Source organism: Aureimonas sp. Leaf454 (assembly GCF_001424685.1).
In the GTDB taxonomy this organism is placed as follows: Bacteria; Pseudomonadota; Alphaproteobacteria; order Rhizobiales; family Rhizobiaceae; genus Plantimonas.
Window position 1 is genome coordinate 54,790 of record NZ_LMQT01000002.1, and the last position, 91,481, is coordinate 146,270.

Consider the following 91,481-nt stretch of genomic DNA (forward strand, 5'->3'; position numbering starts at 1 on the left):
CGAAGCTTGCTTCAGACCGTTCCGGAGACGAGGGAACGCCTTGATTCAGCGAATGCGGATGCGCATCTCGACGCGGCGATTGGCCGGGTCTCGCGGATCGGCCATGCGCGGATCGCGCTCCCCGAACCCCGCGACGCCCAGTTGGTCCGGCGAGACGCCGCATTCCAGCAGAAAGGTCCGGACCGCCTCGGCACGACGTTCCGAGAGCGCCTGGTTGTAGGTCGCATCTCCCCTCGCATCGCTGTGGCCCTCCACGACGAAGCTTGCCGTCGCCAGCCGCTCGTCGGCCAGCGTCCTGGCGAAGGCCTTGAGGCTCTCGCGGGATTGCGGCGTGAGCGTCGCGGAATCCAGGTCGAAGGCGACGAGAAGATCGAAGCCTTCCGGCGCCGTCAGTTGCTCCAAGCACGCGCTCGATGCGCCGATGCAGAGGCCGCCGCCGATGGCCGCCCGAAGGAGCGTCGTCGCGGCAAGGTTCGGCGGGCCGCCGGCTGCGCCACTGCTCACACCCAGCAAGAGCATCGCCGATGTCGCGGCCGCGATCCGCATCCGATGTTCCCTTCCTGTCGGCGACATCGCCGTTGAATCCAGCCTATGCGAGAACCGATCGGCCAATTCAAGGCGCCGAACCTTTCTCATTCCGGTCGACCGTGAAAGCCGCGATGGCGACGTCGATCGAGATCCCTCTTTCGTCGGCCCGGCGCGCGATCTCCTGGAAATAGCGGCGCGCCTCGACCGGAACCGGCGGTCGAAGGGCCGCAATGCCGTCACCCCCGGCTAGGACGACGAAGAGCTGAACCGTCGGCACGGGATCACCGGTGAGGCTCAACGGCGTTTCGAAGGAACGCGTGCCGTCCTCGGATCCCGACAGGAGAAAGCTCGCGTCCTGGATCCGGCCTTCGTCATCGAGGATCAGCAGCGTCACGGGTTGGTCCGCAGTGCCGCTGACGATTCCGCGGATGGTTCCTCCGCTGGGGATGCGGTCGGGAGAGACCGCAAGCCGGACCGCGAAGTCCGGGTAAGCCGCCTGGGATCGCGCGAAGGCGAGGGCGGAACACTGGGCCTGCGAAACCTGCCGGCCGGCCGCGCGAGCTCCGGTGCTTCGGCCGAGCGCCTCATTGAACTGCCCGAGCGCCGTTTCGTCCCGGGAAAAACCCGACAGCGACGCTTCGCTGGCAGTCGGCCCGCCGGGCAGGGCCGCAAAGCATCCGCCGCCGTCATAACCGCGCACGAAGCGGGTGATGGCGGAGCGATCGCCCGCGTGGATTTCGGCGTCGGACCCACCGGAGGCGACGTTCGCGGTGTCAGGCGTCGTCGATACGGTGCGACGGGGCACGGCGACGATGGGGGTCGTCGCCGTCGCCGTCACCGGATCTCCCGACACGGCTGCGGGATAGGACATGTTGGGCGCACGCGTCGCTCCGGTCGCGGCGGAGACGCTTTGCTCGGAAGGGGAAGAGGCGGCGGCTGCCGTCGGAACGGGAACGCTGATCCGCGGCCGCAACGGACGCGCGGCGGGAACGGTCGCAATTGCGGAAACCAGAGCCTCGCCCTCGCGACCGGCTTCTCTCACCGATGCGGCCTCCGGCGCGGTGGACGAGGCGGAACGGGCGGGGGTGGCGACCGCGCGGACAGCGGCGGCGGCGACGGAGACGGTCGGCGACGATGCCGGCGCAGGCGCGGCGGATGCCGGTGCAAGCGTCACGGCGGGCCGGTTTGCCGTTGCGGGCGTCGCCGAGACTGCGGGAGCGCCGCGATCGAGCGTGGTCGTTCGAGAAAGCGGCGTCGCGGCCGCCGACACGATCGTCCGCGTCGGTGCCGGATTGGCGACGACCGAACTGGCCGTTGACACGGCGGTTGCCGGTTCGGCGGCTGGAGACGCCGGGTCAACCGGCTCCGAGGGCACGGTTGCCGCTGCGACCGCGGGTCGGCGCTCAGGCGAAGACGGCGAGATGGCCGATGCCGGCGCGGCCCCGACCGTTGCCGCCGACGCGGAACCACCGACCGGCGTCCCGACGTCCGTTGCTGCCGCTGCCGGCACGGGCGAAAGCGCGGGTACAGGCACAGGCGCCGGCACGGTCACAGGGGCCGTCCGCGCCGAAGCCGCGTCGGTCGAGGCGACGAGCGCTGCGCTGCGGGCGGGATCGACGATGGCGGCCTCGGCCCTTCCGACCTCGGTCACGACCGGCACAGCGGCCTCTTCGATGGCGACCTTGGCTGGGATCGTCACGGCGCGCGTGGCCGACGATGTTTCGTCCACCGTCGAAGCCGTCGCCGCTGCCGCCGCCGGAACGATCGACGTTCGATCCAGGACGGGAGCATCGATCAACGTGATGACGCTGTCTTGAAGCGGCGCTTCGGCCAGGGACGCCCCGAACTGATGAGCCGCGACGATCAGCGGCACGTGGATCAACGTCGCGATCGCATAGGCCGCCGTTCGCCAGAGGCGATCCTGCGACGCTGCGAATGAAACGGCCTTCGTCATCACGGCGTCTGCCTCGCCTCCTCGCGGCGCGTCACGAGCGTCATCGATCGACCGGTCTGAACGCGAAGCCGGGCCATCAGAGCCAGCAGATCGCGAGCCGGCATCGTGCGCTCCGCGAGGATGTTGAGATCCGATGCGGCGGCGCCGCCCTTCGACAGGGCCGAGACGAGATCCGGCTCAAGAACAAGGACGCCATCGAGATGAAGGCTGCCGTCGGTCGCCACCGCGAGAAGCGGCCTCGGCAGACGATCGCCGGGAAGGGTCTCCACAGTAGGCGGCGTAACGGAGAGTTCGGCCCGGTTCACCTGGCTGCCGTTCGTGATGAAGAACAGCAGGAGCAGGAACACGATGTTGATGGCGGGAACCGCGAAATCAAGCGTCGGCGGAGAGGTCCTGGCCCGCAGTATCATCGGCAACCGATCGTCTGGCGTGCGATCATGTGCAACGTCCCGTCATCGCATGTTCGCGACGGTGATGGATGGAAAAGCCGATTGTTTTGCGACTTCGAGCGCCGAGACGAAATCCTGGACGGTCGCATCCTGCGACGCGAGGAGGGTCAGGCGCGTCGCACCGGATGCGATCTCCGCCCGTAGCCTGTCCCGGAGTTCGGCTCCGGTGACGTCCTGACCGTTCAATCTGAGGCGTCCCGCACCGACCGAGAGAAGGGTTTCGAAACGGGCGTCGCTCGCGACGGCAGAGGCGGACGACGTCAGAGACGGAGGGGATGCGCCGTCCTGGAAGGCCAGCGTCGAAAAGGGCGCCAACTGAGACGACAGCATGAAGAACGTGAGGAGGAGAAACACGATGTCGACGAGCGGCGTCAGCACCATGGGGCGACGAAGCCGCCGCCGTGGTTTGAGATGAAAACCGTCACGCTCCGGAACGGACATGACGTCATCCGACCTCGACATCGCGCAGACGGTCCGCGCCGCGCGAGCCGCTTGCGGCCCCCGGCACCTTCGAGCCGCCCGCAAGATAGGGCCGCCTCGCCTTCGTGATGATCTTGCCGATCGCGGCCTCCATCGCCGTCCGTTCGCCTTCGATGCGCTCTTCGAGCCAACTCGCGACGAAGTAGAAGGGGATGGCGATGGCAAGGCCGACGGCCGTCGTCGACAAGGCGAGCCAGATGCCTCCGGCGAGCTGGCCCGGATCGCCGACGCCGCCGCTGGAGGCGAGGGTGCCGAAGGCATCGATCATGCCGAGAACGGTGCCGAGCAGTCCCAGCATGGGAGCGGCCTGGACGATGGTTTCGAGGAGGCGCATGCGCCGGCCCATGGCGGCGAGCAATTCGGTCGCCGTGGAGAGGCCCGCGTCCCGTGCCGCATCGATCTGGTCCGGCACCCAGCCGATCGAGCGCATGGTCTCGGCGGTGACACGCGACAGGGCGGCCTTGTGCATCTCGACCGTCTCGAACGCGGCCTTGCGATCGCCGTCCGCCCAGAGACGCAGCGCACGTTGTGCACGCTTGTGGGAGCCGACGCCCATCCGGCCGAACTCCATGACCTTGATGATCGAGGTGGCCAGGGCGACGATCGAAGCCAGCACCAGGGCTCCCATGACGGGACCGCCGACGGACAGAAACAGCTGGCGAATGATGTCGGGATCGAAGCTCGGCATCAGGTCCGTTCTCTCTGTCTATCCAACCTCAGAGGCCGAAGGCGATGGCGGTGCGGGACGTCGGCACGGCGCGATCGAGACAGATCGGCACGCTGCCGCCGGCGGACTGGCAGCGCGACGCATTGTTGAGGACGAGGCGGGAGATCTCGGCGCATTTGGCATTGGCGATGTCGAACTGAACGATCTTCGTCTTCTTCGGCGGGAGAGCGCCGAATTCGAACAGGACGAACTGCGACACGCGCTGCTGCCCGTCGAAGACGACGACCTCGTAGGACATTTCGTCCAGCGAGGTCGGCGTTCCGTTGAATGCGACGAGCGCCAACCGGCAACCCGTCGCGACGTCCTTGGCCGTGTTCAGCTCGAGAGTGAGGCTCGACGAGGCGGGTCGGGCGGCATCCTGCGCGTTCGCGGCTGGCAGTCCCGCGACGAGCAACGCGATCGCACCTGCAAGGGACCGCGTTGCCGAACTCAACGAACTCATGCTTCGAAACCTTGTCCGAGACGGTGGAAGAGAGGCGCGATCAAGCGGATGCGCCCGTCGAACAGTGACACCATTCCCCCGTCGATTCAAACCAAGCCTTTGAAGGAACGGCGCCAGGCGCGCGGCCGGCGGCATCGGCACCCGATCCGCGCTCACTTCGTCATCGACCGTCGGCCGAGATCGGCGAGGCCGGCGAAGCCGCGTTCGAGATCGGCCTTGAGATCGTCGACGTCCTCGAGGCCGATCTGAAGACGGATGACGGGTCCCTCCGCCGGAGCCTTGGCCACGGTGCGATCGGACAGGTCGCAGTGAACCGCGAGGCTCTCGAACCCACCCCAGGAAAATCCGAGGCCGAAAAGCCGAAGTGCGTCGAGGAAGGCCGCCGCCTCGAGATCCCCGCCACCCCGGAGGACGATCGAGAACAGACCGCTCGCTCCCTTGAACTGCGATTTCCAGAGATCGTGGCCCGGAAAGGAGGGCAGCGCGGGATGCAGGACCTTGGCCACTTCAGGCCGCGTCGCGAGCCATTCGGCGAGCTCGAGGGCGGAGTCCTGATGCCGATCGAGCCGCAGCCCCATCGTCTTCAAGCCGCGCAGGATGAGGTAGACGTCGTCCGGAGCCGCGTTGATGCCGAGGGTCATCTGCGTGTCGCGCAGTCGGGCATAGGTCGCGGCATTGGCGGAGACGCTGCCCATCATGACGTCGGAGTGACCGCCCGGATACTTCGTCAGCGCATGGATCGAGAGATCGACGCCGTGGTCCAGCGGTCGGAAGTAGAGCGGCGTCGCCCAGGTGTTGTCGATCATGGTGACGGCGCCACCGGCATGCGCCAAATCGCAGGCAGCCCGGATGTCCATCATCTCGAACGTATTGGAGCCAGGCGCCTCGAGAAAGACGACCTTGGTATCGGCTCGCATCAATCCCTCGATGCCATTCGGGCGGAGCGGATCGAAATATTCGACGGTCACGCCCATGCGCGGCAGAACCGTGTCGGCGAAGCGCCGGGTCGGGGCGTAAACGCTGTCGACGATCAGAACGTGATCGCCCGCTCCCAGGAAGGCCAGCAACGGAACGGAGACCGCGGCAAGGCCGGATGGCAGGAGAATCGTTCCTGCCGAGCCCTCGAGTTCGTCCAGAGCATGTTCCAGCGCATCGGTCGTGGGGGTGCCCGACAAGCCATAGCGGTAGCGGCCGCCGCGGCGTCGCATCGTCTCCGTATCCGGGAAGAGCACCGTCGATGCATGCACGACAGGGACATTGACGAAGCCGTGAAACTCCATCGGATCGCTGCCGCCGTGAGCAAGGGCGGTGTTAATGCCCTGGAACGGCCCGTGCTTATGCTTGGATTTGCTCAATTTTCGAACTCTCTGCCAATGAAGTTGCCACGTTTAGCGGATTTCTTCTGTCCCCTGAAAAAAAATCATCATCGCCTTGACCTGCCAATTTTTTTGGCATGATGTCGCTGACGACGAAGCGCCATGCAAGAGGGCGTTTTCTCATAGGGGTGCCTGATCACGCGCAGTCTCGTGGAGGTCAAGCATATCCTGTTGTCACCAACATTGTTCCACCGGGAAGGTATCTCATGAAGACAAAGCTTCTGACAGCCGTACTTGGCCTCGCCGTTTCGGGTCTTGCGCTCAGCCACGCCTCGGCGGCGACCCTCGACGACGTGAAGGCGCGCGGCACACTCAGATGCGGCGTGAACACGGGCCTTCCCGGTTTCGCTTCGCAGAACGATGCCGGCCAGTGGCAGGGACTCGACATCGACTACTGCAAGGCGGTCGCCGCGGCGGTCTTCGGTGACGTCTCGAAGGTTCAGTACGTGCCGCTGTCGGCCGTCCAGCGCTTCCCGGCGCTGCAGAACAACGAGATCGACCTGCTCGCGCGCAACACGACCTGGACGATGAACCGCGACACGGCGCTCGGTCTCGACTTCGCCGGCGTCAACTACTACGACGGCCAGGGCTTCATGGTGAAGAAGGAGTTGAACATCAATTCCGCGCTTCAGCTGTCCGGCGCGACGGTCTGCGTGCAGAGCGGAACCACCACCGAGCTGAACCTCGCCGACTACTTCCGCGCCAACAACATGGAATTCAATCCGGTCGTCATCGAAGCGCAGAACGACGTGAACGGCGCCTACGACAGCGGTCGCTGCGACGTTCTCACCACCGATCAGTCCGGTCTCTACGCCTCGCGCCTCGAACTCGCCAAGCCCGACGACAACATCGTTCTCCCCGAGATCATCTCCAAGGAGCCGCTGGGTCCGGCCGTGCGCGGTGGCGATTCGCAGTGGTTCGACGTCGTGAAGTGGACGCACTTCGCGCTCCTGAACGCCGAAGAGCTCGGCATCACGCAGGCGAATGTCGAGGAGATGAAGGCGTCCCCCAATCCTGAGATCCAGCGCATGCTGGGCGTCGGCTCGACCTTCGGCGCGGACGCAGGCCTCGCCAACGAGTGGGTCGTGAACATCGTGAAGGGTGTCGGCAATTACGGCGAGATCTTCGAGCGCAACATCGGCGCTTCGACTCCGCTCGGCATCGCCCGCGGCCAGAACGCTTTGTGGACCAAGGGCGGTCTGCAGTACGCTCCGCCGATCCGCTAAGCTCCGTCTTCGATCCGCGTCGGCCCGTCCGGCGCGGATCTTGTCTGTCGTTCCATCCTCGCGTGGAGGTCCACCCGCTACATGACCGTCCAGACGCAGCCGCTGTCCCGCGAGGCCTCGAAGGACTCGCTTCTGACCAATCCGAAGGTCCGGAGCATCGTGATCCAGGTGCTTCTGCTGACATGTCTGGTCGGCTTTGCCTGGTGGATCATCGACAACACTGCGACCAACATGCGGCAGGCCAACATGGCCTCCGGTTTCGGATTTCTCGGCACGCGGTCGAGCTTCGAGATCGGCCAGCACGTCATCGAATATTCGAGCAATTCGAGTTACGGGCGCGCGATCGTCGTCGGCATCCTGAACACCCTGATTGTCGCCGTCTCCGGCATCGTCCTCGCCACGATCCTCGGCTTCATCGTCGGCATCGGGCGCCTCTCGCGCAATTTCCTCGTCCGCGGACTGGCCACGGTCTATGTCGAGACGTTCCGCAACATTCCGCCCCTTCTCGTCATCCTCTTCTGGTATTTCGGCGTGCTGTCGCTCCTGCAGCCGCCGCGCAACCTGCAGGAATCGGCGATCGGCGTTTACCTGACCAATCGCGGTCTGCAGATCCCCGGCGCGGTGTTCGAGCCGATCGCCTGGATGACGCTCGCCGCCCTCGTCGTCGGCATCGTCGCGACGATGATCGTCGCGCGGCGCAACCGGATGCACCAATTCGCCACCGGCGAGCGGCGCAGCCTGCTCTGGCCCGCGCTTGGCCTGATCGTCGGATTGCCCCTCGCGGTCTTCATCATCACCGGCGTCCCCGCCACGATCGAATTCCCAAGCGCCACGCGCTTCAATCTCGTCGGCGGGATGCAGGTTCGGCCGGAATATATCGCGCTGTTTCTCGCCCTTTCGATCTACACCGGCGCGTTCATCGCCGAGATCGTTCGCGCGGGCATTCTGTCGGTTTCGAAGGGCCAGTCGGAAGCGGCGATGGCGCTCGGCCTGCGGCGCGGCCAGCTGCTTCGGCTCGTGGTGGTCCCCCAGGCCTTCCGGGTGATCATCCCGCCGCTGACCAGCCAATATCTGAACCTGACGAAGAACTCCTCCCTCGGTTTTGCGATCGGATATCCCGAGCTGTATTCGATCGGCTCGACGGTCGCCAACCAGGCGGGGCAGACGGTGGAGATCGTGGCGATCTGGATCTGCGCCTATCTTGGGATCAGCCTTCTGTCGTCCTTCCTGATGAACCTCTTCAACGCCCGAATGGCGTTGGTCGAACGCTGAGCGGGAGCGAATTCTCATGGAAGAACAAGTCGCCCGCTTCGTTTCCACCGAGCCGAAGCTTCCGCTTCCCCCGCCGGCAAGCGAGACCGGCCTCATTTTCCGGCTGCGCAAGAACCTCTTCGCGACACCGGCGGACGCGCTCCTCACCATCCTGTCCGCGACGCTCATCGTCTACATCGTGTACAACCTCCTGGAATGGGGCGTGTTCAACGCCGCGTTCACCGGACCGGATCGGACCGTCTGCCTCCCCGCCGATGGACAGGAGGCGGGAGCCTGTTGGGCCTTCGTCGCCGCCAAGTTCGAGCTCTTCATGTACGGCGTGTTTCCCGAGCCGGAGCGGTGGCGGGTCGATCTCCTCCTGGTGCTCCTCGTCGCCCTGATCGTCCCGATCGCCATCCCGTCAGTGCCCTACAAGCGGCTGAACGCCATCTTGCTTCTGGCCGTTTTCCCCTTCGTCGCGCTCGTCCTCCTCACGGGCGGCGAGTTCGATCTGGCGGGCGGCGGCGTGGCATTCTTCATGGCGGTCGCGGCGGCGGCGACGCTGTTCGTCGCCAGCGGCAAGATCGGCTTTCGCTGGGACGCATCGCTGGTGCGGCTCGCCCTCGTCCTCCTCGGTCTGTCCGTGCTGTCGCTCCTGGCATCCGCGTTTCTCGACACGGATCGAATTTCCTTCCTGGATCTGCGCTTCACGGGACCGAGCATCGTCGCTTTCGCCGCGGCTCTCCTGTCGGTGCTGGCGACGGCGATCGCCACGGTCACCTCTCCCGAAACCCGCGGGCAGCTGATGTCCGTCCTCGTACCCTTCGTCGCGATCGTCGCGGCTCTGGCGTTCCTGACGGCCGATCTCGGTCTGACCCCGGTCTCGACGAACTCCTGGGGTGGTCTCCTCCTGACGCTCGTGGTCGCGATTTCGGGCATCGTCGCGTCGCTGCCGCTCGGTATCCTCCTCGCGCTCGGCCGTCGCTCGCAGATGCCGATCGTCAAGTTGTTCTCGGTGATCTTCATCGAGTTCTGGCGCGGCATCCCGCTGATCACCGTCCTGTTCATGGCGAACTTCATGCTGCCGCTGTTCCTGCCGACGGGCGTCAGCTTCGACCAGCTCCTGCGGGTGCTCGTCGGCGTCGCATTGTTCGCGGCGGCCTACATGGCCGAGGTCATCCGCGGCGGCCTCCAGGCGATCCCCAAGGGTCAGTACGAAGGGGCCGATGCGATGGCGCTGACCTACTGGCAGAAGATGCGCATGATCATCTTGCCGCAGGCGCTGAAGCTGGTCATTCCCGGCATCGTCAACACCTTCATCGGCCTCTTCAAGGACACCAGTCTCGTCGCCGCCGTCGGCCTCGCCGATCTTCTCGGACAGGTCCGGCGCGGCTTCAGCGATCAGAACTGGGCGACCGAAAACACCCCCGCGACCGGCCTCGTCTTTGCGGCCTTCGTCTTCTGGTTCTTCTGCTTCTCGATGTCGCGTTACTCCGTCTACATGGAACGCCGCCTCGACACCGGACACAAACGATAAGGACTTCGGCCATGTCGCAAACCGCCACTGCACCCTCCGCTTCGCCGAAGATGCAAATCTCCAACGAAGTCGCCGTCGAGCTGATCAACGTCAACAAATGGTACGGCGAGTTCCACGTCCTTCGGGACATCAACCTGAAGGTCCGGCGCGGCGAGCGCATCGTCGTCTGCGGCCCGTCCGGGTCGGGCAAGTCGACGATGATCCGCTGCATCAATCGGCTGGAAGAGCACCAGAAGGGCCAGATCATCGTCGACGGTATTGAGCTCACCAACGATCTCAAGAAGATCGACGAGGTGCGCCGCGAGGTCGGAATGGTCTTCCAGCACTTCAACCTCTTTCCGCACCTGACCATTCTCGAGAACTGCACCCTCGCGCCGATCTGGGTCCGCAAAATGCCGAAGGCGAAAGCCGAGGAGGTCGCGATGCACTTCCTGAAGCGCGTCCGGATCCCGGAACAGGCCAACAAATATCCGGGTCAGCTTTCCGGCGGCCAGCAGCAGCGCGTCGCCATCGCGCGGTCGCTCTGCATGAATCCCAAGATCATGCTCTTCGACGAACCGACCTCCGCCCTCGATCCCGAAATGATCAAGGAGGTTCTCGACGTCATGGTCGGTCTCGCCGAAGAGGGCATGACCATGATCTGCGTCACGCACGAAATGGGCTTTGCCCGGCAGGTCGCCAATCGCGTGATCTTCATGGATGCCGGGCAGATCGTCGAGCAGAACGAGCCGGTCGCCTTCTTCACCAACCCGCAGCACGAGCGCACGAAGCTCTTCCTGTCCCAGATCCTGCACTGATCGCGCCTGGCCGGGCGGCGGCCGGATGTCCGTCGCCCGACCGATCGAAGCGGCCTCGATTTCAGCTGCACGACTTGTTCAGTGTCGAGCGAAGCCGGAATCGAATGGGATGGCAGGCTTGGCGTCGGCAAGGTGATCCGTCAGGAAACGCATCGCTCGAGGCGGCTTAGCCGGGCGCCGGATGCCGTGTCGCGATGGACCTCTCTCCGTCAGCGGCTCGCGCGGATCCGCGTCGTAGAGGCCTTCAGGGCACACGCATGCTCGTTTGACGATCTGCGGACCCGAGCCACGGAAAGCTGCCGTCGAAGCTGGTGGCTCGGTTGGGTATCGCGCTGTGTGTCGCGTCGGCGTGCCGTGAGAGATCGCTCCAGGGTCGGGCTCGGTCGTCCGGACCGGGCACGGCAACGTTCTTCATGTCCTGATTCAACGACGCGTCATCGACGAATCATTTGAGAGGCTTGTGGAGTTCTTTTGAGACGGTGATTCAAAGTTGTTCCCGGCGACCTCTCGAAGCCGCCGGGAGGGACGAGTGAACGTCAGCGCGTCGAGGCGGTGTTCACCGGTTTCACCAGCGAGGTGATCCGTCGCAACGTGACGCGGCGGTTTTCGCGATTCTCGGACTGCGTCTTCACCTTGAGGTCCTCTTCGCCGTAACCCTGGGTGACGAGGTTCTCGGCGGGGATGTCGAAATATTGCGAAAGCGCGGTGGCGACCGCTTCGGCCCGCTCGTCCGATAGAGCAAGGTTCGCGACGTTCGACCCCACCGCGTCGGTATGACCCTCGATCAGGAAGGTCTCGCCCGGATTGGCCTTGATGACGCGTGCGACCGCGTCGGCCAGGGCCTGCAGGTTCTTGACCTCGTCCTGCGAGATGCTCGCGGAGCCGAAATCGAAGTTGATCGTGTTGACATCGATCCGCCGAACCTTCTCGCGAATGCGCGGCGAGCGACGGACCTCGTCGACCGAGTAGATCCTCTCCACCGTCTCCACGGGCGGGGCGATGATCGTGTTGAAGTAGAGATCCTCATCTGGCTCGGAGACGTCGACGATGTATTCGTCCTCCGGGATGGCGAGTTCGAGCGGCGGCAGATCCGCACCGGGATCGTAGAAATAATCCGGGCGCTGCTCGTCTTCGGAATAGGGATCGTAGAAGAGCACGACCTCCTCGTCGTCCGGCAGAATTCGCGACCGTTGGATGACGTCGCCATATTCGTTGGTGATCGTGACAACCCGGACGCCGTTCGGACGCAGGATTGTCTCGCGATAGCGTCCACGCGGCAGTTGCTCCGTGTAGCGTTCCGTCGAGTCGACCCGCAGGCGCGTGTCGTCGTCCGAACGGATGAAGTAGGCGGCGGCGGCGCCCGCTGCAGCACCCACGGCAGCCGCGCCCGCGATCGCGATGATGTCGCGGTTGCGCACGCGCTCCACCACCTCCGTGCGCGGCGGCAGCACGTATTGGGGCGCTTGTTCCACACGCTGACCCTGTTCGACGATCACGGACTGTACCGTCACGGGCTGCGAAAGCTGCTGCACCCGCGCATCGCTCTGGTTGAGCGCGGCGGGATCGACCGGCGCCGTCTGGATCTCGGCAGGCACGGCTTGCGGCGTTTCCGCGACCGGGGGTGCGGGCGGTGCGACCGGGGCTGCCTGCTGTTCGGCGGCGCCGGCGGCAGGCGGCGGCGTTCCCGGCGCTGCAGCACCGGGAGCGGTGGCCGGAGCTGTGGCGGGTGCGGGGGCCGGAGCGGCAGGCGGAGCAGCGGGAGTCGCGCCGTCGGGCGAGACGGGCAGGGCCGGGGTCGGCGTCGCTCCGGCGGCTGGAGCCGACGCATCCGGAGCTACGGGTGAGACGGGAGCCGCGGCGTCCGGTGCTGCCGCCGGCGCTTCGTCGACCGGCGGCGTCGCAGGATCGGGCGAGGGAGCCAGTTGCGGCGCGTTGTCCGATGCGGGCGCCGGCGAACCATCGGCCGGCGGCTGCGCTTCGGTCGGCTGGTCGGCCGGAGCGGCCTCCGCCGGCGGAGTGGGCGGTGCCGGTTCGGCCTCCGGGGTCTGCGTCACGGCGGGCGTTTCGGTCGACGGTGAAGCCGGCGCCTCCGGCGCGGGGGTCACCGCCGGCGGTTCGTCGGCCGGTGGCGTGGCGTCGGCGGGCGCTTCGGTCGCCTCGGGAGCGGGCTCGACCGGCGGCGGTGCCTCTTCGGCAGGCGCTTCGGCCTCGGGCGGCTGCTCGACCGGTGCCGGAGCCTCTGCGGCTGGTTCCGGAGCGGGTTCAGGTGCCGCCTCGGGCGCCGGTTCCGGCTGGGGAGCGGGAGCGACGTCCGGCTCGGGCGGCGGCGCTTCGACCGCTGGCTCGGGCGCAGGGGCCTCTGCGGCAGGGGGCGCCTCCGGCTCGGGTGCAGCTTCGGCTGGCGGCGCCTCGGGCGGCAGTTCGTCCGGCGTCGCTTGTGCGAGGCGCATGCGGGCGGCGGCCTCCGCATAGGCGAAGGAGGGAGCGGTCAGCGTCGTCGATGCGGCCAGCGCCGCGATCGTGAACAAGCTGCCGGGCGTCTTCAGAATCGGCATGTCTCTACCTTTTCGGGAAATCTGTCCCTTACAGATTCTCAAGCGTCGCTGATCTCACGTGAAGCACGCCCCATCGATGCCGCACCCGACGGATCGGATGAAGCTCAGGGTTCACAACCTTGGGGGATGGCGGAGGTTCCATGCCGGCAACCGTCCGGCATCGGAAACCACGGTTCTACCCGACGTCCGCTCAGGCCGTCGGCGGTGCCCAGTCGTAGAGCCAGGCGAGATCTCGCTGCAGAGACGCCGGGGAGCGGGCGGCGAGGGCCGCGTTGCGCCCCCAACTGAGCGGCGGCGCGAGATGATAGACGAAGCGATGGAAATCGACGCGCTTGCGCACGCGCTTTAGTCGGGGTGCGCGCTCCATTTGGAATTGGCGATCCGCTTCCTCGAACGTGTGGGTCTCACGCAGGCCGTGCGCAAGGACGGCGGCATCCTCGATCGCCATCGCCGCGCCCTGCGCGGCGAAGGGAAGCATCGCGTGGGCGCTGTCGCCGATGAGGAAAAGACCTGAAGGCAGCCGCTCGCCCATGCGGTCCGCGTCGAGGAGCGGCCATCGACCGGGGGATCCCGCGCGTTGGATGCGCTGGAGCAAGGCTGTGTTCCATCCCGCGAATCGTCGGTCGAAGGCCTGCGCCGGTTCTCGTTCAGCCTCCGCTTGCGATCCCGCGGTCTGCGGAGCGATCGCGACGAGATTGGTGCGCCGGCCGGCATCCACGGGATAGGCGACGGCGTGAAGGTCTCGGCCGAGCCAAGCCTCGATGCCGGGCGTTTCCAGCGGCTCATCCAGCATCATGCGCCATGCGACGAGCCCCGAGGGCTTGGAGGCCGGCAGTCCGAGCGCCGCCGCGACGGCGGAATGGACACCGTCGGCCGCGATGACCGGCGCTGGAGCGAAGACGCTCGTCCGGCGCCCGGCTGCATCGGCGAAGGCGAGATCGAAGCCGCCGCCGGACCGACCTTCGAGCCCGATCAGACCCTGATCGAGGCGCAGGGAGATCCGGCTTTCCGCCATGACCGCTTCGAGAAGAACGGTCTGCAGATCGGTGCGCAGCAGGGACAGGTATGGCGTCCCGTCCGCGGACGACACCGGCACCGTCGCGAGGCGCCGCCCAGTTCGGCCCGAGCGCAACGTGACGCTTCGCGCGGAGACGCCGACCATGCGCAGGCGATCGAGAAGTCCGAGCCCAGACAGGACGCGCAGGGCGTTCGGCGAAAGTTGAAGCCCGGCGCCGGCTTCGCCGAGGATCGCCGAGCGCTCCAGGATCTCGACGAACCATCCGTCCCGCGCCAGGCACAGGGCCATGGTCAGGCCGGCGATGCCGGCGCCGACGACCGTCGCCCGCCGGCTCGACTCACTTATCGAATCGCGCACGGGCTTGCGCCGCCCGATACCGGATCAGGCCGCGCGTTCGATGTAGAGACAGCCAGCGGGCAGGGACTGCTCGGCCTTCAAAGCCGGATTGTACCGGTAGAGTGTCGAACAATAGCCGCAGACCTTCTCCCCCTCGTCGCCCATGTCGAGATAGACGTGGGGATGATCGAAGGGCGGGTTGGCGCCGACGCACATGAATTCGGTGACGCCGATCTCGATGACGTCATGTCCGGCGTCGTTCTGGAAATGGGGAATGATGTGAGCGGCCATCGGCTCGTCCTCAGGCTGGATGGTTTCGGCGGGACCATAGAGGCTGTCGCGGACCATGGATAGGTGTCGCATCGCCTCGCCGGCGCTCCCGTCGTGCTCCAGAAAGCCAGCTGGAAAGATCGGGGTGGCCGTCGGGCCCTGCGCTGCGATATGGGCTGGTGAACGAGGCGCGCCGCCTCGGCTGAACGGATCTGGATCGTCGCGGAATGGACATGTTCGAGAACGAGGGGCTGAAGCTCGCCTTCATCGACGAGGGCGAAGAGCGCGCGCCCGCCATCCTCCTCGTGCATGGATTTGCGTCCTCGATGACCGTCAACTGGGTGGATCCCGGCTGGGTCTCCACCCTGACGGGCGCAGGTTACCGCGTTCTCGCCTTCGATCATCGTGGCCATGGACGGAGCGACAAGCCGCATGACGAAAGCGCCTACGCGCCTCAGCGCATGGCATCGGACGTCCGGGCCCTGATGGCGGCACGGCACGTGGAACGGGCGGCGCTCTTCGGGTATTCGATGGGAGCGCGCGTCTCGGCCTTCGCCGCGATCGAGACCCCGACGCTCTTTCCGGCTTTGATCTTCGGTGGCCTCGGCATGGGCCTCGTCGACGGCGTCGGAGACTGGGATCCGATCGCGGACGCCTTGCTCGCGCCCTCGCTCGACGACGTCACGCACGAACGCGGGCAGATGTTTCGGGCCTTCGCCGAACGTACACGAAGCGACCGCGTGGCGCTCGCGGCCTGCATCCGGACCTCGCGCGTCGAACCGAGCATCGCGGAGGTCGGCTCGCTCCGGCAGCCGGTGCTCGTCGGCGTCGGCACGCGCGACGACATCGCGGGTTCCGCGGACGAACTGGCGGCGCTGATGCCGAACGCTACGGCCTTTGCCATCCAGAACCGCGATCACATGCTGGCCGTCGGCGACCGCACCTTCAAGGCCGAAGTGCTCCGTTTCCTAGAGGGGCATCCATGGACGCCGTGAGGGATGCACAGAGCGAGACCGTCATCTTTACCGGTGCCGACGGACAGCGTCTGGAGGGCACGACATTCGGCGCGGGAGGGCGCCCGGTCCTTCTCCTTCACGGCGCGGGCCAGACCCGGCACTCCTGGACGCGAGCGGCCGAGGCGCTCGCGGCGTCCGGCTTCCGCGCCACGACGCTCGACCAGCGCGGACATGGCGACAGCGCCTGGGTCGACGACGGAGCCTATGCGTTCGAGGATTTCGGGCGGGATGCCGGCGCCGTGCTCGATGCGCTGGCGCAGGCGAGCGGGATGAAGCCGATCGTCGTCGGCGCGTCGCTCGGAGGGATCGCGGGACTGCTCGCCGAATATGTCTCCGCCGGAACGCGGCTCGGCGCGCTGGTCCTCGTCGATGTCACGCCGAGCTTGGCCATGGCGGGGCTCCTGCGCATCAAAGCCTTCATGTCGGAGCATATCGAAACCGGCTTCGCCTCCCTCGAGGAAGCGGCGGCGGCGGTCGCGCGCTATCAGCCGGGGCGAGCGCGGTCCGCGTCCCTCGACGGTCTGTCCCGGAACCTGCGCCCGCGCGCCGACGGGCGGCTTCGCTGGCATTGGGATCCCGCCCTGATCGAAGGGAGCCGAAACGTGATGAGCGGCGGCGACGCGGTTCCCGCCGAACTGCGCGCCGCGGCAGCGGCCCTGACCGTGCCGACGCTGCTGGTTCGGGGAGGGGCGTCCGACCTCGTCACGGAGACCGAGGCTGCGGAGTTCCGGCGCCTGGTGCCGGGCGCGGGCTATGTCGATATCGCCGATGCCGGCCATATGGTCGCGGGCGAGCGCAACGATGTCTTTGCCGCGGCGATCATCGACTTCCTGGAGGGACTTCCGCCCGTCACGCGGACGCGCTAACCCTCCGCCAAACGTCGAAGCGGACCCGGCTGTTGCCTTGCGCCGGTTCGAACTATCTTAGCACGGCAAGGGCTCGTGCCCCCGTCGGCCCGCCGCCGGCTGCGAAGTGACAGGGAGAGGCTCCATGACCGCGATCGGCAGGCAGACACAGGAGCGCCTGAAGGCGGTGGACCCGATCTGGGAGCGCGTGCGCGAGGAAGCCTTGGAGGCCGTGGAACGGGAGCCGGTGCTCTCCGGATTCTTCTATGCAACGGTCCTCAATCACCTCAGTCTCGAGGACGCGGTGATCCACCGGATTTCGCAGCGGCTCCACCATTCCGATGTTCCCGCCGTGATCATCACGCAGGCTTTCACGAGCCTTTTGCGCGACGAGACGCCATGGTCCGAAATCCTGCGCAGCGATCTGCAGGCCGTCTTGGACCGCGATCCCGCCTGCGAGCGGTTCATCGAGCCGCTCCTCTACTTCAAGGGTTTCCACGCCATCCAGACGCATCGGCTGGCGCACCGGCTCTGGAACGACGGTCGCCGGGATTTCGCCCTCTATCTGCAATCGCGCTCGTCGGCGATCTTCCAGACCGATATCAATCCGGCGTCCAAGCTCGGCCGAGGCCTGTTCTTCGACCACGCGACCGGCATCGTCGTCGGTCAGACCGCGGAAATCGGCGACAACGTCTCGATCCTGCAGGACGTGACGCTCGGCGGCAACGGCAAGGAGCACGGCGATCGTCATCCCAAGATCGGACACGGGGTCCTGATCGGCGCCGGCGCCAAGGTCCTTGGAAACATCCGGGTGGGCGATTGTTCCAAGATCGCGGCGGGCTCCGTCGTGTTGAAGGCCGTTCCCTCGCACACGACGGTCGCCGGTGTGCCGGCCAAGGTCGTCGGCACGACCGACGATTGTTGCGGCGGGGAGCCGGGGCGCGCCATGAACCACATGTTCGATCGCGCCGACTGACCGTCGCGCGCCGCGGCCCCCTCAGCCGCCATCATTTCATGCAAGGAGAAAACAGTGAAGCCTGACGAATTACGCAAGGTCGAAACCTATCTGAAGAGCATCTTCAAGGGCTCCGCCATTCAGGTGAAGGCGTTGCCGCGCAAATCGGATTCGGCCGAGGTCTATGTCGGGGACGAGTTCGTGGGCACGCTGAACAAGGACACCGACGAGGGTGAGTTGTCCTATCACTTCACCATGTCGATCCTGGAAATGGATCTCGAAAGCTGACGCTGGAGCGTTCCGGGCGAACGACGTTTTCGCCGGGAGCGCACCAGAACCTTGGCTCCGGCCCATGATCCCGGGGGGAACCGTTTTTCGTCCCCCGGACATGCCCCGGATGCTACGACCGGCGGTGCTGCGCGACGTATCGAAGCACCGCTCGGTCGATCTCTTTCCACTCCGCCAACAAATGATGCGTGAAGCGGTAGCGCAGCCGAAGTCCCCCTCCGATCTCGATCTCGCGGATGCAATCCGCCGCCATGATCGGATCGACGCCGTCGAGACACGAGACCTCGTAGCCCGTCTCCGGCCCAGTCTCAGCCCGATAGACGATCTCGTCGGAAGCGATGCCGGGAAGGCCCGCCAGCCGGAACTGCATCAGTCCGGCCGGACCACGCCCTGTCGGCGACGCTAGGCCGGACATCGACGTGTCGCGATCGCGTCTTTCCACCGCGGACAGGGTAACGAAGAGGAGCCTCCGCGCCTCGGGATCATGGAAGATCTCGGCGGACGCATCGCTGAAACCCGTGAGCTCGGGCCACATCAGATAAAGGTCGAGCTCCGGGGGAGCGGGGTCCGCGCGTTGTTCGGAGAACCGGACCGCATTGCCGGGAAAGGCGAAGGGCGCCGCGCCAATCCGGAAGGCGATTGGAGTCGGATCGGACGAGGCTCCCGCCCGCTTCAGCGTCTCTCCGAGGCGCGAGGCGCCGGCATAGGCCGCGATCGCGACAAGTGCGAAGGCCATGGCCGCGACGGACGTGCGGCGAACGAACGAGATCCGGATCGGCGCTCGCGCGCCGTCGGCATCGCGGGACGTTCCGACGGGCCAATCCGTTGCCGATGACATCGCGGTTCCCTCGATGCGGGTCGGCAGATCTGCCGACGATCGCCTGCTTATCGCGGGAATGCCTCGCGCGAGGCTGTCATGGCGTCGAAACGGTGATCAGCGCACGCTGCCGACGAGGACGTCGCGATCGTCGCCGATGGCGAGCCACTTGCCGGAATTCTTCTCCGACTGACGCTTGAGATAGCGATATTCCGTCCGATCCCAGTCCAGGACGCCGTCCTGAAGATTGTCGAGGATGTAATCGCCTTTGTCGGTTCGAACCGTCAGGACGGCATGACCGTCGCCGTTCGGCTGGCGGACCACCGTGATCAGGAGCGCCGACCGGGGAAAGCCCGCCCGCTGCAGCATGTACTGCTTCAGAAGGGCGTAATCTTCGCAGTCGCCTTCCGTCTTCGGGTAGGACCAGATCTCCGCCACGCCGAACATGTCTTCGTCGGTGCGCGGGAAGATGCTGATGTTCACCGCATCGTTGACCTCCGCGATCTTGTTCCAGGTCTTGGTCGAGAGCTTGATCACGCCGACCTCGACATTTCGCCCGCATTCATCGGAATAGCGTTTGCAGAAATCGTAGTGACCGACCGGCTGCGTGGTGGCGTTCAGGACGGGCATCGGCACATTGGCTGCGGCAGCCGACGCGGCGCTTGCCAGAAGGGCGGCCATGACGGCAGACCCGAATGTTCCCAGTAACCGCATTGGTCTGGCTCCTCTTTTCTCTAAGAGGCACCTTGCCACAGGCGTTTTACTATGCTGGGAAAGTCCACGATCGCATTTGATGACAATTTTAGCGACGGTCGATTTTCTATACTTGAAAAAGTGCTGCCATCCATGTGCGCCTTTTTACCAACGCATCAAGACATCGGCAAGGATAGAGACGCAGAGGTTGCAGCAACCGGTCCCGCCCGCCCGGCCGGACACGGCGGCGACGACAGTGCCTTTCGACGCGCGGGGCGGCCGAGAGAGCGATACCGGCGACACGGAGCGGCGACGAGGCGGAGGTTGACGACGGGAATGGCTGCTCCGCGCCCTGGGCCGGATCGACAGAAGCGTCGCTGACGACGGATCGGCGTTCCCGGGAGGGCGCGGTGCGCTCCGTTCGGGCGGGTGCGGACAAACCCCCGCGCCGTCGCGGCTGAGACGACCGGCGCACCGACCCGCGAGATCTCGACGAGAGAAGAGGGTGGCTCCGCCTCAGAGCTGTTCGAGCGTCTCGCGAAGCTGCACGGCGGCGAACTCGATGGCGAGGCCCTCTTCCAGGTGACGGACGACCCGCCCCTGCATCGTGCCGAGCTTGATGCGAGAGCCGATGGCCGGCCGGACATCCGCCTTGACCGCGGCGCCCGACAGCGAAAGATCGATGATGCGGACCTTGTACTTGCGCCCGTCGTCGAGAACGATGTCGATGAACGGGTTCTTGGGATGAACGCGCTCGTGGCGGCGATCTTCGGGAAGGTCGAGCTCGTGGCGATTGGCGAGCCAGGTGATCTGAGCCGCCAGCTTTTCGCGCTTGCGCTCGGTCATGCGCAGGGTCATCGCGAAACCACCGGAGAAGGTGCGCGTCACGGCGCCTTCGAGACGCCCGATGTGGTCGACGTAGAGAATGACGCGCTCGCTCTGGCGCGGCAGAGCCGCCGTGATGACGGCAACGTCGCCGGCCGACATATTCTGCACCCGGCAGGGATATTCGGACTCGTCCTCCAGCATGAAGCGGCCAAGGAGATCGACCGCCACGCGGTGGTACCGCCGACGTTCGGCTGTGTCGATCTGTTGGGCCGTCGCGAGATTGTTCATGAACCGACCGACGAGAGAAGACCGCCGGATGCGGCGATGCGATCCTTCGAGCCTAACGCGAGATAATTAAGGCCGCGTTCATAACCCTGAACGGTTTCTCAGGCTGTCTTTCAATAATGCTCATTAAGCGTGTTGCCCATCTCCGGTTGAGACGCGCGAATGGGTCAGCTAGACGTTGTGCGGTCAGGTTTAACCGCCGCGAACCCGCAGCGAGTGCCAACTCCATGTATGACCCGATGCCCGAGCGGATCGGGCTGTCCTGCATGCCGGCCGTTCATCCCATCCGGGTGAGCGGCCCTTTTTTTGCGGCATCTCGTCTCCAGATGAAGCACCGTGCCATCGTGATGCGGACGCCGGTGATCGGTTGGGCTGGAGACATTCGTGACCATCAACCCTGACGTTCCGCATCGGCGCGGTTCTGGAAACGGAAGGCCCCCGGCCTTCAACATCCCCGGTGTCGTTCTCGCCGTCATCCTTTTGCTGGCCGCCGTGCATCTCGGCCGGACGCAGCTCATCGGACCAGTGATGGACGATCGGCTGATCGCCGACCTCGCATTCATTCCAGCCTGCTATTCGCAGCCTTGCGAGGTTCTCTTCGGTCGTCCGAACGGCGCTCTTCTCTGGTCGCCTCTGAGCCACGCGCTGTTGCACGGGGACTGGACCCATTTCGGACTGAACGCGATCTGGCTGCTCGCCTTCGGCTCGCCGGTGGCCCGGCGGATCGGATCAGTTCGCTTCCTCGGCTTCGTCGTCGGCGGTGCGCTGGCGGGAGCCGCGGCGTTCTTCCTGCTCAATCCGACTTTGATGGAGCCGGTGATCGGTGCGTCGGGCGTCGTGTCGGCCCTGATGGGAGGCGCCTGCCGCTTCGCATTTTCGGGCCTGCAGCGCCGCGCTGCGACGTCGGCCACGTCCGTACGCCTCTCCCTTGGCCAGGCGCTGTCGGACCGGACGATCCTGTTCTTCATCCTCGTCTTCTTCGCGACCAATCTCCTGACGGGGACGGCGCTGGGCGGCTACGTCTCAGGCGGGGCGCAGATCGCCTGGGAGGCGCATATCGGCGGCTTCCTCTTCGGCTTCCTCGCTTTTGCGCTGTTCGACCGTCCCCCGGTCCGGCCCGCATCCATCCTGACGCCACCGGCTTGAAACGCGGTCGAGACTGACGCACCATCCGTCCGGGAAGTCACGGGAGGACACCATGAGCGTCAAGCATATCCTCGACGAGAAGGGGCGGCAGGTCTTCACGATGCCGCCGAGTTCGACGCTTCAGGATGCCGCGCGGGAGCTTGCGGATCGCAAGATCGGCGCGGTGATCCTGACCGACGACGGCGGCAAGATCGCCGGCATCCTGTCGGAACGCGACATCGTCCGAATGATCGCGCGCAACGGCGCGAAGTGCCTGGACCAAAGCATCTCGGAGGTCATGACGACGAAGGTCGTGACCTGCTCGGAGTCCACCACGCTGGACGAGTTGATGGAATCGATGACGAAGGGTCGCTTCCGGCACATTCCGGTCGAGGAGCGGGGTCGACTGGTCGGCGTCATCTCGATCGGCGACGTCGTGAAGAAGCGGATCGAAGAGGCGCTGCAGGAAGCCGAGCAGATGCGCAGCTATATCGCGGCCGGCTGAGCGGCGTTCTGTCGAAGGGTGCGGGGTCGACGTGTGTCGTCGGCTTCAGCGGTTCCGCGTTCGGAGGCGCTCACCCGGCATGTCGGAAAGCGGTCCGGTGGGCTGCGGCAACGGACGGATCGCCGGGGCTCATCCGCTCAGCCGGGCGTTTTGCTTGTGTTCGTCGCAGGGCAGGGCACGGCCGAGAGGCCGCGCCCGTTGCTTGTGGCATCCACGAGGCAGGCCGAGCCGGCTTGGCACGCTCAGCGCGCGCCGCCGCGCCGCGCCTAAAGGACGGCTTCGGTCACACGGACGATCTCGGGCAGGCGCCGCATCGTCTCTTCGTAGCCGAGGTCGATCGCCTCTCGGGCACGGAAGAATTCGGACAACTTGATGTCGCGGACCTTGGGCTGGAGCGAAAGGTCCGGCGGATCTCCGGCGAGGCGCGAACGCGAAATCCGGTCCTGGATGATGTTGAAGGCATCAGCCATTGAGCGGGTGATGCCGATCTTCTCGCGGCGTCGGATCGCGTCGATCTGGGCGGGATCGAGATCGGCATCCAGCGCACGGATGTCTTCTGGCAACGGTTGGCGCGACTCCGTGGCGCGCATGCGCAGGACCGCCGCCCGGCCGAACAGATCGTAGTTGAGGTTCACCGCGACGACCAGACGCTCCTCGAAGGCGCGGCAGACCGAGACCGGCACCGGATTGGCCAATGCGCCGTCGATCAGCTGCCGATCACCGCAGGAGACGGGCTCGAAGACGCCGGGCAGCGCATAGGAGGCGCGCATGGCCAGGATCAGCGAACCGGAGTCCAGCCAGACCTCGTGACCGCTCCGCGATTCCACAGCCACGCAGACGAGGCGGCGATCCAGATGTTCGATGTCGACGCCGTTCAAGGTATCGACGAGGCGACGGTTGAGGCGCATGCCGCCGAGGAGACCCGCTCCGCCGAACCGCAGGTCGAGGAACCGGATGAGACCGCGGCGGGTCAGCGAAAGCGCGAACTCCTCGAGCTCGGGCAGCCGGCCGGCGAGGTAGCAACCACCGACGAGCGCACCGATGGACGTGCCCGCGATCATCGAGATCGGAATGCCCGCCTCGTCGAGCGCTTTCAACACGCCGATATGCGCCCAGCCTCGGGCCGCGCCCCCGCCGAGAGCCAAGGCGATGCCCGCCTTGCGGGTCGGCGCTGGCTTCGGGCGCTCCGCCGCTTCCGTACCCACCACCGGCAGGGACAGACGCGGCTCGTTACGCTTGAACACTCTCTCCAGCATCGCGGACGGTCCGTTCATTCACGGTCGACATGGCTCACCCTAGCGCCTGAAGATTGCTTTCCCTTTAAGCGCCTGCCGCCTTTCTGTGCATGCGCAGGGCCGGGTCCGTCCGAAGCTGCCGGCCGGATCCCGACGTTTCGACGATGCGATAAAAGCAGGACTCGCGATGGGTGTGGCAGGTCTCCTCCGGCTTGGACACGTCGACCTTGATCCAGATCGCATCCTGGTCGCAGTCGACACGCATCTCCCGAACGGTCTGCAAGGCGCCCGACGTCTCGCCTTTCTTCCAGAGAGCATGCCGCGAGCGGCTGTAGTAATGCGCCACGCCCGTCGAGATGGTGAGGTCCAGCGCCTCGGCGTTCATGTGCGCCACCATCAGAAGCCCGCCATGGGTCGCGTCCGTGACGATCGCGGTGACGAGGCCGGCCGCGTCGAATTTCGGGGTGAGGATCTCGCCCTCTTCGCGTTCGGCAGCGGATACGGCCGGAGCATCGAACCGCGCGGTTTCCCTCATCGCCGCTGAACCAGAGAGAGGAAGCGGTCCCGTTCGCCTCGATCGTTCGAGAAGATCCCGTGATACGCGCTGGTGACGGTCGTGGAGCCCTTCACGCGAACGCCGCGCATGGCCATGCACATATGTTCGGCCTCGATCATGACGGCGACGCCCTTCGGCTTCAGCACGTCCTCGATGGCGGACGCGATCTGCGCGGTCATCGTCTCCTGGGTTTGCAGGCGACGCGCGAAGATCTCGATCACCCGTGCGACCTTGGAGAGACCAAGCACGCGCCCGTTCGGCTTGTAGGCCACATGGGCCTTGCCGATGATGGGAACCATGTGGTGCTCGCAATGCGAGAAGAAGTCGATGTCGCGAACGAGGACGACGTCGTCGTAGCCCGCGACCTCGCCGAAGGTCCGTCCGAGCGCATCGGCAGGGTCCAGGTGATAACCGCCGAAGAGTTCCTCGTAGGATTTGACGACCCGCGCCGGCGTTTCGAGAAGGCCTTCGCGATTGGGGTCGTCACCCGCCCAACGGATCAAGGTCGCGACGGCGGCCTGTGCTTCCTCACGGGTCGGCCGCTGGGTGCGACCGTTCCCGAAGCCCTCGGCGATCTTCCTGACGATGGCGTCCATGAAACTCCCGCCTGACGGTTCCTGCTTGCCCGTCGGACCCAACGTTCCTTGAGCCCGTGTCACGGAACCGCACAGGGTTCCGTTCGATGGGGTCTTCGTTCAAACCGGTGTCTCGCGCAAGAGGCGAGGCCGGTGAACGCGGCGTGAACCTTCCGGATGCGCCTCGGCAGGACTATATGGGAGCGCGTGGCGCCGAGCCACGCCCATGCTGCGAGATTTCGAGGTGCCCCGGTGATCGACGACATCTACAATGCCAGGATACTCGACTATGCCGGCAACATCGACCGTCTAGGCCGACTCGCTTCGCCCGACGCCAGTGCGACGGCCCATTCCAAGCTCTGCGGGTCGACGGTGACCGTGGATCTGGTGCTGCGCGACGGCCGCGTCGAAGACTTCGCCCACGACGTCAAGGCTTGCGCGCTCGGTCAGGCCTCGTCGTCGATCGTGGCGCGCAACATCGTCGGCGCGACGTCGCAGGAGCTCCTCGATGTGCGCGACGCGATGCGGCGCATGCTGAAGGAGGGCGGAGAGCCCCCGGCCGGTCGCTTCGAGGACCTGAAATATCTGGAGCCCGTGCGCGAGTACAAGGCCCGGCACGCCTCGACCATGCTGACCTTCGATGCCATCGCCGACGCCCTCGGACAGATTGCGGCGAAGGCGTCCGAGCCGGGCGTCGCGGCGTGACACCGTTGGAAGCGCCGGAGCTGCATCGGGATGCCATCTCGCGCGTGATCGCGGCCCATCCGGTCTCGGATCCCCGCGTCTTGGGATCCGTCGCGAGAGGGGAGGATACGCAGGCGAGCGACCTCGACATCGTCGTCAGGCGGCGAGACGGACTCAACGGTTTCGCGTTGGCAGGACGTTGCGCAGATCTGTCGGAATTGAGCGGCGTCCCCGTGGCTGTGCAGACCACGGCCATGACAGTCTTGGTTTCGAAGCGGCCTGGTTGTCGGCGATCATCTCCGTTCCTCGAATGGCGGTCGCCTTGGCTTCAAACGTGAACCTATCCGATGACCGGCCGTAATTATGCCGGACCTTGGCGAAAGACGCCCGGACGGCTGCTCGGAACAGGGCTCGTCCGGCTCTACCAACTGACCTTGTCCGGCTTCGTCGGAGGGCATTGCCGGCACCTTCCGACCTGTTCGGAATATGCTTACGAGGCGGTGGCGCGGCATGGATTGATCGTCGGCGGCTGGCTTTCCGCCAAGCGCGTCGCGCGGTGCGGACCGTTCGGACGGTCCGGCATCGACCCCGTGCCCGTCTGCCGGCATGAGACGCACGGGCGCTGAACGAGGTGCCGGCGAGGCTTGCATGACGGCATCGGGCTGGTAAGACGCGGGGACCGACCGCATGCGGTCGCTTCCACGACACGACAGCTTTCCCGCGTGGTAGGCGGGAGTGAGCGCCGAAAGGACCCCAGCCATGATCGACCTCGTCTTCCCCGATGGTTCCCAGCGCTCCTACGAGGCAACTGCGACCGGCGCGGACATCGCCGGCGGCATTTCCAAGTCGCTCCTGAAGAAGGCCGTGGCCTATGCGCTCGACGGCGAGCTTCGCGATCTTGCCGATCCTGTCGGCGCGCCCGGCGCGATCGAGATCCTGACGCGCGACGATCCCCGCGCGCTCGAGCTGATCCGTCACGACGCGGCTCACGTGATGGCCGAGGCCGTGCAGGCGCTCTGGCCGGGCACTCAGGTGACGATCGGGCCGGTGATCGAGAACGGCTTTTATTACGACTTCGCCAAGGACACGCCCTTCACGCCCGACGATCTCCCGGTCATCGAGAAGAAGATGGCGGAGATCATTCGTCGCAATGCGGCCTTCAAGAAGGAGGTCTGGTCCCGCGACAAGGCCCGCGAGGTCTTTTCGGCGAAGGGCGAGACCTACAAGCTCGAGCTGATCGACGCGATCGGCGAGGGGCAGGACCTCAAGATCTACAGCCAGGGCGACTGGTTCGATCTCTGCCGCGGCCCGCACATGCAGTCGACGGGACAGATCGGCGAGGCGTTCAAGCTGATGAAGGTCGCGGGCGCCTATTGGCGCGGCGATTCCAACAATCCGATGCTGACGCGCATCTACGGCACGGCCTGGGCAACCCAGGACCAGCTGAAGGCCTATCTCCACATGCTGGAAGAGGCGGAAAAACGCGATCATCGTCGGCTCGGCCGCGAGATGGATCTCTTCCATTTCCAGGAGGAGGGGCCGGGCGTCGTCTTCTGGCATCCGAACGGCTGGTCGATCTTCCAGGAGCTCGTCGCCTACATGCGCCGGCGGCTTTCCGCGACCTACCAGGAGGTCAACGCTCCGCAACTCCTCGACAAGTCGTTGTGGGAGACCTCCGGCCATTGGGGCTGGTACCGGGAGAACATGTTCGCGGCGACGTCGGCCGGCGATGACACCGAGGACGAGCGCGTCTTCGCGCTGAAGCCGATGAACTGTCCCGGCCACGTCATGATCTTCAAGTACGGCTTGAAATCCTACCGCGATCTGCCGATCCGGCTTGCGGAATTCGGCGCGGTGCATCGCTACGAGCCGTCGGGCGCCATGCACGGGCTGATGCGGGTGCGCGGCTTCACGCAGGACGACGCCCATATCTTCTGCACCGAGGCGCAGATGGCGGCCGAGTGTCTCGCCATCAACGATCTGATCCTGTCCGTCTATCGCGACTTCGGCTTCGAGGACGTGATGATCAAGCTTTCGACCCGGCCGGAAAAGCGCGTCGGATCGGACGAGCTCTGGGACACGGCGGAGAGCGTGATGATGCGCGTTCTCGGCGAGATCGAAGCGCAGTCGGGCGGGCGGATCACGACCGGCGTCAACCCGGGCGAGGGCGCGTTCTACGGCCCGAAGTTCGAATACACGCTGAAGGATGCCATTGGTCGCGAGTGGCAGTGCGGGACGACGCAGGTGGACTTCAACCTGCCGGAGCGTTTCGGCGCCTTCTACATCGACGCCGATTCCAACAAGACGGTGCCGGTGATGATCCATCGCGCGATCTGCGGTTCGATGGAGCGGTTCCTCGGCATCCTTCTCGAAAATTTCGCCGGGCATCTCCCGCTTTGGCTGGCGCCGGTGCAGATCGTCGTCGCGACCATCACCTCGGATGCCGATGCCTATGCCGAAGAGGTCGTGGCGATGCTGCGAGCCAAGGGGCTGCGCGTGAAGCTCGACACCCGCAACGAGAAGATCAACTACAAGGTCCGGGAGCACAGTCTCGCCAAGGTTCCGGCGATGCTGGTCTGCGGCCGACGCGAGGCGGAGGAGCGGACCGTCAACGTGCGTCGTCTCGGCAGCCAGGGCGGCGAAGGCATGACGCTGGCCGACGCGCTGGCCGTGCTCGGCGCGGAGGCCGTGCCGCCGGATCTGAAGCGGGCGCACGGGGCTGCCTGATCGACGAACCGGGCCTGTCCGGGGCCCGGCCTCTTGCCGGTGGACCCTCGCGGCTACCCCGTTCCTTGGAGCGCCGGCTCGGTCAGTCGCCGGACCCCTCCTGCGAGGGTGAGACGGGCTGGATGTCCGAGGTCAGGACCTCGACATCGGTGTTGACGCCGGCGGCCACGTGAAAGGCGCGCTGGAAGGTGCGATCCTTGTTGCGGGCGATGATGAGATAGTCGCCTTCGGCCAGGACCATCGAGGGGAAGGCGCCGACGCTCTCGCGCACGACGTCGCCCGAGGCGTTGGCGATCGACCAGGCCGTGTCGGCGATGGCCTCGCCGCCCTTTTCGCGCACCAGCTTCATCGTCAATTCGGCGGCCGCGTGCTGCAGCGTCGCTTCGGTGATCTTGCCGGCTTCGACCTTCAGGTCGGCGCGAACGGTGGCGTTCACCGAGCCGAAATTCGACACCACGTGATAGTTGCCGGCGCTGAGGCGCACGAGGCGATGCGGCGGCACGTCGTCGACGACGAGTTGGCGATTTCGCTCGTCCGCCGCCTCGGTGAAGATGTCGAAGGTCAACTTATCTTCCGGGATCGGCACGTCCGTCGCGGCGACGGCACTGAGCTTCAGCCCGCCCGCCTGGAGAACGACGGTTTCTCGCGTCTGCTCGCCGGTGTAGTCGATCCGTTTGGTCGCGCCGGCGCTGCCGAAGCCGACATGCAGGAGATAGGTGCCCATCGGCACTTCGAAGGTCGCCGACCCTCCCATGGCCGACGCCACGAGCGGCAACTTTCCGTCGACGCCGACATAGGGTGAGAACAGCCGCCAGACGAGCCCGTTCGGAACGATCTCGCCATCCTCGACGAGCTTGGCGTCGAGGACGAGGGTCTTGCGACGCTTCAGGAGATCGAGGGAGGGCAGATTCTGGGGGGCGTAGGCCGGCAAGACCGGCAGGTCGAGCCGCGGAGTCGATCGGTCCGGCAGTTCGGGCAGCGCGATCGGATCGAGGCGGCTGCGTCCCAGCGGCGCCCCCGCGCCGCCTGGAACGGTCTCCGGAATGGCGGAGGGCGAGGCGTAGGCACCGGGCGCGTCGGACGAGCCGCTTCCGAAGATTCCGCCGAGGTTGCGTTCCAGGAAGCCGCCGCCGCCATTGCCGGAGCTCTGCCCCCAGGCATCACCGCTCGTCCCGGCGGCCGCGACGAGGACGGCAGCGACGAAGACGGCGCGGAAACGGGTGGCGGGATGACTCGAAGACATGCCGCACGTTTGAACGGGAGATCATGGACGAATTCAAGGCGTGGCCCGCAGGTTGCCCCTCCGATCCCCCGCCGATGCATCTTCGCTTGGAAAGAGGGGGCGGGAGAGTTAGGCCAGACGAAACCGAGACAGTCAGGATCCCATCGCGTGACAAATCCCATCGACCAGCTTCTCACCCGGCGCTCCGTCGCCATTCCGGCGCTTCGCAAGCCTGCGCCGTCCGACGCGGACCTTCGCGCGATCCTCACGGCGGCCTCGCGCGTGCCCGATCACGGCAAGCTCGCGCCGTGGCGCTTCGTTCTCTACCGGGGCGAGACGGCAGCGGCGATCGGTCGTGCACTGGCCGATCTCCTGGAGGCGCGGGACGGACCTCTCGGCGAGGTCCGGCGGGATACGGAGGAGAAGCGCTTCGCCCGATCTCCGCTCGTCATCGGCGTCGTCTCGACGGCCAAGCCGCATGTGAAGATCCCCGAATGGGAGCAGGTGCTGTCCGCGGGCGCCGCCACCATGAACCTCGTTCATGCCGCGCACGCTCTCGGCTACGCCGCCAACTGGGTGACCGAATGGGTCGCCTACGACGACGAGGCCAAAGCGATTCTCGGGATCGCGCCGGAGGAGAAGGTCGCGGGATTCGTGCATGTCGGCACGCCGATCGACGTGCCGGCCGATCGCCCGCGCCCGGATCTGTCGCAGATCGTGCGCGAAGCCTCGGCGCCGGACCGGGCGTGATGTTCTACACGACCGACGACAACCGGCACGGCCTGCCGCACGATCCGTTCAAGGCGATCGTGTCGCCCCGTCCCATCGGGTGGATCTCGACCCGGGCGTTGGACGGTTCCGTCAACCTTTCGCCCTACAGCTTCTTCAACGCGATCTCGGATTCGCCCAAGCTCGTCATGTTCTCGTCGGTGGGTCTCAAGGACAGCGCGAGCTTCGCGATCGAATCGGGTGAGTTCGTCGCCAATCTCGCGACGGCGTCGCTGGCCTCCGCGCTCAACCGAAGTTCGGCGCCGGCGCCCCGAGGCACCAGCGAGTTCGCGATCGCCGGCCTGACGGAGGCGCCGTGCCGGCTCGTGCGCGCACCGCGCGTCGCGCAGAGTCCCGCAGCCCTCGAATGTCGCGTCACCGAGTGGTTCCGTCCGAAGGACGTCGAGGGCCGGGAGGGGCAGAGCGTCGTCGTGATCGGTCAGGTCGTGGGCATTCACATCGACGAGTCCATCCTGACGGACGGGCTGGTCGACATGAAGCTGGCCGAGCCCCTCAGCCGGCTCGGCTATCTCGATTACGCCGTGACGCGGGACGTCTTCGCCCTGCGGCGACCGCGCGAGCCGGACGCGTCCGATCTGCCGGAGTGAGCGCGGCTGATCCACCAAAGCGATGGCCGCCGCGTTCTTTTGTCGAACATGGTGAACCCGTCGTTAACATTTGGCCTGCAGAGTCCCGGGAGCAGGAATTCCCTCGCCAGGATGCAAGGCCACATGGACGTGCAGCGTTTCGTGACATGGTGTGAAACCGCCAGTGCAAAGGATCGCGCGGGCGGCGCCGAGATGCTGGCGGCGGCCTTCGCGGCAGGTCATCTGGAGGGCGAGGACCACACGACGGGTCTGGTGGCGCTCGGTCATTTCCTCGACGATCCCTCGCCGAAGGTGCGTCGGGCGCTCGCCGACGCTTTGGCGACGTCGACCAGGGCGCCGCGCCGCATCGTCCTTGCCCTCGCCGACGACGTGGACGATGTCGCCTGTCCGGTCGTTTCGGCGTCGCCCGTGCTTCTCTGTTCCGATCTCGTCGATCTCTTCGCCTATGGATCCCCGCGCCTGCGCGCCGCCGTCACCAGCCGGGAGGACCTGTCGCGCAAAGTGTCGGCCGCCATCGTGGAGATCGGGAGCGCGGCCGAGGTCGCCGACGTGATCGACCACCCCGCCGCCGACATCACGCCTTGCAGCCTGCGCCGGGCCGCCGAACGGCTGGGAGACGATGCCGACGTGCGGGGATGCCTTCTTGCGCGCGCGGACCTGCCGCTCGACGTCCGGCAACAGCTTCTTCTCGAAGCGGGACAGGCGTTGTCGCGCATGGCGCTCGTGCGCAACACCGTCGGAGAGCGCCGCACCGACAAGCTGATCCTGGAATCCTGCGAGGCTGCGACGGTTGACATGGCCGGCGACGTTCGCCCGTCGCACATGGCGACCTGGGTCGAGCATCTGCGCAGGAGCGGCCAGCTTTCGACGGCCTTCCTGATCCGGATCGTCTGTGCCGGACAGGTCGATCTCTTCACCGCATCGCTCGTCGCTTTGTCCGGACTGTCGGAGCGCCGCGTGCGCGCCATCGTGGTCGACGGGCGACAGGGCGCCTTCGACGCTCTGATGAAGACCGCGGGATTGCCCGACGCATCCGGGCCGCTCCTGCGCACGGCCATCCGCCTCTGGAAGCGGATCGCGAACGAGGACCGTCCCTTCGACGATCGGGCGATGCCCTCGCTGGTGATGTCCCGCCTCGCCGACGTCTTTGCGGAACGACGCGACGAGCCGGGGTTCGAGGCCGTCATGACCCTGCTGCGGCGGCTCGAGACAGAGACCGTGCGCCGGTCGGTCCGGCAGACCTTCGTTCAGTTGGCCGCTGCCTGATCACGCCCCGCCGACACGCAGACGCCGCAAGGGACCTCGCGGCGCCGATTGTCACAAGAGTTCGATCTCAGTAGCGGAACTGTTCCGCTAGGATCCGCTCGTCCCAGGAATGGTGCCGATCGAACAGGATCAGGCTGCGGGCCGTCGGCGATTCCTGGATCGTGACCTTCACGACCGACTTCACCTCCGTGTTGTCGGCGACGGCGTTCACCGGCCGCTTCGCGCGCTCCAAGGTCTCGAATTCCACCTTGTGACGGTTCGGAATCAAGGCGCCGCGCCAGCGGCGGGGCCGGAAGGCGCTGACGGGGGTGAGGGCGAGAAGCGGCGCGTCGAGCGGGATGATCGGTCCCTGGGCGGAGAGGTTGTAGGCGGTCGAGCCCGTCGGGGTCGCGACCATGACGCCGTCGCAGATCAGCTCGTCCAGCCGAACGTCGCCGTCGATGAGAATGCGAAGCCGGGCGGCTTGATGCGATTGGCGGAAGAGCGACACCTCGTTGATGGCGCGCGCTTCGTGCCGTTCGCCGTCCTCCGTCTCGGCCGTCATCTCGAGCGGGCGGATCTCGTTCTGAACGGCTGCGGCGAGACGCTCGGGCAGTCGATCCTCGCGAAATTCGTTCATCAGGAAGCCGATGGTCCCCTGGTTCATCCCGTAGATCGGCGTGCCCGTGTTCATGAACCGGTGCAACACCTGGAGCATGAACCCGTCCCCGCCCAGCGCGACGACCACACCGGCCTCCTCGGCCGGCGCATTGCCGTAGAGGCTGGCCAGGCGTTCGGCGGCCCGGATCGCATTCGGCGCTTCGCTGGCGACGAAGGCGATCGGAAAGAGCTGACGCTGCATGAGCCTCCGGCGGTTGGCTGTCCTGACGCGGCCACGATCGACCGACGGCTTCTTCTAGGCTTTTCCAACCCCGCCGCGAAGCCCCGCCATCCTCTCTTGCCCTCTGCATCGTCTTCGTCGTAAACGGCCACGAGAATTCCGGTGCACGTTCAAATCGAACATGCTATCGGCACACCGTCGCCGGCTTAGCTCAGTTGGTAGAGCACCTGATTTGTAATCAGGGGGTCGCGGGTTCGAGCCCTGCAGCCGGCACCAGAAATTACAGACATTTCGATGGTTTCGAAGCGAACGATGTGTGAGGGCCTGTGAGGATCTAGGCTCACACGCCGTCTTCGTTCAGAGACAACCGTCCGAATCACCGAGGTCATTCCACCGAACGATCATCTTGCCGAGCGCGGCGTCGGCCATTTCGGGATAGCGCGCGAGATCGTGTTTCAGGATCGTGGTGGCGCTTTCGGCCTTGTGGCCCGTGACGCTGCTGAACTCGGGGATGGTCACGCCGTCAAGCGTCATCCAGGTGACGGCCGTGTCGCGCAGTTCCTGGTCGTTCAAGCCATCAAGGGACGGGCAGGGCTGCTGTTGCCAACTCGCGCAGGTCGGCGTGCTCTTTCCTGTCGCGCCTCGTTTGATCGCCTCGTTCGGCTCCTCGCCTTCCAGCAGGCCGAAGACGGCGAGCTTCGAATATCGGCGAGGGATTGGCGATAGGGGTAGAGGCCGGGGCGTCCGCAACGGCTATGCGCTCACGATCCCTCATCGAGGGCCGGCGCTTGAGACGATCTTCGCCGACACGAAGTGGCGCGGCGGTGTCTGGCCCACGGCGCTGAAGCAAGGCCCGAAGGAGATCATCCTTCGCAACTGCATCCAGAAAGCTCACGAGAACAGGATCGGCGGCACGGCCATGCCGTGTTTCCTCGTCGACTTGGAAGCGTTCGACATGCTGGTTGGTAGCCCTGCGGCGGAGGACGCGACGGCGAAGCCTTCTTTCGTGCCCGAGGTCGATCCCGATCGTCCGACGCTCGGCGAAGGGCTGGACCGACGACGGTCGATCAGACTGGCCGAGATCGGCTCAGCGCATCAGGCGAACGGGCAGTATGCGCTTTGCGATCTCCTTGAACACCGGTGCCAGTTGGCTCGCAGTGTCTACGTCATAAAAGAGATCCGGCGACGTGGCGCAGGATTGCAGGAGGGATTGGTCTCCTTCAACGAGATTGATCGTGTAGAGAGTGATGCCCAACGTCCGAAAATTCTGACAGGCTATCTTCATTCGCTTGTCGATGCCGCTCGAGGACTCCCACCTGCTGTCCGTGTTTTCGCCATCGGTCATCAAGATCGCGATGCGATTGGCTTCAGGATTGGCTCCGCTTAAAGGCTCCTCTGGAGAGAATGCCTCCAAGCCCCATTGCAAACCAATGGTGTTGTTGGTCAGACTGTTTGGCTTCATGTCGGTTATGATCTGCTTGGCGATAGAAAAGTTCGTCGATAGGGGAGAGACCGATTGAAGCTTACTCCCGGAACATTTTTGCCTCGGATACAGCGACTCGATCTTTGACTTGACAGCAGGCCATTGGCTGACATCGTAATCCTTGGACCTATCGATAATGCATCCAGACCATGAGCCAGTCTGGACAGAGGCCTCCTCGGCCAACTCGGTTGACGATGAAGGAGCCGGTCCTGCTTTTCCATACTTATCAACCGACGACTTCATAGAGATACTGTTATCTCTGCTGACAATGCCAGGCCCTGCGAAAACCGTATCGTCAAATGGTATGACTGAAATTTGAACCTTCGAACTTATTCCTTCTAAATCGGAAATGAAGAGAAGGGCGGCCTTCTTCAATTCTACAAGGCGTTTTGAACCGCTCATCGAAAGCGAGTTGTCGAGGATGAGAACAACGTCGATATCTTGCGCTGCAGCTTTGGCGTAGGATTTTACGCTGATTCTTGTTTCGTTGATATGAAGCAAAGGCAGGAAACTATACAGAAATGTTGTTGATACGCTAAAGCTGATCTCGTCATCATTCCTCGTTACCGTTCCCTTCAAATTTTCTCCGTAGTTTGCGGAAAACCAGACATTGGCAGTTGTTTCGATTTCTGCATCCGTCAAGTTCGGGTTGGCGAGGGCGGCTGCGATGACGGCGCCATCAGATGCATCCTGCAGTTTCGAACGGGTCTTCTCGCTCTGTGCGTAATCGATGATTCCACCGAGGCCGACCACAAGCGGTATTGTCGAAATTGCAAGCAAGACTGCAAAGTCTCCACGCCGGTTCCATGGCCAATCACGCAGTGCGCTGTGCAATCTTTTTGCGTACGAGTTCTTTGCCATCGGATTTCGCCACCCAGACATAAGGACATGGAGTGGTCATGTCTAACGACATAGGCTTATGGCAGGCTGTTTTTATTTCGGAATATGGTAAGTATAAATGATGATATATATGCTTACCTTTTGGGAATAGGGCTGCAAGATTTAGGATCTTATTGGGCTGCAACGACGGTGATTGCTGCTTGCAGCAGGAGGATCGCCGCGCGGTCCTTCTTGATGCAGCCATGGGCACAACGGGGTGCTGCGGGTTTGCAGTTCCAAGGCAGCGTTGACGCGATCCGGTGAGGACCAAACCAGCGCCTCGGCAGATTCCGGCGGCTATGGATTGGATGATGCGATCAGGATCGCATGTTCGACTCGGTTGCGCCCGCCGTTCTTCGCCTTGTACAAAGCGTGGTCGGCCGCTTGAAGAAGTCCCTCCGGTATGTTCATCGAGCCGCCGGTGCGGGCGACCGCTGCGGCCACGCCGATGCTGATGGTGAGATGATCGGCACAGGAACTGCTCTGGTGAGGGATTTGCAGGCTCGCCACGACTGCCCGCATCTGTTCCGCGATAGCGAGCGCAGGTTCTAGTCCGGTACCGCCGAGAACGACGACAAGTTCTTCACCACCATAGCGGCATGCCAGGTCAGTGGAACGGTTCAAGAGTGCTTGGATGCTGTCGGCCACGGCACGCAGACAGTCATCACCTGCCTGATGGCCATAACGGTCGTTGAATTGTTTGAAACAGTCGACGTCCATGAGAACGAGCGCCATCTCGCCGCCTTCGCGCAATGTCTGCCGCCAGGTTCGATCGAGCGCTTGGTCGAAAGCCCGACGGTTCGCGAGTCCTGTCAGGCCGTCCTGCGAAGCCAGCGCCGAAAGCTCTTCTTCCAGACGCTTGCGATCGCTGATGTCCCGCATGACGAGGATCACCTCGCTTGTATCGTCGATGGTTTCGATACGGCAGGTCGTCTCGACCCATTTGAGGCTGCCGTCAGAGCAAATCGTTCTGACCTGAAGGACGGCCTGTTCCTGCAGACCAGAAACGAGACGTTCCCGGGCTTCTGCGATGATCGGCCGATCGGCTTCGTGGATCATCCAAAAGCCGTCGTTGCCGACCAACTCCTGTGGATTCCATCCGAACATCTTCGTTACAGATGGCGATACATAGAGGAACTGATCATGAGAAAATCGGCAAATGACATCCGCGCTCTTTTCGACCACCCTGCGGAACATCGCATCAGGATCATCTGTAGCCGCATTCGGCTCATCACGGAGCAGGCGGCGCAACATCGAACGAAGTCCCATTGATGTCTCCCAATTTCCCCTCTCTTAGCGGAAAGTTCCTAAAAAGCTGTCTTCTGCGCTGCCTCTCTCTACGGTAGGCGGCTCGTCTTGACCGGTTGCTGCGTGCTGTTGGACCCGAACGCGGGCGCTGTCGATCATCGCGATATCGCCGTCGTAAGCTTTGGAAAACGCAAGCCAAAACCGATCCGCATCATCCTGCGTGAATGGGTGGCTGGCCGAGGACGCGGTTCCGTCAGGAGGGACTGTCAGTCATTTATGTGCGGAGGCCATGATGATGGACAGGAAAGGACCGTCGCATCTCCATCGACAAAGAGCTTCCGGGCCAGCTTCCGGCGGGACGCAATCCGCGAGAGGTTTTCACCCGTGACGGCTGCCGACGATCCGAAGACGGCGCTGTCGGAGCGCATCTTGAACGCCGAACTCGACGAGCACCGGGACGAGGAACGGGCTGCCGCCAAGCCGAACCGGCGCAACGGCCTGTCTAAGAAGAAAACGATGATGATGGGCACCGCCGAGAGGGCAAGGATCGTCGATCCCGGGCCTCTCGCTTTTCCATGCGAAGCCCCGCACGGTCACCCCATTTACGCTTCCTCAGACGGTCACCCGCCGTTTCCCACCGTCGGCGAATTGATCAAATGTCGTTGATCCATTATCAGCTGTAGTCCATGGGGCAGCCTCGCGCCGCTGCGTTTCGGGAATCAAGATGCTGGGATTATCGAATCAAGTCTCGCCGTTGAAGCGTGAGACCTTGGAAGACGGCGTGTACCGGCAGCTCTGCGAATTGATCCTTAAGGGCGGGATCTCGCCCGGCCAGTCGATCACCGTGGCAAGTCTCGCCGATGCGTTCGGCGTGAGCCCCATGCCGGTTCGCAACGCCCTGACGCGATTGTCCAGCGCCGGCGCCTTGACGGTCATCTCCGGTCGAACCATCGGCATCCCCAAACTGACGCGCGAGCGGCTCGAAGAGGTCATGCGCGTTCGCCTGACCATCGAGCCGGTCGCAGCGGCCTGGGCGGCGGAGAAGCATGCCGTCAATGAACTCGCCGACCTGAAGCAGAAGTTCCGGGCCCTGATCGACAATGAGTCCGGGGGCTACACGAAACTTTACATTCAGGCCAATTACGACTTCCATTACGAGATCTATCGGCTGGCGCAGTCGCCGGTTCTCCTCTCCCTCATCGAAACTCTCTGGCTGCAGATTTCGCCCTATTTCCACATGATGAGCGCTTCGAAGAATTTCAAAATCTCGCAGCTTCATCACGAGCAGATCTTCTTCGGGATCGAGAGCGGTGACGCGGAACAGGCGCGCGAAGGAATGCATCGCGACATCGCCGATGCCTTCGAGATCCTGAAGGGCTATTTTTGATCGAACCTTCGTTCGGGTGCCGCTTCGGCCGCGTTCGATCCTGCCCATCGCGTGTCGCCGACGCAGGCGACGATCTTCGTTCAGACCGGACGATTCGAGCCCCTTCGGCTCGCTCATGCGAACCCGTGAGCTGAAGTCGTCGGCCGCGCGTCGCCGGCCCTTGTGACGGACTTGCAGAAGGCTGCCGAATTGCTTCGATTCGCCTGCCCGCGGCCGAACTCCTTCCGAAAAGGCTGGGACCTTCGGTCGGGAGGCACAAAAAAATCATATGACGACAAGGGCTTAGTCGAAGGAAAAACTTCCGTTCCGTTAACGGATCAAACTCCTTGCACGACAATCGATATTTGATCTAATATCCATTGGTCGGCTGGCGCATGGGAGATGCGCTTCGGCTCAAGGGGAGGAATGGATATGAAGATCAAGTCCGCATGCGGCCTGATCGCGGCTGCACTCGGCCTTTCGGCTGCTTTCGGGTTGCCGGCGGTCGCGCAGGAGAAACAGAAGGTCTTCCTGTCGATGAGCTACATCGGCAACGACTGGCAGGCCGAGGCCTCCAACATGGTCAAGGCCATGGCCGCGTCGAAGGAGCTTGCCGACAAGATCGACCTCGAAGTGCAGGTCGCCGGCCCCAACGCCCAGCGCCAGATCCAGCAGATCAACGCGATGGTTCAAGCCGGAGCGAAGGCGATCGTCGTCTACCCGATCTCGCCGACCGCGCTGAACCAGGTCGTGAAGAACGCCTGCGCGAAGGGCGTGACGATCATCGCCTACGACGCCGAGATCACCGAGCCCTGCGCCTACAACGTCACGATCGACCAGAGCGAAGCCGGCCGCGTCACCGCGCAATGGCTCGTCGACAAGCTGGGCGGCAAGGGCAACGTCGTCATGGTGACGGGCGTTCCCGGCACGTCCGTCGACACCGCGCGCACGGCGGCCGCCAAGGAGGTCTTCGCCAAGCATCCCGACATCAAGATCGTCGGCGACGCGGTCGGCCTGTGGAGCCAGGCGGTCGCGCGCACCGAGCTGTCGAAGCTTCTCGCCACGAAGAGCTGGGACGAGATCGACGGCGTCTGGATGCAGGTCGGCTGCTACACCGCCAATGCCATGCAGCTCGAGGCCGGCAAGACGGCCGAGCAGTTGAAGCCCTGCGCCGGCGAAGGTTCCAATGGCGGGCGCATCCAGATGCTGCCTAAGGGCACGGAGGTCGAAGGCGCTGACGGACCGTATGCGCCCCTCGGCGCCCCGCGCATCTCCTATGCGTCTCCGCCCTATTCCGGCGCCTATGCGCTGAAGCTCGCCGTTCAGATCCTCGACGGCAAGACGGACGTGCCCCATCACACGACCCTGCCGCTGCCGGTCGTCACCAACGAGACGGTCCGGCTCTGCGAGACCGGCTCCTGGGAGGAGATGAAGAACGGCTGCAATGCGTTCAAGCCGTCGATCGTCGCCAATCCCGGCTGGTTCGCCTCCATCTACTCGGCGGAAACTCCGGAGCTCGGCCTGAACGCCGCGCTCGTCGGACAGCCCGAAGGCTGATCGCGCAAGGCTCGGCGGCCGCTTCGATGCCGCCGAGCCTGCCGCATCGACCACGCCCGGTCCGGGCTCCTCGTTTCTCGTGATGGAAAAGGATGGTCGCATGACCCTCCCAGGTGCGACGACGGCTGTCGAACTCGACGCCGTCTCGAAGTCCTTCGGTGCGACGAAGGCCGTCAGCGACGTGAGCTTTTCCGTCGCCTCCGGCACCGTCCATGCGCTTCTCGGCGAAAACGGCGCGGGCAAGTCCACGACGATGAAGCTCCTGTCCGGCCTGATCATGCCGGACAAGGGCACGCTCCGGATCGACGGCGCGCAGGTCCGGCTCGCGTCGCCCCGCGACGCCCACCGGGCGGGGATCCAGACGGCCTTCCAGGAGCTGACGCTCGTCCGCGATCTCAGCGTCCTCGACAACATGCTTCTGCCGCGCTCGCCGCGGAGCCTCTTCGGCACGCTGAAGCGCGGCCGGGTCGCGGCCGAGGTCCAGCAGCATTTCGAAAGCCTCGGGCTCGACATCGATCTCGCGGCGGAGGTCGGGCATCTCGATCTCGCCATGCGCCAGAAGATCGAAATCGCCCGGGCCCTGTATCGTCGGCCCCGCATCCTCCTCCTCGACGAGCCGACCTCCGCGCTGGCGGGCAACGACGTGGAATGGCTCGGCCGGATCGTCGCCGACTCCAAAGCCGCCGGCATCACCGTCCTCTTCATCTCGCATCGCATGCCGGAAGTCCGCGACTTCTGCGACACGATGACGATCCTTCGAAACGGCCGCCACATCTCCACCGGACGCGTGGCCGACTACAGCGACGGCGAGGTCGTCGAGCTGATCATCGGTCGCTCGCTGGACCAGACCTTTCCGGCCCGCACCGCGACGACGTCGCTGAAGCCGACCGCGCCCGTCCTGGAAACACGCGCGCTCACCGCCGGCAAGAAGCTGCGCGATGTCGACATCGATCTTCGTCCCGGCGAGATTCTCGGAATCGCCGGTCTCCAGGGCATGGGACAGCTCGATCTCTTCTCGGCGTGTTTCGGCGCGTTGGCGACCCGGTCCGGCGACATACGCGTCGATGGAAAGATCGTCCATCTGTCGTCGCCCGCCGACGCGCTTCATCCGTCGCTGCGCATCGGTCTCCTGCCCGAGGATCGAAAGACCGAAGGGCTCTTCCTGAAGCTCGACGGCACGACCAATGCCAGCTTGCCGACGATCGGCGCTTTCACGCGGGGCGGTCTGATCGACGGCGAGGCCGAGCGGCAAGCGGCCGAAGCGGTGTTCTCGGTGATCGACGTCTCGCCCGTCGCGTCCTACACCGAGGCCGAAGCCTTTTCCGGCGGCAATCAACAGAAAATCGCGATCGCCAAGTGGCTCGTCGCGGAAAGCCGCATTCTGCTGCTGTTCGATCCGACGCGCGGCATCGATGTCGGCACGAAGCACCAGATCTACGAATTGATGCGCGCCTTCGCCGATGCCGGCGGCGCCGTTCTCTTCCATTCCACCGAAATCCCGGAGCTCGTGCATCTCAGCGACCGTGTCGTCGTGCTCTACGAGGGCCGGGTCGCCGCGCGCCTCGATCTCGAGGAGATCGACGAGCTCGCCATCATGAACGCGGCGCTTGGTTCCGTCTCCGCGTCCGAAGCCTCCCGGTGGTCCGCATGAGCGACGTGTCGGCTGCCCGCCTGATCCGGCATCCCGCCCCGAAGGTCCGCCGCGCGGCGGACGCGCCGGCGACGCTGCGGTGGCTCGCCCGCAACCGGGCGCCCGTGGTCGCGCTCCTCGTCTTCATCGGCCTGTTCCTTCTCGTCGACTGGATCAGTCCGGGTCCGCTCAGCTATTTCGACATTTCCTTCCAGGCGCGCGGCGGAACGGCGCTGGCGCTCGCGGCCATGGGCCAGACGCTGGTCGTCCTGTCCGGCGGCTTCGATCTGTCGGCCGGCGCGGTGATCTCCCTCGTCAACGCGGTGCTCGCGAGCCGGATGGACCCGGCGAACATGGACGCCTCCGTCGCGCTCTGGACGCTGGTCGGGATCGGCACGGGCATGGCTGTCGGCGCGTTCAACGGCTTCTTCGTCGCCGTGCTGCGGCTGCAGCCGATCGTCGTCACGCTCTCGACCATGTTCATCGTGCAGGGGCTGACGCTGCTCGTCCTGTCGCAGCCCGGCGGCTTCATCGCGCCCTCGCTCGGCACGCTTTACATGGGCGACGCCATTCCCGACATCCTCCCGGCCTCGCTCGTCCTCCTCGGCTGTGCGGCGCTCTTCTGGCTCTGGTTGAAGAAGACCGCCTTCGGCGTCGCGCTCTATGCCGTCGGTAGTGACCCCGTCTCCGCCACCGCGACGGGCGTGCGCGTGCCGCTCGTGCGGTTCGGCGCCTATGTGCTCGGCGGCGGGTTCTACGGTCTCGCCGGCGTCTTCGTGAGTGCCCAGACCGGGTCGGGCGATCCGTTGGTCGGAAACTCTCTGCTTCTCTCCATGTTTGCGGCCGTCGTCATCGGGGGAACGCGGCTGGGCGGCGGCAAGGGCGGGCTGGTCGGCACGATCTTCGGCGCCTTCGTCCTGATGATCGTCGTCAACATCCTCCTGGCGCTGAACGTCTCGGCCTATTTCTCGACGATCGCCGAAGGCGGCGTCCTCCTTGCGGCGGTTCTCCTGGGCTCGCTCTCGCGCGATTCCATTCTCGCGGAGCGCTTGAGGACCCTGCGCGGCGCCATCAAGGCCCGGCGTGCGGGAACGCACGTGTCCCAGCGCCCCGGAACGGACCGCAAGCTCGCCTTCGTCGCATCGCGTGCCCGGCCGCGCGCCGCCGCCGACGCCCTTCCCGAACCGGGCTTCCTGAAGCGCAACGCCACCACGCTGCGCTATGCCGTCCCCGCCTACATCTGCCTCCTCGTCGTGCTCGTCGCCACGCAGTTCGTGCTCGGCAACACGCTGGCGAACTGGGGTTTCTGGAACTCGCTGCTTGTTCTGTCGACCTTCCTCATCATCCTCGCCCTCGGGCAGGGCTCGGTGATTCTCACCGGCGGGCTCGATCTCTCCGTGCCCTGGACGATCGGCCTCTCCGGCATCCTTCTCGCCGGCCTGGTGCAAGGCTCGGATGCGGCGCTCCTCTATGCCGTTCCCGCCGTGCTCGGCGTCGCGACGCTGATCGGCCTCCTGAACGGTCTCGGGGTCGTCGCCCTCGGCCTCTCGCCGATCGTCGTGACGCTGGCGGCGAACGGCATCCTTCAGGGCGTCGCGCTGCTCTATTCCGGCGGTACGCCGTCGGGCTTCGCCTCGCCGGGCCTGCGCTGGTTGATGACGTCCAAGATCGCCGGCGCGACGCCGGTGCTGGCTCTCCTCGTCCTGTTCCTCGTCGCCGGCACGCTGCTTCTCGGGCGCACCGCCTTCGGGCGGCGGGTCTACGCGATCGGCAACAGCCTGGAGGCCGCGCGCCTGTCCGGCATTCGAACCGGCCGCGTCATCATCGGCGTCTACGTGCTGTCGGCTCTCTGCGCCGCGCTTGTCGGTATCCTTCTCACCGGCTTTTCGGGGCAGGCGAGTCTGGGCATGGGCGACGACTACCTGCTTCCCTCGATCGCCGTCGTCGTCGTCGGCGGCGCGCTCATCACCGGTGGGCGAGGGCACTTCCTCGGCATGGTCGGTGGCGCTCTGCTGCTGACGGCCCTTCAGACGCTGCTGGCCGGGACGACGCTTCCCTACGCCTTCCGCGCCATTTTCTTCGGTTGCGTCGTCCTGGCAGCCGTCCTCGCCCTTCGCGAACGCCGGAGCTGATCTTGAGCCTGTCCCCGACCCCAACGACCCTCATGCCCCCGGGCCTCCTCTCCGGCCTGGAAGGCCAGCGCGTCGTCGTCACGGCGGGCGCCGGCGGCATCGGCCTCGCGACCGCCCGCCTTCTCCATGCGCAAGGCTGCCGCGTCGCGCTCTGCGACGTCTCGACGGAGGCCCTCGACGCGGTCGCCGCCGAACTGCCGGGTGTCACCGTCGCATCGGCCGACGTTTCCGACGAGACCGAGGTCGCCCGCTTCTTCGACATCGCCCTCGAGGCGCTCGGCGGACTCGACGGTCTCGTCAACAATGCCGGCATCGCCGGTCCGACCGGCGGCGTCGAGGAGATCTCGGTCGCGGACTGGCGGCGCTGCCTCGATATCGGCCTGACCGGGCAGTTTCTCTGCACACGCCTGGCCGTGCCGCATCTGAAAGCAGCCGGCGGCGGCGCGATCGTCAACATGTCGTCCTCCGCCGGGCGGCATGGCTATGCCTATCGCACGCCATACGCGGCCGCGAAGTTCGGCGTCATCGGCTTCACGCAGAGCCTCGCCAAGGAACTCGGTCCCTCCAACATCCGCGTCAACGCCGTGCTGCCCGGCATCGTCGCCGGGCCCCGGATGGAGAAGGTCATCCGTGACCGCGCGGCCCAGGTCGGCGTTCCCTACGAGGAGATGGAGACGCGATATCTCGAAAAGGTGTCGCTGCGCCGCATGGTGACCGCCGAAGACGTCGCGGGGTCCATCGCCTTCCTCCTCTCGGCGGCCGGACGCAATCTGTCCGCCATGTCGTTCAACGTCGATGGCAACGTGGAGACGCTCTGATGGCCTCGACATCCCCCATCGTCGCCGTCGTCGGCACCGGGCTCATCGGACGTGCCTGGGCGATCACCTTCGCCCGTTCCGGGCTGACGGTCCGGCTGTGGGATCCCAACCCCGACGCCAGCACCGCGGCCAAGGGCTTCGTGCGCGAGGTCGCGGAGGATCTCGCCGCGTCCGATCTCCTCGGTGGTCGATTCGTTGACGAGGTTCTGGCCTCGCTCGTGCCGTGCGCCGAACTTTCGGACGCGCTCGACGGCGTGCTCTGGGTTCAGGAATGCGGCCCCGAGGTTCTTGCGGTGAAGCGGGAGACCTTCTCCCGGCTCGACGCGCTGGCGCCAAAGGATGCGATCCTCGCCAGTTCGTCCTCGGCGCTTCTTCCCTCGGCGATGTTCGAGGGACTTGCCGGCGCCCGGCGCTGCGTCGTCGCCCATCCGATCAATCCGCCCTATCTCGTGCCCGCTGTCGAACTGGTGCCCGGGCCGCAGACCAGCGCCGAGGTCATGGAGCGCGGCGCGATCTTCCTTGGCGACGTCGGGCAGGTGCCGCTCGTCATGGACAAGGAGATCGACGGCTTCATCATGAACCGCCTCCAGGGCGCGCTTCTCGACGAGGCCTTTCGTCTGGTCGCCGGCGGCTATGCCAGCGCGGCCGACGTCGACCGCGGCATCGCGGACGGGCTCGCGCTGCGCTGGAGCTTCATCGGGCCCTTCGAAACGATCGATCTCAACGCGCCCGGCGGCGTCGCGGATTACGTCGCGCGCTACGGCGCCATGTATGCGGGCCTCGGTGCGAGCATGCGCGAGCGCGTGGAATGGGCGGGTCCCGTGGTCGACGCGGTCGTCGCCTCGCGCCGCGAGAGCCTTGCCGAGGCCGAGCTCGGCAACCGCCAGGTCTGGCGCGACCGGCGCCTCATGGCGCTGCGCGCGCACAAACGCCAGGTTGACGCCGATCTCGGCCGCTAATCTTCAGGAGTCTTCCATGTCCAACGCTTCCACGAGCGGCAAGGTCATCATCACCTGCGCGGTGACCGGTGCGATCCACACGCCGACAATGTCGCCCTACCTTCCCGTCACGCCCGAGCAGATCGCGGCGGATGCGATCGGGGCGGCCGAGGCCGGCGCGGCGATCCTCCATCTCCACGCCCGCAATCCGGAGAACGGGAAGCCCGATCAGAGCCCGGAGGGCTTCGCCAAGTTCCTGCCGACCGTGAAGGCGTCGACGAATGCCGTGATCAACATCACGACCGGCGGCAGTCCCTTCATGAAGGTCGAGGAACGCGTCGCTCCCGCCGCGACGTTCAAGCCCGAGGTCGCGTCTCTCAACATGGGCTCGATGAACTTCGCGCTCTTCCACCTCGCCGACAAGTACGACACGTTCAAGCACGACTGGGAAAAGCCGCAGCTCGAAGCGACCCGCGATCTTGTTTTCCGCAACTCGTTCAAAGACATCGAGTACATCCTCGAAACCTGTTACGACAACAACACGCGCTTCGAGTTCGAGTGCTACGACACGTCGCATCTCTACAACCTCGCGCATTTCGCCAACCGGGGCCTCGTGAAGGCGCCCTTCTTCGTGCAGACCGTGTTCGGCCTTCTCGGCGGCATCGGCACGCATCCCGACGACGTCTCGCACATGAAGCGCACGGCCGACCGGCTGTTCGGCTCGGACTATCGCTGGTCCGTTCTGGGGGCGGGATCGAGCCAGTTGCGCATCGCGGCTCTCTCTGCCGCGCAGGGCGGCCACGTGCGCGTGGGTCTCGAGGACTCGCTCTGGGCCGGCAAGGGCAAGCTCGCGACGTCGAGCGCCGAGCAGGTTCACATGGCGCGGGGGATCATCGAAGGGCTCGGGCTTCAGGTCGCGACACCGGACGAGGCGCGGGCGATCCTCGGTCTCAAGGGTGGCGATCAGGTCGGCTTCTGATCAGGACATCCAACGTCAAACGGTCTGGGAGGACCTTCGAATGCGCATCGAAATTCTCGTCGACGTCAAGACGACCCTCGGCGAAGGACCCCTCTGGGACGTGGACCAGGAGCGGCTCTACTTCATCGACAGCTTCGACGGCCGCGTGTTCCGAACCACCGTCGACGGTCGGGAACTGCGCGCCTGGGACGTGCCGGCGAAGATCGGCTCCATGGCGTTGCGCAAGGATGGCAACGGCGCCATCGTCTCGCTGCAGACGGGCTTCCACGCCCTCGACTTCCGGAGCGGCGACTGCGACCTCATCCATGATCCGGAGCCGGACCGGCCGAAGAACCGCATCAACGACGGCAAGGTCGACCGGCGCGGCCGCTTCTTCGCAGGCTCGATGGACACGATGGAGGAGGGGCCCTTCGGCGCGCTCTATCGCGTCGATCCCGACTTTTCCGTCACGAAGGTCGAGACGGGGATCATCTGCTCCAACGGCCCCTGTTTCTCGCCGGACGACAAGACCTTCTACTTCAACGACACCTGGAGCGGCGCGATCTGGGCCTACGACTACGACGTGGAAACCGGAGAGGCGACGAACCGCCGCGACCATGCCAAGGTCGACATGAGCGGAGGCGGAGCGGCCGACGGATCGACGGTCGATGCCGAAGGCTTCCTGTGGAACGCGCAGGTCTACGACGGCAAGATCGTGCGCTATGCACCGGACGGCTCGGTGGACCGGGTGATCGAGATGCCCGTGAAGAAGGTGACGAGCGTCATGTTCGGCGGACCGAATCTCGACATCCTCTTCGTCACCTCCATGGCCAAACCGCCGCTGCCGCGCTTTCCCGACGACGGCGTGCAGCGCGGCAGTCTCTTCGCGATCCACGACCTCGACATCAAGGGCGTTCCGGAACCACGCTTCGGCGCCTGATCCTGCGCAGCTTCGGCTCCGCCGACCTCGTCCTTTCTTCGGGAGTGTCCACCATGGCAGAGACCGCACCCCTGTGGACGCCGTCGCCCGACCTGATCGGAGCGGCGACGATGACCGCGTTCCGGGCCTTCGCGGCAGAGCGGTCGGGTCTGACCTTCCCCGACACCCCGGCGCTCCACGTCTGGTCGATCGCCGAGCCCGCCGCTTTCTGGGACGCGATCTGGGACTTCTTCGGCGTCGTCGGCGAGAAGGGTGATCGTCGTCTCATCGACGGCGATCGGATGCCGGGTGCCCGCTTCTTCCCCGATGCCCGACTGAACTTCGCCGAGAACCTCCTGTGCTCGGTGTCCGCCGGGACGGGCGATGGCGATGCGCTGGTCTTTCGCGGAGAGGACGCAGTCGAGGCTCGCTGGTCGTGGAACCGGCTTCGCAGCGAGGTTTCCCGCCTGCAACAGGCATTGCGCGATGCCGGCGTCGTCGCGGGCGACCGGGTGGCGGCACTTCTGCCGAACGTTCCGGAAGCCGTTGCGGCCATGCTGGCGGCAGTCTCGCTCGGCGCGGTCTGGTCGTCGGCATCGCCCGATTTCGGCGTGCGCGGCGTGCTCGACCGCTTCGGTCAGATCCGGCCGAAGGTCCTCTTCGCCGTCGACGGCTATCGATATGCCGGCAAACGCATCTCGCTCGCCGAAAAGCTCGGCGAGATCGCGTCCGGGCTCCCGAGCGCAGCCCATATCGTGATCATCGACCATCTGGGCGAGGCCGCCACCGTGATCGAGAGGATGAAGGACGACCGCGCCGAGACCCTTTCCGATTTTCTCGTCGATTTCGACGCTGCGCCCCTGACCTTCGAACGCTTGTCCTTCGATCAACCGCTCTTCATTCTGTTTTCGTCGGGCACGACCGGCGTTCCCAAATGCATCGTCCATCGCAGCGGCGGCGTTCTCCTCCAGCATCTGAAGGAACTCGGCCTTCATTCGGACGTGAACGCCGGCGATCGGCTCTTCTACTTCACGACGCTCGGCTGGATGATGTGGAACTGGCTGGTCTCGGGCCTCGCGCGTGGGGCGACGTTGCTTCTCTACGACGGTTCGCCCTTCCATCCCGGTCCGAACGTCCTTCTCGACTATGCCGATGCGGAGCGCATGACGCATTTCGGCACGTCCGCGAAATACATCGACGCGCTCAAGAAGTCGGGCGCGCGCCCGATCGAGAGCCACGATCTTCGAACGCTGCGGGCAATGATGTCCACCGGTTCGCCGCTCGTCTCGGAAAGCTTCGACTTCGTCTACCGGTCCATCAAGGCCGACCTCCACCTCGCCTCGATCTCGGGCGGAACCGATATCGTCTCCTGCTTCGTCCTCGGCAATCCGACCCGTCCCGTTCATCGCGGCGAGATCCAGGGTCCGGGCCTCGGGCTGGCGGTCGAGGTCTGGAACGACGAGGGCCGGCCCGCGGGCATCGGCGAGAAGGGCGAACTGGTCTGCACTCGGCCGTTCACGTCCATGCCGCTCGGATTCTTCGACGATCGTGACGGCGCGCGCTACCGGGCCGCCTATTTCGAGCGCTTCGCCGAAGTCTGGTGCCATGGCGATTTCGCGGAGGCGACGTCCAACGGCGGCATCGTCATCCACGGCCGGTCCGATGCGACCCTCAATCCGGGTGGCGTCCGGATCGGGACGGCGGAGATCTACGCGCAGGTCGAGACCCTGTCCGAGGTGCACGAGTCGCTCGCCATCGGACAGGACTTCGAGGGAGACGTGCGCGTGGTGCTCTTCTTGCGTCTCGCACCCGGCGTGGTTCTCGATGCGGCGCTCGAGAAGACCGTGCGCACGCGCATCCGAACCGGCGCCTCGCCGCGCCACGTGCCGGCCCGGATCGTCGCCGTCACCGAGATTCCCCGCACCAAATCGGGCAAGATCGTCGAACTCGCCGTGCGCGACGTCGTGCACGGCCGGACGGTGAAGAACGTCGAGGCGCTCGCCAACCCCGAAGCGCTCGATCTTTATCGCGACCTCGCCGTCCTTCGGACCTGAACGGCCGGACGAGCGGCCGGTCGCGAAGACCCGTGGACAGCGCAGGCCGTTTCGCGTCTTCGTCCTGCGCCACGGCCTCTCTTCCGGATATGGTCGTCGAAAGCCAGATGTGAGACAGGATCCGGACCGATGATGCCATCGCTTCTCGAACGGGACGACGAGACCCTCCTCAAGAGCCTCTTTTCGGCGGCGCTCCGCAGCGCCATGCCGGCAGGACGCTTCGAGGGGCGGTTGCCGGACCGGCCGAAGGGCCGCACGATCGTGCTCGGCGCCGGCAAGGCGGCGGCCTCCATGGCGGCGGCCTTCGAGTCGGCTTGGGGCGGCCCCTGCGAGGGGCTCGTCGTCACGCGCTACGGCCATCGCGTCCCGACGCAGGGCATCGAGGTGGTCGAGGCGTCCCATCCCGTCCCGGACGCCGCCGGCGAAGCGGCCGCAAGGCGCATCCTGGCGCTTGCCGAGAGCGCTGGACCGGACGATCTCGTCGTCGCCCTCATCTCGGGCGGGGCATCGGCGCTTCTGGCCATGCCCGCGGCCGGCATCGCGATCGAGGACAAGCAGGCGCTGAACCGCGCGCTCCTGCGGTCGGGCGCGCCGATTCACGAGATGAACAGGGTTCGCAAGGCGCTCTCCGCGATCAAGGGCGGGCGGCTTCTCCAGGCGGCGCACCCCGCCCGGGTCGCGACCTACGTCATCTCGGACGTTCCCGGCGACGATCCCGCCGTGATCGGCTCCGGTCCGACGATTCCCGACGCGACCGATCCGGACGAGGTCCTGTCGATCCTTCGGCGCTATGAGATCACGCTGGAGGATCGGGTGCTTCAGGCGATGGAGGCCAATCGGCTGCAACCGCAGGCCGGCGCGACGGCGACGGACATCGAGATGCTGGCGACGCCCATGATGGCGCTCGAAGCTGCGGCCGAGGCGGCGCGCGCGGCCGGGATCGAGCCGATCATTCTCGGCGATGCGATCGAAGGGGAAGCATGCGAGGTCGCGCGGGAGCATGCGAAGCTGGCGCTCGATTTGTCGCCGGAGCGCCCGGTCGTGATCCTGTCCGGTGGCGAGACGACGGTGACGGTCCGGGGCGCGGGGCGCGGAGGCCGGAACTCGGAATATCTCCTCGCGCTCGCCCTTGCGATGGGCGGCCGGAGCGGCATCTCGGCCATCGCCTGCGACACCGACGGGATCGACGGATCCGAGGACAATGCGGGCGCCTGGTTCGACGCCGACATTCTGCGATCGGCCACGGCGAAGGGGATCGATCTCGCGGCTCTCCTCGATCGTCATGATTCCTACACCGCCTTCGAGGCTCTGGACCGCTTGGTGGTGACGGGGCCGACCTTCACCAACGTCAACGACTTCCGCGCCATTCTCCTCCGGCCATGATCGAAAGGCCGCCGGCTTTCGCAGGCGGCCTCTGTTCCGATCGATGGGGCTGGCCGTCGACCGGTCGAGAACGATGGGAGGGGCGGCCACATCCGCCGCCCCACGTCGTTCCCGCCCACCGCGCCACGCGGGCTCGTTGCGCCGTGCCAGGCCCCCCCACCACGATGGGGCGGGCGGGGTCTGCGCGGCTTCAAGTTCCGGCTGACGGCTCGGACGTTCAGATCTTTACGAGTTCGACCGTGGACAAGGGGCCGAAGGGGAGCTGCGCCAGCGGAGCGCCGACGGCAAGCGGACCGAGATCGATCGCGAAGAAGCCCATCGCGTCGAGGATCTTGCGAACGTCCGCCTTCGCCCCGGCATCGTCGCCGGAATAGAAGAGCACGCGCTGGCCGCCGGATGCGGCGGCATTCGTCAAGACCCGGGCGTCGAGGTGATTGAAGGCCTTGACCACGCGTGCGCCGGCAACCCAGGTCTCGAAGATGGAGCTGGACGCGGAACTGCCGATGTCCAGCGCCTTGACGCCGTAGGCGGCGAGAGGGTTGCTCGGATCGGCAGGAGCGCCCGGCTCGAGGAATTCCAACGGGTTCAAGGCGTCGATGACGATGCGGTTGTTCCAGGCGGGCAGGGCGCCGAGCACGCGCTCGGCATCCGTCCAGCGCATGGCCGCGATCACGATGTCCGCGGCGGCCGCCTCTTCCACCGTGCCGGCCGTGATGGACGGGCCGAGCTCGGCGACGAGGTCGGCGAGGGAGCCAGGGCCACGGCTGTTCGAGATCGTGGCTGCGATGCCGTTGGCAGCGAATGCCCTGGCGAGTGTGGATCCGAGGGCGCCCGATCCGATGATGCCGATGCTCATAATGAACTCCTGTTGACGAGGGGCTTCCATTGCCGATCCGCCGCGCCCCGAGACGGCAGACCGGAAGGGGTTCGATCTATCAATATGTCGACAACACATCGACACATTAAGATAAAATGCTACCAGACGATCGGCAGCGAAAACTGACCGAGACGCGCCACGTCGGTTGCGACGTCGGCAATCGAGACCTTCGCCAGTTCGTCCTCCATTCCCTTGCGCGCTTTCTGGAGGAAGGGCGTGAGGGCGCTCTGGATGTTTCCGCCGATCGCACAATTCTGGTTGGGCTGTTGGCGGTGAAAGGTGAACAATTCCGTATCCTCGACGGCTTCGTAAACATCCAGCAACCGGATGCGTTCGGCCGGCTTGGCCAAAAGTGCTCCGCCGCCCGCGCCCATCTGAGATCGCGTCAGACCCGCTTCGCCGAGGCGAGACAGAAGGCCCCGGATCACGACTGCGCCGGTGTTGGCCGAGCAGGCGAGGTCCTCGGACCGCATCGGCCGGCCATCGCCGACCGCGAGAGCGGTGAGGACATGGACAGCGACGGCAAATCGGGAGGTCGTGGGCATCGTCGTTTCCGTTTGTGTGTAACCGACCCTATGACACACCTTCGGTCCTGTCAACGGGTTTTTATCGGGCTGCAGCTCCCTGGCAACGGGTCAGCCGTTCGATCATCCATCGACCTGCCGGACCCGGCGGTTCCACGGTTCTCCAGATCGCGAACATCGCAATCGACATGGCCTCCGGCGGGAGGTCCTCGACCTTGAGTTCGACGAGCCGGCCCTCCGCGAGATCCCTTGCGACGACGTGAAACGGCATGGTGCCGTATCCCAGACCGCTGAGGAGAAAGGCTTGTTTGGCAAAGAGATCCGCCAGCCGCCATGTCGAGGGCGACAGGACGCCGAACTCGCGCCCCTTCGTCAGATCGGTACGATCCGTCAGCACGAGCTGGACGTGCCGTGCCAGCTCCGCCCTCGGAATGATCCCGGGAAAGGCGGCCAGGGGATGATCGCGGGATGCGACCATGGCGATGTTCACGCTGGCGATGCGCTCCGAGGCGAGACCCTGCGGCGCCGTCGGCAGAGATCCGACGATGCCGAAGCTCGTGCGCCCGTCGAGCACGGGAAGATAGGTGCTGCCGAGCGCCTCGACATAGAGCCGCAACGGCGTGCGGGGGAAGTTGGCCGTGAAGTCCCGCGACGCCTCGGCGATGACGGATATCGGGAAGAAGACGTCGATCACGGCGGAGAGTTCGGCTTCGAGCCCGCCTGAAATGCCCTTGGCACGTGCCTTCAACCCGTCGACCCCGGCGACGACCGAGCGTGCGTCGGCCAGGAGAACCGTGCCCTCCCTCGTCAGCTGCGGGTAGCGGCCGCTTCGATCGAAGAGCTGCACGCCGAGCTGGGCTTCCAGATTGGCCATGATCTCGCTGACCGCCGATTGCGTCCGCCGCAGGCGCCGCGCGGCGGCGGAAAAACTGCCTTCTTCGGCCGCCGCAGAGAAGGTCCGCAGTTGGTCGAGGGATACGCCGTCCAGCATGTCGGTTCCTTCTATCGGCCGATCCGATGGATACCATCGCGGAATACAGGCTCCTCTACGTTAGGCAAGCCTTTAAGTCATCACAGCGAGCTTCCCGACATTCCACCGATGCGGCGGCGGGGAACACTTCTAGAAGAGAATTGTCGGCGTGTCCCGACCGGCCGTTCGATCTTCTGCAGGCACGGACGGAGACCTTCATGACCACGACATTGAGCGCCGTCGATCTTCTCCGGCGCAGCTTCGACCGGTTTCTTCTCAAGGACATGAAGGGCTGGACCGACCTCTGCGCGGAAACGGTCGTCGCCGAGTTTCCGTTCGCACCGGACGGTTTTCCCAAGCGCATTGAAGGACGCGCCGCGCTCTACGAGTATCTGCGCGGTTATCCTGATGTCATCGACGTCACGTCGCTTCCGACGCTGCGCATCTATGCGACCGAGGACCCGGCCGTGGCCGTCGCCGACTGGAGCGTCTCGGGCCGCGTCATCGCAAACGGCAATGCGTACGAGATGAGCTATGCGACCTTCGCGACGTTCCGAGACGGCCTGATGATCACCTACCGCGAGTTCTGGGATCCCATGACGTTCCTAGCGGCTCTCAGCGGTGGAAGCTTCGCCGCCACGGCGGGCGCTGCCTGATCGAAATCGCAGTCGGACGGTTTTTCAAATTTCGGTCGTCGGACGGACGGCCGGCAACGCTCCCCCCCAAGGAAAGGACACGCATGACGAGAGACCGAAAGATCGCGCTCGTGACCGGTGGAAGCCGGGGACTCGGGCGCAGCACGGCGCTGGCGCTGGCCCGCGGCGGTACCGATGCGGTCGTCACCTATCGCCGTCAGGACGATGCGGCGCGTCAGGTGGTGCGCGAGGTGGAAGAGCTGGGTGGACGGGCGGTCGCCCTCGCTCTCGACACGGCCGAGGTTTCGACGTTTCCCGCGTTCGCCGAGGCGCTGTCCGCCGCCTTGGCCCGGACCTGGTCGCGAGATCGATTCGACATCCTCGTGAACAATGCCGGGATCGGTCTTCATGCGCCGTTCGCCGCGACGAGCGAGGCGGACTTCGACCAGCTGATGTCCGTACACCTCAAGGGGGTGTTCTTCCTGACCCAGGCCTTGCTGCCGATGATGGAGGATGGCGGGCGCATCGTGAACCTGTCCAGCGGGCTGACCCGATTCTCACTGCCCGGCTATGCCGCTTACGCCATGATGAAGGGCGGGATCGAGGTTCTGACGCGATACCTCGCCAAGGAACTCGGGTCCCGCGGCATTGCGGTGAACACGTTCGCGCCCGGCGCCATCGAAACCGATTTCGGGGGTGGCGCGGTGCGCGACAATGCCGGCCTGAACAAGATGATCGCGGGGCAGACCGCGCTGGGACGCGTCGGCCTGCCCGACGACATCGGTCCCGCCATCGCCTCGCTTCTCTCGCAGGACAATCGCTGGATCAACGGCCAGCGCATCGAAGCATCGGGCGGCATGTTCCTCTGACGCCGACCGGCGAGCCGACGAGGCACAGGATCAACCCTCGCCAGACCCATCGCAGTCCATCGGGTCACCCGATGGAAACCATCGAAAAACAGCGGCTGTTTCCGTGGGGATCGGGATGTCATCTAACAGCATGATGAAATTCATCCAGCGAATTTTCTTCCGCAACGCAGCTGTGCCCGGTCAGGGACAGTCGGAGACTGCAGCCATGACGAACATCCTTCACATCGACTCCAGCATCCTCGGCGGCTACTCGGTGAGCCGGTCGCTGACCGCCGACATTGTCGCCCGACAGGTCGAACTGCATCCCGGCGCCACCGTCGTCTATCGCGACCTCGTCTCGGATGCGGGCCTTCACCTCTCGGATGCCCACATGGCCGTGTTCCAGGGCGGTGCGGTCGGCAGTCCGGCTCTCGGCCAGGATCTCGCGGTCGGCGCGGCCTATATCGACGAACTCTTCGCCGCCGACATGATCATCATCGGCGTGCCCATGTACAATTTCTCCGTCCCGACTCAGTTGAAGGCCTGGGTCGACCGTGTCTGCGTCGCCGGACGGACGTTCAAATACGGTGCGAACGGCGCCGAGGGTCTCGTGACCGGGAAGAAGGTCTTCCTGGCCTCCACCAGAGGCGGCATCTACTCGCAGGGGCCGGCTGCGGCACTGGAGCACCAGGAAACCTACATCCGCGGCGTGCTCGCCTTCATCGGTCTGACCGACGTGACGATCGTCCGGGCCGAAGGGTTGAACATCAGCGCAGATGCCAAGGCCACCGCCGTGGCCCAGGCCAAGGCGGAGATTGCCGCGCTCGCCGCGTAACGACCGGAAAAGGACGTCCGTCATCTCCCTGCGCCGGCTCCCGTGGAGCCGGCGCATTCCCTTCGACGCCATCCCGACCGGACGGTCCGATCGGCCCAGAGACCGCAAGGCAGACCATGGAAATCGGTATCGACAGTTTCGCCGCCACCATTCCCGACCCCCGCACGGGTCGAATAGTGTCGCCGGCGGACCGGATGGAAGCCCTTCTCGCCGAGGTCGAAACAGCCGACCGCGTCGGCCTCGACGTGTTCGGGATCGGCGAGCATCATCGTCGCGAGTTCCTCGATTCGGCACCGGCCGTCATCCTGGCCGCGGCTGCGGCGCGGACCCGGCAGATCCGGCTGACCAGTGCGGTCACGGTTCTCAGCGCGGCCGATCCCGTGCGCGTTTTCCAGGAATTCGCCACGGTCGACCTCATCGCGCGAGGACGGGCCGAGATCGTCGTCGGGCGCGGCTCCTTCGGGGAAGCCTACCCGCTGTTCGGTCTCGCCATGCACGATTACGACGCGCTCTTCGCCGAGAAGCTCGACCTCCTGTTGAAGCTGCGGGACGAGCCGCATCCGACCTGGCGCGGCAAGTTCCGCGCGCCCTTGGCGGGGCAGGGCGTCTTTCCGCGGCCCCATCAGGCGTCGATTCCGATCTGGCTCGGGGTCGGAGGCACGCCGCAATCCTTCGTTCGTGCCGGCACGCTCGGCCTGCCCTTGATGGTTGCGATCATCGGCGGGAGTTTCGAGCGGTTTCGCCCGTTGGTCGATCTCTACCGGGAGGCCGGCCGCAGAGCCGGGCACGCGCCCGAAGCCCTGCGGGTGGGCGTGCACGCCATGGGATTCGTCGGCGAGACGGATGCCGCGGCCAAGGACGCCTTCTTTCCCGGCTGGGCGCACATGTTCACCGAGATCGGACGCGAGCGCGGCTGGTCGACGGCCACGCGTGCGCAATTCGAAGCCATGTGCGGCCCCGGCGGCGCCTTCCTGATCGGCAGTCCGGCCACCGTTCAAAGCCGGGTGCTGGCTGCCAACGAGGCCCTCGGCGGCATCTCCCGCATCACCTTCCAGATGAGCTCGGCCATGCTGGAGGTCGGCGCGATGCAGACGTCGATCGAACTCCTCGGCACGACAGTCGCGCCCGCCGTGAAACAGGCGCTGGCGGTTCGCGGCAAGGCCTGAGACGGTCTCCGGTCTCCGGTCTCCGGTCTCCGGTCTCCGGTCTCCGGTCACCCGTCTCGATCCGCTCAGATCCGACTTGGAGCCGCGCGTCGAGACTCTTCGCCTCCAACAGGCTCTGGCCTTTCAGCCGGCCGGAGCGGGCCTGTCGCGAAAGAGGCGGCTTTTTCGATCGGCAGCATGCGCGGCCGCACCGGCAGGCCGGAGCTTCGGCCGACTTTCGCGGCCCGGAAAGGTCCTCGTCCCGCACGTCTTCGTCAGGTTATGTCGCGCCAGATCGCTTCGACCTCGGACCGCAGCATCAACGCGTCCAACGTGCGATCGGAGAGTTCCTCGTCGTCCGCGCCGGTGATCGCGTAGGGACGAGGCCCGAGTTCGCAGAGGAAGATGCAGTCCGAGCCGGGAGCGGCCCGTGTCTTCCAGTGGCGGAAGCCCTCGCGCCAAAAGTCCAGGAAGAGATCCAGCCAGGGCCTATGCTGGGCGAAGCGCGTCGAGACCTGAACCTGACAGCGCGTCGCGACGCGGCCTTGAAAGCTGTCGGATCGCGCGAGGATGCGGGAGAATTGCGCGCGCAGCTCGGCCTCGAGCGGCAGCATCGGCTCCCGGTCGACGACGTAATGCGAAAGATCCGCGGCAAGGCGCATCTCCGGGACGGCGTCGATCAGCTGGAGGGTCGAGAAGAGGTCGTTGGTGATCGAAGCGCGATGGGTTTCGAACTGAATCGGGACCTGTTCCTCCGATGCCACTCTCAGCCATTCCCGGACGACGGGAATCATGCCCGAGACCTGGACGGGCATGACCTGCCCCACCACGACGACGAAGGGCGAACCGATGTCCTTGGCCAGGTGCAGTGCCGGCCGAAGCTCCTCGATCGAGCGGGGAAAGGCGGTGAGGAGACCGCCGAGACCCGTGCGGGCATAGTTGGGAACGAGGCCGCGCGCCGTCTCCAGATCCATCGCGCCGAGATCGATCGCCATGCCGTCGTAGCCGTAATCGCGCGCGGCGTCGAAACGCTGCTCGACCGGAGCCTCGGGATGGCCCGGGCGTCGCAGTTCCGTTGCCCAGAGCGACTGGTAAACGCGCAGCCTGCCGCTCATGCAGAGGCCGCGGGACGGGGGCCGACAGGCTCGAGATCGGTGTCGTCCGAGATCCAGATCGCGTCGTCGGGATAGTCGGCCTCCGTGCGTCCATTCCAGAAGGCCTTCACGACCGCCCATTGGAACCCGAGATAGGACATGGACGGCGGCTTGCGGTCCTTCTCCACGAAGATCGTCTCGTGGAGCTTCGGCAGGGTGTAGCAGGGCACGCCCGGAAAGGCGTGATGGGCCGTGTGGTACTGCATGTTCCAGCAGAGCCAGCGCATCACGGCGTTGGTGCGGGTCGTGCGGGTGTTCTGCGTGATCGCGTCGACATGCGGCAGGCCGAGATGCTCGATCGTGTTCTGCAGCTGGTGCACCGGCTTCATGACGATGAGGGGAAGGAGCCAGAGCTGGACGGCCAGCCAGGAGCCCGACCCGATCGACAGGAGTGCGATGCCCACATAGGCCGCCATGTGCCAGCGTCCCTCGCGCACGACGTCGGCCTTGCGGTCGTCCGGGATGTAGTGCTCGCGGACCTGGCCGAGGGTGAAGCGCAGGATGCGCGTCACGCGCGTGTACCAGTAGGTCGGCCCGAAAACCCAGAGGAGGTAGGAGGCGAGCGTATAGCGAGGGCGGCCGAGCTCGCCGTCCTGATCCCAATCCTGCGTGAAGCGGTGATGCGCGAAGTGCTGGATCTGATCGAAGTCGCGGGGGTAGAGCAGAAGAAATCCGAATGCGCGACCAAAGGCTTCGTTGAGTTTCTTCGTCTGGAAGACCGTCCAGTGCGACAGCTCGTGCTGGCCGGCATAGAGGAAGTTCAGGAGCACGCCGTGCGCCGCGAAGAACGGCACCATCCAGATCGTGCCCCAGGTCGCGGCGAGGGCTGTTCCGGTGAGGGCGAGCGCTGCGAGATGGCCGCCGACCTGAAACCAGCCACGCCGGTCGGACTTGACGCTCAATGCTTTCAGTTGCGCGGGGCTGATCATGTCGCGCCTGCCGAAGACCTCGTCCATCGGAATGCCCTTTCGTTCGCTCGGATAAGATGTTGGCGGAATCAGCTCTCGCGGCGCTCGAAGGCCATGCGCGTGAGAAGAAGGACGGTCGTCACGACGATGAGCACGACCGATAGGGCTGCGACCGCCGGATCGATGTTGTCGCGAACGCCCATCCACATCAGGCGCGGCAGCGTGATCGCGTCGACGGAGGTGACGAAGAGCGTGACGCCGATTTCCTCCCAGGACAGGACAAAGGCGAGGAGGGCGGCGGTGAGGATGCCGAACCTGATGTTCGGCAGGATCACGCTGAAGGCTCGTCGCGCGACCGAGGCGCCGAAGCCGCGGGCGGCGAGGTCGATCCGCCGGTCGACGCCGGACAGCGCGACCAGGATCATCACGACGGCGAAGGGCGTGATCATCACGACATGGGCGAGAACGACCCCCAGCCACGTGTCGTAACCGACGCTCTCGCTGAAACCGGACAGGAAGGTCAGGAGGAAATAGAGCACCATGGCCGAAACCACCGGCGGAACGATCATCGGCAGGAGCACGAAGCCGACGAGGACGGCGGAGAAGCGCGGCCTTACCATCCAGATGCCGAGCGAAAAGGCGGTTGCGAGGCTTGTCGCGACGAGGCTGGAGACGATGCCGATCTTCAGGCTGAGGAGGAGGCTTCGACCCCAGGCCGGATTGTCGAGGAGCGCGCGGTAGTGGACGAGCGAGAGGTCCCCCTTCGGCATGGACAGGAAGCGCGCGGGCGTGAAGGAAATCGGCACGACGGCCAGAAGCGGCATCAGGAGGAAGACCGCGACGAGCCCGCCGAGGAGAAGGGCGATCGGACCTGGGCGGGACGCGGTCATCGTCCGCCTCCGACCAGCGCAGGCCGCGCGAAGCGGAAGAGCGTTGCCATGAGGAGGCCGACGAGCGCCACCATCATCACGGAGATCGCGGCTCCGAGGCCCCAGTCCGGGCTCTGGAACATCCGGATATAGACGAGTTCGGCCATCATGACGCTTCGACCGCCACCCAGGATGGCGGGGGTCACGAAGAAGCCGAGGGAGAAGACCAGGACGACGAGGCCGGCGCCGGCGATGCCCGGCAGCGTCATCGGCGCGAAGACGGACCAGAACAGCCGGAGCCGCGAGGCGCCCATCCCGCGCGCGGCCAGAAGCACGCGCTCGTCGATGCCGCGCATCGAGGAGGCGATCGGGAAGACGGCGAAGGGAATGAGGAAGTGCGTCATGCCGACGACGACGCTGAACTCCTGCCCCGTCATCTGAAGCGGCTGGGATACGACGCCCGCAGCCTGGAGCCAGGTGTTGAGAAGTCCGCGGTTGGACAGGAGCGCCAGCCAGCCGAAGGCGCGCGTCAGGACCGAGATCCAGAACGGGATGAGGATGCAGATCTCGGCGATCCGTCGCTGCCAGGTCGTGCCGCGGACCCAGACATAAGCGATGGCGTAAGCCGCGAGCACCGAGAGGACCGTCACGGTCAGGCCGATCCGGAAGGTGCGCATGAGAACGGAATGGACCAGCGGGTCTCCACCGAGCTTGGCGTATTGCGCAAGGCCAAGCTCGGGTTCGGTGACGCTCCAGCGCGCGACGCCGAGAAAGGGGACGAGATAGGCGACGAGGAGGAACGCCAGCAGCGGGGCCGTGAGGAAAAGAGCGGTGCGGGCCGGCGTTCGTCCGTTCATGGCGGGTTGCTCAAGCCGAGATGATCTTGGTGTAGTCGTCGAGCGCCTTGCCGTAATTGTCGGCATACCAGGGCATGTCGAGCGCCACCTGCTTGGCCGCATTGGCGGGGTCCATCGGATTGATCCGCCGCTTGTCCTCGGGGATCATCGCATCGGCGGCGGGATTGGCCGGGCCCTGGCCGAGCATGTCGAACATGACGAGCTGCCGCGCCGGATCCTGCGTCGAGGCGATGAACTTCATCGCATTGTCCTTGCCGCCGGGATTTCCCTTGATGACGCCGAGCGCGCCGGGCGAAATCAGGCCCTGGTCCCAGATGAACTTGATCTGCCCGCCGGAATCCTTTTCGAGGATCGATGCGCGGGTCGACCAGATCAGCGCCATGGAGGCGTCGCCATTGAGGAGCACCTGCTGGCTTTCCGCCCCGCCGCCCCAATAGGACACGATGTTGTCCTTGAAGGCCGCGATCTTGTCGTGGGCGCGCTTCAGGTCGAGGGGATAGAGCTTCTCGGGCTCGACGCCGTCGCCAAGGAGGGCCGCCTCCCACATGGCCGCACCCCATTTGTACATCGAGCGCTTGCCGGGGAACTTCTCCACGTCGAAGAAGTCCTTCATGCCGGTCGGCGCCTGGTCGCCGAAGACGGCGGAGTCATAGGCGATGATGTAGGAGAAGAAATAGGTCGAGGGCGCGTGGTCCCAGGCGAAGCCCTCGCGGAGCTTGGTCTTGTCGACGATGGAATAGTCGATCGCTTCCATCATGCCCTGCTTGCCCAGGGAAATGGCCGAGAACGGATCGGCGTCGACCACGTCCCAGGTCGGCTTGCCCGACTTGAACTGCGCGATGATCGCGCCTTCCGTCGGGCCGGTGCCGTCCTCCTTGATCGCGATGCCGGTTTCGGCGAGGAACGGCTTCCCATAGGCCTCGTCATAGGCCTTGATGGCGTCGCCGCCCCAGTTGACGAGGACGAGATCCTTCACCTCCTGCGCGAAGGCGCCGCCGGATCTTAGCAGCGCGGGCGCACCCGCGAGGATCATGGCCGCCAGCTGCGTGAAGCGGCGGCGGCTGATCTCGCCCGACCTCGTCTTGGCCGCGAGGATCTCGATGCAGTCTTTCTGGAAGGCTTCGTTCATGGCCGGTCTCCATCGGGCGTGAGGATCTGTGGAACGGTGCGTCTTGCGGTCGGTCTCGTCGTTCGGGATCAGGCGGCCGGGGGCGCGGGGCCCTCGGTGCCGGGCAGAAGGAAACCCTTGTCCTTCGGCCATGCGATGCGCACTTGGCCGCCGGGCATGGCCCCGGCGGCGTCCGGGGATGGGAGCGTGATCGTGAGCGGTGTGCCGCCCGCCGTCGCCAGTTGCAGACGCGTCGCGGGCCCGAGATAGGTCGATGCCGTGACGCGGGCGAAAAGGGCGTTCTCGCCATCCGCGATGTGACCGTTGGCCAGATGCATATGCTCGGGGCGCACGGCGAGAAGGGCGTCGGAGCCGATGCCGGCGCGGGCGGGCGCCGACAACGCGCCCTCCTCGAACCGCCCGACGGAACCGGTCCCGTCCGGCCCGACGCCCTTCAGGGGCAGCATGTTGATCTCACCGAGAAATTCCGCGACGAACCGATTCTCGGGCCGTTCGTAGACGGCCTGCGGCGCTCCGATCTGGAGCACTTCGCCATGGTCGAAGATCGCGACGCGCGATGACAGGGACAAAGCTTCGTTCTGGTCGTGCGTGACGAAGACGAAGGTGGTGCCGAATTCCTGGTGCAGCCGGCGAACCTCGTCCTGCATCAGGCCGCGCAGGTGCTTGTCGAGGGCCGAAAACGGCTCGTCGAGAAGCAGCATGGCCGGCTCGAAGACGAGGGCGCGGGCCAGCGCGACGCGCTGCTGCTGGCCGCCGGAGAGCTTGGCCGGCACCTTGGCTTCGTGTCCGGAAAGACCGACGCGCTCCACCATCGCGGCGACGCGGCTCGCGATCTCGGCGCGCGGACGTCGGCGCACCACGAGGGGAAAGGCGATGTTCTGGGCGACCGTCATGTGCGGGAAGAGGGCGTAGCCCTGGAAGACCATGCCGAAGGCGCGGTCCTCGGCCGAGATCGCGGTGATGTCGGCCCCATCTCGCAGGAGCCGACCCTCGCTCGGCGCTTCGAACCCGGCGAGGATCATCAGGAACGTCGTCTTGCCGGAGCCGGATGGGCCGAGCAGCGTCAGGAACTCGCCGCCTTGGATCGTCAGCGAGATGCGCTTCAGGGCCTGGAAGGTTCCAAACCGCTTGGCGATCCCCGCAGCTGTCACATCGGCCGGCTTGCGCATGCTCATCCTTTTTCGATGACGCTTCGCCGACGATAGGCGCGGTTTTCCCTCACGACAAATGAGGATTTTCGAATCGAGAGCGTAAATTCCTTCACGGCACTGGCGCGGGGCGCGTCAGGTCTGCATCTCGATTAGGCGGCGCGCGGGATTGTCGTGCTTTGCGCCAGTCGGGAGCGCAGCCAATCGGAAAAGGCCAGCAGCGCGGGGTTGCCGGTGCGGTGATGCTCGACGACAAGATAATAGGCGCGCGCGGACCGGATCGAGAGGTCGAGCGGGCGCACGAGACGACCCGATTGAAGCGCGTTGTGGCAGGTCAGTTCGTCGCACATGGCGATGCCCTGGCCGGCGGTCGCGGCTGCCAGAACGAGGTTCATGTCGGAGAAGACGATGCCCGTCTCGGCATCCGGCGAGGGATAGGCGGCGGCCGCCAACCAGCGCGTCCAATCCTCGTGATTGCCGAGGTGCAGGAGCGTCGTGCGGAAGACGTCGGCGGGTTCGGCGATCCCGCCGATGCGGTTGAGGAGGACCGGGCTGCACAGCGGCGTGAACTCGACCTCCGCCAGGCGCTCGACCGATCGACCCGGCCAGACACCGTCGCCAAAGGCGATGAACGCATCCATTTCGGGGTTCGAGACGTCGTCGAGCCGCTGGGGCGTCGCGATGGTGAGCGTCACGTCCGGGCAGAGTTCGAGGAATTCGCCGATGTGGATGCAGAGCCACATGGAGGCCAGACCCGGCGTGCAGGAGACGGCGAGGGCCCCCCGGATCCCCCGGTCGCCGAACTGGACGGCGGCGTCGCCGATCAGGGTCAAGGCCTTGCGCACGTCGCCGGCATAGCGACGCCCCTGGGGTGTCAGCGACACGCCCTTGCCGTCGCGCCGGAGGAGATCGAAGCCGAGATCGCGTTCGAGGCCGCGAAGCTGGTGACTGACCGCGCTCCGGGTGAGGTTCAGCTCCTCCGCCGCTCGCCAGACGCTGCCGTGACGCGCGAAGCTTTCGAGCGCCCTGAGGGACTGGGTCGATGGAACGCGCATGGACGAATTTTCCCGGTGAACGCCCGCAAGGGTGAAGGAACTTTGCGACGAACGCAAAAAACAATCGCTTTTCCAAAGTGAAATTCACCGCTTAGGTCGAAATCTGCCCCGCTGCCTTGCCTGGAGACACGTCATGACGCGCCATGAACCGTTTGCCGACGCCTTCTCGCTGCAGCGTCGGCGTGCCGACGGCGGCACCGAGCGCCTGTCCGGCTGGGGGTTTCGAAACGAGACGGATGTGCTGACGGACGTCCTCCTCGGCTCGCCGGTCCATCTTCGCCATCTCGCGACGAGTTCGCTGTCGCGCAAGCATCTTCGCGAGAACCCCTGCAACATCCAGGTCGCCCAGGCGCAGCACAAGGAGCTGGTCGCGGCCTACGAGCATTTCGGCGTCGAGATCCACTGGCACCATCCCGAACCGGAACTGCCGATGCAGGTCTACGCCCGCGATTCCAGCGTGATGACGCCCTATGGCGCGGTCATCACCGCGATGGCCGACTGGTGGCGACGGGGGGAGAACTATGCCGCGATCCGCAGCTACGAGCGGCTCGGGATCCCGATCTACGACATGGTGACGGCCGGAACCTTCGAAGGCGGCGACTTCAACGTCATCGAGGACGGCGTCGTCCTCATCGGCTGCGGCGGCGCGCGCACGCAGGAGGAGGGCGCCCGGCAGGTGGAAGGCTGGTTCCGGAAGGAGGGCTGGGAAACGCGGCTCGCCTTTTTCGACGAATATTACGTGCATATCGACCTGATGGTGGTGCCCATCGCCGAGAAGCTCACCGCGGTCTGCCTGGATTGCACCGAGCCCGGCATCGTCGACTGGCTGAAGGGCAAGGGCCACGAGATCGTCGACGTGCCGTTCCGCGACACGATGGACCTCGGCTGCAACTTCATGTCGCTCGGCCGATCGCGCGTGATCGCGCCGCGCACGAGTCGGACCCTGGTCGCACGGCTGAAGGCTCTCGGCTTCGAGGTCGCGGCGATCGACATGAGCGAGATCTCGAAGACCGGCGGCGGAATCCACTGCATGGCGCAGGCGCTTCGCCGTCGGCCCTGATCGAACCTGTCAGGTTGGGCCGAGCCACCTCCCGGTCGGCTCTTGCCCAGCGGATTCGTTCCTGCTTTGTGCCAACGCACGAGTCGAGGCCGGGGCATGCCGCAGGACATCAAGAATTTCGCTGAAGGGGTCCGCAAGGGGCTCGGGATCTACATCCGGTGCCAGTGCGGGAAGACGGTGACGTTCCGTGCCGCCGATTTTCGCGCGGTCCTCGGACCGGGGGAGGACATCAGGGATCGGGTCTGGCGCTGCTCGTGGTGCGGGCAGCGCGCGGGCTATGTCCGCTATACGACGATCGATCGGAACGACCGGGAAGGTCTGGCGCAATGGCGTCCGTTGCCGCCGACGCTGCGCTGACGAGCGACGACCGGCGCTGTCGTCGCCCGCCCGACAGACGGTGCTCGGCATCGCCCAAGCTGGAGCGAGCATGACCTCCAGCGGCTTCTTCCCATTCTTGCGCTCGCGACGGGAGCGAAGTGCTGGCAAGATGAGGTGACGATGTCAGGCGGTGAATCGCCGTGGCGCCGTGCGACAGGTGGCGGGTTCGGCCGACCGTTCGTCGTGGACGGCCTCGCAGTTTCGGAGTGATCATGCGCAAGACGCTTCTTTGTCTCGGCCTTCTCGGCCTCGCTTCGGCCGCCGGCTGCGTCGCCGCGTACAATCAGCACGAACAGGCGCTGCGGCAGGATTTCGACAATTGCGCGGTCTACGGCACGGAGTACAAATCGCCCGCTCATGCCGAGTGCATGGCCTTGCAGCGACAGCGCCGGGAATTGGCGATCCGGCAGCAGAACGCGATCACCGCCCGAAACAACGATTACATCGCCGCGCACACCTACTGATCCACTAGCTGCCGGTCCTCGACGCGAATGGGATCGACGCGATCGGGATGGACGCGATCCAGCGTCGTGCCGGATCGCGATCCTGATCAGGACATCGCAGGTTCCGCCGCCGGTTCGGCCGTGCGCTTTTTGCGGCTGAAGATCTTGGCGGTCAGGCTCATGACGGCGACGAAGAACAGCGGCACGAAGAACACGCCGAGCGCCGTCGCCGCAATCATGCCGCCCATTACGCCGATGCCGATCGCCTGCTGCGCGCCGGCGCCGGCGCCCGATGCGATGGCGAGCGGCAGGACGCCGAGGATGAAGGCGAACGACGTCATGAGGATGGGGCGCAGGCGGAGCCTCGACGCTTCCAGGGTCGCTTCGACGAGGCCCTTGCCCTGGGCCTGGAGATCGCGGGCGAACTCGACGATCAGGATGGCGTTCTTGGCCGCGAGGCCGATCGTGGTGAGCAGGCCGACCTTGAAGTAGATGTCGTTGGACTGGCCGGCCAGCCATGCCGCCGTCAAGGCGCCGAAGACGCCGATCGGAACCGCGAGGATGACGGAGAAGGGCACCGTCCAGCTTTCGTAGAGGGCCGCGAGACAGAGGAAGACCACGAGAACCGAGATCGCATAGAGCAAAGTTGCCTGCGATCCCGACAGGCGCTCCTGGAACGACAGGCCGCTCCAATCGACGGTGTAGCCGTTGCCGAGTTCGCCGACGCGTTGCTCCATGCGGTCCATCGCCTCGCCCGAGCTCGTGCCGGCGCCGGCCGATCCCTGGATGTTGACGGCGGACACGCCGTTGAAGCGCTCCAGGCGGGAGGGGCCCTGTTTCCAGCTCGTCCGTGCGAAGGCGGAGAAGGGCACCATTTCGCCGGTGTCGTTGCGCACGTACCAACGGTCGATGTCGCTCGGCAGCATGCGGAACGGCGCGTCGCCCTGGACGTAGACTGGCTTGATGCGACCGTTGTTGTCGAAGTCGTTCACGTAGGTGCCGGCCCAGGCATTGCTGAGGACGCCGTTGACCGCGGAGACGCCGATGCCGAGGGCGCCCGCCATTTCCTGGTCGATCCGGACGTCGAGCTGCGGCTGTTGCGCCGTGCCGTTCCGGCGAACGCCGGACAGGCCGCCATCGCCATTGGCCGACTGGATGAGCTGCTGGGCCGCTGCCGCCAGCGCGCTGGGCCCGGTCCCGCCGCTGTCCTTCAGGTACATCTCGAAACCGCCGGCCGTTCCCATGCCGGGAAGTGCCGGCGGAGAGAGGGCGATGACGCGGGCGTCGCGAATTCCGGAAAACGCCTTCATCGCGCGGCCCGCGACCGAGGCGGCGTCCTGCCCGTCGCCCTCCCGCTCCTTGAACGGCTTCAGGCGGACGAAGGCCATGGCGACGTTCTGTCCCGTGCCGCCGAAGTTGAAGCCGGCGGTCGCGAAGATGCCTTCGACCGTCTCCGTTTCCTGTTCCAGGTAGTAGGACTCGACCTGTTCGAGGACGGCGATGGTGCGCTCGCGCGTCGCGCCGACCGGCAATTCGATCTGCGTCATCAGCACGCCCTGATCTTCCGGCGGCAGGAAGGAACTGGGGAGCTTGGTGAAGAGCCAAGCCGTGCCGCCGCAGATGAGGAGGAAGATCGAGAGAATGCGCAGCGGGCGTCGGACGATGCCGCCCACCGTGCGCTCGTAGCCGTTGGTCATGCGGGAGAAGCCGCTGTTGAACGCGCGGAACACGCGGTTCTTGCGCCGTCCGTGCGTCGGCTTCAGCATCGTGGCGCAGAGCGCCGGCGTGAGGACGACCGCCACCAGAACCGAGAGCAGCATCGCGGTGACGATGGTGATCGAGAACTGCTGGTAGATGATGCCGACGGATCCGCCGAAGAACGCCATCGGCAGGAAGACGGCGGAGAGGACGAGCGCGATGCCGACGAGCGCACCGGTGATCTCGCGCATCGACTTTTCCGTCGCCTCGCGCGGGCCGAGCCCTTCTTCCTCCATCACGCGCTCGACATTCTCGACGACGACGATCGCGTCGTCGACGAGAAGACCGATGGCGAGCACCATGGCGAACATGGTCAGCGTGTTGATGGAATAGCCCGCGACCGCGAGCACGCCGAACGTGCCGAGGAGGACCACGGGAACGGCGATGGTCGGGATCAGCGTCGCCCGCCAATTCTGCAGGAAGACGAACATCACGACAAAGACGAGGATCACCGCTTCGATGAGCGTGTGCACGACCTTCTCGATCGAGAGCTTCACGAAGGGCGTGGTCTCGTTCGGATAGGTGATCTCGATATCGGCGGGAAGCGAGCCCTTCAGCGAGTCGATCGCCGCATGGACGCCGTCGGCCGTGTCGATGGCATTGGCGCCCGCGGCGAGGTTCACGCCGAAGCCCGCGGCCGGCCGTCCGTTGTAGCGCGCGCTCGTCGCGTAGCTTTCCGCGCCGATCTCCACCCGGCCGACATCGCCGATCGTCACCAGCGCGCCGTCCTGCGCGGTCTTGAGGATGATGGCGCGGAACTGGTCCGGCGTCTGCAGCTGGTTCTGCGACGTAACGGTGAAGTTCATCTGGGTGCCGGACGCGGCCGGCTGGTTGCCGAGCTGGCCGACCGACACCTGTACGTTCTGCGTCGCGATGGCCGACGTGACGTCGGATGGCGTCAGCTGGAACTGCGCGAGCTTGTCCGGATCGAGCCAGATCCGCATCGCGTAACCCGAGCCGAAGATGTTGAGGTCGCCGACGCCGGGAACGCGGCGGATGGTGTCTTCGAGCTGGGTCGAGACGAGATCGGCGAGATCGACGGAGGCGTATTGCGGGTTCTCGGAGGTGAGGGCGACCACCATCAGGATGCCGGACGAGGACTTCGTCACCGTCAGTCCCTGCTGCCGCACGGCTTCGGGCAGCTGCGACTCGACCTGCGCCAGCTTGTTCTGGACCTGGACCTGCGCGATGTCCGGGTCCGTGCCGTTCTCGAAGGTGATCGTGATCTGCGCGGTGCCGGCCGAGGTGGAGTTCGACGCCATGTAGAGGAGGCCGTCGAGGCCGGTCATGTTCTGCTCGACAATCTTCGTGACCGAGTTTTCCAGCGTTTCGGCACTGGCGCCGGGATAGGTCGCGCTGATGCGAACGTTGGGCGGCGCGATGTCCGGATAGCGCGAGATCGAGAGCTGCGACAGGCCGAGAAGACCGCCCAGCATGATCGCTATGGCGATCACCCAGGCGAAGACCGGACGGGCGATGAAGAAATGCGCCATCGCCTACTGCTCCTTGCTCGCCGGGGTGGCCGCGGCCGTTGGCGCGACGGTGGCTGCCGTGCCGGCATCGGCGACCTTCGCCGGTTGCGCGAGCGGGCGCACGACGCCGTTCTCGTCGAGCGTCACCTCCACGGGCGTCACCGGCTTGCCGATCTGCACCTTCTGGAACCCGTCGACGATCAGCCGATCGCCTTCCGCGGCGCCCGCCGTCACCAGCCAGCTCGTTCCGACGTCGGACTCAACGGTCAGCACGCGTTGCTCGGCGGTGCCGTCCGCCTTCACGAAGGAGGCGACAGGCTCGCCCTTGTTGTTGCGGCTCACGGCTCGCTGGGGCAGGAGCAGGCCCTTGTCGTCGACGCCGATGCGCAATGCGGCGCGAACGTACATGCCGGGCATCAGGTCCATGTCCGGATTGTCGAACAGCGAGCGAACGGTGAAGGTGCTGGTCGTCTCGCTGACGAAACGCTCGCGGGCCGCGAGCTGGCCGACCCTGTCGTAGGGCGTGCCGTCCGTCAGCGTCAGCCGGACCTCCGGCGGCGCGGCCGGGTTTCCGAAGCTCGACCGCAGGGCCCCCGATTCCAGCGCCGCGCGATGCTTCAGGAGATTGCCGGAGGATTCCGTCAAGTCGACATAGACGGGGTCGAGCTGGCGGATCGTGGCGAGCGCATCCGTCTGGTTGGCGGTCACGAGGGACCCCGTGTTGACGTTCGACGTGCCGATCACGCCGGTGATGGGCGCCTTGATCTCGGTATAGCCGAGATTGATCCGCGCGGTCTGGACCTCCGCCTCGGCGACCTTCACATCGGCGACCGCCTGGAGATAGGTGGATTGCGCGTCCTCTCGGTCCTGCTGGCTCACGACCGAATTGGACGACAGGTTGCGATAGCGCTCGGCTTTGGCCTGAAGGGTCGGGATCGCCGCCTGAGCCTTGGCCAGCGCGGCTTCGGAGGACGCGAGCTGGGCCTCGTAGAGGCTGGGGTCGAGACGGTAGAGGAGGTCACCCGCCGTCACCTTGGTGCCTTCCTTGAAGACGCGTTCCTTGACGATGCCGCTGACCTGCGGACGGATCTCGGCGGTCTGGAACGCGACGACGCGGCCGGCCATGTTGCTCGCGATCGTGACCTCTTGCGCCTTCACCGTGATGAACCCCGCCTCCGGCGGCTTCTGCGGAGCCGCCGCCGCCTCGGGCTTGCCGGAGGCATCGCTGCAGCCGCTGACGACGAGGCCGAGGACGAAAATCGCACCGGCGGCGACGGCGCGTCTGCAGGAGATCACGGCTGGCGTGGAACGGAAGGTCATGTCGGCACTCCGGTGGGCGGCGGTCAACAGGGCTCGGCGACGTGATCGTCAGGGCCGTCGTCTTCGTCGGAACGACGTCGGCGGCGGCCCGGGAACACATGCTCTTTTGCAGTGCGAAATGTTTGGCAGGAAATAGGCGTCGTGAGGCGAAGTGTATCCGCCGCTTCGCAAAGCCTCGTGATCGCGCCGTGCGGATACGTTTCGAAACACGATTCTTTGGTGGCTTGACTCGAAGCGTGTGCGGTCGAGCGATCGAGCGACGGGCCATTACCTGGGCAAGGAAAGAGATCGGCACACCCTGCGCCGACGCCTTGTGCCGAAGCTGCGGTGCCGCCAAGACGACGGAATCGAAGAACGGGAGAGGTTGGATCATGGTCGCGCCGCTGAAGGACGAGAGCATGCGGGCGGCGGTCGTGACCGGGCCGGGGCGTGTCGAGGTGACGCAGGTTCCCCGTCCGGTGCCGGGGGCCGGGGAGGTGCGTGTGCGGCTCGAAGGCTGCGGCGTCTGCGCCTCCAACCTCACGCCTTGGTCGGGTCCCGACTGGATGCGCTTTCCGACCGAACCGGGCGGCCTTGGCCACGAAGGCTGGGGCATGGTCGATGCGGTGGGCGAGGGCGTTTCGGAAGACCTGCTGGGCCGCCGGGTGTCCGCGCTCTTCTACAAGAGCTACGCGGAATACGACGTCGGCGATGCCGCGTCCGTGGTGCCGCTGCCGGCCGCGCTCGACGGGCGCTGCTTTCCGGGCGAGCCGCTCGGATGCGCGATGAACATCCTGAAGCGCAGCGGCATCGAAGACGGGCAGACGGTCGCCGTCATCGGCATCGGCTTCCTCGGTGCCCTCCTGACGCGCCTCGTCTCGGCGGCGGGTGCGCAGGTCGTCGCGATTTCACGCCGGCCTTTCTCGCTCGAGGTCGCGCGCGCCATGGGAGCGTCCGAGTCGATCCTGATGGAGGATCACCATGCGATCATCGAACGCGTCCGCGAACGGACCGCCGGCCGCTTCTGCCAGCGCGTGATCGAAGCGGTCGGCCAGCAATGGCCGCTCGACCTCGCGGCGGAACTGACCGCCGAACGCGGCCGCCTGATCATCGCGGGCTACCATCAGGACGGGCCGCGACAGGTGAACATGCAGCTCTGGAACTGGCGCGGGCTCGACGTCGTCAACGCCCACGAGCGCGACCCGGCGGTCTATGTCGACGGCATCCGGACGGCCGTCGAGGCCGTCTCGACCGGCCGTCTCGATCCGTCGGGCCTCTTCACCCACTCCTATCCGCTGGAGCGGCTCGCCGACGCGCTGAACGACACGCGCGACCGTCCTGACGGCTTCCTGAAGGCGCTCATCCGCTTCTAGTCGGCGCAACGCCCTCTGCCCCCCGCGGATGTGTCGACAAGGCCGAAGGAGGGAGCCCGCCCTCATTCCGGCTCACCTCTCCTCCCTGGTGGGGGTTTTAGACGCCTTCGAGCGGCATCGTCTCCTCGCGGGCCCGGCTCCCTTCGCCTGTCCCGGCGAGGGCCCGGCCCGGCGCGTAGCGGGCGACCATTTCCGCGCAGAAGGACGCGAATTCCTCCGCGACCTCGGGCGGGCTGGTGTGGTGGGGTTGAAGCCCACGATGTTCCGGCGTGAAGCAGAAGGTGACGGTCGTGTCGAACGGCGCAAGGGCCTCCATCTGGCGGTCGAACCAGTCGAGGGCGCCGTCGCGGAAGCGATCGGCCCAGGACAGGCCGGTGCGCACGTGACGCACGCCGAGCTGCCGCATCCAGTCGACGGCCCCGTCCAGCCGGTGGTCCCCGAAGTGGAACCACTGGCAGAGACCCATCTGCGCGGCATAGGGCGCATAGGCCTCAAGCGAGGGCTTGGGCGAGCCGTCCTCGCGCAGAAGCCCCATGTGGAAATGCCGGTAATAGGAAGAGCCCTCCGCCTCGCGATGGCGCGTGGTCGCCTCCCAGGTCTTCGGCAGGTCGTAGAGGCTATACCAGTGGATGCGCGGCGCCTTGCCGATGAGGAGTTTTGCGGTCTTCTCGACGCCCCAGGCCTGGACCTCCTCCGATCCGAACGAGGAGACGCCGACCTCCGTCACCCAGACGGGCTTCTGCGTCACCGCCTTGATCTCCTCGATCTTGGCCGGCCATTCGTCGATCGCCCAGAGGTTCCAGTCGAGCGGAAAGCCGTGGACGGCCACGACGTCGATCTCCTCGAGAGCGCCCTTGGCCTCCAACCGCCGGATGAAGAAGGGATCGATCGGCGACATCCCGCCGAGCACCCTCGTGAGATCCGGATTGATGGCGCGGATGGCGCCGCCCGCCCGACGCGTCATGTCGGCGAAGAGGTCCCATTCCGGATCCAGCAGCGGATCCCAGTGCGATTTGTTGTTCGGCTCGTTCCAGATCTTGACGGCTTCGATCATCGGGGGGCTCCGTTTTGGAACTGATGCTCGTCGGAGGAATGTCCCCGCGCAGGGTAGACCGGACCTGCCTCGGTCGGACGGGTCCCGCGCCGGCACAGGAAGACCTCGCTCTCCGGATGATCGAGGATCTCGAACCCGGCGCTGCGCAGCATGGCGGCGCTGCAGGCGGCATTCGGCGCCCACCAGTTCGTCCAGTCGTGCGCATACTGGTGCTCGATGAAGTGGAGCTTCGGATAGCCCGGCTCGTCGAAATGGGCGACGTCGGCGAAATCGTAATCGGCACGGACGGGATGAACGGCGTCCGAACCGCGCTGCATCGACTGGAACAGGAGGAGGTCGCCCGCGACATGTTCGTGGACGAGGTCCAGCGCCAGCAGCGGATGGCGCAGGTGGTAGAGCACGCCCATGAAGATCACGAGATCGAAACGCTCGCCAAGGCGACCGAGGTCGTAGACCGATAGGTTTCGAAATTCGATGTCGGCCGCTTCGACCTCCGCCGCGAAGCGAGCCTGCGCCAGATAGCGCTCGTCGGTGTCGATCGCGAGAACGCGGTCCGCGCCGCGTCGCTTCATCTCGATGGAATAGAAACCGGCATTGCAGCCGATATCGAGAACGCTACGTCCGCTCAGATCCTCTGGCAAGGCATGAGAAAAACGACTGAACTTATTGGCAGGATAGTCATAAAGGAAATGGTTCGGCGCCGTTCGGACGCCTTTCAGATCCATGTTGTGGAACCAGTCTCCCAGTTCGGCGATCCGTCTGCGGATCTCGTCGTTGGTTCGTTCCGTCATGAACAATCTCCGTTCAGGCTGACGAGGCGCGCGGATCCGGGCTCCACGCGGAGTACCGTGATGGAGGCGGGCGCGATCTCGAAACGGTCGTGATCGCGCAGCGACAGACCGAGCGCGAAGGCGACCGCCGCCTTGATCACGTCGGCATGGCTGACCGCCACGAGCGTCCGCGCGCCGCGACGGGGAAGGTCCTCGAGCCATCGGGCGATCCTCTGCTGGACCTCGAGCATGGTTTCGCCGCCGGGCGCGCGAACCTGGTCCCGCCCGGCATTCCAGCCACGCCAGTGCTCGTCGGGATCGAGGTCGTCGAAGCGCGCGCCGGTCCAGGATCCGAAGTCGATCTCGATCAGGGCCGGCTCGATCGCGAGGGGCACGCCGCAGGCTGCCGCGATCGGCTCTGCGGTCTGGATCGTGCGTTCCAGCGGACTCGAGACCACCGCGTCGATGTCGGCTCGCTCAAAGCGCTCCGCCAGACGACGGGCTTGGGCAAGACCTGCTGGGCCCATGAGGATGCCCGGCGTCCGCCCGCAGAGACGTCCCTGCAACTGGTCGTGGACGCCGTGACGGACGAAATGGATCAGCGTCACGAGGCGAGGCGCGTCTTGGCTCGATCCGTTCCCGCGATGAAGGCTTCGGTGCGTTCGCGCGCTTCCTCGTCGGTGAACTGCTCCGGCGGCGATTTCATCAGCCAGCTCGATGGCCCGACGAGCGCGCCGGAGACGCCGCGGTCGAGCGCGAGCTGGGCACAGCGGACCGCGTCGATGACGACGCCGGCGCTGTTCGGACTGTCCCAGACTTCGAGCTTCAGCTCCATCGAGAGCGGCACGTCGCCGAACGTGGTGCCTTCCAGCCGAATGTGAGCCCATTTGCGGTCGCCGAGCCAGGGAACATGGTCACTGGGACCGACATGAACGTCGTCGGCTGCGAGCGGCACGTCGAACTGGCTGGTCACGGCCTGGGTCTTCGAGATCTTTTTCGACGTCAGGCGATCGCGCTCCAGCATGTTCTTGAAATCGGCATTGCCGCCGAAGTTCAGCTGGTAGGTGCGGTCGATCCGGACGCCTCGCTCGCGCATGAGATTGGCGAGGACGCGATGGACGATCGTCGCGCCGACCTGGCTCTTGATGTCGTCGCCGATGATGGGAAGCCCCGCATCGGCGAAACGGGACGCCCAGATCGGGTCGGAAGCGATGAAGACGGGGATGCAGTTCACGAAGGCGCAGCCGGCTTCGAGGGCGGCTTCGGCATAGAAGCGCGTGGCGGCTTCCGAGCCGACGGGGAGATAGGAAACGAGAACCTTCGTGCCGCTGTCGCGCAATGTCCGCGCCACGTCCGCCACGGGCACGTCGGATTCCGCGATGTCCTCCTCCATGAAGCGGCCGATCCCGTCGAGCGTCGGGCCGCGCGAGACCGAAACGCCGCAAGACGGGGGAGCCGCGAAGCGGATCGTGTTGTTCGGACCGGCGAAGATGGCCTCCGAGACGTCGCGCCCGACCTTCGCCGCGTGGATGTCGAAGGCCGACGCGATCTCGACGTCCGCGATCTGGTATCCGCCGAGGTCGACATGCATCAGCCCGGGCGGCAGCGCATTGTTGCCCGTCGCCGTCGCGTAATGGGCCAGCCCCTGCACGAAGGACGAGGCGCAGTTGCCGACACCGACAAGGCCAACGCGCACTTTGTCTCTGCTCATCACTGGTTCCTTTCAGCGATGGAAGATATCGCAATCTCAGCATCTATGTAGAAGCAGCGGTCGGAGATCAACTTGCCAGCAAAACACGTATAGCTAATGATTAGCTGTCTGATGAAGCTTCTTCTTGTTCATCATCTACCCTCAACTAGCTCCCGTTTGCGTGATGTCTTCAGGATCAGTGTACGGAGTGCGGTCGATGAACCCATCGAAACGTGAGAACTGGGCCACCTGCATCGGCTCGCAAGACGAGATGATCGTCGTAGGTCCACTGCGCTTCGAGCGCGCACGTCGCGCCGTCGCCGCAGACTGAAAGGGCATCATCATGGGAGAGACGGTTCTCGTCACCGGCGGCGCCGGCTTCGTCGGTCGACATGTCGCCAAGGAGCTTCTTTCGCGAGGCCATCGCGTGCGCGCATTGGATCTGATGATCGATCAGGTGCATTCGGGTTCGACGCGCCCGGACGAACTCGATCCCGAGGTCGATCTCGTCGTCGGCGACATCCGCGACGCGGCAAGGGTGCAAGCCGCCCTGCAGGGGGTCGACTCCGTCATCCATCTGGCGGCCGAGGTCGGCGTCGGGCAGAGCATGTATGCCGTCGACCGCTACACCTCGGTCAACGAATACGGCACGGCCGTTCTCTTCCAGCAGTTGATCGAGAAACCGGTTCGACGGGTGGTCGTCGCCTCGTCTATGAGCATCTACGGCGAGGGACTGTATCGCACGGTCGACGGCGGGTTGCGGGAGGATGTGGTTCGCGGTCCCCGCCATGCGGACGGAAGCTTTGATCCCAGGGACGAAGCGGGTCGCGCGCTCATTCCGATACCGACTCCGGAAACCAAGCAGCCCGCGCTGAAAAGCGTTTATGCCATCAACAAGTTCGTGCAGGAACGGCTGACGCTGACGCTGACCGCGCAATACGGCATGGAGGGCACGGCGCTCCGGCTGTGGAACATCTACGGCACCGGTCAGGCGCTTTCCAATCCCTATACCGGCGTCCTCGCCATCTTCGCCTCCCGCATTGCGAACGGTCAACGGCCGATGGTGTTCGAGGATGGGCAGCAGCGGCGCGATTTCGTCCATGTCGCCGATGTCGCGCGCGCCTTCCTGCTCGCGCTGGAAAGCCCGGCAGCGAACGGCGAGGTCTTCAACGTCGGATCCGGCGCCGACCGGACGGTCGAGGCGGTGGCACGGCTTCAGGCGGCCTCCATGGGGCGGCCCGACATCGCACCGGACATCACGGGCAAGGCACGAGCGGGGGACATCCGCCACAACATCCCCGATCTCGGCAAGGCGAAGGCTCTCCTCGGCTACGAAGCGCGGCAGGACTTCGCAGCGGGTCTGGAGGAATTGTCGGAATGGGTCGCGCGCCAGGAGGCGAACGACCGCGTCGACGAGGCGCGGCGAGAGCTGGAACGCCGGGGGCTGGTCGCATGAGGCCGAACCGGGAGCGCGTCGTCGTCACCGGTGGCGCCGGCTTCATCGGCTCGAACCTTGCCAACCGTCTGGCGGAGGAGGGTCATGAGGTCGTGATCTTCGACACGCTCGCGCGGCCGGGAGTCGAGCGGAACCGAGACTGGCTGGTGCATCGGCATGGCGCACGCGTTGTCCCGATCGCCGGGGACGTGCGCGATGCCGCGGCGCTGGACGCGGCATCGGCGTCGGCTTCGGTGATCTTCCATCTGGCCGCCCAGGTTGCGGTCACGACGAGCCTCGTCGATCCGGCAGAGGATTTCGCGATCAATCTGGCTGGTACGTTCAACGTTCTGGAGACCGCGCGGCGGCGATCGCTGCCGGTTATTTTCGCAAGCACCAACAAGGTCTACGGCGATCTTTCGGACATTTCGCTGGAGCTCGTCGAAGGCGCATGGAAGCCGGCAGACCCCGCCCTGCGATCGCAGGGCGTCGGCGAAGGCAGGCCGCTCGATTTCCACACGCCCTACGGCTGCTCGAAGGGAGCCGGCGATCAATACGTGCTCGACTACGCCCGCAGCTACGGGCTGGCGACGGCCGTCCTTCGCATGAGTTGCGTCTACGGCCAGCGCCAGATGGGAACGGAGGATCAGGGCTGGGTCGCGCATTTCCTGATCCGGGCGATGGAGGGGCGCCCCATCACCCTCTATGGCGACGGGCGGCAGGTCCGCGACATCCTCTATGTCGACGATGCCGTGGATGCCTATGTCGCGGCCTGGCGCAACATCGCGTCCATCCGCGGCCGCGCCTTCAATCTGGGAGGCGGGCCCGCGAACGCGGTCAGCCTGCGCGACCTCCTCGCCCATCTGGAGACGCTCGTCGGCCATGCGATCGACGTCCGCTTCGAGGACTGGCGGCAGGGCGACCAGAAGTATTTCGTGGCCGATGCGTCCGGGATCCGGTCCGCGCTCAGCCTCGGCGAGCCTCTGGCATGGCGCGAGGGTGTCGCCCGTCTCGCGGACTGGCTGCGCATGGAGCGCGGGCATCGGCCGTCGCAGCGCACGGCCGCCGCATGATTGCGGAGGGCGAAACCGGCCTCCCGCGCCACGTCTTGATGACGGCGGATGCGGTGGGCGGCGTCTGGACCTATGCGGTCGACGTCGCGAACGGCCTTTTCGAACGCGGCATTCGCGTCACCATCGCGATCCTTGGGCCTTCGCCCGATATGGCACAGCGGATGAGCGTCGAGCGCACCGGATTGGCGCTCGTCGAGGCCGGTATGCCGCTCGACTGGGCGGACGATGCGACGCCGGACAGCCTTGCGGCGGCTGGTGCGCGGCTGGCGGCGCTGGCGCGGGAGCTTGGCGCCGACCTTCTTCATCTGAACGCGCCCATGCTCGCAGCCGATGCCGTGTTCGCGGTCCCGGTCGTCGGCGTCTGTCATTCCTGCGTCGCAACCTGGTGGGATGCAGTGAGAGGCGGCAAGCTGCCGGAGATGTTCGAGTGGCGGGCCGAACGGCTCGGGCGCGCCTATCGCAGGTGCGATCTGCTGGTTTCGCCGAGCCGAGCCTTCGCATCGGCGACACGGGCGCGATACGGCGTGCCGGTGACGACCGTCCTCAACGGTCGATCGGCGTCGGCTCATCGATCTGCAGATCGCCGCTCCGTGGCGATGACCAGCGGCCGGCTGTGGGACGAGGGCAAGGGAATCGCGACGCTTGATGCGGCGGCCGGCCGCATGCACCACAAGATCGAGGCCGCGGGCGCCGTGCGCGGCCCGCACGGCACTAGCATCGAGACCCGTCATCTCGGCCATCTCGGACATCTGCCGGGCGCGGTGCTGGCGGATCGTCTCGCCGCTTCCCGCGTCTACGTCTCGGCGGCGCGCTACGAGCCCTTCGGGCTCGGCGTCCTGGAGGCGGCACAGGCCGGCTGTGCGCTGGTCCTCTCGGACATTCCGACCTTTCGGGAATTGTGGGCCGGAGCGGCGGTCTTCGTCGATCCGTTAGACGAGACGGCGTTTGCCGATACGCTGGACGACCTTCTCGACGATCCCGGGAGAAGCGCCGAACTCGGCGCCGCGGCCGCCCAACGCGCGAAGCGCTATGGTCTCGAGACCATGGTGGACGGAACGCTCGACGCCTATCGCCATGCGCTGCGATCGTCGGGCCGCGGCCGGGGAGCGGCGGCTTGAAGATCGTCTACTTCACCCATTCGCTTTCATCCTGCTGGAATCACGGCAATGCGCATTTTCTGCGCGGCGTTCTCCGGGAACTGAAGGCGCTCGGCCACGAGGTCGCGGTGTTCGAGCCGATCGATGCCTGGAGTCGCGACAATCTCGTCCGGGACCATGGCGAAGCCGGCCTTCGGCCGTTCCGCCTCCACTATCCGGAACTGTCGAGCCATCGCTTCGCCATGCCCTTCGACGTCGAGGCGGCGCTCGACGGCGCGGATCTCGTGCTGGTGCACGAATGGAACGAACCCGGCCTCGTCGCCTCGATCGGCGACGCGCGGCGTGGCGGGGGCCGCTTCCGGCTGCTGTTTCACGACACGCATCACCGCGCGGTCAGCGAACCCCAAGGGATCGAGGCCTTCGATCTCTCGGCTTACGACGGTGTCCTCGCCTTCGGCGAGACGCTGGCCGACGTCTATCGCAGGCGAGGCTGGGAGGATCGTTGCTTCGTCTGGCACGAGGCCGCCGATACCAGGCTCTTCAAGCCGCCGGAAACGGACGAAGATCGAGACGGGCTGATCTGGATCGGGAACTGGGGCGATGGCGAGCGGACGCGGGAGCTGGAAGAGTTCCTGTTGGCTCCGGCGCGCGAAGCGGGCCTTTCGCTCGACATTCACGGCGTGCGCTACCCGCCGGACGCGCTGGCGCTCCTCGATCGCTACGGTGCGCGCTATCACGGCTGGCTTGCCAATGCCGCCGCGCCCGACGCCTTCGCCCGGCACATGGCGACCGTCCACGTGCCGCGGAGATTTTACGTCGAGGCGTTGCCCGGCATTCCGACGATCCGGATCTTCGAGGCTCTGGCCTGCGGCATTCCGCTGGTCAGCGCTCCCTGGCGGGACAGCGAGCATCTGTTCACCCCGGGCTCGGACTTCCTCATGGTCTCGTCGGGGGAGGCGATGACGGCCGCGCTGCGCGACCTGCAGAGCGATGCCGGGCTGCGGGCCGAACTTGCACGGCAGGGCCTTTCGACGATCCGGGCGCGCCACACCTGCGCCCATCGCGCGACCGAGCTTCTTGCGATCGCAAGGGGGCTCGGTGCGTCCTTGCCCGGAGATCATGCCTCATGAAGATCGCCTTCTACGGATCAAGCCTCCTGTCCGCCTATTGGAATGGTGCGGCGACCTATTATCGCGGCATGCTCGGGGAACTCGCCAAGCTCGGGTGGTCGGTGACGTTCTTCGAGCCGGATGCCTTCGATCGCCAGAAGCATCGCGACATCGAGCCGCCCGAATGGGCGGAGGTCGTCGTCTGGGACAACACGGAGGCGGCCTGCGCCGCCGTCATGGGCCGCGCCGCAGAGGCCGACGTCGTGGTGAAGGCGAGCGGCGTCGGTGTGTTCGACGACGTCCTGCTCGGCATCTTCGATGCGGCGCGGCCGGATGCGCTGACGGTCTACTGGGACGTCGATGCGCCGGCGACCCTGGCCGAACTCCGCGAGCATCCCGGTCATCCCTTGCGGGCGAGACTTCCCGGCATCGATCAGGTCCTGACCTATGGCGGCGGTCCGCCCGTGGTGGCCGCTTACGAAGCCATCGGCGCCTCCCGTTGTCGGCCGATCTACAACGCCTTCGATCCCGGCACCCATCATCCCGTTCCGCGCGAGACCCGGTTCACGGCCGACCTCTCGCTTCTCGCCAACCGGTTGCCGGACCGCGAGCGCCGGATCGAACGGTTCTTCCTGGAGCCGGCCGCCGCCATGCCAAATCGACGCTTCCTCCTCGGCGGCAATGGCTGGCACGACAAGCCGATGCCGTCGAACGTGCGCGTCCTCGGCCATGTCGGCACCATCGATCACAATGCCTTCAACTGTTCGCCGCTGGCGGTCCTCAACGTCGCGCGAGATTCGATGGCCGATGTCGGCTTCTCGCCGGCGACGCGCGTCTTCGAGGCGACCGGGGCAGGGGCCTGCCTCATCACCGACCATTGGGAGGGCATCGGAGAGTTCCTGAAACCCGGCGAGGAGGTGCTCGTCGCACGCGATGGCCGGGACGTCGCGGAACTGCTGGGCGAACTGACGCCGGAACGCGCCGCCACGATCGGCGCGGCGGCGCGGCGGCGCGTGGAGGCCGACCACACCTATGCGCAACGCGCGGTGGAGGCGGATGCGCTGTTCCGTCAGAGGCTGGCGGCCAAACGCGGGAGATCGGCGGCATGAGGATCGTCGTGCTCGGCCTCACCCTGTCCTCGTCCTGGGGCAACGGCCATGCCGTGACCTACCGGGCTCTCCTCGCAGCCTTCGCACGCCGCGGCCACGACATCCTCTTTCTCGAACGCGAAACGCCCTGGTATGCCGCGCACCGGGATCTCGAGGCTCCCGACTATTGCGACCTTCGCTTCTACCGCGGCCTCGGCGATCTCGCGGCCTGGTCCGGGGACATTGCGGGCGCGGATGCGGTGATCGTCGGCTCCTACGTGCCGGAGGGAGTCGCCGTCGGCGATCTCGTTCAAGCCGAGGCGAGGGGCGTTCGAGCCTTCTACGACATCGACACGCCGGTGACCCTGGCCCGCCTCGACCGGGGCGATCGCGAATATCTGGCGGCCGAGCAGGTGTCCGGCTACGATCTCTACCTTTCCTTCACGGGCGGCCCGACGCTGGATCGGCTGGAGCGCGACTTTCGCTCGCCGATGGCGCGCGCGCTCTACTGTTCGGCCGATCCCGCGCACTATCGGCCGGTCGAGGCGGCGAAGCGCTGGGACCTGTCCTATCTCGGCACTTACAGCGACGATCGCCAGCCCGTCCTCGAACGCCTGCTGATCGAGCCGGCCCGCCGGGCGCCCGAGCGGCGTTTCGTCGTTGCAGGTCCGCAATATCCCGCATCGATCGAATGGCCCTGCAATGTCGAGCGCATCGAGCATCTGCCGCCGGCCGATCATGCCAACTTCTATGCCGCCAGCAGCTTCACGCTCAACGTCACGCGCTCGGACATGGTGGCCGTCGGCTACAGCCCTTCGATCCGGCTCTTCGAAGCCGGAGCCTCGGCGACGCCGATCATCTCGGACATATGGGAGGGCCTGGACGGGCTCTTCTCACCGGGCCGCGAGATCCTCTTGGCGGATCGCGCCGACGACGTCCTGTCGGCCTTCGACATGTCGCCGTCGGACAGAAAAGCCCTCGGGCGTTCGGCTCGATCGCGCATCCTTGCGGATCACACGCCCTCAATGAGGGCCGCGAGCCTGGAGGCGGATCTGATCGCGGCCGCCGGCCGCCGCATGGATGCGAAAGCCGACCGCTTTGGCGGCGCTGCCGGCACGAGCGCCTGAATCATGTTTCGCGATCGAGGGAACTCAGGCGGTCGCTTCGCCGCTTCTTCCTGGAACGTGAAGGAGATCATCATGTCGAACACCGGTGAGAAGACGGTCGATCTGTCCGACCGCAGGCGGGTCGGTCCCGAGGAAGAGTCCCGCGAGGATCAGTTCGACGGCAACGAGCCGGAAGCCTCGCAGGACCGGGTCGAAGACGGGACGGACAGCGGTTCGCCCGAAGCGCGACACGACATCGAGCATTCGAACGATCTGACGACGCCCTGACGCCCTGACGATCTGACAGTCGACGGTATGGCGCTATTGCCGAATGTCCGGCGTCACGCGAAGTCGAGCTGAACCTTCAGGGTCTTGTCGGGCTCGCGCTCGATCAGATCGAAGGCGGCCTCGGCTTCGCTGGCCGGGAAGACCTGAGTGACCATGCCCGTCGGCTTGAGGCGTCCGTCGGCCAGCCATTCCACGACGCGCGGCAGGAGCCTTCGACTGAGACGCGAGCCGACGATCGTCAGTTCCTTGCGCACGATCTCCTGCTGACTCACCGGCGAAGGCGACGCGGAAAACCCGAGCAGCCCGATCCGGCCCGCGGGGCTTGCGATCCGAGCGGCCTCCTCGAAGAGCGCGGGGACGCCGGCACCGTCGATGACAAGGGTCGGACCCAGTCCGTCTCCCTCGTCGGCCGTCGCGCCGGGCACCGGCGTGCTCGGCGAATGTACGACGCGGTCCGCCCCGAACCGAAGGGCGCGCTCGAGACGCGCCTCGTCGAGGTCGGCAACGATCACGCGAGCGCCCAGCAGCTTGGCGACCTGCAGCACCGTTACGCCGACCGTTCCCGCCCCGTAGACGAGAACCGTGTCCTGCGGTCCGCAGCCGGTCCGGTCGAGCACGTTGGCGGCGATGGAGAAGGGTTCGGCGAGGGCGGCCAGCTCGGCAGGCATGTCCGACGGCACGCGCACCGCGTTCGCCGCCGGCACCGCGACGAGGCTCCGGAAGCCGCCGTCCCGATGCACGCCCATGACCTCCAGATTCGCACAGACGTTGGAACGCCCGATCCGGCACGGATAGCAGTCCCCGCAGGCCATCACGGGATCGACGACGACGCGGTCTCCCTCCGTCACGCCCACGACGCCGCTCCCGAGCGCCGTGACCGTGCCCGCGAATTCGTGGCCGATCACGCGGGGATAGACGGCGAACGGATTGGATCCGTGAAGGATATGGATGTCCGAGCCGCAGATGCCGGCCCTTTCGACGCGCACGAGAATCTCGCCGGGCTCAAGGGTCGGAATGTCGGCCTGACGGACGACGAGATGGCTCGGTTGCGACACCAGCACTTCGATCATGGCGGTTCCCCCGGTGTGATCGGTGTTTGACGGATCGCACCGGGCGCGGCAAGCCTCGCCGTTTTCCGCAAGCGGACGGCGGGGCTCGGCTCCGGGAGATTGCCAGGGGCGACCGGTGCTCCCATATCTGGCGCATCACCAGAAAAGAGGATCAGAGCCATGGACGTCCATCGCTTTCCCGTGACCCGGACCGAAGAGGAATGGCGCCGCTTGCTGACGCCGGAGCAGTTCGAGGTGATGCGCGGTCACGGCACCGAACGTCCCGGCAGCTGCGCCTTGAACTACGAGAAGCGTGCGGGATCGTTCTCGTGTGCGGGCTGCGACCAGGAGCTCTTCAATTCCGAACGCAAGTTCGAGAGCGGCACGGGTTGGCCGAGCTTCAACGACCCGGTCGAAGGCTCCGTCGAGACGACCGTCGATCGCAGCTTCGGCATGGAGCGCACCGAAGTTCATTGCAGCCGGTGCGGCAGCCATCTTGGGCACGTCTTTCCCGACGGCCCGCCGCCGACGCATCTTCGCTACTGCATCAACGGCGTCGCGATGAACTTTCATCCGGCGGCCTGAGAAGGCGCGCGTTCGAGCTGGGTCGTGCCGAATTCGGCGCGACGACGTCGCTTGGCCTTCAAATTGCTTGGAATTCTTCTAATGTGAGGGCGGTGCCGAATCCCTTCGGCGCCGCCCGAGTTTTTGGAAGAAGCGTATGCGCCTGACCCGACAGACGAATCATGCCATTCGCCTCCTGATGTATTGCGCCGTCAATCCCGACAAGCTGAGTCGCGTGGGGGAGGTGGCGGCCGCCTATTCCGTGTCCGAACTCTTCCTGTTCAAGATTCTCCAGCCGCTCGTCGAAGCAGGGTTCGTCGAGACCGTGCGCGGACGCAATGGCGGCATCCGTCTCGCCCGTCCCGCCGATACGATCACGCTGCGGGCGGTCGTCGAGGCGACCGAGGAAAGCTTCGCGCTGGCCGAGTGCTTCGAGCCCGGCGGCTCCGATTGTCCGCTGATCGACAGTTGCAGCCTGAACGCGACACTGCGACGCGCGCTCGACGCTTTCCTCGATGTGCTCGACGGCACGACGATCGCCCAGCTGGCGGGTGAGAAGTCGAGCATGCGTCGACGTCTGGGACTTCCCGAGCTCGATCGGCTGGCGCTCGCGGCCGGTTGATCTCCGACAATTCGCCGCGACGGGGCATGTCGTAGACAGGGCTGAAACCTGTCGTTTTCTCCCTCGCCTTCGCCGAAGCGCAGTGGTCTTCTCGGAAGGTCCGTCGAAGCAGATCCAAACGCGGCTCTGCACGAGGTTTTGGGCGTCGGTTCCGGTCTGCCTTCGTTGGCTTCCGGCGGGGCCGGAAACCCGTCGACGCGATGGATGGCGACGGGTCGAACGAGCGATGCGGAGAGTGGCATGAACGTGCGCGACGAGATGCTGGCGAAGCTGAACCGGCGCAAGCCCGGCTATAGCCTCGATCGGGAATTCTACAGCGATCCGGACGTCTTCCAGGTCGACATGGAGACGATCTACTACCGGGACTGGCTCTTCATGGGCCATGATTGCGAGTTGCCGAAGTCGGGCAGCTACATGACGGTGCAGATCGGCGCCTACCCCATCGTGATCGTGCGCGATGCCAAGAAGGGCATCCGCGCCTTCCACAATTCCTGCCGTCACCGGGGATCGCGGATCTGCTCGGCGGAGAAGGGCACGTCCCATCGCCTGGTCTGCCCCTATCACCAGTGGACCTACGATCTCGAGGGCAAGCTGGTCTTCGCGCGCGACATGGGCGCGGATTTCGATCCGTCGCAGTTCGGATTGAAGCCGGTCCACTGCGAAAGCGTCGGCGGCTACATCTTCGTGTCGCTCGCCGACGAGGCGCCGGATTTCACGCCCGTCCGCGCGATGGTGGAGCCTTATCTCGCCCCCCACCATCTCGCGGATGCCAAGGTCGCCTTCGAGATGACGATCATCGAGAAGGGCAATTGGAAGCTCACCTGGGAGAACAACCGCGAGTGCTATCATTGCGCGGGCAGTCATCCCGAGCTCTGCCGCACCTTCCCGGAAGCGCCGGGCGTGACGGGCGTCGATGCACAGGACGAGCCGGAAATCGCCGAGCACTGGAGCCGTTGCGAGGCCGCGGCGCTGCCGAGCGTCTTCAAGATCTCGGACGACGGCCAGTATCGCGTGGCGCGCATGCCGCTGCTTCGCGATGCCGTCAGCTTCACCATGTCGGGCAAGGCCGCCGTCTCGCGTCCGCTCTGCGATAGCGTGACCACGCCGCAGATCGGCACGATGCTGATGTTTCACTATCCCTCGATCTGGAACCACATTCTCGGCGATCACGCGACGACGTTCCGCGTGATTCCGATCAGCGCGAACGAGACGGCCGTCACGACCAAGTGGCTGGTCCACAAGGACGCCGTCGAAGGCGTCGACTATACGATCGACGAGCTGACCAAGGTCTGGATCGCGACGAACGACCAGGATCGCCGGATCATCGAGGAAAACCAGTTCGGCATCAACTCGCCGGCCTATCAGCCCGGTCCCTATTCGCCGGTGCACGAGGGCGGCGTGCTGCAGTTCGTGGAATGGTATGCTTCCTTCATGAAGACACGCTTGACCGACAGCCGTCGTCCCCGCCTGTCCCAGGTCGCCTGATGCCGCTTCGACCGCGTCCCAAGCATCTCGACGAGATGCGGCCCTGGAACGACAAGGCCCAGGTGCTCGAATGCGTCCAGGTGCTGACGGAGACGCGGGACGTGAAGACGTTCTCGTTCCTGGCGGCGGACGACAGCTGGTTTCGCTACACGCCCGGGCAGTTCGTGACGTTCGAACTGCCCATGCCGGGCGGCGCCATGCTGCGGACCTATACGCTCTCGTCGAGCCCTTCCCGGCCGCTGTCGGTCTCGGTCACCGTCAAGGCGCAGAATGCCAGCGTCGCCAGCCGCTGGATGCTCGACAACGTCAAGCCTGGAACGCAGCTGAAGGCCTATGGGCCGGCCGGGATCTTCACCTTCCACAATCATCCGGCCGACAAGTATCTCTTCATCTCGGCTGGCTCCGGCATCACGCCGATGATGTCGATGACGCGATATCTCTTCGATGTCGGCCAGAAGACCGACGTCTCCTTCATTCATTGCGCGCGGTCTCCGTCCGACATCATCTTCCGTTCCGAACTGGAGCGGATGGCGGCGCGTGTTCCGGACATCGACCTCGCCTGGATCGTCGAACAGCCCGATCCGCTCGACGGCTGGACCGGCTTCAAGGGGCGCATCAACGCGTTGATGCTGGAACTGATCACGCCGGATTATCAGGAGCGCGAGGTCTTCTGCTGTGGTCCCGCGATCTTCATGCAGACCGTTCGCGACATCTTGAACGCGTCCGGTTTCGATATGAACCGCTATCACGAGGAGAGCTTCTCGGCGCCCGTGGACGGCGAGGGGGCGCTTGTCGACAGTGCCGGCCCCTTGGAGGCACTGCCTCAGGAGGGCGCTGCGGCGAAGATCATCTTCAGGGGCTCCGGCGTCGAGGCGGACTGTCTGGAAACCGACACGATCCTCAAGATCGCCAAGGAGATCGGCCTCAACATTCCAAGCGCCTGCACCTTCGGCGTTTGCGGAACCTGCCGGGTGGAGAAGCTCTCCGGCGAGGTTCACATGGCGCACAATGGCGGCATCAGCGAGGATGAAATCGCGGAAGGATTCATCCTCGCCTGTTGTTCTCGGCCCATCGGTCGCGTCGAGGTGGACGTCTGACGCGGATCTTTTCTTCGGCCGCGATAGGATGCGAGACGGCCGGTGCGAGACAATCGCGCCGGCCGTTCGCTTGTCGCGGGGTCAGTCCGGCTGAGACAGGCAGGTCGAGAGCGACGTCGCGAGATTGTCGATCAACTGGAAATAGAGATCCGGACCATTTGCGAGGGCGGCACCTTCGGGGTCGAGCGTTCCGGTGCGCGCGCCCGTTCCTTCCGACACCGTCTCGATGAGCTTGGGCTCGAATTGCGGTTCGGCGAAAACGCAGGTCGCACCCAGAGCGGCGGTCTTGGTCTTGATCTCCGAGATCCGCTGGACGCCGGGCATCGTCTCCGGATTGACGGTGATGGAGCCGGCGGCGGCCATTTCGAAGCGCGTCTCGAAATATTGATAGGCGTCGTGGAAGACGATGAAGGGCTTGCCCTTCACCCCTGCCAGCGTCTGGTTCGTCCGAGCGATGAGACCGTCCAGCCGCGCGTTCAGCTTCGCGGTGTTGGCCCGGTAGGTCGCGGCGTTCTCCGGATCCATCGCGGCCAACTGCCGTTCGATCTCCGCCGCCATCACCCTCGCATTGTCCGGATCCAGCCAGACGTGCATGTCGTAGCCGTCGCCATGCTCCTCGTGATCGTGGCCCGTTTCCGATGCCGCATGGTCGTGCAGGTCCTGCCCAGCCGACTTCGTATGCGCCGCATCGCCCGCGGCTGCGTCATGATCGTCGTCCTCGTGCCCGTGGGCTTCGAAGGGACCGCCCTCGCGATACGGCAGTCTCTTGAGGCCGGGCGTCTCGATCAGTTCGACCACCTTCGCCGTCGTGGCGAGCGTTTCCAGAGGCTTGACCAGGAACGCTTCCAATTGATCGCCGGCCCAGAAGACGAGATCGGCCTTTGCCAGATCGGACGCGTTGGACGGCTTCATCGCATAGGTGTGCGGCGAGCCGACCCCCTCGACGATCAGCTTCGGCTGGCCGACCTCACCCATGACGGACGCGACCAGGGAATGCAGAGGCTTGATCGAGACGACCACGTCGGGCGCGGCGAAAGCGGGTGCGCACAGGAGGAGGACGGCGGCGCCGGCGGCGGGCAGAACGGGAAGTCGCAAGTCGGAGGCTCCGAAAGGGTAAAGCAGGCGGGACATTCGCGGATGTAATGTTATTACATCCGTTGAGTTGTGCTATAACCTTCGGCATAGAGGTGCGCAAGTCCGAACGTCGGTCCGGCCCGATCGGACGGCGAGCGGATGCAACGCGGGAAAGACAACGACGTGACGACGGGTTCGCTGGTCGATCTGAAAGGTGCCGGCGTCTCGCGCGGTGGGCGCTGGCTTGTGCGGGGCGTGGATCTCACCGTTCGACGCGGGGAGATCCTGACGCTGATCGGCCCGAACGGCTCCGGTAAGAGCACGACGGCGAAGATGGCGATCGGGCTCCTGAAACCGGACGAGGGGACGGCCGAGCGATCCCCGCGCCTTCGCATCGGCTACGTGCCGCAGAAGCTCGCCATCGACTGGACGCTGCCGCTGACGGTCGAACGCCTGATGACGCTGACCAACCCTCTGACGTCCACGCAGATCGACGCGAGCCTTGCGAGCGTCGGTATCGCGCATCTTCGCAAGGCCGAGGTGCAGCATCTTTCCGGCGGCGAATTCCAGCGGGCTCTTCTGGCGCGAGCCGCCGCCCGCAGTCCCGATCTCCTCGTTCTCGACGAGCCCGTGCAGGGGGTCGACTTCAATGGAGAGGCGGCCCTCTACGATTTGATCGACACGATTCGCGACACGAGCGGCTGCGGCATCATCCTGATCTCCCACGATCTGCACGTGGTGATGGCGCGCACGGACACGGTGATCTGCCTGAACGGTCATGTCTGCTGTCGCGGCACGCCCGAACTCGTGGCGGCCAGCGCGGCCTATCGGCATCTCTTCGGGCCGCGCGCGGCATCGATGGCCGTCTATCGGCACGCTCACGACCACACGCACCTTCCGGATGGACGGGTGCAGCATGCCGACGGCAGCGTGACCGATCACTGCCACCCGTCCGACGGTCACCATGGCGACCACGATCATGCCGATCATGCCCATGCCCATGCCGCGGAACGCTCGAACGGCCATGTTCACGCGGGACCCGCTGAGGGAGGCCATCGTCCCTTCGCGACGGGGAGCCTCGATCACCGCCTCTCGGGGTCGGCCGGTCCGGACGCATCGTCGGCATCGGCATCGGCATCGGCATCGAAGCCGGAGGCCCTCGTCGCCGCCCCCAGCCTGGAGGCACCGCATGCTCGATGATTTCTTCGTGCGCGCGATCGTCGCCGGTGCGGGCATCGCGCTGACGACGGGCCCGCTCGGCTGCTTCATCGTCTGGCGCCGCATGGCCTATTTCGGGGACACGATGGCGCATTCGGCGCTGCTCGGCATCGCGCTCGGGCTTGCCTTTGATCTCAATCTGACGCTCGGCGTCTTCGTCGTCGCCACCCTTGTCGCGGGAGCGCTCATCCTTCTGCAGAAACAGGCGACGCTCTCGACGGACGCGCTGCTGGGAATCCTGTCGCATTCTACGCTGGCGCTCGGTCTCGTTCTCGTCGCCTTCATGACTTCCGTGCGCATCGATCTCATGGGCTTTCTCTTCGGCGACATCCTGGCGGTGTCGAAGGTCGACATCGCCTTCGTCCTCGTCGGAGGCGCCTTCGTCCTCGCCGCCATGACCTGGCTCTGGCGACCGCTCCTGGCGGCGACCGTATCCGGCGATCTCGCGGAGGCCGAAGGGCTGAAGCCCGAGCGCGCGCGCATCGTCTTCATGCTCCTGATGGCGCTCGTCATCGCCATCGCGATGAAAATCGTCGGCATCCTTCTGATCACGTCGCTTCTGATCATCCCCGCGGCGACCGCGCGACGCTTTGCGGGAACGCCGGAAAGCATGGCCGTGGCGGCTTCTCTGCTCGGGGCGCTCGCCGCAATCGGCGGCCTGTTCGGCTCGCTCCGCTTCGACACGCCATCGGGACCCTCGATCGTGGTGGCGGCTCTCCTGATCTTTCTCGCCAGCTTTCTTCCCATCCGCCGCCCGCGCCCTGCGGTTCACCCAGGAACGTCACGATGAGCGAGACGCACGACCACCGCCATGCGCCGGAGCCGGTGCTCACGAAGAATCAAGCGCTCGTCCTGAAGGCGCTGGAGGCCGCGGAGTCGCCGCTCAGCGCCTATACGATCCTCGATGCCGTCCGGGTCGAAGGCATCCGGGCGCCGCTTCAGATCTATCGCGCGCTCGACAAGCTGCTCGAACTCGGCCTCGTCCATCGGCTGGAAAGTCTCAACGCCTTCGTCGCTTGTGCGCATCCCGACTGTCACGGCTCCTCGACCATGGCCTTCGCCATCTGCGAGCGCTGCGGGCAAGTCGCGGAGTTCTCCGAGCCGACGGTCGCGGACCGCCTGACGGGCTGGGCCCGGCAGAGCGGCTTTCGACCGTCGAAGACCACCATTGAGATCAAGGGTCTCTGCGCCGCCTGCGCGGCGTGACGCTCAGCCGATGTGACGTCGCGCCGCATAGAGGGCGACGGCTGCCGCATTCGACACGTTGAGCGAGCGAATCTCGCCGGGCACTTCGAGGCGGGCGAGGGCCGCGACCGTCTCGCGCGTCTTCTGGCGAAGACCCTTGCCTTCGGAGCCGAGGACGAGCGCGACCCGCTTCTCGGTCATCGCCGTCTCGAGCTTGGCATCACCGTCCGAATCAAGACCGACCGTCTGGAAGCCCTGATGGGCGAGCTTGGTCAGCGCTTCCGCGAGATTGCCGATCTGGACATAGGGTACGAGTTCGAGCGCGCCCGAGGCCGATTTCGCCAGGACGCCCGATTCCTGCGGCGAGTGACGCGAGGTCGTCACCACGGCGCCGGCGCCGAAGGCTGCGGCCGAACGCAGGATCGCGCCGACATTGTGCGGGTCCGTCACCTGATCCAGCACGACGACGAGGTCGGTGGCGGAGAGATCGCCCAGCGAGCGGGCGACGAGCGGATCGGCTTCGAGCATCGCACCTTGATGGACGGCGTCGCTGCCTAGCTCCGCGTCGAGCGCGCGGGGCTCGACGATCTCGACGGGGCAGCGAATCGCGTCCTCGGCGATCTCCAATCGGGCCAGCGCGTTGCGGGTCACGAGAAGCCGATGAAGACGGCGGTCCGGATTGAGAAGCGCCGCGGATACCGTGTGGAGGCCGTAGAGCCGGACCCGGTCAGCCGGGCCGGGGCGACCGGGCTGATGCGGGCGGGCCCGGTCCGGTCGAAGACCGTCGCCACCGCCTCCCGCGCCCGTCGTCTTGGCGTCGCGATGCGCGCGCCTCAGCTTGGCGTAGTGGGTGTCGCGGGGCGTGTGGGACTTCGGCTCATCGGTCATGGTCCGGTCCTATCGGAGCCCGCGCGGCTTCTCAATCGAAACCATCCGTCGAGACGGTCCGTCGACGGCATTGGCGCCTCCGCCGCAGGTCGGTTCGGTCAGCGGCCAACGCCGCCTGTGAATCGTCGGTTTCTCCGTGTTGACACAAGCCGGCCGTCTCTGCATAACCCGCTCGAACGTCGAGAGCGCTTCGAGCGAGGCTCTTTCGAGGTTCCGACGACGCCGAAGCCCTTGCGTTTCTGCGCCGCCTGTGGAGGGATGCCCGAGTGGTTAAAGGGGACGGACTGTAAATCCGTTGGCTTAGCCTACGTTGGTTCAAATCCAACTCCCTCCACCATTTCCGCTCCCTTGTTTCGAGGGTGTGGCACGGCGCGGGTATAGCTCAGTGGTAGAGCAGCAGCCTTCCAAGCTGAATATACGGGTTCGATTCCCGTTACCCGCTCCAATCTTCCCAGCAGGGCCGAACCTGTTGTGATCCGGCGCGCCCTGTGCGCCTTTTCGCTTTTGCAGGGCTCACGCTTGAACTTCCCGGGGAAGGCCAGTATGCGAGCGCTTCTTCGGGGCCGCGATGACCGTATCGCGTGCCGTCCGTCAGCAACGGATTGGGAAGCAGCATGGCCAAGAGCAAATTCGAGCGCAACAAGCCGCATGTGAACATCGGCACGATTGGTCACGTTGACCATGGGAAGACGAGCCTGACGGCTGCGATCACGAAGTACTTCT

90 protein-coding genes, 3 tRNA genes and 2 pseudogenes are annotated in these 91,481 nt (G+C 65.7%); 55 read left to right on the forward strand and 40 right to left on the reverse strand.

Annotated features, from left to right (window positions below; translation table 11 throughout):
* Positions 1 to 45: 45 nt before the first annotated feature.
* Both ASG43_RS05220 and ASG43_RS05225 read right to left on the reverse strand, forming a co-directional pair.
* On the reverse strand, positions 46 to 546 hold the full coding sequence (locus ASG43_RS05220) for an OmpA family protein (RefSeq protein ID WP_056501330.1): 501 nt from the start codon (positions 544 to 546) through the stop codon (positions 46 to 48).
* Between the two features lie 67 nt (positions 547 to 613).
* On the reverse strand, positions 614 to 1,399 hold the full coding sequence (locus ASG43_RS05225; protein ID WP_056501333.1) for a hypothetical protein: 786 nt from the start codon (positions 1,397 to 1,399) through the stop codon (positions 614 to 616).
* On the opposite strand from ASG43_RS05225, the gene ASG43_RS05230 reads away from it, so the two are divergent.
* Positions 1,398 to 2,345, forward strand: coding sequence for a hypothetical protein (locus tag ASG43_RS05230; RefSeq protein ID WP_156386482.1), 948 nt, complete (start codon positions 1,398 to 1,400; stop codon positions 2,343 to 2,345). The two genes, ASG43_RS05225 and ASG43_RS05230, sit on opposite strands and share 2 nt — an antisense overlap.
* A gap of 136 nt (positions 2,346 to 2,481) precedes the next feature.
* On the opposite strand, the gene ASG43_RS05235 is transcribed toward ASG43_RS05230, so the two are convergent.
* The 5 genes from ASG43_RS05235 to metC form a co-directional block, all read right to left on the reverse strand.
* Complete coding sequence (locus tag ASG43_RS05235; RefSeq protein ID WP_056501338.1) at positions 2,482 to 2,892, reverse strand: biopolymer transporter ExbD; 411 nt, start codon at positions 2,890 to 2,892, stop codon at positions 2,482 to 2,484.
* A 42-nt stretch (positions 2,893 to 2,934) separates the two neighbouring features.
* Positions 2,935 to 3,372, reverse strand: a complete 438-nt coding sequence (locus tag ASG43_RS05240; RefSeq protein ID WP_056501340.1) for a biopolymer transporter ExbD — start codon at positions 3,370 to 3,372, stop codon at positions 2,935 to 2,937.
* Positions 3,373 to 3,376: 4 nt separating this feature from the next.
* Entirely contained in the window at positions 3,377 to 4,099 is a 723-nt protein-coding gene (locus tag ASG43_RS05245) for a MotA/TolQ/ExbB proton channel family protein (RefSeq protein WP_056501345.1), read from the reverse strand.
* 28 nt (positions 4,100 to 4,127) lie between these two features.
* Positions 4,128 to 4,580, reverse strand: coding sequence for a hypothetical protein (locus ASG43_RS05250; RefSeq protein WP_156386486.1), 453 nt, complete (start codon positions 4,578 to 4,580; stop codon positions 4,128 to 4,130).
* Positions 4,581 to 4,732: 152 nt separating this feature from the next.
* The gene (metC, locus tag ASG43_RS05255) at positions 4,733 to 5,935 is read right to left on the reverse strand and encodes a cystathionine beta-lyase (protein ID WP_056501350.1); all 1,203 of its coding nucleotides are present in this window, start codon (positions 5,933 to 5,935) and stop codon (positions 4,733 to 4,735) included.
* 227 nt (positions 5,936 to 6,162) lie between these two features.
* On the opposite strand from metC, the gene ASG43_RS05260 reads away from it, so the two are divergent.
* From ASG43_RS05260 to ASG43_RS05275, 4 genes are all read left to right on the forward strand, one after another.
* Entirely contained in the window at positions 6,163 to 7,182 is a 1,020-nt protein-coding gene (locus tag ASG43_RS05260; protein WP_056501351.1) for an amino acid ABC transporter substrate-binding protein, read from the forward strand.
* A gap of 81 nt (positions 7,183 to 7,263) precedes the next feature.
* Positions 7,264 to 8,454 (forward strand): amino acid ABC transporter permease, encoded by a 1,191-nt coding sequence (locus tag ASG43_RS05265; protein WP_056501354.1) that lies wholly within the window; start codon positions 7,264 to 7,266, stop codon positions 8,452 to 8,454.
* Positions 8,455 to 8,470: 16 nt separating this feature from the next.
* Positions 8,471 to 9,970 carry an amino acid ABC transporter permease gene (locus ASG43_RS05270; RefSeq protein WP_056501357.1) on the forward strand — a complete coding sequence of 500 codons (1,500 nt, stop codon included), beginning with the start codon at positions 8,471 to 8,473 and terminating at the stop codon, positions 9,968 to 9,970.
* A gap of 11 nt (positions 9,971 to 9,981) precedes the next feature.
* Positions 9,982 to 10,767 carry an amino acid ABC transporter ATP-binding protein gene (locus tag ASG43_RS05275; protein ID WP_056501359.1) on the forward strand — a complete coding sequence of 262 codons (786 nt, stop codon included), beginning with the start codon at positions 9,982 to 9,984 and terminating at the stop codon, positions 10,765 to 10,767.
* A 536-nt stretch (positions 10,768 to 11,303) separates the two neighbouring features.
* Here the strand turns inward: ASG43_RS05275 and ASG43_RS05280 are convergent.
* The 3 genes from ASG43_RS05280 to ASG43_RS05290 form a co-directional block, all read right to left on the reverse strand.
* Entirely contained in the window at positions 11,304 to 13,322 is a 2,019-nt protein-coding gene (locus tag ASG43_RS05280) for an OmpA family protein (protein WP_244487991.1), read from the reverse strand.
* 190 nt (positions 13,323 to 13,512) lie between these two features.
* Entirely contained in the window at positions 13,513 to 14,697 is a 1,185-nt protein-coding gene (locus tag ASG43_RS05285; RefSeq protein ID WP_056501362.1) for an FAD-dependent monooxygenase, read from the reverse strand.
* A gap of 24 nt (positions 14,698 to 14,721) precedes the next feature.
* Positions 14,722 to 14,967, reverse strand: a complete 246-nt coding sequence (locus tag ASG43_RS05290; RefSeq protein WP_056501576.1) for a zinc-finger domain-containing protein — start codon at positions 14,965 to 14,967, stop codon at positions 14,722 to 14,724.
* Positions 14,968 to 15,173: 206 nt separating this feature from the next.
* Here ASG43_RS05290 and ASG43_RS05295 point away from each other — a divergent pair, with 206 nt between their 5' ends.
* The 4 genes from ASG43_RS05295 (at position 15,174) to ASG43_RS05310 (ending at position 18,050) form a co-directional block, all read left to right on the forward strand.
* On the forward strand, positions 15,174 to 15,941 hold the full coding sequence (locus ASG43_RS05295; RefSeq protein ID WP_056501366.1) for an alpha/beta fold hydrolase: 768 nt from the start codon (positions 15,174 to 15,176) through the stop codon (positions 15,939 to 15,941).
* Positions 15,929 to 16,828 carry an alpha/beta hydrolase gene (locus ASG43_RS05300; RefSeq protein ID WP_056501369.1) on the forward strand — a complete coding sequence of 300 codons (900 nt, stop codon included), beginning with the start codon at positions 15,929 to 15,931 and terminating at the stop codon, positions 16,826 to 16,828. The genes ASG43_RS05295 and ASG43_RS05300 overlap by 13 nt, the downstream gene beginning before the upstream one ends.
* A gap of 124 nt (positions 16,829 to 16,952) precedes the next feature.
* Positions 16,953 to 17,783, forward strand: a complete 831-nt coding sequence (cysE, locus tag ASG43_RS05305) for a serine O-acetyltransferase (RefSeq protein WP_056501372.1) — start codon at positions 16,953 to 16,955, stop codon at positions 17,781 to 17,783.
* A 54-nt stretch (positions 17,784 to 17,837) separates the two neighbouring features.
* Complete coding sequence (locus ASG43_RS05310) at positions 17,838 to 18,050, forward strand: DUF3126 family protein (RefSeq protein WP_056501374.1); 213 nt, start codon at positions 17,838 to 17,840, stop codon at positions 18,048 to 18,050.
* Between the two features lie 112 nt (positions 18,051 to 18,162).
* Here ASG43_RS05310 and ASG43_RS05315 read toward each other — a convergent pair whose 3' ends face one another.
* The 3 genes from ASG43_RS05315 to ASG43_RS05325 form a co-directional block, all read right to left on the reverse strand.
* Positions 18,163 to 18,888 (reverse strand): hypothetical protein, encoded by a 726-nt coding sequence (locus ASG43_RS05315; RefSeq protein ID WP_056501377.1) that lies wholly within the window; start codon positions 18,886 to 18,888, stop codon positions 18,163 to 18,165.
* A 96-nt stretch (positions 18,889 to 18,984) separates the two neighbouring features.
* Positions 18,985 to 19,548: a transglutaminase-like cysteine peptidase gene (locus ASG43_RS05320; RefSeq protein ID WP_244487992.1), complete on the reverse strand. Its 564-nt coding sequence runs from the start codon at positions 19,546 to 19,548 to the stop codon at positions 18,985 to 18,987.
* Positions 19,549 to 20,076: 528 nt separating this feature from the next.
* The gene (locus tag ASG43_RS05325) at positions 20,077 to 20,676 is read right to left on the reverse strand and encodes a PilZ domain-containing protein (protein WP_056501385.1); all 600 of its coding nucleotides are present in this window, start codon (positions 20,674 to 20,676) and stop codon (positions 20,077 to 20,079) included.
* Between the two features lie 381 nt (positions 20,677 to 21,057).
* Between ASG43_RS05325 and ASG43_RS05330 the strand changes: the two genes are divergently transcribed.
* Positions 21,058 to 21,819 (forward strand): rhomboid family intramembrane serine protease, encoded by a 762-nt coding sequence (locus ASG43_RS05330; RefSeq protein ID WP_056501389.1) that lies wholly within the window; start codon positions 21,058 to 21,060, stop codon positions 21,817 to 21,819.
* Positions 21,820 to 21,871: 52 nt separating this feature from the next.
* Complete coding sequence (locus ASG43_RS05335; RefSeq protein WP_056501391.1) at positions 21,872 to 22,303, forward strand: CBS domain-containing protein; 432 nt, start codon at positions 21,872 to 21,874, stop codon at positions 22,301 to 22,303.
* Positions 22,304 to 22,569: 266 nt separating this feature from the next.
* Here ASG43_RS05335 and ASG43_RS05340 read toward each other — a convergent pair whose 3' ends face one another.
* The 3 genes from ASG43_RS05340 to folE form a co-directional block, all read right to left on the reverse strand.
* Positions 22,570 to 23,559, reverse strand: a complete 990-nt coding sequence (locus ASG43_RS05340) for a patatin-like phospholipase family protein (protein WP_056501579.1) — start codon at positions 23,557 to 23,559, stop codon at positions 22,570 to 22,572.
* Positions 23,560 to 23,623: 64 nt separating this feature from the next.
* Complete coding sequence (gene hisI / locus ASG43_RS05345) at positions 23,624 to 24,073, reverse strand: phosphoribosyl-AMP cyclohydrolase (protein WP_056501394.1); 450 nt, start codon at positions 24,071 to 24,073, stop codon at positions 23,624 to 23,626.
* Positions 24,070 to 24,690 (reverse strand): GTP cyclohydrolase I FolE, encoded by a 621-nt coding sequence (gene folE, locus ASG43_RS05350; RefSeq protein ID WP_056501397.1) that lies wholly within the window; start codon positions 24,688 to 24,690, stop codon positions 24,070 to 24,072. The genes hisI and folE overlap by 4 nt, the downstream gene beginning before the upstream one ends.
* A 231-nt stretch (positions 24,691 to 24,921) precedes the next feature.
* Here folE and ASG43_RS05355 point away from each other — a divergent pair, with 231 nt between their 5' ends.
* The 4 genes from ASG43_RS05355 (at position 24,922) to thrS (ending at position 28,080) form a co-directional block, all read left to right on the forward strand.
* Positions 24,922 to 25,374, forward strand: coding sequence for an iron-sulfur cluster assembly scaffold protein (locus tag ASG43_RS05355; protein ID WP_056501399.1), 453 nt, complete (start codon positions 24,922 to 24,924; stop codon positions 25,372 to 25,374).
* 44 nt (positions 25,375 to 25,418) lie between these two features.
* Positions 25,419 to 25,691 (forward strand): nucleotidyltransferase domain-containing protein, encoded by a 273-nt coding sequence (locus tag ASG43_RS23790; protein ID WP_348271063.1) that lies wholly within the window; start codon positions 25,419 to 25,421, stop codon positions 25,689 to 25,691.
* A gap of 9 nt (positions 25,692 to 25,700) precedes the next feature.
* Positions 25,701 to 25,979 (forward strand): membrane protein insertion efficiency factor YidD, encoded by a 279-nt coding sequence (gene yidD, locus ASG43_RS05360; RefSeq protein WP_056501402.1) that lies wholly within the window; start codon positions 25,701 to 25,703, stop codon positions 25,977 to 25,979.
* 133 nt (positions 25,980 to 26,112) lie between these two features.
* Positions 26,113 to 28,080: a threonine--tRNA ligase gene (thrS, locus tag ASG43_RS05365; protein WP_056501405.1), complete on the forward strand. Its 1,968-nt coding sequence runs from the start codon at positions 26,113 to 26,115 to the stop codon at positions 28,078 to 28,080.
* Between the two features lie 82 nt (positions 28,081 to 28,162).
* Here thrS and ASG43_RS05370 read toward each other — a convergent pair whose 3' ends face one another.
* Positions 28,163 to 29,323, reverse strand: coding sequence for a hypothetical protein (locus tag ASG43_RS05370; RefSeq protein ID WP_244487993.1), 1,161 nt, complete (start codon positions 29,321 to 29,323; stop codon positions 28,163 to 28,165).
* 147 nt (positions 29,324 to 29,470) lie between these two features.
* Here ASG43_RS05370 and ASG43_RS05375 point away from each other — a divergent pair, with 147 nt between their 5' ends.
* From ASG43_RS05375 to ASG43_RS05385, 3 genes are all read left to right on the forward strand, one after another.
* Positions 29,471 to 30,052 (forward strand): nitroreductase, encoded by a 582-nt coding sequence (locus ASG43_RS05375; protein WP_056501408.1) that lies wholly within the window; start codon positions 29,471 to 29,473, stop codon positions 30,050 to 30,052.
* The gene (locus ASG43_RS05380; protein WP_056501411.1) at positions 30,052 to 30,678 is read left to right on the forward strand and encodes a flavin reductase family protein; all 627 of its coding nucleotides are present in this window, start codon (positions 30,052 to 30,054) and stop codon (positions 30,676 to 30,678) included. The genes ASG43_RS05375 and ASG43_RS05380 overlap by 1 nt, the downstream gene beginning before the upstream one ends.
* A 123-nt stretch (positions 30,679 to 30,801) precedes the next feature.
* Positions 30,802 to 31,944 (forward strand): DUF2336 domain-containing protein, encoded by a 1,143-nt coding sequence (locus tag ASG43_RS05385; protein WP_056501415.1) that lies wholly within the window; start codon positions 30,802 to 30,804, stop codon positions 31,942 to 31,944.
* Positions 31,945 to 32,011: 67 nt separating this feature from the next.
* On the opposite strand, the gene ASG43_RS05390 is transcribed toward ASG43_RS05385, so the two are convergent.
* Positions 32,012 to 32,785 (reverse strand): NAD kinase, encoded by a 774-nt coding sequence (locus ASG43_RS05390; RefSeq protein WP_056501418.1) that lies wholly within the window; start codon positions 32,783 to 32,785, stop codon positions 32,012 to 32,014.
* A gap of 179 nt (positions 32,786 to 32,964) precedes the next feature.
* On the opposite strand from ASG43_RS05390, the gene ASG43_RS05395 reads away from it, so the two are divergent.
* Positions 32,965 to 33,040: transfer RNA gene (locus ASG43_RS05395), tRNA-Thr, on the forward strand.
* A gap of 81 nt (positions 33,041 to 33,121) precedes the next feature.
* Here the strand turns inward: ASG43_RS05395 and ASG43_RS22560 are convergent.
* From ASG43_RS22560 to ASG43_RS05410, 3 genes are all read right to left on the reverse strand, one after another.
* A complete protein-coding gene (locus tag ASG43_RS22560; protein ID WP_156386490.1) occupies positions 33,122 to 33,514 on the reverse strand; it encodes a hypothetical protein in 393 nt (130 codons plus the stop codon).
* Between the two features lie 337 nt (positions 33,515 to 33,851).
* Positions 33,852 to 35,108: a TadE/TadG family type IV pilus assembly protein gene (locus ASG43_RS22010; RefSeq protein WP_162244679.1), complete on the reverse strand. Its 1,257-nt coding sequence runs from the start codon at positions 35,106 to 35,108 to the stop codon at positions 33,852 to 33,854.
* A 315-nt stretch (positions 35,109 to 35,423) separates the two neighbouring features.
* Entirely contained in the window at positions 35,424 to 36,380 is a 957-nt protein-coding gene (locus ASG43_RS05410) for a sensor domain-containing diguanylate cyclase (RefSeq protein WP_200939474.1), read from the reverse strand.
* Positions 36,381 to 36,691: 311 nt separating this feature from the next.
* Here ASG43_RS05410 and ASG43_RS23450 point away from each other — a divergent pair.
* From ASG43_RS23450 to ASG43_RS05465, 11 genes and pseudogenes are all read left to right on the forward strand, one after another.
* Positions 36,692 to 36,911: pseudogene (locus tag ASG43_RS23450) on the forward strand (IS256 family transposase); the annotation flags it as partial.
* Between the two features lie 187 nt (positions 36,912 to 37,098).
* Positions 37,099 to 37,761, forward strand: coding sequence for a GntR family transcriptional regulator (locus ASG43_RS05420; RefSeq protein ID WP_056501429.1), 663 nt, complete (start codon positions 37,099 to 37,101; stop codon positions 37,759 to 37,761).
* 411 nt (positions 37,762 to 38,172) lie between these two features.
* Positions 38,173 to 39,297, forward strand: a complete 1,125-nt coding sequence (locus ASG43_RS05425; protein WP_156386491.1) for a sugar ABC transporter substrate-binding protein — start codon at positions 38,173 to 38,175, stop codon at positions 39,295 to 39,297.
* A gap of 100 nt (positions 39,298 to 39,397) precedes the next feature.
* Positions 39,398 to 40,948 carry a sugar ABC transporter ATP-binding protein gene (locus ASG43_RS05430; protein WP_056501586.1) on the forward strand — a complete coding sequence of 517 codons (1,551 nt, stop codon included), beginning with the start codon at positions 39,398 to 39,400 and terminating at the stop codon, positions 40,946 to 40,948.
* A complete protein-coding gene (locus ASG43_RS05435) occupies positions 40,945 to 43,059 on the forward strand; it encodes an ABC transporter permease (protein WP_082490666.1) in 2,115 nt (704 codons plus the stop codon). Before ASG43_RS05430 ends, ASG43_RS05435 begins: the two co-directional genes overlap by 4 nt.
* A 32-nt stretch (positions 43,060 to 43,091) precedes the next feature.
* Positions 43,092 to 43,877, forward strand: coding sequence for an SDR family oxidoreductase (locus tag ASG43_RS05440; protein WP_056501435.1), 786 nt, complete (start codon positions 43,092 to 43,094; stop codon positions 43,875 to 43,877).
* Positions 43,877 to 44,836 carry a 3-hydroxyacyl-CoA dehydrogenase gene (locus ASG43_RS05445; protein ID WP_056501437.1) on the forward strand — a complete coding sequence of 320 codons (960 nt, stop codon included), beginning with the start codon at positions 43,877 to 43,879 and terminating at the stop codon, positions 44,834 to 44,836. Before ASG43_RS05440 ends, ASG43_RS05445 begins: the two co-directional genes overlap by 1 nt.
* 16 nt (positions 44,837 to 44,852) lie before the next feature.
* Entirely contained in the window at positions 44,853 to 45,794 is a 942-nt protein-coding gene (locus ASG43_RS05450; RefSeq protein WP_056501440.1) for a 3-keto-5-aminohexanoate cleavage protein, read from the forward strand.
* Positions 45,795 to 45,834: 40 nt separating this feature from the next.
* Positions 45,835 to 46,713, forward strand: a complete 879-nt coding sequence (locus tag ASG43_RS05455; protein WP_056501441.1) for an SMP-30/gluconolactonase/LRE family protein — start codon at positions 45,835 to 45,837, stop codon at positions 46,711 to 46,713.
* 53 nt (positions 46,714 to 46,766) lie between these two features.
* Positions 46,767 to 48,746 carry an acetoacetate--CoA ligase gene (locus tag ASG43_RS05460; protein ID WP_056501446.1) on the forward strand — a complete coding sequence of 660 codons (1,980 nt, stop codon included), beginning with the start codon at positions 46,767 to 46,769 and terminating at the stop codon, positions 48,744 to 48,746.
* A 129-nt stretch (positions 48,747 to 48,875) separates the two neighbouring features.
* Positions 48,876 to 50,129 carry a glycerate kinase gene (locus ASG43_RS05465; RefSeq protein ID WP_056501450.1) on the forward strand — a complete coding sequence of 418 codons (1,254 nt, stop codon included), beginning with the start codon at positions 48,876 to 48,878 and terminating at the stop codon, positions 50,127 to 50,129.
* Positions 50,130 to 50,346: 217 nt separating this feature from the next.
* On the opposite strand, the gene ASG43_RS05470 is transcribed toward ASG43_RS05465, so the two are convergent.
* From ASG43_RS05470 to ASG43_RS05480, 3 genes are all read right to left on the reverse strand, one after another.
* On the reverse strand, positions 50,347 to 50,985 hold the full coding sequence (locus tag ASG43_RS05470; RefSeq protein ID WP_056501454.1) for an NAD(P)-binding domain-containing protein: 639 nt from the start codon (positions 50,983 to 50,985) through the stop codon (positions 50,347 to 50,349).
* Positions 50,986 to 51,104: 119 nt separating this feature from the next.
* On the reverse strand, positions 51,105 to 51,551 hold the full coding sequence (locus ASG43_RS05475) for an Rrf2 family transcriptional regulator (RefSeq protein WP_056501456.1): 447 nt from the start codon (positions 51,549 to 51,551) through the stop codon (positions 51,105 to 51,107).
* 61 nt (positions 51,552 to 51,612) lie between these two features.
* Entirely contained in the window at positions 51,613 to 52,521 is a 909-nt protein-coding gene (locus ASG43_RS05480) for a LysR family transcriptional regulator (RefSeq protein ID WP_056501459.1), read from the reverse strand.
* A 197-nt stretch (positions 52,522 to 52,718) separates the two neighbouring features.
* Here ASG43_RS05480 and ASG43_RS05485 point away from each other — a divergent pair, with 197 nt between their 5' ends.
* The 4 genes from ASG43_RS05485 (at position 52,719) to ASG43_RS05500 (ending at position 55,984) form a co-directional block, all read left to right on the forward strand.
* On the forward strand, positions 52,719 to 53,156 hold the full coding sequence (locus tag ASG43_RS05485) for a nuclear transport factor 2 family protein (RefSeq protein WP_056501595.1): 438 nt from the start codon (positions 52,719 to 52,721) through the stop codon (positions 53,154 to 53,156).
* Between the two features lie 83 nt (positions 53,157 to 53,239).
* Positions 53,240 to 54,004, forward strand: coding sequence for an SDR family oxidoreductase (locus tag ASG43_RS05490; protein ID WP_056501463.1), 765 nt, complete (start codon positions 53,240 to 53,242; stop codon positions 54,002 to 54,004).
* Positions 54,005 to 54,209: 205 nt separating this feature from the next.
* Entirely contained in the window at positions 54,210 to 54,818 is a 609-nt protein-coding gene (locus ASG43_RS05495; RefSeq protein WP_056501465.1) for an FMN-dependent NADH-azoreductase, read from the forward strand.
* A 116-nt stretch (positions 54,819 to 54,934) separates the two neighbouring features.
* Positions 54,935 to 55,984, forward strand: coding sequence for an Atu2307/SP_0267 family LLM class monooxygenase (locus tag ASG43_RS05500; protein ID WP_056501469.1), 1,050 nt, complete (start codon positions 54,935 to 54,937; stop codon positions 55,982 to 55,984).
* 254 nt (positions 55,985 to 56,238) lie between these two features.
* Here the strand turns inward: ASG43_RS05500 and ASG43_RS05505 are convergent, their stop codons facing one another.
* The 7 genes from ASG43_RS05505 to ASG43_RS05535 form a co-directional block, all read right to left on the reverse strand.
* Positions 56,239 to 57,078, reverse strand: a complete 840-nt coding sequence (locus ASG43_RS05505) for a TIM barrel protein (protein WP_056501472.1) — start codon at positions 57,076 to 57,078, stop codon at positions 56,239 to 56,241.
* Positions 57,075 to 58,073 (reverse strand): fatty acid desaturase, encoded by a 999-nt coding sequence (locus ASG43_RS05510; protein WP_056501476.1) that lies wholly within the window; start codon positions 58,071 to 58,073, stop codon positions 57,075 to 57,077. Before ASG43_RS05510 ends, ASG43_RS05505 begins: the two co-directional genes overlap by 4 nt.
* A 41-nt stretch (positions 58,074 to 58,114) precedes the next feature.
* A complete protein-coding gene (locus ASG43_RS05515) occupies positions 58,115 to 58,915 on the reverse strand; it encodes an ABC transporter permease (RefSeq protein WP_056501479.1) in 801 nt (266 codons plus the stop codon).
* Positions 58,912 to 59,751 carry an ABC transporter permease gene (locus tag ASG43_RS05520; RefSeq protein WP_056501481.1) on the reverse strand — a complete coding sequence of 280 codons (840 nt, stop codon included), beginning with the start codon at positions 59,749 to 59,751 and terminating at the stop codon, positions 58,912 to 58,914. The genes ASG43_RS05515 and ASG43_RS05520 overlap by 4 nt, the downstream gene beginning before the upstream one ends.
* A gap of 10 nt (positions 59,752 to 59,761) precedes the next feature.
* Positions 59,762 to 60,880, reverse strand: coding sequence for an ABC transporter substrate-binding protein (locus ASG43_RS05525; protein ID WP_056501484.1), 1,119 nt, complete (start codon positions 60,878 to 60,880; stop codon positions 59,762 to 59,764).
* Between the two features lie 68 nt (positions 60,881 to 60,948).
* Positions 60,949 to 62,049 carry an ABC transporter ATP-binding protein gene (locus tag ASG43_RS05530; protein WP_056501596.1) on the reverse strand — a complete coding sequence of 367 codons (1,101 nt, stop codon included), beginning with the start codon at positions 62,047 to 62,049 and terminating at the stop codon, positions 60,949 to 60,951.
* Between the two features lie 131 nt (positions 62,050 to 62,180).
* Positions 62,181 to 63,083: a LysR substrate-binding domain-containing protein gene (locus ASG43_RS05535; RefSeq protein WP_056501489.1), complete on the reverse strand. Its 903-nt coding sequence runs from the start codon at positions 63,081 to 63,083 to the stop codon at positions 62,181 to 62,183.
* 133 nt (positions 63,084 to 63,216) lie between these two features.
* Between ASG43_RS05535 and ASG43_RS05540 the strand changes: the two genes are divergently transcribed.
* The 3 genes from ASG43_RS05540 (at position 63,217) to ASG43_RS05550 (ending at position 64,985) form a co-directional block, all read left to right on the forward strand.
* Positions 63,217 to 64,143 (forward strand): dimethylarginine dimethylaminohydrolase family protein, encoded by a 927-nt coding sequence (locus ASG43_RS05540; RefSeq protein ID WP_056501492.1) that lies wholly within the window; start codon positions 63,217 to 63,219, stop codon positions 64,141 to 64,143.
* A gap of 96 nt (positions 64,144 to 64,239) precedes the next feature.
* The gene (locus ASG43_RS05545) at positions 64,240 to 64,500 is read left to right on the forward strand and encodes a hypothetical protein (protein ID WP_056501494.1); all 261 of its coding nucleotides are present in this window, start codon (positions 64,240 to 64,242) and stop codon (positions 64,498 to 64,500) included.
* A gap of 233 nt (positions 64,501 to 64,733) precedes the next feature.
* The gene (locus ASG43_RS05550; protein ID WP_156386493.1) at positions 64,734 to 64,985 is read left to right on the forward strand and encodes a hypothetical protein; all 252 of its coding nucleotides are present in this window, start codon (positions 64,734 to 64,736) and stop codon (positions 64,983 to 64,985) included.
* 86 nt (positions 64,986 to 65,071) lie between these two features.
* Here ASG43_RS05550 and ASG43_RS05555 read toward each other — a convergent pair whose 3' ends face one another.
* Both ASG43_RS05555 and ASG43_RS05560 read right to left on the reverse strand, forming a co-directional pair.
* Complete coding sequence (locus tag ASG43_RS05555; RefSeq protein WP_056501499.1) at positions 65,072 to 68,215, reverse strand: efflux RND transporter permease subunit; 3,144 nt, start codon at positions 68,213 to 68,215, stop codon at positions 65,072 to 65,074.
* Between the two features lie 3 nt (positions 68,216 to 68,218).
* Positions 68,219 to 69,514 carry an efflux RND transporter periplasmic adaptor subunit gene (locus tag ASG43_RS05560; RefSeq protein WP_056501502.1) on the reverse strand — a complete coding sequence of 432 codons (1,296 nt, stop codon included), beginning with the start codon at positions 69,512 to 69,514 and terminating at the stop codon, positions 68,219 to 68,221.
* A gap of 371 nt (positions 69,515 to 69,885) precedes the next feature.
* Here ASG43_RS05560 and ASG43_RS05565 point away from each other — a divergent pair, with 371 nt between their 5' ends.
* Positions 69,886 to 70,866: a zinc-binding dehydrogenase gene (locus ASG43_RS05565; protein WP_056501504.1), complete on the forward strand. Its 981-nt coding sequence runs from the start codon at positions 69,886 to 69,888 to the stop codon at positions 70,864 to 70,866.
* A gap of 97 nt (positions 70,867 to 70,963) precedes the next feature.
* Here the strand turns inward: ASG43_RS05565 and ASG43_RS05570 are convergent, their stop codons facing one another.
* Genes ASG43_RS05570 through ASG43_RS05585 form a run of 4 tightly spaced genes read right to left on the reverse strand, consistent with a single transcriptional unit; the run spans position 70,964 to position 74,401 of the window.
* Complete coding sequence (locus tag ASG43_RS05570; protein ID WP_056501507.1) at positions 70,964 to 71,920, reverse strand: glycosyl hydrolase; 957 nt, start codon at positions 71,918 to 71,920, stop codon at positions 70,964 to 70,966.
* Complete coding sequence (locus ASG43_RS05575; protein WP_056501510.1) at positions 71,917 to 72,711, reverse strand: TIGR04290 family methyltransferase; 795 nt, start codon at positions 72,709 to 72,711, stop codon at positions 71,917 to 71,919. The genes ASG43_RS05570 and ASG43_RS05575 overlap by 4 nt, the downstream gene beginning before the upstream one ends.
* On the reverse strand, positions 72,708 to 73,298 hold the full coding sequence (locus ASG43_RS05580; RefSeq protein ID WP_056501513.1) for a histidine phosphatase family protein: 591 nt from the start codon (positions 73,296 to 73,298) through the stop codon (positions 72,708 to 72,710). Before ASG43_RS05580 ends, ASG43_RS05575 begins: the two co-directional genes overlap by 4 nt.
* Positions 73,295 to 74,401, reverse strand: a complete 1,107-nt coding sequence (locus ASG43_RS05585) for an inositol-3-phosphate synthase (RefSeq protein ID WP_056501515.1) — start codon at positions 74,399 to 74,401, stop codon at positions 73,295 to 73,297. Before ASG43_RS05585 ends, ASG43_RS05580 begins: the two co-directional genes overlap by 4 nt.
* A gap of 322 nt (positions 74,402 to 74,723) precedes the next feature.
* Between ASG43_RS05585 and ASG43_RS05595 the strand changes: the two genes are divergently transcribed.
* The 7 genes from ASG43_RS05595 (at position 74,724) to ASG43_RS05625 (ending at position 81,576) form a co-directional block, all read left to right on the forward strand.
* Positions 74,724 to 75,836 (forward strand): SDR family NAD(P)-dependent oxidoreductase, encoded by a 1,113-nt coding sequence (locus tag ASG43_RS05595; RefSeq protein ID WP_056501521.1) that lies wholly within the window; start codon positions 74,724 to 74,726, stop codon positions 75,834 to 75,836.
* Positions 75,833 to 76,888: an SDR family NAD(P)-dependent oxidoreductase gene (locus tag ASG43_RS05600; RefSeq protein WP_056501522.1), complete on the forward strand. Its 1,056-nt coding sequence runs from the start codon at positions 75,833 to 75,835 to the stop codon at positions 76,886 to 76,888. Before ASG43_RS05595 ends, ASG43_RS05600 begins: the two co-directional genes overlap by 4 nt.
* Positions 76,885 to 78,006, forward strand: coding sequence for a glycosyltransferase family 4 protein (locus tag ASG43_RS05605; RefSeq protein WP_056501526.1), 1,122 nt, complete (start codon positions 76,885 to 76,887; stop codon positions 78,004 to 78,006). The genes ASG43_RS05600 and ASG43_RS05605 overlap by 4 nt, the downstream gene beginning before the upstream one ends.
* Complete coding sequence (locus tag ASG43_RS05610) at positions 78,003 to 79,115, forward strand: glycosyltransferase (protein WP_056501528.1); 1,113 nt, start codon at positions 78,003 to 78,005, stop codon at positions 79,113 to 79,115. The genes ASG43_RS05605 and ASG43_RS05610 overlap by 4 nt, the downstream gene beginning before the upstream one ends.
* Positions 79,112 to 80,203 carry a glycosyltransferase gene (locus ASG43_RS05615; RefSeq protein WP_056501531.1) on the forward strand — a complete coding sequence of 364 codons (1,092 nt, stop codon included), beginning with the start codon at positions 79,112 to 79,114 and terminating at the stop codon, positions 80,201 to 80,203. Before ASG43_RS05610 ends, ASG43_RS05615 begins: the two co-directional genes overlap by 4 nt.
* Positions 80,200 to 81,309 carry a glycosyltransferase gene (locus tag ASG43_RS05620; protein ID WP_056501534.1) on the forward strand — a complete coding sequence of 370 codons (1,110 nt, stop codon included), beginning with the start codon at positions 80,200 to 80,202 and terminating at the stop codon, positions 81,307 to 81,309. Before ASG43_RS05615 ends, ASG43_RS05620 begins: the two co-directional genes overlap by 4 nt.
* 72 nt (positions 81,310 to 81,381) lie before the next feature.
* Positions 81,382 to 81,576 (forward strand): hypothetical protein, encoded by a 195-nt coding sequence (locus ASG43_RS05625; protein ID WP_156386497.1) that lies wholly within the window; start codon positions 81,382 to 81,384, stop codon positions 81,574 to 81,576.
* Positions 81,577 to 81,629: 53 nt separating this feature from the next.
* On the opposite strand, the gene ASG43_RS05630 is transcribed toward ASG43_RS05625, so the two are convergent.
* The gene (locus ASG43_RS05630; RefSeq protein ID WP_056501541.1) at positions 81,630 to 82,646 is read right to left on the reverse strand and encodes a Zn-dependent oxidoreductase; all 1,017 of its coding nucleotides are present in this window, start codon (positions 82,644 to 82,646) and stop codon (positions 81,630 to 81,632) included.
* Positions 82,647 to 82,805: 159 nt separating this feature from the next.
* Here ASG43_RS05630 and msrB point away from each other — a divergent pair, with 159 nt between their 5' ends.
* From msrB to ASG43_RS05650, 4 genes are all read left to right on the forward strand, one after another.
* Positions 82,806 to 83,210 (forward strand): peptide-methionine (R)-S-oxide reductase MsrB, encoded by a 405-nt coding sequence (gene msrB, locus ASG43_RS05635; RefSeq protein ID WP_056501544.1) that lies wholly within the window; start codon positions 82,806 to 82,808, stop codon positions 83,208 to 83,210.
* A gap of 136 nt (positions 83,211 to 83,346) precedes the next feature.
* Positions 83,347 to 83,811, forward strand: coding sequence for an iron-responsive transcriptional regulator RirA (gene rirA / locus ASG43_RS05640; protein WP_056501546.1), 465 nt, complete (start codon positions 83,347 to 83,349; stop codon positions 83,809 to 83,811).
* Positions 83,812 to 84,051: 240 nt separating this feature from the next.
* The gene (locus ASG43_RS05645) at positions 84,052 to 85,296 is read left to right on the forward strand and encodes an aromatic ring-hydroxylating dioxygenase subunit alpha (protein ID WP_056501550.1); all 1,245 of its coding nucleotides are present in this window, start codon (positions 84,052 to 84,054) and stop codon (positions 85,294 to 85,296) included.
* Positions 85,296 to 86,393, forward strand: a complete 1,098-nt coding sequence (locus ASG43_RS05650; protein ID WP_056501552.1) for a hybrid-cluster NAD(P)-dependent oxidoreductase — start codon at positions 85,296 to 85,298, stop codon at positions 86,391 to 86,393. The genes ASG43_RS05645 and ASG43_RS05650 overlap by 1 nt, the downstream gene beginning before the upstream one ends.
* A gap of 81 nt (positions 86,394 to 86,474) precedes the next feature.
* Here the strand turns inward: ASG43_RS05650 and ASG43_RS05655 are convergent, their stop codons facing one another.
* A complete protein-coding gene (locus ASG43_RS05655) occupies positions 86,475 to 87,488 on the reverse strand; it encodes a zinc ABC transporter substrate-binding protein (protein WP_280137197.1) in 1,014 nt (337 codons plus the stop codon).
* Between the two features lie 138 nt (positions 87,489 to 87,626).
* On the opposite strand from ASG43_RS05655, the pseudogene ASG43_RS05660 reads away from it, so the two are divergent.
* From ASG43_RS05660 to ASG43_RS05670, 3 genes and pseudogenes are all read left to right on the forward strand, one after another.
* Positions 87,627 to 88,439: pseudogene (locus tag ASG43_RS05660) on the forward strand (ATP-binding cassette domain-containing protein); the annotation flags it as partial.
* Positions 88,440 to 88,656: 217 nt separating this feature from the next.
* Positions 88,657 to 89,475 carry a metal ABC transporter permease gene (locus tag ASG43_RS05665; protein WP_056501554.1) on the forward strand — a complete coding sequence of 273 codons (819 nt, stop codon included), beginning with the start codon at positions 88,657 to 88,659 and terminating at the stop codon, positions 89,473 to 89,475.
* The gene (locus ASG43_RS05670; RefSeq protein WP_056501557.1) at positions 89,472 to 89,891 is read left to right on the forward strand and encodes a Fur family transcriptional regulator; all 420 of its coding nucleotides are present in this window, start codon (positions 89,472 to 89,474) and stop codon (positions 89,889 to 89,891) included. Before ASG43_RS05665 ends, ASG43_RS05670 begins: the two co-directional genes overlap by 4 nt.
* 3 nt (positions 89,892 to 89,894) lie before the next feature.
* Here ASG43_RS05670 and ASG43_RS05675 read toward each other — a convergent pair whose 3' ends face one another.
* Positions 89,895 to 90,758, reverse strand: a complete 864-nt coding sequence (locus ASG43_RS05675; protein WP_056501560.1) for an RNA methyltransferase — start codon at positions 90,756 to 90,758, stop codon at positions 89,895 to 89,897.
* 252 nt (positions 90,759 to 91,010) lie between these two features.
* Between ASG43_RS05675 and ASG43_RS05680 the strand changes: the two genes are divergently transcribed.
* The 3 genes from ASG43_RS05680 to ASG43_RS22015 all read left to right on the forward strand — a co-directional run.
* Positions 91,011 to 91,095: transfer RNA gene (locus tag ASG43_RS05680), tRNA-Tyr, on the forward strand.
* Positions 91,096 to 91,129: 34 nt separating this feature from the next.
* A tRNA-Gly gene (locus ASG43_RS05685) sits at positions 91,130 to 91,203 on the forward strand.
* Positions 91,204 to 91,372: 169 nt separating this feature from the next.
* Positions 91,373 to 91,481 (forward strand): GTP-binding protein (locus ASG43_RS22015; RefSeq protein ID WP_156386499.1); only part of this gene is annotated, 109 nt, incomplete at its 3' end.

Bases quoted from the DNA above. Each gene is read 5' to 3' on its own strand.
- ASG43_RS05280 (WP_244487991.1), bottom strand. From the start codon at position 13,322: ATGCCGATTCTGAAGACGCCCGGCAGCTTGTTCACGATCGCGGCGCTG.
- ASG43_RS05335 (WP_056501391.1), top strand. From the start codon at position 21,872: ATGAGCGTCAAGCATATCCTCGACGAGAAGGGGCGGCAGGTCTTCACG.
- ASG43_RS05465 (WP_056501450.1), top strand. From the start codon at position 48,876: ATGATGCCATCGCTTCTCGAACGGGACGACGAGACCCTCCTCAAGAGC.
- ASG43_RS05585 (WP_056501515.1), bottom strand. From the start codon at position 74,401: ATGAGCAGAGACAAAGTGCGCGTTGGCCTTGTCGGTGTCGGCAACTGC.
- ASG43_RS05540 (WP_056501492.1), top strand. From the start codon at position 63,217: ATGACGCGCCATGAACCGTTTGCCGACGCCTTCTCGCTGCAGCGTCGG.
- ASG43_RS05250 (WP_156386486.1), bottom strand. From the start codon at position 4,580: ATGAGTTCGTTGAGTTCGGCAACGCGGTCCCTTGCAGGTGCGATCGCG.
- ASG43_RS05470 (WP_056501454.1), bottom strand. From the start codon at position 50,985: ATGAGCATCGGCATCATCGGATCGGGCGCCCTCGGATCCACACTCGCC.
- ASG43_RS05550 (WP_156386493.1), top strand. From the start codon at position 64,734: ATGCGCAAGACGCTTCTTTGTCTCGGCCTTCTCGGCCTCGCTTCGGCC.
- ASG43_RS05565 (WP_056501504.1), top strand. From the start codon at position 69,886: ATGGTCGCGCCGCTGAAGGACGAGAGCATGCGGGCGGCGGTCGTGACC.
- ASG43_RS05410 (WP_200939474.1), bottom strand. From the start codon at position 36,380: ATGTTGCGCCGCCTGCTCCGTGATGAGCCGAATGCGGCTACAGATGAT.
- ASG43_RS05425 (WP_156386491.1), top strand. From the start codon at position 38,173: ATGAAGATCAAGTCCGCATGCGGCCTGATCGCGGCTGCACTCGGCCTT.
- ASG43_RS05430 (WP_056501586.1), top strand. From the start codon at position 39,398: ATGACCCTCCCAGGTGCGACGACGGCTGTCGAACTCGACGCCGTCTCG.
- ASG43_RS05260 (WP_056501351.1), top strand. From the start codon at position 6,163: ATGAAGACAAAGCTTCTGACAGCCGTACTTGGCCTCGCCGTTTCGGGT.
- ASG43_RS05295 (WP_056501366.1), top strand. From the start codon at position 15,174: ATGGACATGTTCGAGAACGAGGGGCTGAAGCTCGCCTTCATCGACGAG.
- ASG43_RS05225 (WP_056501333.1), bottom strand. From the start codon at position 1,399: ATGTCCTATCCCGCAGCCGTGTCGGGAGATCCGGTGACGGCGACGGCG.
- ASG43_RS05575 (WP_056501510.1), bottom strand. From the start codon at position 72,711: ATGACGGAACGAACCAACGACGAGATCCGCAGACGGATCGCCGAACTG.
- ASG43_RS05460 (WP_056501446.1), top strand. From the start codon at position 46,767: ATGGCAGAGACCGCACCCCTGTGGACGCCGTCGCCCGACCTGATCGGA.
- cysE (WP_056501372.1), top strand. From the start codon at position 16,953: ATGACCGCGATCGGCAGGCAGACACAGGAGCGCCTGAAGGCGGTGGAC.
- ASG43_RS05420 (WP_056501429.1), top strand. From the start codon at position 37,099: ATGCTGGGATTATCGAATCAAGTCTCGCCGTTGAAGCGTGAGACCTTG.
- ASG43_RS05435 (WP_082490666.1), top strand. From the start codon at position 40,945: ATGAGCGACGTGTCGGCTGCCCGCCTGATCCGGCATCCCGCCCCGAAG.
- ASG43_RS05240 (WP_056501340.1), bottom strand. From the start codon at position 3,372: ATGTCCGTTCCGGAGCGTGACGGTTTTCATCTCAAACCACGGCGGCGG.
- ASG43_RS05595 (WP_056501521.1), top strand. From the start codon at position 74,724: ATGGGAGAGACGGTTCTCGTCACCGGCGGCGCCGGCTTCGTCGGTCGA.
- rirA (WP_056501546.1), top strand. From the start codon at position 83,347: ATGCGCCTGACCCGACAGACGAATCATGCCATTCGCCTCCTGATGTAT.
- ASG43_RS05450 (WP_056501440.1), top strand. From the start codon at position 44,853: ATGTCCAACGCTTCCACGAGCGGCAAGGTCATCATCACCTGCGCGGTG.
- ASG43_RS05515 (WP_056501479.1), bottom strand. From the start codon at position 58,915: ATGACCGCGTCCCGCCCAGGTCCGATCGCCCTTCTCCTCGGCGGGCTC.
- ASG43_RS05630 (WP_056501541.1), bottom strand. From the start codon at position 82,646: ATGATCGAAGTGCTGGTGTCGCAACCGAGCCATCTCGTCGTCCGTCAG.
- ASG43_RS05495 (WP_056501465.1), top strand. From the start codon at position 54,210: ATGACGAACATCCTTCACATCGACTCCAGCATCCTCGGCGGCTACTCG.
- ASG43_RS05290 (WP_056501576.1), bottom strand. From the start codon at position 14,967: ATGGCCGCTCACATCATTCCCCATTTCCAGAACGACGCCGGACATGAC.
- ASG43_RS05500 (WP_056501469.1), top strand. From the start codon at position 54,935: ATGGAAATCGGTATCGACAGTTTCGCCGCCACCATTCCCGACCCCCGC.
- ASG43_RS05275 (WP_056501359.1), top strand. From the start codon at position 9,982: ATGTCGCAAACCGCCACTGCACCCTCCGCTTCGCCGAAGATGCAAATC.
- ASG43_RS05475 (WP_056501456.1), bottom strand. From the start codon at position 51,551: ATGCCCACGACCTCCCGATTTGCCGTCGCTGTCCATGTCCTCACCGCT.
- ASG43_RS05390 (WP_056501418.1), bottom strand. From the start codon at position 32,785: ATGCAGCGTCAGCTCTTTCCGATCGCCTTCGTCGCCAGCGAAGCGCCG.
- ASG43_RS05645 (WP_056501550.1), top strand. From the start codon at position 84,052: ATGAACGTGCGCGACGAGATGCTGGCGAAGCTGAACCGGCGCAAGCCC.
- msrB (WP_056501544.1), top strand. From the start codon at position 82,806: ATGGACGTCCATCGCTTTCCCGTGACCCGGACCGAAGAGGAATGGCGC.
- ASG43_RS05600 (WP_056501522.1), top strand. From the start codon at position 75,833: ATGAGGCCGAACCGGGAGCGCGTCGTCGTCACCGGTGGCGCCGGCTTC.
- ASG43_RS05380 (WP_056501411.1), top strand. From the start codon at position 30,052: ATGTTCTACACGACCGACGACAACCGGCACGGCCTGCCGCACGATCCG.
- hisI (WP_056501394.1), bottom strand. From the start codon at position 24,073: ATGAGGGAAACCGCGCGGTTCGATGCTCCGGCCGTATCCGCTGCCGAA.
- folE (WP_056501397.1), bottom strand. From the start codon at position 24,690: ATGGACGCCATCGTCAGGAAGATCGCCGAGGGCTTCGGGAACGGTCGC.
- ASG43_RS05530 (WP_056501596.1), bottom strand. From the start codon at position 62,049: ATGCGCAAGCCGGCCGATGTGACAGCTGCGGGGATCGCCAAGCGGTTT.
- ASG43_RS05650 (WP_056501552.1), top strand. From the start codon at position 85,296: ATGCCGCTTCGACCGCGTCCCAAGCATCTCGACGAGATGCGGCCCTGG.
- ASG43_RS05505 (WP_056501472.1), bottom strand. From the start codon at position 57,078: ATGAGCGGCAGGCTGCGCGTTTACCAGTCGCTCTGGGCAACGGAACTG.
- ASG43_RS05220 (WP_056501330.1), bottom strand. From the start codon at position 546: ATGCGGATCGCGGCCGCGACATCGGCGATGCTCTTGCTGGGTGTGAGC.
- ASG43_RS05675 (WP_056501560.1), bottom strand. From the start codon at position 90,758: ATGACCGATGAGCCGAAGTCCCACACGCCCCGCGACACCCACTACGCC.
- ASG43_RS05485 (WP_056501595.1), top strand. From the start codon at position 52,719: ATGACCACGACATTGAGCGCCGTCGATCTTCTCCGGCGCAGCTTCGAC.
- ASG43_RS05510 (WP_056501476.1), bottom strand. From the start codon at position 58,073: ATGGACGAGGTCTTCGGCAGGCGCGACATGATCAGCCCCGCGCAACTG.
- ASG43_RS22010 (WP_162244679.1), bottom strand. From the start codon at position 35,108: ATGGCAAAGAACTCGTACGCAAAAAGATTGCACAGCGCACTGCGTGAT.
- ASG43_RS05520 (WP_056501481.1), bottom strand. From the start codon at position 59,751: ATGAACGGACGAACGCCGGCCCGCACCGCTCTTTTCCTCACGGCCCCG.
- yidD (WP_056501402.1), top strand. From the start codon at position 25,701: ATGACCGGCCGTAATTATGCCGGACCTTGGCGAAAGACGCCCGGACGG.
- ASG43_RS05325 (WP_056501385.1), bottom strand. From the start codon at position 20,676: ATGAACAATCTCGCGACGGCCCAACAGATCGACACAGCCGAACGTCGG.
- ASG43_RS05230 (WP_156386482.1), top strand. From the start codon at position 1,398: ATGTTGGGCGCACGCGTCGCTCCGGTCGCGGCGGAGACGCTTTGCTCG.
- ASG43_RS05525 (WP_056501484.1), bottom strand. From the start codon at position 60,880: ATGAACGAAGCCTTCCAGAAAGACTGCATCGAGATCCTCGCGGCCAAG.
- ASG43_RS05265 (WP_056501354.1), top strand. From the start codon at position 7,264: ATGACCGTCCAGACGCAGCCGCTGTCCCGCGAGGCCTCGAAGGACTCG.
- ASG43_RS05270 (WP_056501357.1), top strand. From the start codon at position 8,471: ATGGAAGAACAAGTCGCCCGCTTCGTTTCCACCGAGCCGAAGCTTCCG.
- ASG43_RS05615 (WP_056501531.1), top strand. From the start codon at position 79,112: ATGAAGATCGCCTTCTACGGATCAAGCCTCCTGTCCGCCTATTGGAAT.
- ASG43_RS05560 (WP_056501502.1), bottom strand. From the start codon at position 69,514: ATGACCTTCCGTTCCACGCCAGCCGTGATCTCCTGCAGACGCGCCGTC.
- ASG43_RS05445 (WP_056501437.1), top strand. From the start codon at position 43,877: ATGGCCTCGACATCCCCCATCGTCGCCGTCGTCGGCACCGGGCTCATC.
- ASG43_RS05235 (WP_056501338.1), bottom strand. From the start codon at position 2,892: ATGATACTGCGGGCCAGGACCTCTCCGCCGACGCTTGATTTCGCGGTT.
- ASG43_RS05340 (WP_056501579.1), bottom strand. From the start codon at position 23,559: ATGCTGGAGAGAGTGTTCAAGCGTAACGAGCCGCGTCTGTCCCTGCCG.
- ASG43_RS05385 (WP_056501415.1), top strand. From the start codon at position 30,802: ATGGACGTGCAGCGTTTCGTGACATGGTGTGAAACCGCCAGTGCAAAG.
- ASG43_RS05455 (WP_056501441.1), top strand. From the start codon at position 45,835: ATGCGCATCGAAATTCTCGTCGACGTCAAGACGACCCTCGGCGAAGGA.
- ASG43_RS05320 (WP_244487992.1), bottom strand. From the start codon at position 19,548: ATGGCCGCCCTTCTGGCAAGCGCCGCGTCGGCTGCCGCAGCCAATGTG.
- ASG43_RS05480 (WP_056501459.1), bottom strand. From the start codon at position 52,521: ATGCTGGACGGCGTATCCCTCGACCAACTGCGGACCTTCTCTGCGGCG.
- ASG43_RS05490 (WP_056501463.1), top strand. From the start codon at position 53,240: ATGACGAGAGACCGAAAGATCGCGCTCGTGACCGGTGGAAGCCGGGGA.
- ASG43_RS05535 (WP_056501489.1), bottom strand. From the start codon at position 63,083: ATGCGCGTTCCATCGACCCAGTCCCTCAGGGCGCTCGAAAGCTTCGCG.
- ASG43_RS05545 (WP_056501494.1), top strand. From the start codon at position 64,240: ATGCCGCAGGACATCAAGAATTTCGCTGAAGGGGTCCGCAAGGGGCTC.
- ASG43_RS05665 (WP_056501554.1), top strand. From the start codon at position 88,657: ATGCTCGATGATTTCTTCGTGCGCGCGATCGTCGCCGGTGCGGGCATC.
- ASG43_RS05570 (WP_056501507.1), bottom strand. From the start codon at position 71,920: ATGATCGAAGCCGTCAAGATCTGGAACGAGCCGAACAACAAATCGCAC.
- ASG43_RS05315 (WP_056501377.1), bottom strand. From the start codon at position 18,888: ATGTCATCGGCAACGGATTGGCCCGTCGGAACGTCCCGCGATGCCGAC.
- ASG43_RS05620 (WP_056501534.1), top strand. From the start codon at position 80,200: ATGAGGATCGTCGTGCTCGGCCTCACCCTGTCCTCGTCCTGGGGCAAC.
- ASG43_RS05605 (WP_056501526.1), top strand. From the start codon at position 76,885: ATGATTGCGGAGGGCGAAACCGGCCTCCCGCGCCACGTCTTGATGACG.
- thrS (WP_056501405.1), top strand. From the start codon at position 26,113: ATGATCGACCTCGTCTTCCCCGATGGTTCCCAGCGCTCCTACGAGGCA.
- ASG43_RS05555 (WP_056501499.1), bottom strand. From the start codon at position 68,215: ATGGCGCATTTCTTCATCGCCCGTCCGGTCTTCGCCTGGGTGATCGCC.
- ASG43_RS05245 (WP_056501345.1), bottom strand. From the start codon at position 4,099: ATGCCGAGCTTCGATCCCGACATCATTCGCCAGCTGTTTCTGTCCGTC.
- ASG43_RS05440 (WP_056501435.1), top strand. From the start codon at position 43,092: ATGCCCCCGGGCCTCCTCTCCGGCCTGGAAGGCCAGCGCGTCGTCGTC.
- ASG43_RS05625 (WP_156386497.1), top strand. From the start codon at position 81,382: ATGTCGAACACCGGTGAGAAGACGGTCGATCTGTCCGACCGCAGGCGG.
- ASG43_RS05670 (WP_056501557.1), top strand. From the start codon at position 89,472: ATGAGCGAGACGCACGACCACCGCCATGCGCCGGAGCCGGTGCTCACG.
- ASG43_RS05300 (WP_056501369.1), top strand. From the start codon at position 15,929: ATGGACGCCGTGAGGGATGCACAGAGCGAGACCGTCATCTTTACCGGT.
- ASG43_RS05370 (WP_244487993.1), bottom strand. From the start codon at position 29,323: ATGTCTTCGAGTCATCCCGCCACCCGTTTCCGCGCCGTCTTCGTCGCT.